Genomic DNA, 115,343 nt, shown 5'->3' with positions numbered 1-115,343 from the left:
CCTTGGCGGGGACGAGCTCCCATCCCTTGCAGCCCTGGGACTTGAAGATCTTGTCGTCCGCCTTGATCGTCACGTAGCTGGTGCCGGTGACGTTGTCGTTGGCGATGATCGAGTCGGCCTCGCCCTTGGAGTCCTTGGCCCGCTCCCAGTAGCAGTTGCCCGAAGACTTGTTGCCGACGCTCCGGTAGGTGCCGGGCTTGACGTCGGACCCGATCCGGAACGTCCCGCTGCCGGCGATGTCGGCCTTCTTCGCCGCTTTCCCCTCTTTACCGGAGCCCTTGCCCGCCGTGCCGCCGTCGCCGGCGGTCACGACCTTGTCGGAGGCGCTGTCGTCCCCGCCGCCCGAGAGCGCGGCACCCGCGCCCACGACGAGGACGAGGGCGCCGGCCGCGGTGAGCACCTTGTGCCGGGCGAACCAGTTCCGCTGCTTCTGCTGGGCGTGCTGATACATGGCGAACACCTTTCGGCGAGAGATCTGCGATCCGATGGGTCAATCACAGCAGATGCTGTTAACCGAGTCAACGACGTTCACGGGATCGAGTGACTTCACGCCTGTGAAGGGATCGGTTCGGGAGTCGGGGGTATGCTCGGCACCACATCGAACGAGCGGCAGGCAGCCAGGAGGAGGGGAGTCAGGTGTCGGAGAGTGCGGTGGAGGTGACCGCGGCCGGAATCGCCCGGCTGGCCGGAGTGGGACGCGCGGCGGTCAGCAACTGGCGCCGCCGGCACGCCGACTTTCCCCAGCCCATAGGGGGTACGGAGACCAGCCCGACCTTCTACCTCACCGACATCGAGCGGTGGCTGAGGCACCAGGGCAAGATCGAGGAGGTGCCGCTGCGGGAGCGGGTCTGGCAGCAGCTCGTCGGGCATCCGGCCGGTGCCGTCACCGCCCTCCGCTATGCCGGCTCCGTCCTGCTCCTGGTCAAGAACCGGCCCATGGACTGGCTGGAGCTGGCGGAGCTCCCCGACACCGCGCTCGCCGAAGCCCTCCCCACCGCCCTGGAGACCGTGCTGGCCGCCCGGCTCGGCGAGCACCACACCGTCGCCGTCCCCGGCCCGGCCGAGCTCGCCGCCTCCTCCGGCCTGCTGCGCGGCATCGCCGACCTCGCCACGGTGCGCGGCGCCGGCCCCGCCTACGAGTTCCTCCTCGGCCGCCATCTCGACGCCAATCCCCGGCAGTACTCCCTCACCCCGCCGGGCGTCGCCGAGCTCATGGCCGCCCTGGGCCACGGGCCCAAGAGCGACCGGCGGGACCGCACGGTCCTCGACCCCGCCTGCGGCACCGGCGGCCTGCTCAGCGCGGCCGGTGCGGCCGGCTCGGCCGAGCGGCTCACCGTCCTCGGCCAGGAAGCCGACGCCGACCTGGCCGCGCTCACCGCCCTGCGCCTGGCCCTGCACTCCGACGCCCAGGTGCGGGTGCGCCCGGGCGACAGCCTGCGCGCGGACGCCTTCACGGACCTGTCCGTCGACGTGGTGCTGTGCCACCCGCCGTTCAACGAACGCAACTGGGGCCACGACGAGCTGGCCTACGACCCGCGCTGGGAGTACGGGTTCCCCGCCCGCACCGAGTCGGAGCTCGCCTGGGTCCAGCACGCCCTCGCCCGCCTCCGCGAGGGCGGCACCGCCGTCCTGTTGATGCCCCCGGCCGTCGCCTCCCGCCGGTCCGGCCGCCGCATCCGCGCCGACCTGCTCCGCCGCGGCGCGCTCCGGGCCGTGATCTCGCTGCCGGCCGGCGCCGCCCCGCCGTACGGCATTCCGCTGCACCTGTGGGTGCTGCGTCGCCCTGGCGCACAGCAGTCGCCCACCCCGCAGGTGCTGCTCGTCGACACCGCCGACCTCGCCCCGGCCGGCCGCGACAAGCTCCCCTGGCAGGCCGTCGGCACCGCCGTGCTGGAAGCCTGGGAGGACTTCGACCGGTGCGGCACGGTGGAGGAGAAACCGGGCCAGCACCGCTCGCTGCCCGTGATCGACCTGCTCGACGACGACGTGGACCTGGCCCCGGCCCGCCACCTCCCGCCCCCCGCGTCGGCCGGTGGCGTCGCCGACCTCACGGACGTCCAGGACCGGCTCACCGTCGCCCTGGGCCGGGCCGCCGAACTCGCCCCCGGCGTACCGGAAGAGGGATCGGGCGCCCGCTGGCCGACCACCACCGTCGGAGAGCTCGCACGGGCCGGCGCCCTCGTCCTCCGGGCCGGTGGTCCCGGCACCGCCGCCGGGCCGGACGCGGCTCCCGTGCTCACGGACTACGACGTCAAGGCGGGCGGCCCGCCCTCCGGCACGCTGCCCGAGGGCCCGGCCGAGGAGCCGGTGCCGGTGGAGCCGGACGACGTGGTGGTGCCGGTCCTCGGTGACGTCACCGTGGCCCGTGTCGTCGACGAGGCCACCGCCGGAGCGGCGCTCGGCCGGGGGCTGTTCCTGCTCCGGCCCGACCCGGCCGCGCTCGACCCCTGGTTCCTCGCCGGGTTCCTGCGCGGCACCGCCAACCAGCGCCAGGCGAGCAGCTACGCGTCCACGGCGACCCGGCTCGACGTACGCAGACTCCAGGTGCCCCGGCTGCCGCTGGCGGAACAGCGCCGCTACGGCGCCCGGTTCCGCGCCCTGGCCGCCTTCGAGGAGGCGCTGCGGCTGACCGAACGGCTGGGAGAGCAGCTGGTCCAGGGGCTGTACGACGGGCTGACCGACGGGGCGGTACGGCCGGACTGAGCCGGGCGGGACGGGGACCGGGCGGGGCGTACGGGGCGGGCCGGTTGGGGCATCTGAGCCGAACGGGCCGGGACGGGCCGGAGGGTGTGCGCCGGGCCGGGAGGGGCCGGGCGGTGCCGCTGAGACGAACGGGTGGGGCGGCCGAACGGGCCGGGGCGGCGCGGCGGGTGGGGCGGCGCGGTGTGGCCTCACGGACCGGGGGGCCGTGTGATCGTGGCCGGACGCGGGCGGCCCCCGGCCGTCGGATCGGGGCAACCCTCGCGATCCTTCGGGGGTCGATGGATAGGCTCTGTCACATCCCGTACACCAGGAGCAGTGATGAATGGCCCCGGCCCGGCACAGCGGCAGCCCCACCGTCCCGGTGGAGCGATGGTCGTCACCATCCGTGTGGTCATCGTCGCCATCACCGTCTGCACGGCGTTCCTGATGAGCTGGATACCCGTGCTGCGCGTAGCCATCGTCCGGCGGAGGGCCCTGGACTGGGCGCTGTTCTGGGCGGTGTTGGTGGCCTCCGTGGCCTGGCTGTTCATGATGCGGGAAGAGCTCGCCAAGACGGTCTGGTACACCCTGGGCATCACCGGCGCGATCGGGACCGGGGTGGCCACGACCGCCTACTACCTCTGGTCCGACATCCGCCACCACCGGGCGGCCAGGATGCGATGGGCCGCGTCGCATGCCGGTGGCGGCGTGCCGGCCGCCTTCCAGGCGGCCGCCCCCGGCCCCTACGCTCCGTTCCGTCCCGGCGGGCAGCCCTTGGGCGGTCACCTGCCGCCGCCGTCCCATAACCAGTACGGTCCGATCCCGCCCGTGGTCGGGCAGCCTCCCTATGGCCACCTGACGGGGGACCACTCGGGCGCTGGCCCCGCCCCGATGCCGCCTTCGGCCGTTCCTCCGGGCGGCGCCATGATGCCCGGGCACCCCATGGGTGCTGTGCTCGGACCGGCCGGACCGGCTGGGCCTGTCGGACCTGCCGGATCTCCCGGCGGCGGCGGTCCTGCCGGCCTCGACGGTCCGGTGAACCCCGCCGACCCAACGGCGCCCGGCGCCTCGGGGCCCGGGGCCGGCGCGGAGCGCCCGTACCGGCCGCGCCACGCGCGCCCGGCCGCCGCGCAGGAGTCCGCGCCCCATCCACCCGGCGGCGCGCCGTTTATGACGCCCCATCAGTCGCCGTCGTCGCTCGCCGGGCAGGCGCCGGCCTACGGCTACCCGCAGCCGGATCCGCACGCGCAGACCACCGTGCCGTCGCACCCGCGCCACCCCGGCGACCAAGGCCACCGGCCCACCCCGCACCCAGCGCCCGCGCACCCGCAAGCGCCGACCCAGCCGTCCCGGCAGCCGTCGGCTCCGGCGGACGGGGCGCGCCGGCCGCAGCGGATCGACCAGGTGCGGGCCGAGCTGGACGAACTGAGTGACCTCCTCCGCAGGGGTCCGGGCCACCAAGGGGAGCGGGAACAGTGAACGGGCGTGTCATCGCCGACCGTTACGAGCTGGCGACGGTCATCGGCCAGGGCGGCATGGGCCAGGTATGGACCGGCTACGACCGGCGGCTCGACCGCCGCGTGGCCGTGAAGCTGCTGCGCCCCGACCGGATGGCCGGCACCGACGGCGGGGACGAGCTCCGCCGCCGCTTCGTCCGCGAGTGCCGGGTCACCGCCCAGGTGGACCACCACGGCCTGGTCACCGTGCACGACGCGGGCAGCGACGGCGAGGACCTTTACCTCGTGATGCAGTTCGTCGAGGGCGCCGACCTCGCCGACCACCTGGCCGAGCACGAGCCCTACCCCTGGCCGTGGGCCGTCTCGGTGGCCGCGCAGCTGTGCTCGGTGCTCGCGGCGGTGCACGCCGTCCCGATCATCCACCGCGACCTCAAGCCGCGGAACGTGATGATCCGCCCGGACGGATCGGTGCTCGTCCTCGACCTCGGCGTCGCCTCCGTCATGGACGCCGACACCACGCGCCTCACCCGTACCGGTTCGCCCATCGGCAGCCCCGCGTACATGGCGCCCGAGCAGGCGATGGGTGGTGCCGTCGGCCCGTACACCGACCTCTACGCGCTCGGCGTGCTGCTGCACGAACTGCTCAGCGGGGAGGTTCCGTTCGCCGGTTCGACGGCGCTCGGGGTGCTGCACCGGCACCTCTACGAACCGCCCGTCCCCGTCCGCCGGCTCCGGCCCGAGGCGCCCCCGGCGCTGGAGGAGCTGGTCCTGCGGCTGCTGGCCAAGGACCCGCAGGACCGCCCCGCCGACGCCCAGGAGGTCTACCGGGCCCTGGTCCCCCTCCTGCCCGCCCCCGGACGGACCGCGGGCGGCCCCTACGCCGGAGCCGCGGGCCACCCGGGCGGGACGGTCGGCGGAGCCATGGCCCCGATGACGGGTCCGGTCATGGGCCCGATGAACCCCACGCGCCCCTTCCTGCTTCCGCACGCCCCCTGGCCCGACCGGTCCACGACCGTCCCCGCCCCCGCCGGGGCGGCGGCCCTCGCCGGGACCCCCGCCCCCGGGGCGGCGCCCGCGGCCACCGGAGCGCCGGGGGCCTTCCCCGCCGCCGGCTTTCCCGCAGGTCACACACCCAGCGGCGGGGCCGACGTCGCCGGGGCCGTCGAGGAGGTCAAGCGGCTGCTCGACCAGGGCGGCATCACCCAGGCCGTCGACATCCTCGGGGCGATCCTCCCGGCCGCCGCGGCCGAGCACGGCGAGCACTCCGGCGTCGTCCGGAGCCTGCGCAAGCAGTACGCGGCGACGCTCATGGACGACGGCCAGTACCGCCGCGCCCTCCCCGAACTGCACCGGCTGATGGACGACTACGCCGCGGAGACCGGCCCCCGGGCCGCCCGCCAGGTGCTGCGCTTCCGGTACGACGCCGCCCAGTGCCTGGAGCAGCTGGGCGACGCGGCCGGTGCGCTCGACGAGTACCGCGCGCTGCTGCCGCACTTCCAGCACGATCCGGACGATCCGGCGACCGCGTTCGAGATACGCCGGCGCACGGGCCATCTCCTGCTGTCCCTCGGCGACCGCCACGCCGCGCACGAGACGCTGATGGCCCTGCTCTTCGACGCCGAGCGGGTGCACGGTCCGCACCACCCGCTTCCCGCGGAGATCCGCCACACCCTCCGCTGGCTGGGCGAGGTCCGGGCGTGAACAGGGCGGTGGCCGGGCAGAGGTGAGGTCTCATCAGCCCCTCCTGTCCCATCAGTCCCGCGCATCCCGGACGCCGGCGAATCGTTGGTCGAATCAGTGGCCTCCGCCACACGGACTCCCTACCATCGATCAACGCCAGGTCGATCGCCGTACCGCCGCACGAGCACTGCCGGGAGGCTCCATGATCCGCCGAAGGACCGCGCTCTCCGCCGCCGCCGGGCTGTTGGCCGCGACACCCCTGCTCACCGCCTGCGGGTCCACCCCGCACCCCGGCGCCGCGGCCGTCGTGGGCGACGACCGGATCACCGTGGCGCAGCTCCAGAGCCAGGTGAAGGACGTCCGCGACGCGCAGGAGTCGTCCCCGCAGGGCGAGCAGCTGACGGCGAACAGCGCACGGCTCAGCCAGGACACCCTCATCCGGCTCGTCCAGTACCGGATCATCGAGAAGGCCGGGCAGGACAACGGGGTGGACGTCACCCGCCGCGAGCTCCAGGACGAGCGGTCGCAGGTCGAGCGCGCCAACGGCGGCGCCGAGGCGGTGCGCGCCCGCTTCCTGGCCCTGGGCATCGCCCCCTCGCAGATCGACCAGGCCCTCGCCATGGACCTCGTCCGCACCAAGCTGGACGGCAAGCTCGGCGCCGCGCGCACCAACGACGTGCTGATGAAGACGTCCCAGGCGCTGCGCGTGGACATCAACCCGCGGTACGGCGCCTGGGACGCCAAGCGCGGCACCGCTCGTCCGCTGCAGGAGCCCTGGCTGCGGCCGGTCGCCCCGCCCGCCGCCGAGAGCCCGGTGTAGAGAATTCGGTCCAGGGACCGGGGTGCGGGCGGCGGGCCCCTCGGGGCCCGGCCCGGCCGCCGTCCCCTACGCTCGACAGGGTGAACGACTCTGCGTCCCCGGCGGCCGGCCGGATCGTCCTGCTCACCACCAGCCACCGCGTCGCGCCCGGACTGCTGTCCTGGCCGGCGTGGCAGACGCTGCGCGCCGCCGACCGGGTGCTGTGCGCCGACCCGGCCCATCCGCTGCTGCCCTACCTCGGGGAGGCCGGGATCACCGCCGAGACCCCGGCGGGCTCCTTCGACGCCCGGGCGCTCGTCGACGACTGCCTGGCCGGCGGCCGGACCGTCGTCGTGATCACCTCGGCGGCGGGGGAGTCGGCCCTGACCGACGGTCTGGCCCGGCTCGCCGGTTCCGGCCGGCAGCGGATGCCGGCGCTGGAGCTGCTGCCCGGTTCGTACGACCTGCCGGGCGCCCGCCTCCTCGACCTGGTGCAGGTCATGGACCGGATCCGGGTCGCCTGCCCGTGGACCGGTATCCGCACCCACGAGGACCTGGGCAAGTACGGCCTGGAGGAGATGTACGAGCTCGTCGAGGCCATCGAGACGGGCGACCGCGAAGCGCTCCGCGAGGAGCTCGGCGACGTGCTGCTCCAGGTGGTCTTCCACGCGCGCATCGCCCAGGACGACCCCGACGAGCCGTTCGCGATCGACGACGTGGCGGGGACCATCGTCGAGAAGCTCGTCCACCGGCACCCCCATGTCTTCGGCGACGCGGAGGCGGAGACTCCGGAGGACGTCAGGGCGCACTGGACGCGGACCAAGGCCGCCGAGAAGCGCCGCGCGTCCCTGACCGAGGGCGTCCCGCTGGGGCAGCCGGCCCTCGCGCTGGCCGCCAAGCTGGCCTCCCGCGTCCGCGCCGAGGGCCTGGACGTGCCCCTCCCGGCCGGTGAGGGCGTCGGATACGCGCTGCTGGCCATGGCGGTCCGGGCCGAGGCGGAGGGTGTCGAGCCGGAGACCGCGCTGCGGGCCGCCGCCCGTACGTACCGGGACGCGATCCGGCAGGCCGAGGCGGAGGCGGACGGTGGCGGGGAAGACGGTGGCGGGGAAGGGGCCGCGTAGCCCCGCGCGGTCCCGCGTGCCCGGCGGCGGTTGCACACCCGTTCGGCTCAGTGACGGTCTTGACCGGGCGCCCTCCGGGTAACCGGACTGCATGCGTACCGATGAGATGGTTCTCGCCCTGCCCGCCTGGGTCGGCGGCGCCGCCCCCTTCGCCGTCGGGCTCTGTGTCGGCGCCCTGCTGCTCCTCGCCTTCGTGTACGGACGGCGGTGGCGTGACAAGGAACCGCCGCCCCCGAGCCAGCCGCAGCGGCGGCAGGGCGCCTGGCAGACGCGCGAGGAGCACGACCGGGGGCCGTCCTCGCCGGACCACGGGCCGGGGCACGAGGACAACGACGACGCCGTCGGCTACGTGACCGAGCACCGGGAGGCGGACCCGCTGCGCACCGAGGGCCCGGGGGAGCGCGTTCTTCCGCACGAGCTCCGGAACCCCGGGAGCCACGAGGAGGAGCTCACCGAGGAGCGCCGGAAGTGGAACCCCGGGAGCAGCGGCGCCTTCGGCAGCGGCGGGGGCGGCCACCACTAGGTCCCCATTGGACGGCCGCCCCTGGACGACCGTCGCCGGGCGGTCACCACGGAAGCGGGCGGGCGGGGCCGCGCCCCGCCCCGCGCCCCCTAGTAGCGTCGGACCGTGCACGACAAAACCGACGACCACACCGCTGCCGCCCCGCCCGCCCTCCCCGAGGGCCCCACGCCTCCCCTCTTCACCTGGGAGTTCGCGAGCGACCCCTACCCGGCGTACGCCTGGCTCCGTGAGCACGCCCCCGTGCACCGGACTGCCCTGCCGAGCGGGGTGGAGGCGTGGCTGGTGACCCGGTACGCCGACGCGCGGCAGGCGCTGGCCGACCAGCGGCTGTCGAAGAACCCCGTGCACCACTCCGAGGCTGCGCACGGCAAGGGCAAGGTGGGCATTCCGGGCGAGCGGAGCGCCAACCTCATGACGCACCTGCTCAACATCGACCCCCCGGACCACACCCGCCTCCGCCGTCTGGTCTCCAAGGCGTTCACGCCCCGGCGCGTCGCCGAGTTCGCGCCCCGCGTGCAGGAGCTCACCGACCGGCTCATCGACGGGTTCGCGGAGCGCGGGGAGGCGGACCTCATCCACGAGTTCGCGTTCCCGCTCCCCATCTACGCCATCTGCGACATGCTCGGCGTCCCGCCGGAGGACCAGGACGACTTCCGGGACTGGGCCGGGATGATGATCCGGCACGGCGGCGGGCCGCGCGGCGGAGTGGCCCGTTCCGTGAAGCGGATGCGGACGTACCTCGCGGAGCTGATCCACCGCAAGCGCGAGGACCTGGGCGACGACCTGATCTCCGGGTTGATCAGGGCGAGCGACCACGGCGAGCACCTCACCGAGAACGAGGCCGCCGCCATGGCCTTCATCCTGCTCTTCGCCGGCTTCGAGACCACCGTCAACCTCATCGGCAACGGCACGTACGCGCTCCTGCGCAACCCCGGGGAGCGCGAGCGCCTGCAGCGCGCGCTGGCCGCCGGGGACGAGAGCCTGCTGGAGACCGGGGTGGAGGAGCTGCTCCGGTACGACGGTCCGGTGGAACTGGCCACCTGGCGGTTCGCCACCCGGGACCTGACGATCGGCGGACAGCGCATCGCGGAGGGCGACCCCGTGCTCGTCGTCCTCGCGGCGGCCGACCGGGATCCGGAACGGTTCGCCGAGCCCGACACCCTCGACCTCGCCCGCAGTGACAATCAGCACCTCGGGTACGGGCACGGAATCCATTACTGCCTCGGGGCGCCGCTGGCGCGGCTGGAGGGCCGGACGGCGCTCGCGACGTTGCTGCGACGCCTCCCCGACCTGCGGCTTTCCGCTGATCCGGCCGATCTCAGATGGCGCGGCGGGCTCATCATGCGGGGCCTGCGGACCCTGCCCGTGGCCTTCTCTCCGGAGCCCGGGCAGACGGGCACATGACTATACGTCAACTCGGCTTGACCATTGCACGGCGCTGATCGCGGTGGGTTGTGGCGCCTGAGGGCCGTGGCTATCTTCTGCCGTCATATTCAGCAGCCACACGATCGGCGGCGGTCAGCAGCCGGTCGGCAGCAATATGAGAGGTGATCGCATGCTCTCCGGGAAAGGCCGACATCGCCGTCCCCGTCAACTGCCCGCCGTGGTCGTCGCCGCGGGCGTGACGGGCGCCGGGATCGCCATGCCCCTGCTCGGTGCCACCACCGCCGACGCCGCGGACGCCCCCACCTGGGACCGCGTCGCCCAGTGCGAGAGCGGCGGCCTGTGGAGCGCGGACACGGGCAACGGGTTCTACGGCGGACTGCAGCTCACCCCCGACATGTGGAAGCAGTACGGCGGAACGGAGTTCGCGCCGCGCCCCGACCAGGCCAGCCGCGCCCAGCAGATCGCCGTCGCCCAGCGGATCCTCGAAGCCCGCGGCCCGTACGCCTGGCCCGCCTGCGCGGTGAAGTCCGACCTGGCCAAGGACGGCCGTGCGCCGGAGGTCAACCCGGGCATGCCGCACGACGCGGTCGAGGGGTCGTCGCACGCGCCGGCTTCCGGGACGTCCGGGAAGACCGACTCCGACCGGTCGCGGGACACGTCGTCCGACAAGGCCGACGGCAAGACCGAGGGCACGACCGACAAGAAGGCCGACGGGAAGTCGTCCGACAAGGCCTCCGGGAAGACGTCGGACACCTCCGCCGGGAAGGACGCCTCCTCCGAGCGGCCGACGACCGGCGACAAGGGCGGGAAGGCCGGCGAGCACGGCACCACCGGCAACTCCGGTACCACCGATGCCTCCGGTAAGCCGGGCCGGCCGGAGAAGCCGTCCGGTGACGACCGCGACACGTCCACCGGCTCGTCCGCCGGCGGCAAGCACCGCAAGCCGGCCGGTGACGCCACGGACACCGCGGCCGACGGGCAGAAGACCGGCCGGGACGGCGGCGCTGACTCCGGAACGTCCGCCTCCGGCACGACGGATGAGCGCACGAGCGCCGGCGCGGACGACGCCGGCACCGGCAAGCACCGCGCGGAGCCGTCCGGTTCCGGCGGGGAACGCGCCTCGCGCGGCGCCGAGCGCGGGCGCGCGGACGCGTCCGCCGTGCACGACTACACCGTGCGCCCCGGTGACAACCTGTCAGAGATCGCGGAGCAGCACCGGGTCGAGGGCGGCTGGCACCGCGTGTACCAGGACAACAAAAAGGTCGTCGGGGGCGATCCGGACCTTATTCACCCCGGTCAGCAGCTCGAACTGAAGAAGTAGCGGGGAAGTTCGCGTCGAATGTCCGTTCCGGATGAAAGTGAGACATGGGTCTCGTTGACATCCGCGCGGAGACGGCTCGTCAGAAACCCGTGAAACCACCTTCACCTGCGGAAACAGTGGGTTCCCCGGGGTGGGTGGAGCAGACGGTGGCTGAAAAGGAGGGTTTGAACCCGTCGGCCGTCTGTGCTTACCGTCGTCATCGCTCGCCATCGCGAGCACCACGGTCGTCACGCCGAATCCTGCCGGCGGCCGGGGGAGTCGTCGCGCAAGCGCCGTAGGCAGGAGCGGGGGAACCACGGTAGGTCGCCGGAACGGTTCATCGGTCAACGACCGACGTACCGGAACGGCTTGGGGTGAAGCCTGGTGAGCGCAAGCCACCGGGCCGGGCAACTCACGCCCGAACCCGACAGCTCACCTCGTAGGCGCCGGTGAGGAAACCGAGTCATGTCCAAGGGCAAGCACCGTCGTCCGAACAAGGCCGTCCGCATCGCCACGCTCGCGGGTGTCACCGGCGCCGCAGTCGCCGCCCCGCTGATGATGGCCACGTCCGCCCACGCCGCCTCCGTGCAGACCTGGGACCGCGTGGCCCAGTGCGAGTCCGGCGGCAACTGGTCGATCAACACCGGCAACGGCTACTACGGCGGCCTGCAGTTCTCGCAGTCCTCGTGGGCGGCCATGGGCGGTACCCAGTACGCTCCGCGCGCCGACCTCGCCAGCAAGGGCCAGCAGATCCTGGTCGCCGAGAAGCTGCTCGCCGCCCAGGGCCCCGGCGCCTGGGGCTGCGCCGGCGAGGGCGGCCTGACCCGCGGTGGCGGTTCCCCGGACGTCGACACCTCCGGCTCCGGCAAGGTCGTCTCCAAGTCGGCCTCCGGCCAGCGTGCGACGGGCCAGAGCCACGCCGACCGCAGCGAGCGCAAGGCGGCGCCGAAGCACGCCGCTCCGCAGCGGGAGGCCGACGAGGCCCCGGCCGCGCCGGCCGCCAAGCCGGCCGCGCCGAAGCACGCCGCGCCGAAGACCGTCAAGATGGGCGACGGGGAGTACCAGGTCAAGGAAGGCGACACCCTCGCCAAGATCGCCGAGGCCAAGAAGGTCAAGGGCGGCTGGGAGAAGCTCTACGACCGCAACAAGGACGTCGTGGAGAGCGCCGACCTCATCTTCCCCGGCCAGAAGCTGCACCTCAGCTGAGGCTGAGGGGTCTTCCGGGGGCGTGTGCCGTACGCGGCCGGGCCCCCGGCCGAGGCCCTGACCGGGGCCCCGCGGCCGGGCGGCGCGTACCGCCGCCCGTACCGCCGGCGTTCCCGGTGCGGCACCCGACCACCGGCCCGGGCCCCCTTCCCGGGCCGCAGCGGAACCGCCCCGCTCTGATGCGATCGATCCCCCCCCGAGCCGCATCGGAGCGGGGCTTCGCCGTGCCCGGGCGCGCGTCGGGTCCGGTGCGCGTCAGGCCGGGGCGCGGACCGCGTTCCGGGGCGCGAAGGCGTGCTCGGGCGCGGGCCGTTCCGGGGCGCGACTGTTCCCGGAGGCATACCGTTCCGAGGCGCGAAACGCCCCGGGCGCGTACCGTTCCGAGGCGCGGGGGCACTGTCGGACGCGCACCCTCCCGGGCCGTGAACCGCTCCCGAGCGCGCGCCGTTTCCGCGCGCCCGGCGGCCGCCCCGCGCGCCGGCCGCCCCACCCGGCCCCACCCGGCCACGTACGGATGCGCCTCCCCCGCCCCGCCCGGTCCCGCCCGCCGTCCGGTTCCCGAATCGGTTCCGCACCGGGTTCCCGCACCGGTTCCCCCTTGAGCGAACAGCTCGCCCATTCGCCCTTGATCTCGGCGTTTGTGCCATTTTTCCGGCGGGGTGGCGCTCCGGGGGCGGGTGGACCCTCCGGCGCCCGTTAGGCTCGTGCTGCAGAACGCTGGAGTACCCAGACACACACGAAGGAGACCCTCGTGCCGTCCATCGACGTCGTCGTAGCTCGCGAGATCCTCGACTCGCGAGGCAACCCCACGGTCGAGGTCGAGGTCGGCCTCGACGACGGCTCCACCGGCCGCGCCGCCGTGCCGTCCGGTGCCTCGACCGGTGCCTTCGAGGCCATCGAGCTCCGCGACGGGGACAAGAACCGCTACCTGGGCAAGGGCGTCGAGAAGGCCGTGCTGGCCGTCATCGAGCAGATCGGCCCGGAGCTCGTCGGCTACGACGCCACCGAGCAGCGCCTGATCGACCAGGCCATGTTCGACCTGGACGCCACCGACAACAAGGGCTCCCTGGGCGCCAACGCCATCCTGGGCGTCTCCCTGGCCGTCGCGCACGCCGCCTCCGAGGCGTCGGACCTCCCCCTCTTCCGCTACCTCGGCGGCCCGAACGCGCACCTGCTGCCCGTTCCGATGATGAACATCCTGAACGGCGGCTCGCACGCCGACTCCAACGTGGACATCCAGGAGTTCATGATCGCGCCGATCGGCGCCGAGTCCTTCTCCGAGGCGCTGCGCTGGGGCACCGAGGTCTACCACACCCTCAAGGCCGTGCTGAAGGCCAAGGGCCTGTCCACCGGCCTGGGCGACGAGGGCGGCTTCGCCCCGAACCTCGGCTCCAACCGCGAGGCCCTCGACCTCATCCTCGAGGCCATCAAGCAGGCCGGCTACACCCCCGGCCAGGACATCGCGCTCGCGCTCGACGTCGCCGCGTCCGAGTTCTACAAGGACGGCGTCTACACCTTCGAGGGCAAGAGCCGTACCGCCGCCGAGATGACCGACTACTACGCCGAGCTGGTCGAGGCGTACCCGCTGGTCTCCATCGAGGACCCGCTGTTCGAGGACGACTGGGACGGCTGGCAGACCATCACCGAGCGCCTCGGTGACGCGGTCCAGCTCGTCGGTGACGACCTGTTCGTCACCAACCCCGAGCGCCTCGCCCGCGGCATCGAGGAGGGCGCCGCCAACGCCCTGCTGGTCAAGGTCAACCAGATCGGTTCGCTGACCGAGACCCTGGACGCCGTCGAGCTGGCCCAGCGCAGCGGCTTCAAGTGCATGATGTCCCACCGCTCCGGCGAGACCGAGGACGTCACCATCGCCGACCTGGCCGTCGCCACCAACTGCGGCCAGATCAAGACCGGTGCCCCGGCCCGCTCCGAGCGCGTCGCCAAGTACAACCAGCTGCTGCGCATCGAGGAGATCCTCGACGACGCCGCGGTGTACGCCGGCCGCAGCGCGTTCCCGCGCTTCCGCCAGGGCTGAGCCGCACCTGGCAGTGCGCGTGCGAGGCTGACAAAGCCTCACGCCTCACCCCGTCCCCGGCCACGGTCCCGTACCGTGGCCGGGGACGGTTTTGGCATGCGTTCCGGCTTCGGTGAAGCCGGCAGCGGGGAGGCGATGTGGCGGCGGAACGGTTCTCCACCGCGACCAGGCTCAAGGCGATCGGCTCGGTCCTGGTCCAGGGGCCGGACGCCCGGGGCCGGCGCACCCGTCCGCCGCGGCGCAGCCGGCTCACCGGCCGCGCGGCGCTGCTGGCGCTCGTCGTCTGCTCGCTGATCGTCGCCCTGGCCTACCCCATGCGCCAGTGGGTCACCCAGCGTTCGGACATCGACGACCAGCGGAACCGCTCCGAGCAGGCGAAGGAGCAGGTGAAGCGGTTGCGCGAGGAGAAGGCGCGGCTGGAGGACCCGGCGTACGTGGAGCGGCTGGCGCGCGAGCACCTGCACTACGTCCGGCCCGGCGAGACCGGCTACACGGTGGTGGACGGCAGCGGCAACGCCCGGCACCGCCGCGACCAGGGCGCCGCCGACCGGCCGTGGTACGTCAACCTCTGGGACGGCGTGGACACGTCGGACGCCCACCGCTGACGCGCTCTCCCCCCGCCTTTCCGACCCCCGACCCTCCGACACGAGCGAGCACATGGACACCCCTCCTCCCCAGACCGAGCCCACCCAGCCCACCGACGCGGACATCGCCGCGTTCAAGGAGCAGCTCGGCCGCCCCCCGCGCGGCCTGCGGGCGATCGCCCACCGCTGCCCCTGCGGCAACCCGGACGTCGTCGAGACCGCGCCGCGGCTGGAGGACGGCACGCCGTTCCCGACGCTGTACTACCTGACGTGCCCCCGCGCGGCCTCCGCCATCGGCACGCTGGAGGCCGAGGGCGTGATGAAGGAGATGAGCGCCCGGCTGCAGAGCGACCCGGAGCTGGCCGCCGCGTACCGCGCCGCGCACGAGGACTACATCCGCCGGCGGGACGCGATCGAGGTGCTGGAGGGCTTCCCCAGCGCGGGCGGCATGCCGGACCGGGTGAAGTGCCTGCACGTGCTGGTGGGGCACTCGCTGGCGGCCGGTCCCGGCGTCAACCCGCTGGGTGACGAGACGATCGCGATGCTGCCGGAGTGGTGGCGCAAGGGGCCGTGCGTGACGCCGTGCGGCGCGCAGTCGTCCGACACCTCCGACACGGCGGAATGAGAGGAGCACCTATGACCCGCGTTGCCGCGATCGACTGCGGTACGAACTCGATCCGACTGCTCGTCGCCGACCTCGACCCCGCCACGGGCGGGTTCAAGGAGCTCGACCGGCGGATGACGATCGTCCGGCTCGGCCAGGGCGTGGACCGCACGGGCCGGTTCGCGCCGGAGGCGCTGGAGCGGACGTTCGCCGCGTGCCGGGAGTACGCCGAGGTGATCCGGGCGCACGGCGCGGAGCGCGTGCGGTTCGTCGCCACCTCCGCGTCCCGGGACGTGAAGAACCGAGCGGAGTTCGTGGCCGGCGTCGTGGACATCCTGGGCGTCGAGCCCGAGGTGATCACGGGTGACCTGGAGGCGGAGTTCTCCTTCACCGGTGCCACCAAGGAGCTCACGGGCCGCACCGACCTCGACCGTCCCTTCCTCGTCGTGGACATCGGCGGCGGTTCGACGGAGTTCGTCGTCGGCGACGACCGGGTACGGGCGGCGCGCAGCGTGGACGTCGGGTGCGTACGGATGACGGAACGACATCTCGTCGCGGATGGGGTGGTCGTGGACCCGCCGTCGCCCGAGCGGATCGCCGCCATACGGGCCGACGTCGAGGCCGCCCTCGACCTCGCCGAGCAGACGGTCCCGCTGCGCGAGGCCCGCACGCTCGTCGGCCTGGCCGGCTCGGTCACCACGGTGGCGGCCATCGCCCTCGGCCTCCCCGAGTACGACTCGACGGCCATCCACCACGCGCGGATCCCGCTGGCCCGAGTCCGCGAGGTCACCTCCCGCCTCCTCACCTCCACCCACGAGGAGCGCGCCGCGATTCCGGTGCTGCACCCGGGGCGGGTGGACGTGATCGCGGCGGGGGCCCTGGTGCTTCAGTGTCTAATGGAGCGGATCGGGGCTGAGGATGTTGTGGTGAGCGAGCATGACATTCTGGACGGAATCGCCTGGAAGACGGCCGAGATGGCCGACGAGGCCGGTCGGCGGGACTGACCGGGCAGGACGGAGCCCGTAGGGCGAGGTCCCGGCACCATGCGGTTCCGGGACCCTTCCGCCGAGTGGCTCGACCGGCCGTCCGCGAGTAGGCGCAGTCCAGCCGTCTCCCTGATCACGCGTACTCGTCCGGCTCCCCTCCATGCTGTTCCTGCGGCCAGGCCACCCGGCAGTCCAGGCAGGTGAACCGCCACTGGTCCTGTAAGAGCTGCGGGTGCAGGGCTTTGTTCAGAATCACGTGGATGCCCCGGCACTTGACGCACTGGACCGGCGGCCTTTGCGGTACGTACGGGCGGTACGCGTCGGCGCTCACGGCCGGTAGTCAACCACCGGCGGGGGCCCGCCTTCCCGGGTTTCCGGAACATGCCCCGCTCGGTCGTCGGGCAACTTGGCGCGGCCCGGGCGCGGCCTCCGGCAGGTGCATGCCGGAGCGATGTAGTGCGCGCGTACCGCGGCGGGCAGGCCCGGGCCTGGGACATGGGGGACGGAGAAGAACGGGGAGACGGCTTGCGCCCAGGTCACGGGCGGAGGCATTGCGGCCGGGGGATGTTCGCCCTTACCGAGCCACGCCAGGAGTCGTCGCCACGCGCGCCTGAGGGGCGCGTCCGTCCGGCCGCTCACGCGTGCATCACCCGGGCGTGCCGGGTCAGAGCCACGACGAAGGCGCGGGCCGCGACCCATCGGCCTTCTGCGGCCGCCTTGTTGTACTCGACGCCCAACTGGGCGCAGATCGCGCACTTCATCGCGGTGGGTTCCACCCTGTTGGGTGCGGCTTCCCATTCGCGCCCGCCTGCAAGGGGGCGGAGCTGGTAGTTGGGGCCGACCTTGTCCATCACCATGCCGGTGCGGTCTTTCGCGCGGTCGTGCACCACCTTGCCGATCAATGCTTCGGACCGGCGGCGGGTGGCGGCGTTTCCGCTGTTGTCGGCGGCGGGTTGCGTCAACGAGGGCTCCTCTACTGCGAGGTGGTTCCTGTCGCATAGGCAACCTCGGCGGGCCGTACGGCGGTACCGTCGGAAGGGGTGTCGAAGGCTGTCGTTTCACGGCCGTGGACGCGGAAGGCGGGCGGGGATGGGGTTGCCGAACGTCAGGTTGGGCGAGTGGCTGGAGCGTTCGGGGATGAGCCGCGGGGAACTCGCCCGGCGGGTCAGGGCGAAAGCGGTCGAACGGAAGCAACCGCACATCGCTCCGGACGCGACGGGGGTGCGCCGGTGGATCGGGGGAGAGCGGCCTCGGCGCCCCGTCCCCGAGATCCTGGCAGGAGTGTTCTCGGATCATTTCGGGTACCGGGTCACGACCTATGACATCGGGCTCGGCGACAGTACGACCGCTGACGACGCTCTCGTGTACAACGCCTCGTACACGGATACGGTTGAGACCGTCGCCGACTTGGGGAGGGCCGACGTGGATCGACGCAGTTTCCTCGCCGCCGCACCGTTCGCGGCCGTAGCAGGGCTCGGGCCGTCCCGGGAGTGGTTGCTGAACACGCTGGACCGGGCGCCGAAGGCGGGCCCCAAGGTGCGGTTGGAGGACGTCGGCGCCGTCAAGAACATGTTCACCACGTTCCAGCGGATGGACATTTTCCAGGGCGGCGGATCCGGTCGGCTGATGCTGGCCGAGTACATGAACCAGCACGTCTACCCGCTGCTCCGCCGCGCGCACGCCGAGGGCGTGCGGCAGGCCCTGTGCGAGGCGGCGGCCGAGCAGACGTACCTGCTCGGCTGGATGGCGTACGACAACGGCGAGCACGGCACCGCTCAGCGCTACCTCATCCAGTCGCTCAGGCTCGCCGACGAGTCGAAGAACGTCGCGCTCGGTGCGCATGTCCTCGCCGGCATGGCAGACCAGGCGACGCTGCTCGGCAATCCCGCCGAGGGCCGTCGGCTGGCGCAGGCCGGGCGGCACGGGCTCGCCAAGGCGGCCTCGCCCGCCTGCCTCGCCGACCTGTGGTGCCTTGAGGGGCGGGCCTTGGCGCTGCTCGGTGACCGGGCGGGGGCCGTACGCGCCGTCGCGGAGTCGGAGCGCGCCTACGAGCGGGTGCGGCTCGTGGACGAACCGGCCTGGGCCGCCTTCATCGATCCCGCCTATCTGCACGGCGAGCACGCCAACACCCTGCGCGACCTGGGCGATTCCGGTGGCGCTGCGGAGCACGCCCGTCATTCGATCGACTTCGCCAAGAAGCAGAAGCGAGCCCGGCGCGGAGCGATGTCCCACGCCGCGCTCGCCGCCTCGCACCTCCAACGCCGGGACCTCGACTCGGCCTACGCGGCCGGGCTCCGGACGCTCGCGTTGACGAAACAGGTCAAGTCGTCTCGCGCCGTCGAAGCCGTGACGGACCTGCAGGCGCGCATGCGGCCGTTCGGCAGGAGCCGTCTGGTGGCGGACTTCGACGAGCGTGCGCGCGAGCTGGTCGCCGCGGCGTAAGGCTGCGGCGTCAGTACGGCCGCCGGGGCCGGCCGGTCGCGCTTGATCCACGAGGGCGTGCCTCGCCCACGCCTGCGCCGGTGAGGGCGAAGCCGGAGCGGCGCTTGGCGTCGTCCGGGACGCTGCGGAGATCGGGCGTCCGCATGCGTGGGGGGAGTTGCACGCGGTGGCGGGGCTGTTGCTACGGCGCGGGGCTCCCGAGGGGCGGGTGCTGGTGGATGTCCTGACGGGGCTGGACTGAGGGGTGGCGGCCGGCCTGGGGGGCTGTTACGGGTGTGGCTGGGCGTGCTGGAGTGAGCTGTTAGGGCGGGTCGTCGCTCGGCCGGGGAAAAAGTTCGTGAAATCCTTCACATGAAAATGAGGGACTGGAACGCTGGTCCAGTGCCGTTCGGCCCCCATCCGGGGCCGAACGGGCCCGGATGAGCGGGAACGGGCCTTCTCTGTCAGGTGAGAAGGAACGTTCAGGCAGGGCGGCGGAACCGAGTGGTCCAGTTGCGTTCCGGGTCGCAAGGCCAGCTCAGCGGGGGTGATCAACGCGTTTCGGGGGTCGGTGGTTCCCTGTGAGGGGTATGGCGTCGGTCACGTGGGCGGCGCAGTGTAGCAGACAGTGCCCCGCGTCTTGTGAAGGGGCGCACGAGCACCCCTTCGGGGTGTGCTGGATACTCGAATCATGAGCACCACGGAGCGTCCACGGATCCTCGTAGTAGGCGGTGGGTACGTCGGCCTGTATGCGGCGCGTCGCATCCTGAAGAAGATGCGATACGGCGAGGCGACCGTCACGGTCGTCGACCCGCGCTCGTACATGACGTACCAGCCCTTCCTCCCCGAAGCAGCGGCCGGCAGCATCTCGCCGCGTCACGTCGTGGTGCCGCTGCGACGTGTGCTCCCCAAGGCGGAGGTCCTCACCGGCCGCGTCACCACCATCGACCAGGACCGCAAGGTCGCCACGATCGCCCCGCTGGTGGGCGAGGCGTACGAGCTGCCCTTCGACTACCTGGTCATCGCGATGGGCGCGGTCTCCCGTACCTTCCCGATCCCCGGCCTCGCCGAGAACGGCATCGGCATGAAGGGCATCGAGGAGTCCATCGGCCTGCGCAACCACGTCCTGGAGCAGCTGGACAAGGCCGACTCGACCACCGACGAGGAGATCCGCCGCAAGGCGCTCACCTTCGTCTTCGTCGGCGGCGGCTTCGCCGGCGCCGAGACGATCGGTGAGGTCGAGGACATGGCCCGCGACGCGGCCAAGCACTACCGGAACGTGAAGCGCGAGGACATGCGCTTCATCCTGGTCGACGCCGCCGACAAGATCCTCCCCGAGGTCGGCCCCAAGCTCGGCCAGTACGGCAAGGAGCACCTGGAGAGCCGTGGGGTGGAGATCCACCTCTCGACGTCCATGGACTCCTGCGTCGACGGCCACGTCGTGCTCAAGAACGGCCTCGAGGTCGACGCCAACACCATCGTGTGGACGGCGGGCGTCAAGCCCAACCCGGCGCTGGCCCGCTTCGGCCTGCCGCTCGGCCCGCGCGGTCACGTGGACACCCAGGCGACCCTCCAGGTGCAGGGCACCGACTACATCTGGGCCGCGGGCGACAACGCCCAGGTGCCGGACATGGTCGGCCGCCGCGCCGGCAACGAGAACGCCTGGTGCCCGCCCAACGCCCAGCACGCGCTGCGCCAGGCCAAGGTCCTCGGCGACAACGTGATCTCCGGTATGCGGGGCTTCCCGCAGAAGGAGTACAGCCACGCCAACAAGGGTGCGGTCGCCGGTCTCGGCCTGCACAAGGGCGTCGCGATGATCGTCATGGGCAAGATGAAGATCAAGCTCAAGGGCCGTCTCGCCTGGTACATGCACCGCGGCTACCACGGTCTGGCCATGCCGACCTGGAACCGGAAGATCCGCATCTTCGCCGACTGGACGCTGGGCATGTTCCTCAAGCGCGAGGTCGTGTCGCTCGGTGCCATGGAGAACCCCCGCGAGGAGTTCTACGAGGCCGCCAAGCCCGCTCCGCAGCCGGCCGACGCGGTCCCGACCCAGAAGGCCAAGGCCGGCTGAGTCCCCCGCCGCGCGGCGCGCGGCGACCGCGGCTTCCGCGGCACACGCTCGAGGGCGTCCACCAAATCCGTGGGGTGGGCGCCCTTCGGCGTGCCCGCGCGCGCCCGGCCGCCCGCGCACGCCCGGTCATCCTCGCGAGCCGTCCCGCCCCCCGGGAGCCGTCCCGCGCGCGCCGCACGCACACCGCGCCCCCGCGAGCGCCCGGTGCTCGGCCGTCGTGGCGATTTTCCCTCCCCGGCGCGAACGTGACGCACTCCCGCAGGGAAGGACTACAGCACGGCTCGCCGGTGTTTAGGTGTCAGATGAATCCATTTCGTCGAACCTGACTCCTGACACCGCATCATGGAGGTGTGCGACATGGCCCAGGCCGCCCTAAGGCTCGCCGACCTCGCGGAACGGGTACTGGGGGCACCGCTCCCCATCCGCCTCCGCGCCTGGGACCGCAGCGAGGCGGGTCCGCCCGGTGGCCCGGTGCTCGTCGTCCGCAACCGCCGCGCCCTGCGCCGCCTGCTCTGGAAGCCGGGCGAGCTCGGCCTGGCCCGGGCCTGGGTGGCCGGGGACCTCGACGTCGAGGGCGACCTCTACGCGGCCCTCGACCTGCTCGCCGGGTCCCTCTGGGAGCGCGGTGAGGAACCCGCCCGCCGCTCCGGCCTCCGGGCGGCCCTGGACGCCCTCCGGGACCCGGATACCCGCGCGGCCGGCCGTGAGCTGCTGAAGCTCGCCGGGCCCTGGGCGCCGCCCGCGCCGCCCCCGGAGGAGGCCCGCAGGACGTCCGGCCGGCTGCACAGCCTCCGCCGCGACAAGCAGGCCATCAGCCACCACTACGACGTCGGCAACGCCTTCTACGAGCTCGTCCTCGGCCCATCGATGGTCTACTCCTGCGCCTACTGGGAGCCCGAGGGCACCCTGGAGGACGCCCAGCGCGCCAAGCTCGACCTCGTCTGCCGCAAGCTCGGCCTGGCCCCCGGCATGCGCCTGCTCGACGTCGGCTGCGGCTGGGGCTCGATGGCGCTGCACGCCGCCCGCGAGTACGGGGTGAGCGCGGTCGGCATCACCCTCTCCGAGGAGCAGGCCGGCTACGCCCGCAAGCGGATCGCCGAGGCGGGGCTGACGGACCGGGTGGAGATCCGCGTCCAGGACTACCGCGAGATCTCCGACGGGCCCTTCGACGCGATCTCCTCCATCGGCATGGCCGAGCACGTCGGCCGCGAGCGCTACGCCGAGTACGCGGCCGACCTGTACGCCCTGCTGCGGCCCGGCGGCCGGCTGCTCAACCACCAGATCGCCCGGCGGCCCCTGCTCGACGAAGAGGCGTACCAGGTCGACGAGTTCATCGGCCGCTACGTCTTCCCGGACGGCGAACTCGCGCCCGTCGGACGGACGGTCGCGCAGCTGGAGGAGGCCGGGTTCGAGGTCCGGGACGTGGAGGCGCTGCGCGAGCACTACGCGCTGACGCTCCGGCGCTGGGTGGCCAACCTGGAGGCGCACTGGACCGACGCCGTGCGGCTGACCTCGCCGGGGCGCGCCCGGGTGTGGCGGCTCTACATGGCCGCCTCGGCGCTGTCGTTCGAGCGCAACCGCATCGGCGTCAACCAGGTGCTCGCCGTACGGACTCCCGGATCCGGTGACCCGGGACTGCCGCTGCGCACCCGGGAGTGGCGGGCCTGACGACGCCGGAGGGCCCGGTTCCGTAGCGGAACCGGGCCCTCCGGGCGATCGGGGCCGTCAGTCGGCCCGGACGGCGGACAGCGCCGTCAGTCGGCCTTGATGGCGGACAGCATGTTCAGCCGCGCCGCCCGGCGGGCCGGCCAGAGCGCCGCCAGCACGCCGACCACGGCGGCCAGCAGCAGGAACAGGAGGATCCGGCCCCAGGGCAGGGCCATTTCGTAGGTGGCCATGCTGGTGGCGATCTGCTCGCCCGCGGCCCAGCCGAAGAAGACGCCGAGGACGATGCCCAGCACCCCGCCGAAGAGCGAGATGACCACCGACTCCAGGCGGACCATCCGCTTGATGCCGCTGCGGTCCAGGCCGATGGCCCGCAGCATGCCGATCTCCTGCCGGCGTTCGAAGACGGACATCGCGAGGGTGTTGACGACGCCCAGCACCGCGACGATCACCGCCATGGCGAGCAGGCCGTAGAGGATGTTCAGCATCATGCTGATCATCGACGCGACCTCGCGCGAGATGTCGTCCTTGTCCTGGACCTGGATGGCCGGGTTGTCGCCGAGGGCCTTCCGCAGTGACTTCTTGGCCGAGGCGCTCGCTCCCTTGTCGGTCTTGACCAGGACCTGGCGGTCGACGAGCTCGGGCATGTGCGGGGTCAGGGTCGGGTTGTCGACCATGATCCCCTTGAGCATGTCGTTGCCCTTGAAGATCCCGCCGACCGTCAACCGGCCCTTCTCGCCGTCCTCGTAGGTGACCTCGAAGGACGAACCGGCCTTCCAGTGGTGGCTCTTGGCCGTCGCGTCGTCCACGACCACCCGCTGCCGCTGGGACAGCGCCGCGTACGAGCCGGTCGAGAAGTCGACCCGGGTGAGCTTGCCGATGCTCGCGGCGTCCACGCCGGTCAGGTACTCGCTGTCGCCGTCGACGCGGGCGGGCGACTGCCGCAGGGAGCTGACGGCGGTGACGCCGGGCTGCGTCGCCAGTTTCCTGGCGATGTCGGGGGAGAGGTCGTGCATGTTGGCCATGACGACGACGTAGTCGGCCTTCAGCGAGTCGGCCGCCATCTTGTCGATGGCCTTCTGGACGCTGTTGCCGATGACCGTGAGGCCGGTGATCAGGGTGAGGCCGATCATCAGCGCGGAGGCGGTCGCGGCCGTGCGGCGCGGGTTGCGGACCGCGTTCTGGCCGGCGAGCTTGCCGGGCATCCCGAAGCGGCGGAGCACCGGTCCCAGGGCGGTGATCAGCGGGCGGGAGAGCAGCGGCGTCAGCACGAACACGCCGATGACCAGCAGGCCCGCGCCGATCCCCAGGCCGGACTTGTCGTTCGCCCCGGCGGAGACCGCGACGCCCGCGGCCGTGAGGAGCGCGCCGATGGTGTTGCGGACCACCAGGGACTTGGTGGTGGCCACCGCGTGGACGCTGTTCATGGCGGCCACCGGCGGGATCTTCGCGGCGCGCCGGCCCGGCAGCCAGGCGGCGAGCATGGTCACCAGGATGCCGACGGCGAGCGAGGAGACGATCGCCGACAGGGGGACGACGAGCGGACCGGCCGGCATGGCGTCGGAGGGCATCAGGGCCTTCATCCCGGCGCCGATCCCGATGCCGGCGAGCAGACCGGCGACGGCCGCGACCGCGCCCACGACGAACGCCTCGACGAGCACCGAGCGGGTCACCTGGCGGCGGCTGGCGCCGACCGCGCGGAGCAGGGCGAGCTCCTTGGTGCGCTGGGCGATCAGCATGGTGAAGGTGTTGGCGATGATGAAGATGCCGACGAACAGCGCTATTCCGGCGAAGGCCAGCAGGCCGGTCTTCACCCCGTCCATGCCCTGGGCGATCATCTCGGCCTCGTCGTCGGCCAGCTTCTTGCCGGTGGTGGCCTCGGCGTCGCGCGGCAGGATCTTGTCGACCTCCGCCTTGAGCCTGTCCTGGGACGTGCCGGGGGCGGCCTTGACGTCGATCTCGTTGAACCGGCCGGGCTTGGCGAAGAGCTTCTGGGCGGTGGCGGTGTCGAAGAGGGTGAGCGTGCCGCCGGCCGACACCTGGCCCTTGTCGGTGGTGAAGACACCGGTGATCTTCTGGCTGAGGACCGGGCCCCGGACGGACATCCGGACGGTGTCGCCGACCTTGAAGCCCGCGCGCTCGGCGGTCTTGGCGTCGACGGCGATCTCGCCGGCGCGCTGCGGCGCCCGGCCGGACGTCAGCGGGTAGCGGGCGTCCTTGCCGTCCTTGCCGGGGAAGTAGTTGGAGCCGGCGCGGGCGAAGCCCGAGCCCACCAGCTCGCCGTCCTTGCCCGCGAGGTAGGCCTGGCCGTCGACGCTGCCGGTGGCCGAGGCGGCGCCGGGCACCTTCGCGGCCTTGTCCAGCAGGCGCTGGGTGAGCATCGGGGGCTCGCCGGGCTTGCCCTTGTCGTCGTCGTCCTTGTGCGGCTGGACGGCGACGTCGACGCCGGCGAAGCCCTTCTGGCTGCTGTTCTGGAGGGCGGAGGAGAAGGTCTCGGTGAAGACGAGGGTGCCGGAGACGAAGGCCACGCCGAGCATCACGGCGAGGACGGTCATCAGCAGTCGGGCTTTGTGCGCGAGGACGTTGCGCAATGCGGTACGGAACATAGGTGGTCCTGGGCTCGGGTTGTCTGGTCGGCTGATGTCCGTTTCCGGCTGCCGGGTGTGGCTGCCGGAAGAGCTCAGCTGGTCCGGCCCTTGGCGTCGAACGCCTTCATGCGGTCCAGGACGGCGTCGGCGGTCGGCTCGTACATCTCGTCGACGATGCGGCCGTCGGCGAGGAAGACGACGCGGTTGGCGTAGGAGGCGGCGACCGGGTCGTGGGTGACCATGACGACGGTCTGGCCCAGTTCACGCACCGAGTTGCGGAGGAAGCCCAGGACCTCGGCGCCGGAGCGGGAGTCGAGGTTGCCGGTGGGCTCGTCGGCGAACATGATCTCGGGGCGCCCGGCGAGGGCGCGGGCGACGGCGACGCGCTGCTGCTGGCCGCCGGAGAGCTGGTTCGGCCGGTGCTTGAGCCGGCCGGAGAGACCGACGGTGTCCACGACGGTGTCCAGCCACTTCTGGTCGGGCTTGCGGCCGGCGATGTCCATCGGCAGCGTGATGTTCTCCAGGGCGTTGAGCGTGGGGAGCAGGTTGAACGCCTGGAAGATGAAGCCGATCTTGTCCCGGCGGAGCTGGGTCAGCTTCTTGTCGTTGAGCGCGGTGAGCTCGGTGTCCCCGATGCGGGCGGAGCCGCCGGAGACCGTGTCCAGCCCGGCCATGCAGTGCATCAGCGTCGACTTGCCCGAGCCCGAGGGCCCCATGATCGCGGTGAACTCGGCCCTGCGGAAGTCCACGGACACGGCGTCCAGGGCGACCACCTGGGTCTCGCCCTGGCCGTAGACCTTGGTGAGATCCGTGGCACGGGCCGCCACCTCGGCGGTGCGGACGGCGGTCGGGGCGCCGTAGGGGCTGGTGGTCACGGGGGACACTCCTGTCGGGACGCGGAACGGGACGTGATTCCATGGTCCTGTCCGCCTGCCCGGCCCGGATCAGACCAGGCTCCCGTTCGCGGGACCGTCTCCAGAGGTACGGGCGGGGGGCCGGGTCATCCTCCGGTATGAGGGCGCCGCCGAGGCCGCCCGCGCCGGAGCGGCCGGGCGGTGAGGGAACGGCTACGGAGCGGTGCGGGGGGAGTCGAGATTGCGACAATTCCGGGAGAGTGCCCGGGTGGGGTGGTGAACGGGATGGATCGGCCGCTGGCATGTGCCTATGGCGTCATTGCTGCACTGACAGCTCCTCAGTTGCCCATAAAATAAGACAACCTCTGGTCAGTGTTCCGCTGTTTGGGGGGCGCCACCCGGATAGGCTCATCCTGTTCTCCTCGAGGGAACCCGCGCGCGCGTCCGTGCACGCGTGGCCCGAGGGCCCGCCCGGATGGTGGAATGCAGACACGGCGAGCTTAAACCTCGCTGGCCCTTCGGGCCGTGCCGGTTCGAGTCCGGCTCCGGGCACATCCGCACGTTCACCGTTCGCCTGTGGGCGGGCGTGTGTGCCCGGCGACGGGCGGACCCCGGTCGTACGGCCGGGGTCCGCCCGTACGACCGGGGCCGTCGGTCGTCGGCCGTTGTGCTCCGGCGTCCCGCGTGCCTCAGCCGTCGGCGGCCGGTGCCGTCCCGCCCGCCAGCTCGAAGAGGGTCCTGAGGGCGGCGAACGCCTCCGCCCGGTCCACCAGGCCGTCGAGGCCGTGCAGCGTGTTCACACCCACACCGCTGCCGAAGACCAGCGAGGCCAGGCTCTTGGCGTCCGGCAGCCCCGGGGTGCCGGCGGTGATCCGCTCCAGGTAGCCGATCCAGACGCGGCGGGTCCCCTCGTACCCCCGCACATAAGCGTCGCGCAGCGGGCCCGGCCCGCCCATGACCTCCGGCAGGACCGTCGCGAACACCCGGCCGCAGGGCGCGTCCACCACCGTGAGGTGGGCGTCGAGCAGGGCGTCGAAGGTGAGCGGTCCGGTCTCCGGGAGCACCCGGCGGTACTCCTCCTCGGCGGCGTGGAACGCCTGCCCGATCACCTCGACGATCAGGCCCTCCTTGGAGCCGAAGTGCCAGGCGACCGAGCCGCGGCTGATGCCCGCGCGGTCGGCGACGGCCTGCACGGAGGCGGCCCGCGGGCCGCCCTCGGCGACCAGTTCCGTCGCCGCCTCCAGCAGCCGCCGGCGGCTCTCCCGGGCGGACTCCTCACGACGACCAGTCATGCGGTGATTGTTCCACGGGGGTTCGGGCGGTCGAAGGGGTAGGGATCCCTCCGTTTCCCGGCCGTTAGCCGACCGTTCTCCGTGGGGTGTCCGGAAAACCGATCCCCGCACACCACTTGACGGTCTGTGCCGGGCGTTCAACGATTGGACCACCGTCCAGTTTTCGCGGGTGAGCGGAGCCGGGGACCTTGAATGCCCTGGCGTACGGCGGCTCGCACCGCAGAAGTGGCGGGACACGTTCCGAGCCGCACGTCGCCGCACGTTCCCCGTACCGCTCTTCGCCGGCCGCGCGCCGGTCGATTCACGCCACCCCGGGCCTCCCCGTGTGCCCGTCCGTCCGCCCGGGACCCACCGACCGCACGATCGGAGCCGTCATGCGCCTGATCACGTTCGTAGGCAAGCACTCCGCCGGACCGCCTCCGCCGGGCCGGCCCCACGCCGGCGTCCTGCTGGGCGGCGACGCCCCGGACGGCGCCGTCCTCGACCTCACCGCCGCCGCGCCCGACGATCCGCGCCTCGCCTCCCTCCAGGCCCTGATCGAGTCCGGCGAGGCCGGCCTCGACCGGGTGCGGGAGCTGTGCGAACGGCCGCCCGGCGAGGCCGTACGGGACCGGGGCGACGTCCGGCCGCTGGCGCCGCTGCCCCGGCCGGTGCGGCTGCGCGACTGCGGGCTGTTCATCGCCCACCTGGAGAGCGGGCTGCGCGAACTGGCCCGGCGGCAGGCCGCGGCGGCGGACGACCCGGCCGCGGAGTTCGAGCGGCTGATGGCCAGCGGGAAGTTCGACCTGAGCCCGCTGTTCCGGGAGCGGGTCATGTACTACACGGCGGACCACCTGGCGGTGAGCGGGCCGGACGACGAGATCACCGCGCCCACCGGATCGCGCGAGCTCGACTTCGAACTGGAGTTCGCGGCGGTGGTGGGCCGGACCGGCCGGGACGTCAAGCCCGCCGACGCCCCCGCCCACATCTTCGGCTACACCGTCTTCAACGACTGGAGCGCCCGCGACCTCCAGGCCGTCCTCATGCGGGCCGGCGTCGGGCCGTGCGAGGGCAAGGACTTCGCCGGCTCCAACACCCTCGGCCCGTGCGTCGTGACCCGCGACGAGCTCACCGACCCGTACTCCCTGACCATGACCGCCCGGGTCAACGGCGAGGAGTGGTCGCGCGGCACGACCGACGGGATGGAGCACACCTTCGAGGACGCCGTGGTGCACCTCAGCCGGGACCGCGCGGTGCACGCCGGGGAGGTCATCGGCTCCGGAACCGTCCCGTCCGGCACCGGGTTCGACCTCGGGCGGCACCTGAGGGACGGGGACGTGGTCGAGTTGGAGGTCGAGGGCATCGGCGTGCTCCGCAACACCGTCCGGGTGCCCGCGCGGGACACGGGTGGGTCATGAGCGACGCGTACGTGCTCGGCGTCGGCCGCACGGCGTACGGCCGGTTCCCCGGCCTGACCGTCGGCGCGCTCGCGGGCGAGGCGCTCGCCCTGTGCCTGGCCGACGCCGGGGTGGAACCCGCCGCCGTGGACGCGGTGTTCTTCGCCAACGCCACCCAGGGCGCCCTGGAGGGGCAGCACTTGGTGCGCGGCCAGGTGGCGCTGCGCGACACGGGGGTGGCGGGCGTCCCGGTGTTCAACGTCGAGAACGCCTGCGCCTCCGGGACCGCCGCCGTCCACCTGGCGGCCACCGCCGTCCGGGCGGGGGAGGCGGACCTCGCCCTCGCCGTCGGCGCCGAGAAGATGTACGGCGCCGACGAGGAGCGGCTGGCCGCCGCCTTCCACGGCGGGCTCGACGTCGCCCGCTGGGAGGAGGGGCTCAAGGCGCTGCGGGAGGCGGCGGGGGCGGAGGCGGCCCCGCCGGGCCGGCGCTCGGTGTTCATGGACGTCTACGCCGCGCTCGCCGCCGACTACCGCCGCCGCCACCCCGGCCTCACCCCCCGGCGGCTCGCCGCCGTCACCGCCAAGAACCGGCGGCACGGCGCGCTCAACCCGCGGGCCGCCCGCCGCGAGGCCCTGACGGTGGACGAGGTGCTGGCCGCGCGGCCGATCGTCCCGCCGCTGACCCAGCCCATGTGCGCGCCCATCGGGGACGGCGCCGCGGCGGCCCTCGTCTGCTCGCCCGCCGCGGCCCGCCGGCTCGGCGCCGGCCGGGCGGTACGGATCCGGGCGAGCGTCGTCGCCTCCGGCACCGGCCGGACCCTCGACGAGGAGGCCCGCCGGATCACCCGCCTCGCCTCCGCCGCCGCGTACGAACGGGCCCATCTCGGACCGTCCGACGTCTCGCTCGCGGAGGTCCACGACGCCACCGCCATCGGCGAGGTGCTCCAGGTGGAGGCGCTGGGCCTGGTCCCGGACGGGGAGGGCGCGCACGCCGCCGAACGCGGCGAGACCGCCCTCGGCGGCCGGCTGCCGGTCAACACCTCCGGCGGTCTGGAGAGCAACGGCCATCCCGTCGGCGCCACCGGCGTCGGCCAGATCCACGAACTCGTCACCCAGCTCCGCGGCGAGGCGGGCGACCGCCAGGTCCCCGGCGCCCGCGTCGGCCTCGCCGAGAACGGCGGCGGCTTCCTGGACTTCGAGGAGGCCGCGGCGGCGGTGGTCGTCCTGGAGGCACCGGGGAGGCGGCTGTGAGGGGGGGAACGGCAGGGGAGGGAAGGGCGGCGCCGGGCGGCGGCGGGCCGGCGGGCGCCGGAACGGCCGGGGAGCGCGGGATGCCGGCGGGCGTCGCGGAGCCGACGGCGGGTGTCCGGACGGACGGCGACGTGCCGCGTGCCGGAGCACGCGAGCGGATCACCGGGTGCGTCAACGTCGCGCATCTGCTGTACCGGGCCGCCGCCGGGCAGCCGGACGCGCCCGCCGTGTGCGAAGGGGCGGACGTACTCAGGGACTACCGGGGGCTCGCCGGGCGGGCCGCCGCGATCGGCGAGGCGCTGCTCCGGGAGTACGGGCTGCGGGCCGGTGACCGGGTGGCGCTGGCCATGCGGAACACCCCGCGCTACCCGGAGGTGCTGTTCGGCGTCTGGTGGGCCGGGCTGGTGGCGGTGCCGATGAACGCCCGGCTGCACCCCCGGGAGTTCGCGCAGCTGGTGGAGGACTGCGGCGCGAGGGTCTGCGTCGCCACCGGGGAACTGCTCGATCCGCTGGGTGAACAGGGGCTCGGGCCGGCCGCCTTGGTGGCCGTCGACGAGCTCTCCTCGACCGCCGGGCGGCCGGGGCCGCCCGCCGATGTGGCGGACGACGCGCCGGCGTGGCTGTTCTACACCAGCGGCACCACCGGCCGGCCCAAGGGCGCCACCCTCACCCACGGCAACCTGCGGGCCGCCACCGACAGCGCGCTCGCCGACATCGGGGCCGGCGTCGAGGCGTCGATGCTGCACATCGCCCCGATGTCGCACGCCGGCGGCCTCTTCGGCCTCGCCCACGTGGCCCGCGCCCGGGCCCAGGTCTTCCCGCGCGGCGGCGCGGTCACCGCGGACACCCTGTCAGAGGCGCTGCGCGCGTTCGGCCCGGTGACGTTCTTCGCGGTGCCGACGATCCTGCGCCGCCTGCTCGACCCCGCCCTGCTGCCCGACGATCTCGTCCCGCGCGTGCACCGCATCCTCTACGGCGGCGCGCCGATGTACCGGGAGGACCTGGAGCGGGTCGTCGCCCGCTTCGGCGCCGGCCGGCTCTGGCAGGGCTACGGGCAGGGGGAGTCGCCCGGCACCATCACCCACCTGCGCCCGGAGGACCACGCCGGGGACGCCCCCGAGGCGCTGGGCCGCCGGCTGGCGAGCGTCGGCCGGGCGCGGACCGGCGTCGAGGTGCGGGTGGCGGACCCCGACGGGCGGGAGGTGCCGGCCGGGACGACCGGCGAGGTGCTGGTCCGCGGGGCCACCGTGATGTCCGGCTACTGGAACGCGCCGGAGGCCACCGCCCGTACCCTGCGCGGCGGCTGGCTGCACACCGGCGACCTGGGCCGGCTGGACGCCGACGGCTTCCTCACCCTCGTCGACCGGGCCAAGGACCTGGTCATCTCCGGGGGTTCCAACATCTACCCCCGCGAAGTGGAGGAGGTCCTGCTGCGCCACCCCGCCGTCGCCGAGGCCGCGGTGGTCGGCGCGCCGGACCCCGAGTGGGGGGAACTGCCCGTCGCCTTCGTGGTGCGGGCCGACGGCGGCGCGACCGCCGGACTCGACGCCGCCCTGGAGGCGCACTGCCTCGGCCGCATGGCCCGCTACAAGCGGCCCCGCCGCTTCCTGTTCGTGGCCGCGCTGCCCAAGAACAGCTACGGAAAGGTGCTCAAGACCGAACTGCGGGGGCTGATCGGCCGGCCCCCGGAAGCCGACAACCCGAGAGCTGGTACCGCGACATGAGCCGCATCGTCGACCTCACCTCCCCCATCGACCCCCGCGACCTCGACCTCGTCCCGGAGAGCATGCCGGACCTGGCGCTGGTCGTCGCCCCGCGCATGGACTACCACACGCACGACGAGTGGGGGCGGGACTTCATGGTCGCCTCCTTCGGCTGCGACCCGGACGACCTCCCCGGGCGCGAGGGCCCGGCCGGGGAGGTCATGCACGAGATCAGCACCCACTGCGGGACGCACGTGGACGCCCCGCTGCACAGCGGACGCATGTGCGAGGGCCGGCCGTCCCGGACGCTGAGCGACATCTCCCTGGAGGAGTTGTACCGGCCGGGCATGGTCCTCGACGTACGGGCCTGGGCGAAGCCGGGGGAGGCCATTCCGGTCGAGGCCCTGAAGCAGGCCATCGCGGCGACCGGGCGGGACGTCGAGCCGGGTGACGCGGTGCTCATCAGGACCGGGCAGGAGCGGTACCGGCTGGGCGAGCCGGAGTACTTCGCCTATCCGGGCATGTCGGGGGCGGGGACGCGGTACCTCACCGGGCTGGGGGCCACCGTCCTGGGGACGGACGCCATCGGGTGGGACCGGCCCATTCCGGCGATGCGGCGGGCTTTTCAGGAGACGCGCGACCCCGGGCACATCTGGGACGGGCATTACGCGATCCAGGACAAGGAGGCGTTCATCGTCCAGCAGTTGGTGAACCTCGGGGCGCTGCCGTTGAGTGGGTTCATGGTCGGGTTCTTCCCGCTGAAGCTCACGGGGACGAGTGCGGCTCCCGCGCGGGTGGTGGCGTTCGTGGAGGGGTGAGCCCCGGTCCCGCCCCTTCGCCGCTCGTCCTCAAACGCCGGACGGGCTACATAGCCCGTCCGGCGTCTGAGGACAGCGCCCGTAGGGCGCTTCGGGGGTGTGTGGGGGGGCGGAGCCCCCGCAGAAACCGTGAAAGGGCGGGCCCGGGGCTCAGGAAGCCTTCACCCGCACCGCCGTGGCCCGCCGCGACCCCACCGCGAAGAGCGCGAGCCCGCCGACCAGCCAGCAGGACAGCACGACCAGGGCCCGCCCGCACCCCGCGCCGTCGAAGAAGGCCGTCGAGCGCAGCAGGGTGCCGCCCGCGCCGGGCGGCAGGAACTGGCCGAACGTTCCCCAGCCGGAGGGCAGCCACTCCGGCCCGGAGGCCAAGCCGGACAGCGGGTTGCCAAGGAAGATCATCATGGCCGCGCCGAGGCCGAGGCCGGGCCCGCCGAGCAGCGAGTGGAGGCCCATGATGGTGACGGAGGTGGCCGCGGTGCTGAAGGTGACGGCGAGGGCGATCAGCACGTAGTCGCCGTCCGTGACCCCGAACCCGTACTGGATCACGGCGCTGAGGGCGAAGCCGGCGAGGACCGAGAAGCCGAGGGAAGTCGCGGCCCGCTGGGCCGGGCGGCGGAGCAGCATCACGATGGCGACGGTCGCCAGGTAGCCGCCCAGCACCAACGGCAGGGCGCCGGCGGCGAGTCCGGCCGCGTTGGGGTCGTCCTTCGTCGGCGGGTGCAGGTCGTGCACGGCCACGGAGGGCCGGGGCGCGGACGGGTCGAGGGACGGCGCGAGGGCGCGCAGGGTGGCGGCGACGGACGGGCCGGCCGTGGTGGCGACCAGCACCTCGGGCTTGTCGCCGGGCGCCGTGCCGAGGACCACCGCGCCGTACGCCTTCCGGTCGTCGATCCGCTGCCGGGCGGCGGCCGCGTCCGGCACCTTCGTGACGCGGAACGCGCCGGGCCGGGCCTCCGCCAGGCGGTCCGCGACCCGGTCGGCCACCGGGCCCGGGCCCGCGACCGCGATCGGCACCTCGTGTGGGCCGGAGTTGACCGCCGGCAGGGCGAAGGCCGTCAGCATGGCGGCGAGCAGGGCGGTGAGTCCGACGATCAGGACCGGGACCTTCCGCCAGCCCGCCGCCGCTTCGGCGGCGGGATCGGCCGGATCGGGGGCGGCGCCCTGAGGCTCGTCGGTGCGGGCGGCGGTGGCGCCGGTCGTATCAATGGGTGTACGGGACATGGGAGTTCCCCTCGGGGCGGGTGACGTGCTCCTGGTGCCGTGCTGGGTGCTGCGCATGCTGTGGTGCCGAGTGCTGCGTGTGCTTGTGGTGCCGGGTGCTGCGTGTGCTTGTGGTGCCGGGTGCTGCGCCTGCTGTGGTGCTGAGGTGTTACGCCTGTTGTGGTGCCGAGGTGTCGCGCGTGCTGAGGTGCTCGCGTGCTGTGCTGCCGACGTGCCGCGGACGTTCGCCGCGGTGTCGCCGCCGGTCCGCTGGGGCACCGCGGGCGTACCGCCGGTGTTCCGGTGTCGGCTCGCGGACGTACCGCCCGTGTACGGGCGCCGGCCCGCACGCGCGCTGCCGGAGGTGCCGGCGACGGGGCTCCGGGCCGCGCTGCCGGTCGCGCCCCCCCCGCGTCCGGTGGCCCGGCGGGCGCGGCGTCGGCGCCCCACCGGCCGTCCGGGCTCCGGCGAGCGCCGCCCGCCTGCCTCGCGCGGCCGACGGCCCGGCCGGGCCACTCCTCCCTCCGCGCGCCCCCGCGCCCCTCGCCGAGGCCGCGCGCCGGGTGGTGCCGAGGCATGGCGGGGGCGTACGGGCGGGGCGGCCGGTCAGGGTTCGACGCGTACGCGCTCCAGTTCCCGGCGCACCGCCTCGGCGACGGGCGTACGGGATCCGGTGCGCACCCAGTGCTCGAAGGTGAGCCGGGTCGTGGTGAGCGCGACCGTGGCGGCGAGCAGCGGGTAGAGGTCGTGCTCGGGGTCGGTGCCGGTGCGGCGGGCGATCTCGGTGGCCAGGGTGGCGGCCATGTCGGCCTCGAAGCGGACCTGTTCCGCCGCCAGTTGCGCGTGGGCCAGGGCCAGCCGCGCGCGCAGGAGGGTGCCGGGGTCGACGGCGGAGAGCTCCTCCAGCACGGTGGCGAAGGCGTGCGTGAGGGCGTCCCACAGCGGTTCCTCCGGCGGGCGGGCGGCGAGCGCCGCGCGGATCCGTTCGGCCCGTTCGGTGCCGGAGGCCATGACGGCCTCCTCCTTGCTGGAGAAGTAGTTGTTGAACGTCCGGGCCGAGACGCCGGCCTCGGCCGCGATGTCCTCCACCCGGACGGCCGCCCAGCCGCGCTCGGCGGCGAGCCGCAGCGCCGCGAGGCCGAGCGCCGTCCGTGTGGCCTGCTTCTTCCGCTCCCGGAGCCCGGGATTCCGGGGCTCTGGGGGATGTTCCGCGGGCGTCGGCCCGGAGGGCTCCCGCCGTGCCGCCGTTCTCGCGGCCCTGGTGTTCATGTCCCTCACCGTCGCAGAAACCTGCGGAGCCCGCAAGTTTGCGCAGCGCGCAAGAATTCGGCCGCGACGGATGCGGTGTCGGCCGCCTGGCCGAATGGCAACTGTCGGCCCACTGCGGCGCGTTGACGCTCGAACGCTACGGTATGTAGCGTTACTGATCGGTAGCGTTGTGATCGCTGGGGAAGGAGGGGTGGGTGGGGCGGGCGGCCCGGACGTCCGGCGGGGCGGTGGCCCGTGCATTCCCCGTTCCCCACCGGCCTTTTCCGGCCCCTTCCGGCCGCCTTCCGTTCCATACCGGCGGTTACAGCGGAGGCCCGCCATCCGGACGGGTCGCAAAGAAACTCACTGGGGCGTGCATGCGTATTCCCAATTCCCTTTACATGGTCCCGGATCACGTGCTCACGGACCCGTGCGAGCGGGACACCGCCGGCAGTTCGCCGACCGGGGGCGACACACCACCCGGAGACGTCGACCAAGTCCTTTTACAAATGCGCCCGCTCATCGAATCCGTGATGCAGAACACACAGATCCGGGCGCTGGAGGAATCGAGCCTCGCGGTCATCGGCGACCGCGCCGTCGCCGTCGACGCGCTCATCGACCTGGTGCGCCGGGCGGAGACGTCGGTGACCCTCCTGGTCCCGCCCGCGGGCGACGCCCTGCGGCTGGTGACCGACGCGCTGGAGGCGCTGGCCGGCCGGCACCCGGACGACACCCGGGTGCGGGTCCTCGCCCCGCCCGAACTGGCCTCCGACGCCCGGCTGGCCGGGCTGGAGACACTGCTGGACGGCGTGGAGATCCGGCTGGCCGCGGGCGTGCGGCACGCGGCGGCCGTCATCGACCAGCGAGTCGCGCTGGTCAGGGCAGGTGAGGCCACCGTGTTCGGCGCCGAGGCGTCGCTCGTCCGGGCCCCCAGCGTGGTCCGCGCGCTGTACGACATCCTCATGACGGCCTGGTACCGGGCCGCCCCCCTGACCCGCTACCAGCGCCTCCAGGAGTGCCTGCGCCGCGACTCCGGCGCCCGCATCCTGCGCATGCTCGGCGAGGGCTACACGGACGAGGTGGCCGCCCGCGAACTCGACATCTCCGTCCGCACCTACCGCCGCCGCGTCGCCGACATCATGCGGCTGCTCGGCGCCCGCTCCCGATTCCAGGCGGGCCTCTACGCGGCCGGCGCCGGTTTGTTGCGCGCATAAGTCCCCGGACGTGACATCCAGGTGAATCGGAGGCAGGAAGCTGCCACCACCGGCCGCAGCACGGCAGGGAATTCACGCCATTCCGCGGACCGCCCGGCAGGTTCCGGACCGGCCCGTTGAACCACCCCGTTCCACCCCCGAAAGTCGTGACGTATCCGAGAGTCGGAGACCGAACCCGCGCCGGCACCGGCCGCGCGGGCCCCGGAATCGAGCCGAAATCGAGGAAGTCACGTACACCATGGGCGAATACGACGGGGCGCGGCCCGCTCCCATAGCCGTTGTGGGCATCGGCTGCCGGGTGCCCGGCGCCGACGGCCCCGACGCGTTCTGGCGCTTGCTGACGGACGAGACCTGCACGGTGCGTGACGTGCCGTCGTCCCGCTTCGGGCGGCCGTACGAGATTCCGGGCGCCCGCGTCCGCTCCGGACTGCTGGACGACGTGGACCGCTTCGACGCCGCGTTCTTCGGGATCTCCCCGCGCGAGGCGGCGGGCATGGACCCGCAGCAGCGGCTGTTCATGGAGGCCGTCTGGGAGGCGCTGGAGGACGCCGGACAGGACACCTCCGCCCTGGCCGGCACCCGCACCGGCGTCTGGGTGGGCACCACCAACGTCCACTACTGGGAGCTCCAGCAGTCCGTCGGCCACCCGGACATCCACGCCTCGCTCGGCGCCGGCTCCCGGTCCACCACCACCGGCCGCGTCTCCTTCGCCCTGGACGTCACCGGCCCCGGCCTCTCCGTGGACACCGCCTGCTCGTCCTCGCTGACCGCCCTCGCCCTCGCCTGCCAGAGCCTCGCCACCGGAGAGTCCACGGTGGCCATCGCCGGCGGCTCCCAGCTGCTGCTCACCAACACCGAGAACCACGGCTTCGTCGACGCGAACGTCTTCTCGGACAACTGCCGCTTCGGCGACGCCTCCGCCGACGGCTTCGTGTTCAGCGAGGGCGTCGGCGCTGTGATCCTCAAGCCGCTGGACCGCGCGCTCGCCGACGGCGACCCCGTACGGGCCGTCATCCGCGGCTGGAGCGTCAACAACGACGGCGCCGGCAGCGACACCATGATCAACCCGGCGCTGAGCGGCCAGCGGCAGATGCTGGAGCTCGCTTACGAGCACGCCGGGATCCCGATCACGGACGTCGACTACATCGAGGCCCACGGTACCGGCACGCGCGCCGGCGACCCCGTCGAACTCGGCGCCATCGCCGCCGTCCTGGGCGACACCCGCGCAGACCGCGTCGCGCCGCTGCTCGTCGGCTCGGTCAAGAGCAACATCGGGCACACCGGCGCCGCCGCCGGCGTCCTCGGCCTGATCAAGACCGTCCTCGCCCTCCAGCACCGCACCGTCCCCCGCACCCTGCACGTCACCGAACGCACCCCCGCCGTCGACTGGGACACCGCCGGCCTGGACCTCCCGCACGCCGGCGCGGTGCCGCTCGCCGCCGAGGGCCGGCCGCTGACCGCCGGCGTGAGCGGGTTCGGCGTCTCCGGCACCAACGTGCACGTCGTCCTCACCGAGGCCGGGCCGGGCGTGGAGCCCGCCGGGCGGCCGGCCGGCGCCGAGCGCGGCGCCGCGCACCTGCTGCCCGTCTCCGCCGCCTCCCCCGAGGCCTTGCGGCAGCGCCTGCTGGACCTGGCCGGCCACCTCGAAACCGCAGGCCGCGCCGCTCCCCTCACCGACCTCTGCCACACCGCCGCCGTCCGCCGCGCCCACCACGACTGCCGGGCGGCCGTCGTCGGGGACACGTCCGAGGCGCTGGCCGCGCGGCTGCGCGAGGCCGCCGAGGACGCGTCAGACGCCGGCTACGCGGGCCGCCCGCGCGTCGCCTTCGTCTTCTCCGGCCACGGCTCCCAGTGGATCGGCATGGCCCGCGAACTCATGGACGCCTCCCCGGCGTTCAGCGCGTCCCTGATCCGCTGCGACGAGGCCGTCCGCGCCGAGACCGGCTGGTCCGTCATCGACCGCCTCACCGACGGCACCGACCTGGTGCACGAGACCGTCGCCGTCGTCCACCCCGTCCTGTGGGCGGTACAGGTGTCGCTCGCCGAGACCTGGCGCGCCTGGGGCGTCGAACCCGACGTCGTCCTCGGCCACAGCATGGGCGAGTCCGCCGCCGCCTGCGTCGCCGGGGCGCTGAGCCACGCCGACGCCGCCGCGGTCGTCTGCCGCCGCGCCCGGCTCATCCGCGACCGCGTCGCCGGCCAGGGGACGATGTCGGTGGCCGCCCTCACCGCCGACGAGGCCGACCGGCTCATCGTCGAACTCGCCGTCGACGTCGCGGTCGCGGCCAGCAACGGCCCCCGCACCACCGTCCTCGCCGGCGAGGTCGAGGGCATCGAGAAGATCAAGGCCGAGCTGGACGCCCGCGACGTCTTCTGCCGCGTCATGAAGGCCGAGGCCGCCTCCCACTGCTCCCGCATGGACCCGCTGCTCGACGAGCTCGCCCACGAGCTCCGGGAGCTCGCGCCCCGCGCCGGGACGGTCCCGATGCGCTCCACCGTCACCGGCGAACTCGTCGACGGCTCCGGCCTCGACGCCGCGTACTGGACCCGCAACATCCGCGGCCGCGTCCACTTCCACGAGGCCGTGCTCGCCACCGCCGAGGCCGGCGAGACCGTCTTCGTCGAGATCAGCCCGCACCCCGTCCTCTCCAAGGCCGTCCAGGAGACCCTGGCCGACGCCGGCCTCCCCGGCACCGCCGTCGGCTCCCTGCTGCGCGACCAGCCCGAGCGCGAGACGCTCCTCGGCCACCTCGGCCGGGTGTACGAGGCGGGGGCGCCCGTCGACTGGACCGCCCTGTACGGCGGCGGCCGGTGCGTCCCGCTGCCCGCCTACCCCTGGCAGCGGGAGAGCCACTGGGTGGAGGACCTGGACGCGCTGCCCCGGACGTACGAGTTCCGGCTGGACGAGCCGGGGACGCCGTTCCTGCCGCCGCCCGCACCCGACGGCGGAGCGGCCGTCGTCCACGGCCCCGAGTGCGTCGAGGCCGCGCGGACCGCTGTGGCCCGGGCCGCCGGCGCGGAGGACGTCCGGCTCACCGCCGCCGACATCGGGGAGGCCCTCCTCGTCCCGCCCGGGACGGCCGCCGTGCTGCGGGCCGTCGTCACGCCGGGCGCGGCGGACGGGGAGTGGACGTTCACCGTCGAGAGCCGGGCCGACGGCGCGGCGGAGTGGACCGGGCGCGCCCGGGGCACCGCCTCCGTCGGCCTCGGGAGCGCCGGGCACGAGCCGCCCGCCGCCGTCCTCGCCCGCTGCCCGGAGCGCCTCGACGGCGACGCCTTCCGGCGGCGCGTCCCGGCGGCCGGCGCCCTCCGGCCCGTCCTGGAGGAGGTCTGGCTCGGACGCGGCGAGGCCGTCGCCCGGCTGCGCCGGCCCGCCGGGACGGAACCCCGGCCCGGCCACCCCGTCCACCCCGAGCTCGTCCGGTCCGCCTACCAGCCCGCCCTGGCCCTGCTGCCCGACCCGTCGCTGCTCTCCCCGCACCTCACCGGGTTCGCGGTGACGGGCGAGGCGACCGAGGAGCTGTGGACGGTCTGCCGGATCACCGAGGGCGCCGGCGGGGCGCTCGCCCTGGACACCGTCCTCTTCGACGCGGCCGGCCGGGCCGTGGCGGAGGCGAAGGGCATGCCCGTCGGCAACCCCCCGACGGACGACACCGAGAAACCGGAGCACGTGAGCGAAGTGAGCGAGGACGGGACCGTGGTGACCGAGCACGCGCGGGCGGACGAGACGGGCGGGCGGCGGGCCGCGGCGAACGCGGCGGACCAGGGCGTCGAACTGACCGGTGAACTGCGGCTGACGGACCCGGCGAGCGGGTTCGTGATCGAGCTGCGCGGCAGCCTGCGCATCACGGCGGGGGCGGTACGCGGGGAGGCGACGCCGGCTCCGGCGCGCGTGCGGGCCGCCGAGCCCGTGGCGGCGGAGGTGCACGTGGCTCCCGCCGCGCCCGTCGCCGCCGCCGCGTCCGTCGCTCCCGCCGCGTCCGCCGCTCCCGAGGCGACGGCCGCCGCACCCGCCGAGGCCCCCGCCGCCGACCGGCCGGTCGCCGAGCGGGTGGCCGGGCACGTCGCGGAGGTCCTGGGCATGCGCGTGGGCCGCCTCGACGTGAACAAGCCGTTCAGCCGGCTCGGCATGGACTCGCTCATGGCCACGGAGCTGCGCAAACGGCTCGAACGGGAGCTGGGCGTCGCCCTCCCCGTCGCCCGCCTGGCCCGCGGCACCACCACCGCGTCCCTGGCCCGGGAGCTGGCGGCGGAGATCCCTGCCTGAAGCACCGGCACCCCTTGTACCGCATGACGCATGTGACGCCAGTCACCCGACGTGGAGGAAGAGTTGACCAAGGACCTGTACGACATCGGCGAGATGCCGCCCCTGGGCGAGGTTCCGGCGCGGATGCACGCGTCGGTCATCCGCCCGGAGCGCTACGGGCCGCCGTCCCAGGGCTTCGCCATGGAGGTCGTGGACGTGCCGGCGGTCGGCCGCGGGCAGGTGCTCGTCTACGTCATGGCCGCGGGCATCAACTACAACAACGTGTGGGCGTCCCTCGGCTACCCGTACGACGTGGTGGCCGGCCGGCGGAAGAAGGGGGAGCCCGAGGACTTCCACATCGGCGGCTCCGAGGGCTCCGGCATCGTCTGGGCCGTGGGGGAGGGCGTCACCTCCGTCAAGGTCGGTGACGAGGTCACCCTCTCCGGCTGCACCTGGGACGAGACCGCCGAGGACATCCGGCTGGGCGCCGACCCGATGACGTCGGTCACCCAGAAGGCGTGGGGCTACGAGACCAACTACGGCACCTTCGCCCAGTACGCGCTGGTCAAGGACTTCCAGTGCCACCCCAAGCCGAAGAACCTCTCCTGGGAGGAGGCGGCCTGCTTCCTGCTGACCGGCGCCACCGCCTACCGCCAGCTCTGCGGCTGGGCCCCGCACACCGTGGAGCCCGGCGACCCGGTGCTGATCTGGGGCGGCGCCGGCGGCCTCGGCTCGATGGCCATCCAGATCACCCGGATCCGCGGCGGCATCCCCGTGGCCGTGGTCTCGGACGACGAGCGCGGCAAGCACTGCCTGGAGCTCGGCGCGGAGGGCTTCATCAACCGCAACGACTTCGACCACTGGGGCCGGCTCCCCGACACCTCGGACGACGCCGCCATGGCGAAATGGATGAAGGGCGCCCGCGCCTTCGGCAACCGGTTCTGGGAGATCCTGGGCGAACGCCGGGCGCCCCGGATCGTTCTGGAACACAGCGGGCAGAACACCATTCCCACGTCGATGTATTTGTGCGACACCGCCGGAATGGTGGTCATCTGCGGGGGCACCAGCGGTTACAACGGCGACCTCGACCTGCGATTCCTCTGGATGCGGCAGAAGCGGCTGCAGGGCTCCCACTTCGCGAACATCCGGCAGTGCCGCCAGGTCATCGAACTCGCCGCGAGCGGAAAACTCGACCCGTGCCTGTCCTGGACCGGTGATTTCGCCGACACCGGCCGGGCGCACCAGCTGATGTACGAGAACCGGCACCCGTCCGGGAACATGGCGGTCCGGGTGAACGCCGTCGCCGGCTGACCGGACGTACGGCGGGTGGGAACGGGCCGGGCGGGCCGTCTTCGGACGGGCCGCCCGGCTTTCGGCCGTCCGCGTGGAACCCGTCGTTTGCGTATCGCGTTCTCTGGTAGGAGAGGGGTACGGCAAAAGATCGTCCCACAGCACGAGGGTCATTCTTTTGCCTACCCATTACCCTTGACGGCAAGGCCGCGCAGGGTGGCCATGGAGGAGTGAAATGAGGAGCAGGAACCCGGTCTTCTCGCGACGGGGGTTCACTCCCGGAGGCGGCTACGCGAACTTCAACGCGGCACCGCCGTCCGGGTCCGCGACGCAGGGAAACCCCTACGCGAACAACCCGTACGCGCAGCCGGCCGACCCGTACGCGGGCAACCCGTACGGCCAGCCCACCAACCCGTACGCGCAGGGCGCCCCCGATCTCCAGCAGGGGATGCCGCAGGCCCCGGCCCGCCCGGGCGCCATGACGATGGACGACGTCGTCAGCCGCACCGCCATCACGCTGGGCCTGGTCATCGTCGCGGCCGGCGCGGCGTGGGCGCTCAAGCTGCCGGTCGGCCTCGGCTTCGGTGCCGCGGTGATCGCGATGGTGCTGGGCCTCGTCCAGTCGTTCAAGGCCAAGCCGTCCCCGGCGCTGATCCTGGCCTACGCGGCGTTCGAGGGCCTGTTCCTCGGTGTGATCAGCCAGGCGTACAACGAGGTCGCCAAGGGCGCCCCGATGCAGGCGGTGCTGGGCACGGTGGCAGTGTTCGCCGGTGTCCTCTTCGCCTACCGGGCCCGGATCATCAACGTGAACCGCAGGTTCGTCCGCTTCGTGGCCGGTGCCGCGATCGGCTTCCTGCTGCTGGGCGTCGTCAACATGCTGTTCGCCGTATTCGGCGGCGGCAACGGCCTCGGCTTCCGCACCGGCCCGGTGGGCATCCTCGTCGGCGTCGTCGGCGTGCTGATCGGTGCCGCGTTCCTGGCGCTCGACTTCAAGCAGGTCGAGGACGGCGTCCAGTACGGCGCCCCGCGCGAGGAGTCGTGGCTGGCCGCGTTCGGTCTGACGCTGTCGCTGGTGTGGATCTACACCGAGCTGCTGCGGGTCATCGCCCTGGTGATGAGCGACGACTAGTCCCCGGGGGGACGCGAGACGAAGCGGGGCCCGGGAAGGCGATGCCTTCCCGGGCCCCGCCCGTCTGTGCGGGATCGTCCGTGCGGGATTCTCTCCGCGTTGCGGGATGCGGACCGGCCGCTCACGGCCACAGGGCTACAGGAGCCTGCGCGCGGCCCGTCGGAGGTCGTACTCGTGCACGATCGCCTTGGCGTGGCCGTAGGCGAGACCGTGCTCTCCGCGCAGCCAGCTCACCTTCTCCTCGAACCGGGACAGGGATGGGCCTTCGTCGACCGTGCGCAGCCAGTCGGCGACTTCTCGGCCGGTGCAGTGGGGGATTCGGGAGAGCAGGTTCCGGTGGGTTTCGTCGGAGATGACGTAGGACATCGGCGCCTCCGGACGCGTCGGATGATGGTCCTTCATGTCACCGTGCCCGAGTGTTCAGCCATTGGCAACAGTCGGTGGCCGCCGCATAGTCTCGGGGCGTGGATGATGTGACGCCTCTGCTGACCGCCGTGGACACCTTCGCCGACCGCCTGCGCGCCCTGCCCCAGTCCCGGCTGAGCCGGGGGGCCGCCGCCGAGGCGCTGGCCCTCGCCCGCGAGCTGGCGGCCCGGGCCCAGCGGATGGAGGAGCCCGGGGAGACCGCGCCGCGCGAGATGCCGGACGCCGGGATGTTCGCCGTCGCGGACCAAGTCGCCGTCGCCGGCCATGACTTGGCCGAGGCGCTGGCCGCCGGCGGCGCGCCGGAGGGTGCGGTCGCGGAGGCGGTGGAGCTGGTGGCGGGGGCGGCGCGGCGATGCGGCCTGCAGTGAGACGGGGGCCGGCCGGACGGGCTCAGAGGGACGCGATGACGCGGTCCGCGAGGACGTAGACGTTGCCCGTCGCGCAGCCGAAGGTGAGCGCGTACGCGCCCGCCACGCCGGAGCCGCCGAGCAGCACCGGCGCCTCGCCGGTGCGCAGCGCTTGCGCCAGGCTCTCCGCGGTCTCCCGGTGGCCGGGCGTCATGCAGACGGTGGTGCCGTCGGCGAAGACGTAGACGTCGAGGGTGCCGAGCGGGCCGGGCCGGACGTCCGCCAGCGGCACACCGGCCTCGGCCAGTTCGGACAGCCGCTCGACCGTGCGCTCGTGGTCGCCGACCGGGGCGCCCGCGGGCGAGAAGTCGGGGTGCGACGGGTGCCGGCGGCGGGCCGCGGCCAGTTCCGGGGACTCCGCCTCGTCCGCCGCGGCGGCGTCGGTCTGCCGGGGCAGGTACGGGAACGGGCCCTGCGGGACGTCGCCGTACAGGAGCTCGGGGGCGGCCGTCTCGTCCACGGCGCCCGGCAGGTTCGACAGCAGGGACGGCGCGTCGGCCGCGCCGCCCAGGTCGAGGGCCTCCTGCGCGGCCCAGAACGCCCGGGCCTCGGCGAGCTCCCGCTCGCGCTCCTCCGCGAGCGCGTCGGCGACGGCGGCCCGTATGTCGGAGAGGACGACGCCGGGCTCCTCGGCGGGGGCCGTCCGGGCGGCCGGGACCGCCGCGGTCATCGTGTCCGCCGGGCCCGTCGGGTTCGCCGTGGTCGCCGTGTGCCGGGCGCCGGCCTCGGCCAGGTCGGCGCGGAGTGCGTGGATCTGCCGGCGCAGCCCGCGGGTCGTCCACAGGGCGGCGGTGCCCGCGGCGGTGGCAGTGGCGGCGGCCAGCAGCAGGGCAAGGGACATGGCGCTCACTGACGTACTCCCGGTTGCTGTCGGTCCCCGAATTCCTACCTCAGCTTCGCGCGCGGCTTCCCCGGTCCCCAGTGCAAAACGTCATGAAACCGGCGGGACTTAGGGCCCGGGGGTGGTGACTTCAACATAGCTGACCAGCGGAAACGAATCTCCCCCGGGACGTTGGTCACATCCTGGGGGAGATTGGGTCACGAACGGGAGGCGGGGGGAAGCGATCAGCTCAGCCGCCCACCTTTTCTTCCGGTCGCGTCGAGCTGCGGCTCCGCTGCGGGCAGGTGCCGCCTTCGTGCCTCAGGCGACCCCTACCCTCCGCTGCGCCTCAGCTCAGCCGCCCACCTTCTTCTGGTCGCGTTGAGCTGCGGCTCCGCTGCGGGCAGGTGCCGCCTTCGTGCCTCAGGCGACCCCTACCCTCCGCTGCGCCTCAGCTCAGCCGCTCGATGACCATCGCCATGCCCTGCCCGCCGCCCACGCACATCGTCTCCAGCGCGAACTGCTTGTCGTGGAACTGGAGCGAGTTGATGAGCGTGCCGGTGATGCGCGCGCCCGTCATGCCGAACGGGTGGCCGACCGCGATGGCGCCGCCGTTGACGTTGAGCTTGTCGATGTCGATGCCCAGGTCGCGGTAGGACGGGATGACCTGCGCGGCGAACGCCTCGTTGATCTCGACGAGGTCGATGTCGTCGATGGTCATGCCGGCCCGCTTCAGCGCCTGGCGGCTCGCCTCGACCGGGCCGTAGCCCATGATCTCGGGGGAGAGGGCGGAGACGCCGGTGGAGACGATCCGGGCGAGCGGGGTGAGGCCCAGCTCGCGCGCCTTGGTGTCGGACATGATCACCAGGGCGGCGGCGCCGTCGTTCAGCGGACAGCAGTTGCCGGCCGTGACCAGGCCGTCCGGGCGGAAGGACGGCTTGAGGCCGCTGACGCCCTCCATGGTGACGCCCGCGCGCGGACCGTCGTCCTTCGTGACGACCGTCCCGTCCGGGGTGGTCACCGGGGTGATCTCGCGCTCCCAGAAGCCGTTGGCGAGGGCCTGCTCGGCGAGGTTCTGCGAGCGGACGCCGAACTCGTCCATCTCCTCGCGGGTGATGCCCTTGAGACGGGCGAGGTTCTCGGCCGTCTGCCCCATCGCGATGTAGGCGTCCGGGACGAGGCCGTCCTCGCGCGGGTCGTGCCAGCCCTCGCCGCCCTGCTCGGCGCGGGCCGCGGTGCGCGCCTCGGCGTCGGCGAACAGCGGGTTGTGGGTGCCGGGCATGCCGTCCGACGTGCCGTTGACGGACCGGGACACCATCTCGACGCCCGCCGAGAGGAAGACGTCGCCCTCGCCCGCCTTGATGGCGTGGAAGGCCATCCGCGAGGTCTGGAGGGACGAGGCGCAGTACCGGGTGATCGTGGTGGCGGGCAGGTGGTCCATGCCCATCTGCACGGCGACGATCCGGGCGAGGTTGTGGCCCTGCTCGCCCCCGGGCAGGCCGCAGCCGAGCATCAGGTCGTCGATCTCGCGCGGGTCCAGGCCGGGGACCTTGTCGAGGGCGGCCTGGATGATCGTGGCGGTCAGGTCGTCCGGCCGCAGCTCCTTCAGCGAGCCCTTGAAGGCCCGGCCGATGGGGGAACGAGCAGCTGAGACGATCACGGCTTCGGGCATCACGGCTCCAGTCGACGCGACGGCAGGACTCCGGTGAAGTTACCCGCACGTAAGGTCAAGGTCACGAGGCGGCGGCTGTGATGTGACTCATGGCCGTCGGGCCGGGTGACGGCGGCGGGTTCCCCCGGGCGGCCGGGTGCCTGTCCATTGTCGCTCCGCGACGGTCGCGGCTGCGCCGCTCGTCCTCAAGCGCCCCCTCTGGGGGAGCTTGAGGACAACCGCGCGGAGCGCGGTTTCGGGGGTGCGGGGGCGCAGCCCCTGCAGGAAACGGTGAAAGGGAGGGGCCGGGGCGTCCCCCCTACCGTCCCACCCGGTGCCACACGTGGTGCCGCTCCGGCCCGTCCCCCGGTCCCTCCGGCCCCTCCGGGGGCGGAAGCTGCCGGCGGCGGCGGTGTTTGAGGAGGGCCCAGCGGCCGCGGGCGGCCGTGACCTCGGTGCCGCCCTCGGCCGCCGCCTGGGCCGCGGCCCGGGCCACCGGCAGGATGCCCTCGCGGCGCGCGGCGTCCGGCCGCTCCTCGTCCTCCGGCCACAGCCCGAGCGCGGCGCAGAGCGTGGGCAGGACGGCCATGGCGGCGGTCGCGTAGCCCTCCGCCGAGGGGTGGTAGTTGTCGGGGCCGAACAGCTCGCGCGGGTTGGACTCGAACTCCGGGCCGAGCAGGTCGCCCAGCGAGACCGAGCGCCCGCCCGCCTCCAGCACCCCTATCGTCTGCGCCGCCGCGAGCTGGCGGCTCAGCCGCCGGGCCAGCCAGCGCAGCGGCTGGTAGACCGGTTCGATGGTGCCGAGGTCGGGGCAGGTGCCGACCACCACCTCGCAGCCCGCCTCGCGGAGCCTGCGGACGGCCTCCGACAGCAGCCGGACCGAGCGGGCGGCGGGCACCCGGTGGGTGACGTCGTTGGCGCCGATCATGATCACGCAGACGTCGGGTGCCCGGTCGTGGCCGGACAGCAGCAGGGTGACCTGCCGCTCCAGGTCGTAGGACTGGGCGCCGGAGAGCGCCACGTTCCGCAGCTCCACCGGCCGCTCGGCGACCGCCGCCAGTCCGGTGGCCAGCAGGGCGCCGGGCGTCTGCCGGGGCCGGTGGACGCCCTTGCCGGCGGCCGTGGAGTCGCCCAGCATGCCGAGGACCAGCGGTTCGTTCCCGGCCCGGTGGACGAACGCCGACCCGTAGCGGCCGTCCGCCTGCGGTGGGGTGTCGTGGTTGCCGCCGACGACCCGCCGGGCCAGCGCCACCTCGGTCAGCAGCAGCCCCAGGGCCGCCCCGCCCAGCAGCCCGATGCCGCCGCCTCCGTACGCCGCCGCCGCCGCGATCCGTCGCGCTGCCCTCGCCCTCGACATGGACATAAGGCGGGTCTCCTCCCGCTCCACGAGCGCTGTGCACCCTTGCTCGACCGTGTTGATGGCTACGTGCCCCGAGCACCGGTCAGTGCAACGCGTCACTGGTGCACTCGGCCCTCGAATCGTCCGAATAGGCTGGTTGTACGGGCACGCGACGAACCGCTAGTGCCCCCGACCGCGGAGACCACCGTGCAGTATCACGATTCGATGATCGAGCTCATCGGGAACACCCCCCTCGTGAAGCTCAACAGCGTGACCGAGGGCATCAAGGCGACCGTGCTGGCCAAGGTCGAGTACTTCAACCCCGGCGGTTCGGTGAAGGACCGCATTGCCGTGCGGATGATCGAGGCCGCGGAGAAGTCCGGTGACCTGAAGCCGGGCGGCACCATCGTCGAGCCGACGTCGGGCAACACGGGCGTGGGCCTCGCGATGGTGGCCCAGCAGAAGGGCTACAAGTGCGTCTTCGTCTGCCCGGACAAGGTGTCCCAGGACAAGATCAACGTGCTGCGGGCCTACGGTGCCGAGGTCGTCGTCTGCCCCACCGCCGTCGACCCGGAGCACCCGGACTCGTACTACAACGTGTCCGACCGGCTGGTCCGTGAGATCCCCAACGCCTGGAAGCCCGACCAGTACAGCAACCAGAACAACCCGCTGTCGCACTACCACTCCACCGGTCCCGAGGTGTGGGAGCAGACCGAAGGCAAGATCACGCACTTCGTCGCGGGCGTCGGCACCGGCGGCACGATCAGCGGCACCGGCCGGTACCTGAAGGAGGTCAGCGGCGGCAAGGTCAAGGTCGTCGGCTCGGACCCCGAGGGCTCCGTCTACAGCGGCGGCTCCGGCCGCCCGTACCTGATCGAGGGCGTCGGCGAGGACTTCTGGCCGACCGCCTACGACGGCACGGTCACCGACGAGATCATCGCGGTCTCCGACAAGGACGCCTTCCAGATGACCCGCCGCCTCGCCCGCGAGGAGGGGCTGCTGGTCGGCGGCTCCTGCGGCATGGCGGTCGTCAGCGCGCTGCGCCTGGCGGAGCGGCTGACCGAGGACGACGTGGTGGTCGTCCTGCTGCCGGACAGCGGCCGCGGTTACCTCAGCAAGATCTTCAACGACGAGTGGATGGCGGACTACGGCTTCCTGGAGGAGCCGGGCGACGCCGCCCGCGTCGGCCACGTGCTGCGGCGCAAGGACGGCGGCCTGCCCTCGCTGGTGCACATGCACCCCGAGGAGACCGTCGGCGAGGCGATCGAGGTGCTGCGCGAGTACGGCGTCTCGCAGATGCCGATCGTCAAGCCGGGCGCCGGCCACCCGGACGTGATGGCCGCCGAGGTCATCGGCTCGGTCGTGGAACGGGAGCTGCTGGACGCCCTGTTCACCCAGCGCGCGTCGCTCTCCGACCCGCTGGAGAAGCACATGAGCGCGCCGCTGCCGCAGGTCGGCTCCGGCGAGCCGGTCGGCGACCTGATGGCCGTGCTGGGCACGGCGGACGCGGCGATCGTGCTGGTCGACGGCAAGCCGACCGGTGTGGTGAGCCGTCAGGACCTGCTGGCGTTCCTGGCGGAGGGCAGCAAGTAGTCCGCGGCCCGGGTCGGGGCCGGCCGACGGCCGGTGGAGCCCGTCGGAACCGGTGGGAGCCGGGCCGGCGGGCTCCGTCGTGCTCCGGCCGTTCGGGGTCGCGCTCCGGGCCGTCAGGGGGCGTGCACCGGGCCGTCAAGGGTCGCGCTCCGGCCGTTCGGGAGCCGTCAACGCCCGCGCCCGTCCCGTAAAAGGAACGTATGTGTCACGCGACGGCAGCACGGACTTAACACGGCCCCGCCACACTGGAGGCGTGCCGCAGGGGCGGAAGCGCCCCGGGCGGCACATCGGTGCGACGGCGGGACTTCCGGAGCGGCTCCCGGACTCCACGGCCGTCCGGACGCGGTGACCGGCGCCCTACGGCCCGGGCCGCGTCCCCGCGGGGGACCGCCGCCGTCCCGGCCCCGGGCTCGGCCCGGGGTGCGGCGGCCCCCGCGCAGTCCTTCCCCCGGGTCACCCGTGGCCCGTCAGTCCTTCCCCTGGGTCACCCGCGGCCCGTCAGTCCCACTCCGAGCCGTCGCGGCCCTGGTTCCGCTGCCACGGGAACGCCCGCAGCATGTGCACCGCGTTGACCCCCACGATCCCGGCCCAGGTCACCAGCAGCCCGGCCAGCCCGGCGCTGCCCACGCCGATCGCGGACAGCGGGATCGCCAGCACCAGCGTCACCGTCGCGAAGCCGAACCGCTCGCCGAAGGTGCCGAACTCGCCGCCCGCGCCGGGCTTCCCGCCGCGTGCGGCCGTCATCTGCTGCTCGGCGGCCTGGCGGCGCAGCCGGCGCGCCACCGCGCCGTCGAGCTTGTCCTCCACCTTCTCCAGGAAGGAGTCGACGAGCTCCGCCTCGTAGTCGGCGCCCAGCTCCTTGCGGGCCTGGAGGGACGCGTCGAGGTCCTTCTTGAGGTCGGGCTTCAGGTCAGGGTCGTGGCCGGTCATGGCGACAACGGTACGGTCGGCCCGTGGCCCCCGTCGGTGGGGGCAGCACCAGTATCCGCAGTGGGGCCGCCCCCGGGGCGGCTCCGTGGAAGGAGCAGCCCGTGACAGCCGCCCTCCTGTCGTCCCTCACCGACGGCGACACCGCCGACCGGCCGGACGCCCTCTCCTTCGCCGGACGGACCCTCTCCCGCGAGGACCTGCTCGGCGCCGCGGGGGCCGTGGCGCACCGGATCGCCGGCGCGGCCTGCGTCGCCGTCCGCGCGACGGCGACGGCCGAGACGGCCGTCGCGGTCGTCGGCGGACTGCTCGCCGGCGTGCCCGTGGTGCCGCTGCCGCCGGACGCCGGACCCGTCGAACGACGGCACATCCTGCGCGACTCCGGCGCCGAACTCGTCCTCGGCGGGGAGGCGGAGGACGGCGACGGCGACGTCGCGTCCGTCCCCGTCGACATCCGGGAACGGGCCGACCACCCGGAGCGGACGGCGGACCCGGACCGTCCGGCGCTGATCCTCTACACCTCCGGCACCACCGGCGCCCCCAAGGGCGTGCTGATACCGCACGACGCGATCACGGCCTGCCTCGACGGGCTCGCCGACGTCTGGCAGTGGACGGCGGAGGACACCCTGGTCCACGGGCTGCCGCTGTTCCACGTGCACGGGCTCGTGCTCGGCGTGCTGGGCGCGCTGCGCACCGGCTGCCGGCTGGTCCACACCGGGCGGCCGACCCCCGAGGCGTACGCGGCGGCGGACGGCAGCCTGTACTTCGGCGTGCCGACGGTGTGGTCCCGCGTCGTCGGCGCGCCCGACGCGGCCCGGCGGCTGGCCGGGGCGCGGCTGCTGGTCTCCGGCAGCGCCGCGCTGCCCGCACCGGTCTTCCGCGAGCTGGAGGCGCTGACCGGACAGCGGCCCGTCGAGCGGTACGGCATGACGGAGACGCTGATCACCGTCGCCGCGCGGGCGGACGGGGAGCGGGTGCCCGGACGCGTCGGCGTGCCGCTGCCGGGGACGCGCACCCGGATCGCGGCCGTCGAGGACGGCGGCGGCATCGGCGAACTGGAGGTGTCCGGTCCCACCCTCTTCTCCGGCTACCTCGGCCGCCCCGAGGACACGGCCCGCGCCCACACCGCGGACGGCTGGTTCCGCACCGGCGACATCGCCGCGCTGGACCCCGACGGCACCCACCGCATCGTCGGCCGCGCCTCCACGGATCTCATCAAGTCGGGCGGGTACCGCATCGGCGCCGGCGAGGTGGAGAACGCGCTGCTCGACCACCCGGCGGTGGCCGAGGCGGCCGTCGTCGGGCTGCCGCACGACGACCTCGGCCAGGAGATCGTCGCGTATGTGGTGGCGGAGGGCGTGACGGAGCAGGCGCTGATCGACTTCGTGGCCGGTGAGTTGTCGGTGCACAAGCGGCCGCGCCGGGTCCGGTTCCTGGAGGCGTTGCCGCGCAACGCGATGGGCAAGCCGCAGAAGAAGCTGCTGGAGGGTCTGTAGGGGCGCCGGCCCCGGCCGGTGGCTGCATAATTCCATGCAGAGCCCGGGTCCGGTGAATGGCCCGGGGTGAACGGGAGAGGAAGAGCGGATGACGGAGACCGGCGCGGCACCGGAGGCCACCGCACGGCTGCAGAAGCTCTTCGAAGGGCACCGGCTGACGCCCACCCAGCGCCGCATCGCCCACTGCATGGTGCGCCGGGCCGCCGACGCGCCCTTCCTCTCCAGCGTGGAACTGGCCGAACTCGCCGGGGTGAGCCAGCCGTCCGTGACCCGCTTCGCCGTGGCCCTCGGCTTCGACGGGTACCCGGCGCTCCGCCGCCACCTCCGGGAGGCGGTCCCGGCGGCGCCGGAGACGGCACCGGCCATGGAGAACGCGTACCAGCAGGCGGTCCACGCCGAGATCGACAACCTGCGGCACCTCGCCTCGCTGCTCGCCGACCCCGAGCCCGTCGCCCGCGCCGGGCGGCTGCTGGCCGCGTCCCGCCCGCTGCCGGTGCTGGGCCTGCGCGCCGCCGGCGCCCAGGCCGCCGGCTTCACCTACTTCGCCCGCAAGGTGCACCCCGACGTCCGGCTGCTCGACGAGGGCGGCAGCCTCCTCGTCGACTGCCTCGACGCGGCGGTACGGGCCGGGGCGAGCGTCCTGCTGTGCTTCGCGCTGCCCCGCCACCCGCGCGAGGTCGTCGAGGCGCTGGAGTACGCGCGGGGCGCGGGCCTCACCGTCGTCACCGTCGCCGACTCCACCTTCGCCCCCGTGGCCCGCCACAGCGACCTCCTGCTGCCCGCCGCCGTGGGCACCGGCCTGGTCTTCGACACCGCCTGCGCGCCGATGCTGCTGGGACGGGTGCTCCTGGAGGCGATGTGCGACGCGCTGCCCGACGCGCAGGCGCGGCTGGAGGAGTTCGACGCCAAGGCGGCGGTGCGGGGGCTTTTCGTGGAGTGACGCGGGGTCAGCGTGCCTGTGTGCTCGCGGCCTTCTGATGCGCGTGCGCGCTCGCCTCCGTCGCCGACCCCAGCAGGCTCATCAGCCCTGTCAGCACCAGCGCCACCGCCGCGACCGCTGCGCGTCGCCTCAATCCCCGCTTGTCGACCGGCATTCCGGGTTCCTCCGCTCGTTGTCCGTCCGTCCACCCCCGTGCGCTGCTCTGACGGTAGCGGGGGTGGGGGCGTGTGCACGTCATACTCGGGCGCTCGGTGCGGGGTGATACCGGGGTATGACGTCGCTGTCATCGTTCGGTCATGTGGGGTGCCCCGGTCCCGCCCTTTCGCCGTTTCCGCGGGAGGGCCCGCGCCCCGGCATCGCGGCTTCGCCGCGAGGTCCTCAAACGCCGGACGGGCTGGGCGGTCGCGCCCGGGCGCACTATTCAGCCCGTCCGGCGTTTTAGGACGAGCGGCGCAGCCGCGACAAGCGGGGTCTGGGGCGCAGCCCCCAGGAATCGGCGAAGGGGCGGGACCGGGGCACCAGCCCGCCGCAGGCGCCCCCGCCCACCATCCTCAGCTTCTCCTCAGATTCGCCCGCTACCCTGCCCGCGGAATTCAGCCGATGTGAGGAGGTTTCCGATGGGACGTGGACACTGCGCGCTGGCCCGCGTAGCGGTGATCGTGCGAGCACCAGCCGCTCCCCTGTGGTGGCTCGGCCTGCTGGCGGCCGGCATCGGCGCCGCCCTCCCCGGCCTCACCGGCCGCCGCATCGGCCTGCTCGCCGGAGCGGCCCTCTTCCTGGCGACCGCCACCGTCGCGTTCACGGCCCGCCGCAAGCGCTACGCGCACCTCGCGGGCGCCGCCTCGCGGGCGGGCAAGGCGGTGTACCTGCAAGACCGCGCCGTGACCGTACGCGGCTGGCGCCGCGGCCGCCGCTGGTGGCTCGCACTCGCCTTCCCGGCCGCCGTCGCCTCCTCCCTCGCGGCCCCCGGCGCCGCCGGCCTGGCGATGGCCGGACTGGGCGCGGGCCTGTGGGCGAAGGCCCAGTGGCTGGGCGGGCTGGAGCGCCGGACGGAGGCGCTGCTGTGGGTGCGTACGGAGTGGGCGAAGGGCAGCCCGGCCGGCAAGCAGGTCCGCGGCTATCTGACCACCGGCCTCGCGGCGGGCGACGCCGCCCCGGGCGGCGCCCGCCGTCCCCGGCACCCCGCCGGCCGGACGGCGGCGGTCAGCGCAGCCCGCTGAGCGCCCCCGCGTGCGCGCCCCCGCTCTCGGCGACGAGCTCGTCGAGGGTCTGCGCCGCACGGACGGGCGCGAACCGCACCCCGTCCGCCGTACCCGCCCAGCCGTACACCCCCGGCCGGGGCAGCGCGTTGTAGCCGAAGGGCGTGGAGAAGTAGTACGCGCCGGTGTCGAGCAGGGCGACGTGGTCGCCGGTCTCCAGCGGCGGCAGCGCCCGGTCCACGGCCACCAGGTCGCCCGCGAAGCAGCAGGGCCCGGCGACGTCCTGGGCCACCGGCGCGCCCGTCTTCGGCAGCCCCCGGGCGTCGTACGCGGCCACCCGCAGCGGCCAGGCGTCCGGCGCGAACACCGTCCGGGTCGCCACCTGGGCGCCCGCGTGCGTCACGGCGATCCGGCGGCCCCCGGCGGACTTGGCGTACTCCACCCGGGCCAGCACCAGGCCGTGCTTGGCCGTCAGCGACCGGCCGAACTCGGTGACCAGCCCGTACCGCCCGTCGAACAGCCCCGGCACGGTCGCGGCGAGCAGCCGGGCGTAGTCGTGGTGGCTCGGAGTCTCCTCGTCGGAGGCGAAGTTGACGGGGAGGCCGCCGCCGATGTCCAGGGTGTCGACCTGCTGCCGCCCGGCGAGCCCGTTGATCTCCTCGGCCAGCTCGTAGACGATGCGCGCGCCCTCCGCGAGCAGCTCCGGCGGGCAGCCCTGCGAGCCGACGTGGCCGTGCAGCCGGGTCAGCCAGGGGCGGTCCGCGTACGCCCGCAGCAGCCAGGCGCGGGCGCCCGGGTCGCGCAGCGCCACGCCGAACTTCGAGCTCTCCGTGGCGGTGCTCATCGCGCCGATGCTGCCCCCGCCGACCTGCGGGTTGACCCGGACGCCCAGCGGGGCGGCGGGCGGCCCGTCGGCCGCCACCAGGGCGTCGAGACGGGCGAGTTCGGCCCGGCTGTCGACGTTGACGGCGACGCCGAGCGCCAGTGCCTCGCGCAGCTCGGCGGGCGTCTTGGCGGGGGAGTCGAGGACGATGCGGCCGGGCGGCACGCCGGCGGCGCGGGCCAGGGCCAGCTCGCCGGGGCTGGCCGCCTCGCAGCCCAGCCCCTCGTCGGCGAGCAGCCGCAGCACCGGCACCAGGGAGGCGGCCTTGACCGCGAAGGCGTGCAGTACGCCCTGCCCGCCGCCGGTGCGGACCTCGTCGAACGCCGCGCGCAGGGCCGCCGCCGACCTTCGTATCCCGGCCACGTCCAGCAGCCCGGCCACCGGGTGCCCCTCGTCCACCAGTCCCCGCGCCACCGCCGCCCGGACGGCGGCGTCCCGCCGCTCCGCCGGGCCGGGCTCCGGCCGACCGTTCCCCTTCAGGCCCACGCTCCTACTTCACCACCGGACCCGGTGGAGCGCCACGGCGCGAAGGGGCCCGCCGACCTGTTGACTAGAGGTATTCACCGGCCCAGTATGTGCAGAAGTTCTATTCAAAAAAGGCCGGCGTCCGTCGAGGCCGGGAGTCAGGGAGGCAGGGCCCATGTCAGGACCGCGACCCGTGCGAGCGCCGCGAGGCACCGAGCTCAGCGCCCTGGGCTGGCAGCAGGAGGCCGCCCTGCGCATGCTCCAGAACAACCTCGACCCCGAGGTCGCCGAGCACCCCGACAAGCTCGTCGTCTACGGCGGCACCGGAAAGGCCGCCCGCGACTGGCGCTCCTTCGACGCCATGGTCCGCACGCTGCGGACGCTCAAGCAGGACGAGACCATGCTCGTCCAGTCGGGCCGTCCGGTCGGCGTGATGCAGACGCACGAGTGGGCGCCGCGCGTCCTGATCGCCAACTCCAACCTGGTCGGCGACTGGGCGAACTGGGAGGAGTTCCGCCGCTTGGAGGCCCTCGGCCTCACCATGTACGGGCAGATGACCGCCGGTTCGTGGATCTACATCGGCACCCAGGGCATCCTCCAGGGCACCTACGAGACCTTCGCGGCGGTGGCGGCGAAGAAGTTCGGCGGCACCCTCGCCGGGACGATCACCCTCACCGCCGGCCTCGGCGGCATGGGCGGCGCCCAGCCGCTCGCCGTCACCATGAACGACGGCGTCGCGATCTGCATCGACTGCGACCCGCGTGCCATCGACCGCCGCATCGAGCACCGCTACCTCGACGTGAAGGCCGACTCCGTCGACCACGCGCTCCGGCTGGCCGTCGAGGCCCGCGACGCCCGCCGACCGCTGTCCATCGGCGTCCTCGGCAACGCGGCCGAGCTCGTCCCGCAGCTCCTCGCGATGGGCGCGCCCATCGACATCGTCACCGACCAGACCTCCGCCCACGACCCGCTCGCCTACCTGCCGACCGGCATCGCCTTCGAGGACATGGCCGACGCCGCCGCCAAGGACCCGGCCGGCTTCACCACGCGCGCCCGCGAGTCCATGGCGAAGCACGTCGAGGCCATGGTCGGCTTCCAGGACGCCGGCGCCGAGGTCTTCGACTACGGCAACTCCATCCGCGGCGAGGCCCAGCTCGCCGGCTACGACCGGGCGTTCGCCTTCCCCGGCTTCGTCCCCGCCTACATCCGGCCGCTGTTCTGCGAGGGCAAGGGCCCCTTCCGCTGGGCGGCCCTCTCCGGCGACCCCGCCGACATCGCCCGCACCGACAAGGCGATCCTCGACCTCTTCCCCGAGAACGAGTCCCTGGCCCGCTGGATCAAGATGGCCGGGGAACGCGTCCACTACCAGGGGCTGCCCGCCCGCATCTGCTGGCTCGGCTACGGCGAGCGCGACCGGGCCGGCGAGCGCTTCAACGACATGGTGGCGAGCGGCGAACTGTCCGCCCCCGTCGTCATCGGCCGCGACCACCTCGACTGCGGCTCCGTCGCCTCGCCCTACCGCGAGACGGAGGCCATGCTCGACGGCTCCGACGCGATCGCCGACTGGCCGCTGCTCAACGCCATGGTCAACGTCGCCTCCGGCGCCTCCTGGGTCTCCCTCCACCACGGCGGCGGCGTCGGCATGGGCCGCTCCATCCACGCGGGCCAGGTGACGGTCGCCGACGGCACGCCGCTCGCGGGCGAGAAGATCCGCCGGGTGCTGACGAACGACCCGGGGATGGGCGTCATCCGGCATGTGGACGCTGGGTACGACATCGCCGAGTCGGTGGCCGAGGACCGCGGGGTCCGCGTGCCGATGCGCGAGGGTGACGCGTGACCCATTCAGCCCGTCTGGGGGCACCCCCTCTGGGGGAGTTTGAGGACAATCGCGCGGAGCGCGGTTTCGGGGGTGCGGGGACGGAGCCCCCGCAAGAAACGGGACGTGGGGGTGCCCCCTCCGGGGGAGGGGCGGGGAACCAGCCCGCCGCGGGCGCGAGCTTCCACGAGATGTGGCGCGACCTCGCCCCCATCGGCCGGAACCCCGAGAGCGGCGGCTACCGCCGCCACGCCTGGACCGGCGCCGACACCGACTGCCGCGCGTGGTTCACGGCGCAGGCGGAGAGCCGCGGCCTGACCTACGAGGTCGACCGCAACGGCAACCAGTGGGCCTGGCTCGGCGACCCCACCGCGGGCGACGCCGTCGTCACCGGCTCCCACCTCGACTCCGTCCCCGACGGCGGCGCCTTCGACGGCCCCCTCGGCGTCGTGTCGTCCTTCGCCGCGCTCGACGGGCTCCGCGCGCGCGGCGCCGCGCCCACCCGCCCCCTCGCCGTCGTCAACTTCGGCGACGAGGAGGGCGCCCGGTTCGGCGTCGCCTGCGTCGGCTCCCGGCTCGCCGCCGGCACGCTGACCCCCGAGGCCGCGCACGCGCTGCGCGGCGCCGACGGCGTCGGCCTGCCGCAGGCGATGGAACGGGCCGGGTACGACCCGGAGGCCATCGGCCCCGACCCCGAACGCCTCGCCCGCATCGGCGCGTTCGTCGAGCTGCACGTCGAGCAGGGCCGCGCGCTCGCCGAGACGCCGCACCCCGTCGGCGTCGCCTCCGCGATCTGGCCGCACGGCCGCTGGCGGTTCGACTTCCACGGCGAGGCCAACCACGCGGGCACCACGCGCATCGAGGACCGCAGGGACCCGATGCTCACCTACGCCAACACCGTGCTGGCCGCCCGCAAGAAGGCGCGCCTCGCCGGCGCCCTCGCCACCTTCGGCAAGGTCGCCGTCGAGCCCAACGGCGTCAACGCCATCGCGTCCCTCGTCCGCGGCTGGCTCGACTCGCGGGCCGCCGACGAGGCCACCCTGGCCGAGGTCGTCGCCGCCATCGAGCAGGCCGCCGTCGAACGCGGCCTCCGCGACGGCGTGGACGTCCGCGTCACCCGCGAGTCGTTCACCCCCGTCGTCGAGTTCGCCCACGGCCTCCGCGACGAGCTCTCCGGACTGCTCGGCGGCGTGCCCGTGCTCCCCACGGGCGCGGGACACGACGCCGGGATCCTCTCCGCCGCCGTCCCCACCGCCATGCTGTTCGTACGCAACCCCACCGGCGTCTCGCACTCGCCGGCCGAGACGGCCACTGAGGACGACTGCCTGGCCGGGGTGACCGCACTCACCGACGTACTGGAGGGCCTCGCGTGCCGGTGACCACCACCTACTGGGCGGAACACGCCTGGCTCGGCACCCGTGTCGAACCCGGCGTGGCCATCGACGCCGACCCGGCCGACGGCCGGATCACGGCCGTGCGCACCGAGGTGACGGCACCCCCGCCCGGGGCGGTGACCCTGCGCGGGCTCACCCTCCCGGGCCTGGCCAACGCCCACAGCCACGCCTTCCACCGGGCCCTGCGGGGCGCCGTCCAGATCGGCTCCGGCACCTTCTGGACCTGGCGCGACACCATGTACGGCGTCTCCGACAAGCTCACCCCCGATCGCTACTTCGCGCTCGCCCGCGCCACCTACGCCGAGATGGCCCTCGCCGGCGTCACCTGCGTCGGCGAGTTCCACTACCTCCACCACGCGCCCGGCGGCTCCCGCTACGACGACCCCAACGCCATGGGCGAGGCGCTGCTCGCCGCCGCCGCCGAAGCCGGCATCCGCATCACCCTCCTCGACACCGCCTACCTCTCCGCCGGCTTCGGCGAACCGCCCAACCGGCACCAGCTCCGCTTCTCCGACGGCACGGCCGACGCCTGGGCCGAACGCGCCGACGCCCTCAAGGGGTGCGGGCACGCCCGGATCGGCGCGGCCGTGCACTCCGTGCGCGCCGTGCCCGCCGACCAGCTGGCCACCGTCGCCGCCTGGGCCGCCGACCGCGCGGCCCCGCTGCACGTCCACCTCTCCGAGCAGACCGCCGAGAACGACGCCTGCCGCGCCGCGCACGGCGTGACGCCCACCCGGCTCCTCAGCGAGCACGGCGTCCTCGGCCCGCGCACCACGGCCGTGCACGCCACGCACCTCACCGGCGAGGACATCGCCCTGCTCGGCGGCTCCTCCACCGGCACCTGCATGTGCCCCACCACCGAACGCGACCTCGCCGACGGCATCGGCCCCGCCGCCGCCCTCCAGCGGGCCGGCTCCCCGCTCTCCCTGGGCAGCGACAGCCACGCCGTCATCGACCTCCTCGAAGAGGCGCGCGCGATGGAGCTCGACGAGCGCCTGCGCACCCGCACCCGGGGCCACTGGACGGCCGCCGCCCTGCTGCGCGCCGCCACCGCCGACGGGCACGCCGCCCTCGGCTGGTCCGACGCCGGCCGCATCGTGCCCGGCGCCCTCGCCGACCTCACGACCGTCGCGCTGGACTCCGTCCGCACGGCAGGCCCGCACCCGCGGCTGGGCGCCGAGACGGCCGTATTCGCGGCGACCAACGCGGACGTACGGCACACCGTCGTCGGCGGACGGCACGTCGTACGGGACGGTGTGCACCTGCTCGTGGGGGATGTGGCGGACGCCCTGGCCGGCTCCATCGCGGCCCTGCGCTCCTGAACCGGTCGGGCCCGGTGGGCCCGCCCGGTCCGCCGGGGCCGGTAGGTTCGGCGGAGCGGCTGGTCCCGGCCCGCGAGCGTCCGTCCCCGGGTCGCCGGGAAGGGGAATCGAGCGAGAAGCCGGACGCGGCCGCCGCCGGGCCCCGGGTCGGCAAGCCCGTCCGAATGCCCGCCGGGATCCCCGACCGGAAGCCCGACCACATCCCCTGCCGCACCCCCGACACGCACCCCGCCCGAACCCCCGACAAGAAGCGGCCGAGCCCGAAGCGCCCGAACCCGAAGGACGTCCTGACCCCCATGGCCCCCATCACCACGGCGATCACCAACATCGGCAGCCTCGTCACCAACGATCCCTCCCTCCCCGGTACAGGCCCCCTCGGTGTGATCCAGGACGCGGCGGTCGTCATCGACGGCGACCGCATCGCCTGGGTCGGTCCGACAAGCAAAGCACCCGCCACTGACAACGCCGTCGACGCCGAGGGCCGGGCGGCCCTCCCGGGCTTCGTGGACTCCCACTCCCACCTCGTCTTCGCCGGCGACCGGACCGAGGAGTTCAACGCCCGGATGTCCGGCCGGAGCTACAGCGCCGGCGGCATCCGCACCACCGTCGCCGCCACCCGCGCCGCGACCGACGCCGAGCTGGAGGCCAACCTCCGGCGCCACCTCGACGAAGCCCTCCGCCAGGGCACCACCACCCTGGAGACCAAGTCCGGCTACGGCCTCAGCGTCCACGACGAGGCCCGCGCCCTGCGGATCGCCGCCGCCCACACCGACGAGGTCACCTACCTCGGCGCCCACGTCGTCGCTCCCGAGTTCGCCGACGACCCGGACGGCTACGTCGCACTCGTCACCGGCGAGATGCTCGACGCCTGCGCCCCGCACGCCCGTTGGGTCGACGTCTTCTGCGAGCGCGGCGCGTTCGACGGCGACCAGGCCCGGACGGTCCTGGAGGCGGGGCTCGCCAAGGGGCTGCGCGCCCGCGTGCACGCCAACCAGCTGGGCCACGGGCCCGGCGTCCGGCTCGCCGTCGAGCTCGGCGCCGCCTCCGCCGACCACTGCACCCATCTCACCGACGCGGACGTCGACGCCCTGGCCTCCGGCGACACGGTCGCCACCCTGCTGCCCGGCGCGGAGTTCTCGACGCGCGCCCCTTGGCCGGACGCGCGCCGGCTCCTCGACGCGGGCGTCACCGTCGCACTGTCCACGGACTGCAACCCCGGCTCGTCCTTCACCAGTTCGGTGCCGTTCTGCGTCGCCCTGGCCGTGCGCGACATGGGGATGACCCCCGACGAGGCCGTCTGGGCCGCCACCGCGGGCGGCGCCGCGGCCCTGCGCCGCACCGACATCGGCCGCGTCACCCCCGGCGCCCGCGCCGACCTCGTCCTCCTGGACGCGCCGAGCCACGTCCACCTCGCCTACCGGCCGGGCGTCCCCCTGGTCTCCGCGGTCTGGCGCCGGGGCGTACGCGAGGTCTGAGCCGGCCGGCCGGCGTCTCAGGCCGGCGGCTCGCCCCCGCACCCTGCCGGGGCGGGCCGCCGGCCCAAGACTCAGCCCTCGGCCTCCCGCCGCCAGGCGATCCGGACCTCCGGCAGGTCCGTCCCCGGCGCGTCCAGCTCCGGCGCGGGCCGGCCGCGCAGGTGCAGCCCGAAGAAGGCCGCCACGTAACGGCTCGTCGCCGCCTGCGCGCGGCGCCCGTCCAGACTGCCGAAGAACCGCTGGAACCGCTCCGGCGGCCAGGCCGCCGCCAGTTCCAGGCCGACGCCCAGCGGCGCGAGGTCGGTGAAGCCGTAGTGCCGGGTGCCCAGCAGCTTCACCTTGCGGCCCCACGCACGGTGGGCCGCCGTGAACGCGTCCCAGCCCGGGTCCGTCGAGTCCTCCGTGAACAGCATGAACGGCTGTGTCAGCCCGGTGCGGACGGCATCCGTCCACAGCCGGCCGTCGAGCACGGCGCCGGCCGAGAACCGGGCGTCCGTGCGCAGCGCCTCCGCGGCGGCCGAACCGCCCAGCGAGTGCCCGAACGCGCCGACCCGGTCGAAGTCCACGGCGGTGCTGACCGCGGGCGCCGGGCTCGGGCCCCGCTCGCCGCTCAGCACGTCCAGGACGAAGCGCAGGTCCGCCGCCCGGACGTCGGCGTACCGGCGCAGCCGCTCGGGGTCGCTCGTCGGCGGGTTGCCGGGGACGACGCGGCCGTCGGGGAACTCGGCGGGCCCGTCGTAGGTGTGGTTGACGCCCACCACCACACAGCCCTGGGAGGCGAGTTCCTGGGCGAACGCGGTGCCCGTCGCGGCGGGGTCCTGGCGGCCGGGGCTGTAGAGGATCAGGGGCGCGTCCCGGAGCGCACGGCTCACGGGCGCGCCGGCGCGCGACTGCGTGCGCACTCGGGAGAGCGAGCCCGCCGGCAGAGAGAAGCGCTGCTCCACCAAGGGCAGGAGGCCGCCGGTGAGGTAGGGGGCGGTCGTCCGCACGGAGTCGGCGCCCGCGGCGTACCAGACCTGCACCATGAGCTCACGCGGCGCCCGCGCGGGCGCGTAGGGGTCCGTACGGCGGGTGTCCACGAGGTGCAGCCGTGTGGTGCCCACCGGGCAGGGGCCGGAGGGGGCCGGGAGCGGTACGCGGTCCATGGACGGTGTGCGGGGCGCGCACGTCGCGGCGTGCGCCGCCGGGCCCGGGGCGCCCGCGGCTCCACCGGTCAGGGCGGCCCCCACCGCGCCCGCCGAGGCCCGGAGGAGTGAGCGGCGCCCTAAGGAGGTGTGGGGCGCGTCGGACGCCCCGGAGGAGCCGGAACGGGTCATGCGTCTCTTCTCCCAAGCGAAGCGGCCGAGATCGAGAGATCGAGTGTGGATCATCGTCGTCATCACATCACCCTCACGTTTCCCGCGGAACCCCCGTTGCGGCCACCGTCACATCACAACTCGGTTGCCTCTGGGAGTGGCCGGGGCGAAAGTGACGCGATGAAGACGATCGGGTTGCTGGGTGGCATGAGCTGGGAGTCCACCGCCGAGTACTACCGGCTGCTGAACGAGCGCACGCGCGAGCGCCTCGGCGGGCTCCACTCCGCCAAGTGCGTGCTGTACTCACTGGACTTCGCGGACGTCGAGCGGCTCCAGGCCGAGGGCCACTGGGAGGAGGCCGGCGACATCCTGACCGCCGCCGCGAAGTCCCTGTCGGCGGCGGGTGCGGAGCTGCTGCTCATCTGCACCAACACCATGCACAAGGTCGCGGACCGGGTCGCGGCCGCCGTGGACGTCCCGCTGCTGCACATCGCGGACGCCACCGCCGAGGCCGTCCGCGCGGCAGGCCCGCGCCGCGTCGGCCTGCTCGGCACCGCCTTCACCATGGAGCAGGACTTCTACCGCGACCGGCTCACGGCGGGCGGCCTGGAGGTCCTGGTGCCGGGCGAGGAGGGCCGCGCGACCGTGCACCGGGTGATCTACGAGGAGCTGTGCGCCGGGATCGTCCGCGAGGAGTCCCGCGAGGCGTACCGGGCGATCATCCGCGACCTCGTCGCGGCGGGGGCGGAGGGCGTCATCCTCGGCTGCACGGAGATCGAACTCCTCGTCGGCGCCGAGGACAGCCCGGTGCCGGTCTTCCCGACCGCCCGGATGCACGCGGAGGCGGCGGTCGCCCGGGCACTGGCCGACGTGCCGGAGGCGGCGCCGGCGCCCTGAGGCGGGAAGGCGCCGGCGAACGACGGTGCGCCGCGCGGGAGACCCGCGCGGCGCACCGTGCACCCGGAGGCGGCGGACCGGCCGGCCGGTCCGTCCGTCGTGCTACTCGTCGACCAGCAGCCCGCGCCGCAGCCGCACGAGCGTCCGGGAGAGCAGCCGGGAGACGTGCATCTGCGAGATGCCGAGCTCCTCGCCGATTTCCGACTGGGTCATGTTCCCGACGAACCGCAGCGAAAGGATCTTGCGGTCGCGCGGCGGCAGCTCGGCGATCAGGGGCTTCAACGACTCGACGTACTCGACGCCTTCGAGGTCGTGGTCCTCGTAGCCGATCCGCGCCGAGAGGGTGCCCTCGTGGTCGTCGTCCTCGGAGGGCGCGTCCAGCGAGCTCGCGGTGTACGCGTTGCTGGCGCCCATGCCCTCGACGACCTCGTCCTCCGAGATGCCCAGGTGCCGGGCGAGTTCGGCGACCGTGGGGGAGCGGTCGAGGCGCTGGGCGAGTTCGTCGCCGGCCTTGGCGAGGGTGAGCCGGAGCTCCTGGAGCCGGCGCGGGACGCGCACGGACCAGCTGGTGTCGCGGAAGAAGCGCTTGATCTCGCCGATGATCGTCGGCATCGCGAAGGTCGGGAACTCGACGCCGCGGCTGAGCTCGAAGCGGTCGATGGCCTTGATGAGGCCGATGGTGCCGACCTGGACGATGTCCTCCATCGGTTCGCTGCGGGTGCGGAACCGGGAGGCGGCGAACCTGACGAGGGCCAGGTTGAGTTCGACCAGGGTGTTGCGCACGTAGGCGTACTCGTGCGTGCCTTCCTCGAGGGATTCGAGGCGGGCGAAAAGGGTTTTGGACAGGGCCCGCGCGTCCACCGGTTCCACCTCGTCGTACGGGGGGATCTCCGGAAGGGGCGGGAATGTCGACGAGGCGGTCTCCGCCGTCCCGTAGGGGACGGTGTCCTCGTCCTCGGGGCGCGGAAGGATTGCCTCCGGGGAGAGGGGGGAACGCGGTTCGTCGAGCCGGGGTGACATGGTCTCCTCCATCGTTCTCGGCATATGGCCGCCGGTGCCATGAGCTCGTGCTGCGGTTTGCGGCGCCTCCGGGCCGTCCGTGGTGGGTGATGTCTTCCTCTAGCCGTACCGGTCTTTACCTATGCTTGGCAAGTCTCGATTGTCCGTATTTGGTGGTAAATGACGGTTGTTCGACTTTCCGCAGGCGTAGGGAACGCGTAGGGTTTCCGCTGTCCTGAGCGGGCAGGCAGGGCACGGGCACACCATGAAGGGATGCGCGATGGCATGCGGAGATACCAGGGAAAAGGTGTCGGAGTCGTGAGCGGGGCCCGGCTACGGGTGGAGGTCCGGCGGCACGGCGCGAGCGCGGTCGTGAAGCCGGAGGGTGAGCTCGATCACCATACGGCCGACCTCCTGCGCGAACCGCTGGAGAGCTGCGCCGAGGAGGTCGGCGCGCGCATCGTCGTCGACTGCTCGGGGCTGGAGTTCTGCGACTCCACCGGGCTCAACGTGCTCCTGGGCGCCCGGTTGAAGGCCGAGGCCGCGGGCGGCTCCGTCCATCTCGCGGCGATGCGGCCGGTGGTGGCCCGGGTGTTCGAGATCACGGGCGCCGGCGCGGTCTTCGCGGTGCACAGCAGCCTCGACGCGGCTCTCGCCGAGTGACGGGCGGGCGACGGTGCGTTGTGCGGACCACCGGAACGGTGTCGTAGGTGTTCACCGCGTGCGTCCGGGCAGGAGCAGGCTGACCGCTTTGTACGCGAAGACTGTGCACGCCACGACAGAGTCTCTTTCTCAATCGGTGAATCGGTGAGGTGAAGCGCTGATGAGCACCACCCGGCCGTACCCGCCGGCGCCGGGCGACCCCGGCCCGGAGGCGCACGGCTCAGCCGCGGCCGCGCCCGCCGAAGCGGGGCCTCCGGGCGGCCCGGCCCGCCGGCTCCCCCTCGTCGGGGTCAGCGGCGCCGTTCCCCTGTCCCGTGACTTCACCCGCCAGGCGCTCCGGGAGTGGGGCTGGCTGCCCGCGGCCAACGCCGATCACCGGGCCGCCGCCGAGGACGTCCTGCTGGTCGTCTCGGAGCTCGTCACCAACGCCTGCCTGCACGCGGGCGGCCCCGCCGAGCTGCTCGTCAGCCGCGGGACGAAGGTGCTGCGGCTGGAGGTCTCGGACCTCGGCAACGGCGAGCCGGTGCCCCGGACCCCGCACCGCGCGGGCCGCCCCGGCGGACACGGCATGTTCATCGTCCAGCGGCTGTGCCTGGACTGGGGTGTCGTCCGGAACGCGGACGGCGCCGGCAAGACGGTCTGGGCGGAATTGGCCGCCCCCTCGTAGACGGACGCTCGTACGGCGTGCTGTCACCCCGCACGCCCCGACCTCTTCCCGTACGGCCACGGCTCTCCGCCGGTGGCCGCTTTGGTGCGCCCGGAGGCGGAGGGGGCCCGGAGACCCGCAGGGGGCCCAGGAGGCCGATGGAGGTCCGGAGCCCCGCAGGGGGCCCGGAGGGCCCGCGGGAGCCGCCGGGGCCCGCTGACGGGCGCCTGGACGGCGTAGGGGCCGTAGGGGCCCCATCCGCGCCGGCGCCTCCGCTCATCCTCCTCCGCAGCCCCACCACTCCCACACGGAAGCCCCCACCCGCGCCCGCCCGTCCCCGCACGCCCTCCCCGCGCATACGAATGCCCCCGGCGCATCATCGCGCCGGGGGCACTGTGGGGGAGGCGGGCGACGGCTCGCCTCACGTGCGGGTCAGTGCACGTCGCCCATGAGGGCCTCGATCTTCTTGCGGAACGTCCAGACCGCCACGCCCGCCAGGGCCGCGACCGCCGCCTCGCCGAGGATGACGCCAAAGCTGTTGAGGTTCACGTGCGCCGTGGCCATCAGGGTCATGACGCAGTCACCCGCGGTGACCGCGAGGAACCAGACACCCATCATCTGGCTGGCGTACTTCTTGGGCGCCATCTTCGTGGTCAGCGACAGACCCACGGGCGACAGGCAGAGTTCACCGAAGGTCTGCAGCATGTAGATCATGATCAGCCACATCGGGCTGACGGTCTTGCCGTTCGTCGCCATCGCCATGGGGATGGCGAACAACACGAAGGAGGCACCGGCCAGCAGCATCGCCGCGGAGAACTTCACCGTGGAGCTCGGCTCGCGGTTGGAGCGGGCCAGCTTGACCCACAGCGCCGCGAAGATCGGGGCGATGATCAGGACCCACGCGGAGTTGACCGACTGGAACCAGGTGGACGGGAAGTGGATGCCGAAGACGTTGTCCGTGGTCTTCTTCTCGGCGAAGGTCGACATCGTCGAGCCGGCCTGGTCGAAGATGCCCCAGAACACGGCGGCGGCGACGAAGAACCAGATGTAGCCGCTGACCTTGGTCTGCTCCTCCGACGTCAGCTCCTTGTCCCGCTTGATGCGGGCCAGGACGAAGATCGGAACGACCAGGCCGATCAGGGCGAGCGGCACGGTGGCCCACTCGATCGTGAAGGTGCCGGTGCCGACCACGACGCCGTAGAAGATCGCGGCGATGACCAGCCAGATCAGGCCCTTGAGCAGCCAGGAGTTCCGCTCGGCCGCCGTCAGCGGCATCGGGACCTCGGCGCTCTTGGGGTCCAGCCAGCGGGTGCCGATGAGGAACGCCACCAGGCCGAGGCCCATGCCGATCGCGGCGAGGGTGAAGCCCAGGTGCCAGCTGACCTGCTGGCCGACGGTGCCGATGACCAGCGGCGCGCCGAGGCCACCGAGGTTGATGCCGATGTAGAAGAGCGTGAATCCGCCGTTGCGACGCGGGTCCTGCGGGCCGTTGTACAGGTGGCCGACCATCGTCGAGATGTTGGACTTCAGCAGACCCGAACCGATCGCCACCAGGGCCAGACCGGCGAAGAAGGTGGGCTTGCCGGGCAGCGCGAGCAGCAGGTGACCGCACATGATCACGCTGGCCGCGATGGTCACCGTCTTGCGGGGGCCCCAGACGCGGTCGCCGAACCAGCCGCCGGGCATGGCCAGCAGGTACACCATGGCCACATACACCGAGTAGATGGCCAGCGACGTCGACTCCGGCATGGCCAGACCGCCGCCCTGGCTGCCGGACTTGGCGTCCGGGCCACCGGAGATCAGGTAGAGCACGAGAAGGGCGCGCATTCCGTAGTAGGAAAAGCGCTCCCACATCTCCGTCAGGAAGAGGGGGGCCAGGCCGAGGGGGTGGCCGAAGAGGGTCTTGCCGCCGGCGACGGGGGTGTTGTCCCGCGCGGTTGACTCCTTCGTCAGGCTGGACGCCATGGTCGATCCTTGGGTTCCGAGGACACGCGTGGAGCTGCTGCGCGCCCGTGTGGGGGTTGGCCGGCACCGGATCACGGCATCGCTCGCCCCCACGCCCTTGGGGTTCGCCTCCCCCTCGGGGGAGCCGGCAGAGCGGCCTTGATTCCGGGATCCACGCCCCCGCGCACCTTCGCACGGCGGACCCGGCCGACAGGTCGTTCACGTTTCACATAAGAGTGACGGATAAGTCCCGCGTACGGAAGAGACCTCCGGCTAGCCACTGCCGAGCCGAAGGTCCTCCACGCTGGTACAGACTTCCGGTAACCATACGTCACACCCCGCCCGCATATGGAAGGAGTTGAGACATGGATCACAATGGGTGGTGGAACCATTCATCGGGGTTCCGATGTGTCATCCCCTTCGGCGTTCCGCGGGTCCCGGGTGCCGGGAGTGCGCTCTGACGTGCGCCCGAGCGGACTACCATCACGTGCATGACCCGAGTACTGCTCGCCGAGGATGACGCGTCCATCTCGGAGCCGCTCGCACGCGCGCTGCGCCGCGAGGGGTATGAGGTGGAGGTACGAGAAGACGGTCCCACAGCGCTCGCCGCGGGGATCAAGGGAGACGTCGACCTGCTCGTCCTCGATCTCGGGCTGCCCGGAATGGACGGTCTGGAGGTCTGCCGGCGGCTGCGCACCGAGGGCCACGGCTTCCCGGTGCTGGTCCTCACCGCCCGGGCCGACGAGGTCGACACCGTCGTCGGGCTGGACGCCGGAGCCGACGACTACGTCACCAAGCCCTTCCGCCTCGCCGAGCTGCTCGCCCGCGTCCGGGCCCTGCTCCGGCGCGGCGCCGCCGACTCCCCCCAGCAGGGGACGGCGACGCACGGCGTCCGGATCGACGTCGAGTCGCACCGCGCCTGGATGGGCGACGAGGAACTCCAGCTCACGGCCAAGGAGTTCGACCTGCTCCGGGTCCTGGTCCGGGACGCGGGCCGGGTCGTCACCCGCGACCAGCTGATGCGCGAGGTCTGGGACACCACCTGGTGGTCGTCCACCAAGACCCTCGACATGCACATCTCGTGGCTGCGCAAGAAGCTCGGGGACGACGCGGCCAACCCGCGCTACATCGCCACCGTGCGCGGCGTCGGCTTCCGGTTCGAGAAGAACTAGCCCCCGGACCGGAGGGGTAACGCCCCGCCGCAGGGCAACGCCCCGGACCGCAAGGGCAACGCCCCGGACCCGGGGCAACCGGGGGGCAACCGAACAACGGAACAACGAGCCGGAGAACCGCCCGTGCGCCGCCGATTGATCAACTCCACGCTCGCCGTCGTCCTCGTCGTGATCGCGGTCTTCGGCATCTCGCTCGTCATCGTCGAGACCCGCACCATCGAGAACAGCGCGCAGGAGAGCGTGCAGTCCGAGGCGGTGCGGCTGGTCAGCAGCGTCGAGGGGCGGCTGGCCGGCGGCGAACGGGTCGAGGCGGGCGTGCTCCAGCAGCAGATCGCCCAGGACCGGTACGCGCGGGTGGAGATCCCCGGCCGCAAGCCCATCGAGGTCGGCACCCGCCCCGAGGGCGGCCTGATCGTCTCGGAGCAGACCGGGGAGCACGGCGAGCGGGTCCGGGTGGAGGAGTCCCGGTCGGCCGTCAGCAAGGAGGTCGGCCGGACGCTGCTGGTGATCCTCGCGGTGGCCCTGCTGGCCGTCGTCGCCGCCGTCTTCCTCGCCGTCCGGCAGGCCAACCGGCTCACCGCGCCCCTCACCGACCTGGCCGAGACCGCCGAGCGGCTCGGCTCCGGTGACCCCCGCCCCCGCCACCGCCGCTACGGCGTCCCCGAGCTCGACCGGGTCGCCGACGTCCTCGACGGCAGCGCGGAACGCATCGCCCGGATGCTCACGGCGGAACGGCGGCTCGCGGCCGACGCCTCCCACCAGCTCCGCACCCCGCTGACCGCGCTGTCCATGCGGCTGGAGGAGATCACGCTCACCGACGACCCGGACACGGTCAAGGAGGAGGCGACGATCGCCCTCACCCAGGTCGAGCGGCTCACCGACGTCGTCCAGCGGCTGCTGACCAACTCGCGCGACCCCAAGACCGGCTCGGCCGTCACCTTCGACCTCGACGAGGTGATCAAGCAGCAGCTGGAGGAGTGGCGGCCCGCCATCCGCGCCGGCGGCCGGGCCCTGGTCCGCTCCGGCAAGCAGGGGCTCCGGGCGGTGGGCACGCCCGGCGCGGTCTCCCAGGTCATCGCGACGCTGATCGAGAACTCCCTGACCCATGGCGACGGAGCCGTCGCCCTGCGCACCCGGGTCACCGGCAACCAGGCGGTGGTCGAGGTCTCCGACGAGGGCCCGGGCGTCCCGACGGACCTGGGCGCGCGGGTCTTCGAACGGACGGTCAGCGGCCGGAATTCGACGGGCCTGGGCCTGGCCGTCGCCCGGGACCTCGCGGAGGCGGACGGCGGACGGCTGGAACTGCTCCAGCAGCGCCCGCCGGTGTTCGCGCTGTTCCTGAGCATGGAGGCGGGGCCGGGGAGCCGGGGGCCGGAGAGGGAGGAGCCGGAGGAGCGGGAGGACTGAGCTTCGGCGGGCCGCGGGCGCGGATGCCGGCCGGGCGTCGGTGCGGACGTGGGACGGGCGCCGGCGTCAGGAGCGCGTGGACGAAGCCCGGTGCCGCTGCCGCGGGATCTCCGGGGCCGCCGGAGCCTGCGCCAGAAACGATTCAGCCGCCTCGACGGCCGCCTGCGTCACCGGCAGCCGCTTGAACACCCACGTCCGGTACGACCAGAACCGGAACACCGTGCCGATGCCCAGCCCCACCACGTTCTTGGCGATGTTGTCCGCCACCGTGGAGGTGAAGCCGAAGCCGTAGTGCGACAACGCCAGGATCCCGTTCTCGATCACCAGGCCGACCCCGCTGAACAGCAGGAACAGCGTCAGCTCCCGGCTGCGGCGGCTCTTGTCGCAGTCGCGGTACGTCCAGTACCGGTTGCCGACGTAGTTGGCCGCGATGGCGAAGCAGGTGGCGATCACGCCCGAGCGGACCACGGCCAGCCCCGAGTGCCGGCACATGTTGAAGATGACGGTGTTGACCACGAAGCCGACGGCGCCGATGGCGCCGAACTTGGCGATTTCGCGGACCAGCCGCTCCAGCCGGGAACGCACTGCGCGCCGATGACTCATGGTTTCGTCAGGCTCCGTGGGGAAGGCGGTCAGGGCGTGGGGCGACTCACCATGCTAGCGAGCGCTTCCGGGGTGTGGCCGGGGGCCGGGTGAATACCGGACGAACGCCCGCCGCCCCGCCCGCCACCGCCCGATGGCCGGTGGGCTTGGATGATCGTCCAAGCCGGGGGTTGGGCCGGTCGTGCGTACGGATACCCTGTTGAGGTGACGTTCCCGGTAGTCGGCATGGTCGGCGGCGGTCAGCTCGCCCGTATGACCCACGAGGCGGGCATCCCCCTCGGCATCAGATTCAAGCTGCTCAGTGACACTCCGCAGGACTCGGCGGCGCAGGTCGCGAACGAGGTGGTGGTGGGGGACTACCGCGACCTCGACACCCTTCGTGCGTTCGCACAAGGCTGCGATGTGATCACCTTCGATCACGAGCACGTTCCGACCGAGCACCTACGGGCCCTGGAGGCGGACGGCATCCCCGTCCGCCCGGGGCCCGACGCGTTGCTGCACGCCCAGGACAAGGGCGTGATGCGGGCGAAGCTCACGGAGATCGGTGTTCCCTGCCCGCGCCACCGCATCGTGGCCGATCCGGCCGATGTCGAGCGGTTCGCGGCGGAGGGCGACGGCTTCCCCGTCGTCCTCAAGACGGTGCGCGGCGGCTACGACGGCAAGGGCGTGTGGGTGGTCCGCGACTCCGCCGGGGCGGAGGACGCCTTCCGCGCCGGGGTGCCCGTCCTCGCCGAGGAGAAGGTCGACTTCGTCCGCGAGCTGGCCGCCAATGTCGTCCGCTCCCCGCACGGTCAGGCCGTCGCCTACCCGGTCGTCGAGTCGGTCCAGGTCGACGGCGTCTGCGACACGGTCATCGCCCCCGCGCCCGACCTGGCTCCCGAACTGTCCGCCGAGGCCCAGCGGCTCGCGCTGCGGATCGCCCAGGAGCTCGGCGTCGTCGGCCACCTCGCCGTCGAGCTGTTCGAGACCCGGGACGGCCGGATCCTCGTCAACGAGCTGGCGATGCGCCCGCACAACTCCGGCCACTGGACCCAGGACGGCGCGGTCACCTCGCAGTTCGCCAACCACGTCCGGGCCGTCCTCGACCTGCCGCTCGGCGACCCGCGACCGCGCGCCCGGTGGACCGTCATGGCCAATGTTCTGGGCGGCGACTATCCGGACATGTATTCCGCGTACCTCCATTGCATGGCACGCGACCCCGGGCTGAAGATCCATATGTACGGCAAGGACGTCAAGCCCGGCCGCAAGGTCGGACACGTCAACACCTACGGCGACGACCTGGACGACGTGCGCGAGCGCGCCGCCCACGCCGCCGGATACCTGCGAGGGACGATCACCGAATGAGCAGCTCCCCCGGCGCACCGGTCGTCGGCATCGTCATGGGCTCCGACTCCGACTGGCCCGTCATGGAGGCCGCCGCCGAGGCGCTCGCCGAGTTCGACGTCCCCTACGAGGTCGACGTCGTCTCCGCGCACCGCATGCCCCGCGAGATGGTCGCGTACGGGGAGCGGGCGGCCGGCCGGGGGCTGAAGGCGATCATCGCGGGCGCCGGCGGCGCGGCCCACCTGCCCGGCATGCTGGCCTCCGTGACGACCCTGCCGGTGATCGGCGTCCCGGTCCCGCTCAAGTACCTGGACGGCATGGACTCGCTCCTCTCCATCGTCCAGATGCCGGCCGGCGTCCCCGTCGCCACCGTCTCCGTCGGCGGCGCCCGCAACGCGGGCCTGCTCGCGGTGCGCATGCTCGCCGCGCACGACCCCGGCCTGAGCACCCGGATGAGCCGCTTCCAGGAGGAGCTCAACGAGCAGGCGACGGAGAAGGGCCGCCGCCTGCGCGCCAAGGCGCAGGGCGACACCGGCTTCGGCTTCGGAAAGTAAGGGGACGGACGTGACGGAAGCGCTCGACCGCGCCCGCGAACTGCTGGCCGCCCACCCGATCGTCGACGGGCACAACGACCTGCCCTGGGCGCTGCGCGAACAGGTCTCCTACGACCTCGACCGCCGCGACATCGCCACCGACCAGAGCGCCGCGGGCCTCCACACCGACATCCCCCGGCTGCGCGCCGGCGGCGTCGGCGCCCAGTTCTGGTCCGTGTACGTACGCAGTGACATGGCCGGCGACGACGCGGTCAGCGCCACCCTCGAACAGATCGACGTCGTCCGGCGGCTGGCCGACCGCCACCCGGCGGACCTACGGCTCGCCTACACCGCCGACGACATGGAGGCCGCCCGCGCCGAGGGCCGCATCGCCTCCCTGATGGGCGCCGAGGGCGGCCACAGCATCAACTGCTCCCTCGCCACCCTGCGCGCCCTGTACGCGCTGGGCGTCCGCTACATGACTCTCACCCACAACGACAACATTCCGTGGGCGGACTCCGCGACCGACGAGCCGCGCGCCGGCGGCCTCACCCGCTTCGGCGAGGAGGTCGTCCGCGAGATGAACCGCCTCGGCATGCTCGTCGACCTCTCGCACGTCTCCGCCGACACCATGCGGGACGCTCTGCGCGTCACCGAGGCGCCGGTCGTCTTCTCGCACTCCTCCGCCCGCGCGGTCTGCGACCACCCGCGCAACGTGCCCGACGACGTCCTGGCCTCGCTGGCGGCCAACGGCGGTATGGCGATGGTGACGTTCGTCCCCAAGTTCGTCCTCCCCGAGGCCGTCGCCTGGACCCGCGCGGCCGACGAGAACATGCGCGCGCACGGCTTCCACCACCTCGACACCACCCCCGAGGCCATGGCCGTCCACCAGGCCTTCGAGGCCGGGCATCCGCGCCCGGTCGCGACGGCGGCGACGGTCGCGGACCATCTGGACCACATGCGGGAGGTCGCCGGGGTCGACCACATCGGTATCGGCGGCGACTTCGACGGCACGGCCTTCACACCGTCGGACCTGTCGGATGTGGCCGGGTACCCGAACCTGATCGCGGAGTTGCTGCGGCGGGGCTGGTCGGAGGCGGACATCGCCAAGCTGACGTGGAAGAACGCGGTGCGGGTGGTGCGGGGCGCGGAGGCGGTCGCGCGGTCCGCCGCCGCGCGGCGCGGGCCTTCGATCGCGACGATCGATCAGTTGGACGGGTGAGTGGCCCCGGTCCCGCCCTTTCACCGTTTCTTGCGGGGGCAAGCCCCCGCACCCCCTGAAACCGCGCTCCGCGCGGTTGTCCTCAAACGCCGGACGGGCTGGATCTCAGCCCGTCCGGCGTTTGAGGACGAGCGGCGAAGCCGCGAAAAGGGGGGTCTGGGGGCGCAGCCTCCAGGAAACGGTGAAAGGGCGGGACCGGGGCACCCCGCCCGAAGGGCTAAGCCCGCGGCCGCCCCATCGCCCGGAACGTCCACCCGGCCGCCCGCCACGCGCCGGCGTGCAACGCGTTGCGGCCGTCCAGAATCTGCGGCGAAGCCACCACCTGCCGCAGCGCCGCGGGATCCAGCTCCCGGAACTCAGCCCACTCCGTCAGGTGCAACACCACATGCGCCCCCCGACAAGCCTCCGACGCGCTCTCCGCGTACCCAAGCGTCGGGAACACCCGCCGGGCGTTCTCCATCCCCTTCGGGTCGTACACGGTCACCTGACCGCCCTGCAGATGGATCTGCCCGGCGACGTTGAGCGCGGGCGAGTCCCGTACGTCGTCCGAATCGGGCTTGAACGTGGCACCGAGCACCGCCACCCGTCGCCCGAGGAACCCGCCCCCCACCGCTTCACGAGCGAGCTCGACCATGTGCCCGCGCCGCCGCATGTTGATGGAGTCGACCTCGCGCAGAAAAGTAAGCGCCTGGTCGGCGCCCAGCTCCCCGGCACGCGCCATGAAGGCGCGGATGTCCTTGGGCAGGCAGCCGCCGCCGAAGCCGATGCCGGCGCGCAGGAACTTCTTCCCGATCCGCTCGTCGTGCCCTATGGCCTCCGCCAGCTTGGCGACGTCGCCGTCGGCCGCCTCGCACACCTCGGCCATCGCGTTGATGAACGAGATCTTCGTGGCGAGGAAGGAGTTGGCGGCGGTCTTGACCAGTTCGGCGGTCGGGTAGTCGGTGACGACGAACGGCGATCCCTCGCCGATCGGCGTCGCGTACACCTCGCGCAGCACCTTCTCCGCGCGCTCGCCCTCGACGCCGATGACGATGCGGTCGGGGTGCAGGGTGTCCTGGACGGCGAAGCCCTCGCGCAGGAACTCGGGGTTCCAGGCGAGCTCCACCTCCTCGCCGGCGGGGGCGAGTTCGGCGAGCTTGCGGGCGAGGCGGGCGGCGCTGCCGACGGGGACGGTGGACTTGCCGACGACGAGCGCGGGGCGGGTCAGCCGCGGGGCGAGCGAGGCGATCGCGGCGTCCACGTACGACATGTCGCACGCGTACTCGCCGTGCTTCTGCGGGGTGTTGACGCAGATGAAGTGGACGTCGCCGAACTCGCCGACCTCCTCCCAGGAGGTGGTGAACCGCAGCCGCCCGCTGGATCCCTCCAGTCCCGCGACGTGCTTGCGCAGCAGCTCTTCCAGTCCCGGCTCGTACATGGGCACCTCGGCCCGTCCGAGCATCTCGACCTTCTCCGGGACCACGTCGAGGCCCAGCACTTCGAAGCCGAGCTCGGCCATGGCCGCCGCGTGGGTGGCGCCGAGGTAGCCGGTGCCGATCACAGTGATCTTGGGGGCCATGCGTGCTCCAGGTACGTACGGGCGTGCTGACTGCGTGGCCCGAGCATAGTCCGGGGCGGTCGGGGGAAGATTCCCCATGATCCGCCGCTGTCGGCAAGCTCACGTATCCCCGGCCGGGCCGACGCCCCTAGAATCACGGTTACTAAACGGTAGTTAACGCTCTGGGGAGTTCGCCTTGGCGGGAAACAAGGACTTCGACCTGTACCGGCCGTCCGAGGAGCACGACGAGCTCCGCAAGGTCGTTCGCTCGCTCGCCGAGGCGAAGATCGCGCCGTTCGCCGCTGAGGTGGACGAGGAGGGCCGCTTTCCGCAGGAAGCGCTCGACGCGCTGACGGCGGCCGATCTGCACGCGGTGCACGTGCCCGAGGAGTTCGGCGGCGCGGGCGCCGACGCCCTCGCGACGGTGATCGTCATCGAGGAGGTGGCCCGCGTCTGCGCCTCCTCCTCCCTCATCCCTGCGGTCAACAAGCTCGGTTCGCTGCCGGTCGTGCTGTCCGGCTCGGAGGAGCTGAAGAAGAAGTACCTGGGCCCGCTGGCCAAGGGCGACGGGATGTTCTCGTACTGCCTCAGCGAGCCCGACGCCGGCTCGGACGCGGCCGGCATGAAGACGCGCGCCGTGCGCGACGGCGACTTCTGGGTCCTCAACGGCGTCAAGCGCTGGATCACCAACGCGGGCGTCAGCGAGTACTACACGGTCATGGCCGTGACCGACCCGGAGAAGCGCTCCAAGGGCATCTCCGCGTTCGTCGTCGAGAAGTCCGACGCCGGCGTCTCCTTCGGCGCACCGGAGAAGAAGCTCGGCATCAAGGGCTCGCCGACCCGCGAGGTCTACCTCGACAACGTCCGCATCCCCGCCGACCGCATGATCGGCGAGGAGGGCACGGGCTTCGCCACGGCGATGAAGACCCTGGACCACACCCGCATCACCATCGCGGCGCAGGCCCTCGGCATCGCCCAGGGCGCCCTCGACTACGCCAAGGGCTACGTCAGGGAGCGCAAGCAGTTCGGCAAGCCGATCGGCGACTTCCAGGGCGTCCAGTTCATGCTCGCCGACATGGCCATGAAGCTGGAGGCGGCCCGCCAGCTCACCTACGCGGCGGCGGCCAAGTCCGAGCGCCTCGACGACGACCTCACCTTCCACGGCGCGGCGGCGAAGTGCTTCGCCTCCGACGCGGCCATGGACATCACCACGGACGCCGTCCAGCTCCTCGGCGGCTACGGCTACACGCGCGACTACCCGCTGGAGCGGATGATGCGCGACGCGAAGATCACGCAGATCTACGAGGGCACTAACCAGGTCCAGCGCATCGTCATGGCGCGCAACCTGCCGTAACGGCGGCAACGCCCCCTCGTACGCCCCCGCCGGAACCGGCGGGGGCGTACGTGCGCCGCCACCCTCCGGTGGCGCTCCCGCCGCGCGCCCCCCACCCTGGACACGACCCCTGGGGGGACCGCCGTGCGCCAGGAGGCGACGTCATGCCCGAGGTACGTGAGACGTACGCGCCCGGTACGCCCTGCTGGGTGGATCTGATGGCGCCGGACCAGCGGGCGGCGCTGGACTTCTACCGGGATCTCTTCGGGTGGCAGGGGGAGCCCGGGCCGCCGGAGACGGGCGGGTACGCGGTGTGCACCCTGGACGGGCGGGCCGTGGCGGGCATCGGCCCGGCGATGGCGCAGGAGGGACAGTCCCCGCCGCCGACCGCGTGGACGACGTACCTGGCGGTGGCGGACGCCGACGCCGCGGTGGGCGCGGTCGCGGAGCACGGCGGACGGGTGCTGATGCCCGGGATGGACGTGCTGACGTTCGGCCGGATGGCCGTCGTCGCGGACTCCACGGACGCCGTGTTCGGGCTCTGGCAGACCAGGGACTTCTTCGGCTGCGAGGTGGTCAACGAACCGGGCGCGGTGATCTGGAACGAGCTCAACACCTCCGATCCGGAGGCGGCGGGGACGTTCTACCGGGCCGCGTTCGGGATCGAGGCGGTGCCGATGGAGCAGGCGCCCGGCTACTTCGCGCTGCGGGCGGACGGGCGGCCGATCGGCGGGATGCAGGGGCTGGAGCGGTTCCCCGAGGGGACGCCGTCGCACTGGCTGACGTACTTCGCCGTGGACGGCACGGACACCACGGTCGACGCGCTCGTCCGGGCGGGCGGCTCGGTACTGGTACCGCCGTTCGACATGGTGGCGGGCCGGATGTCCGTGGTCTCCGACCCGCAGGGCGGGATCTTCGCCGTCATCCAGGGGGCGGAGCCGGCCTGAGCGCGGCCCCGCCCCCGGCGGCGCCTACTCCACCGTGACCTTCTCGTCCTTCTTCAGCTGCTCGAAGAGCTGCTTCGACTTGACCGGGTCCCACTTCACGGCGACGCCGTCGCCGCGCGTGGCCAGGTTGGCGTTGCCTATCGGCACCGTCATCTGCTTGCCGTCGCCGCCCGTGACGCCCTTCATCGCCCAGAACATCGACGTCAGGTCCCACAGCTCCATGTCGTCGTCGACGACCAGGGTGTCGAGGCCGGAGCCGATCACCGGGTAGAGGGTGAACGGGTTGAGCACGGTGGACGGCGAGGCCGCCTGCTTGGCGAGGGTGTTCAGGAACTTCTGCTGGTTGCGCATCCGGCCGAGGTCCTGGTCGGCCTCCTGGTGGCGCTGGCGGACGAAGGCGAGCGACTGCTTGCCGTCCAGCGTCTGGCAGCCGGCCTTGAGGTCGGCGCCCGAGTCGCGGTCCTTGACCGGCTTGTCGAGGCACATGTCGACGCCGCCGAGCGAGTCGACCAGGCTGCGGAACCCGCCGAAGCCGATCTCCGCGTAGTGGTCGATGTGCAACCCGGTGTTGAACTCGATGGTCCGGACGAGCAGCTCGGGGCCGCCGTCCGCGTAGGCGGCGTTCAGCTTGTGGGCGGAGGCCGGGAACCGCTTGCCGGTCTTCTGGCCGGTGAACGCCGGGATGGTGACGTACGAGTCGCGGGGGAGGCTGAGCATGGTGGTGCCGTTGTCACCGGTGTGCAGGATCATCATCGAGTCGGTGCGCTTGCCGTCGGCCGACCCGGTGTGCAGCTCCTTCTTATCCTGCTCGGTCAGCCCCTCCCGGCTGTCCGAGCCGACGATCAGGTAGTTCGTGCCCTCGCCGCCCGGCGGCCGGTCCTCCACCTTCCCGAGGTCGACCTCGCGGCGCAGCTTGGAGTCGGCCCAGAAGTAGGTGCTCACGGAGACCACCAGCACCACGGCGAGGAAGGCGAGCAGACCTATGGTGATCCGCTTGCGCCAGTTCGGCCGCTTCGTCCGGCCCGGCCCGCCGCCGCGCGGGGCGGCCGGGCCGCCGCCGTGTCCGTAGACCTGGCCGGTGTTGTAACCGTCGTCACGGTGGCCCCCCGGTGCGCCGGGCTGTCCGGGCTGCCCGTACTGCGGCGGCCCGCCCTGGGGCACGCGCGGGCGCGCGCCGTCGCCTCGGTACGGGTACCGGCGGTCGTTGTTCCGCACTTCGGGCCACTCACTCATGAGAAGAAGTGTGCCCGCCCGCGCGACTGCTCCGGCCGGGTGGTACCGGACCGGGTCATGGCTGTTGCAGAGCTGACACACGGGCGGCCGGGTACATGCACCCCGCATACAGTGGGGTGCATGACCACTCAGGACCGGGCCCCCGAGTCCGGCACGGCCGGGATACCCGGCAAGCCGACCTCGGCCTCCCGTACGACGCTGTCCCACATCATGACCGCGAGCGACACGAACCTTCTGGGCACCGTGCACGGCGGGGTGATCATGAAACTGGTGGACGACGTCGCCGGCGCGGTCGCCGGCCGGCACTCCGGCGGCCCCGCCGTGACGGCGTCCATGGACGAGATGGCGTTCCTGGAGCCGGTCCGCGTCGGCGACCTCGTCCACGTCCAGGCCCAGTGCAACTGGACCGGGCGCTCCTCCATGGAGGTCGGCGTCCGCGTCATGGCCGAGCGCTGGAACGAGTCCACACCGGCCGTGCAGGTCGGCAGCGCCTACCTCGTCTTCGCCGCCGTCGACGAGGAGGGCAAGCCGCGGCCCGTGCCGCAGGTGCTCCCCGAGACGGAGAGGGACCGGCGGCGCTACCAGGAGGCGCAGATCCGGCGCACGCACCGGCTCGCGCGGCGGCGCGCGATCAAGGAGCTGCGGATGAACCGGGCGGCGGAGGGCCTGGAGGACTGAACCCCAATCGCCGGACGAGCTGATTTCAGCCCGTGGGGGGTGCCCCCTTTGGGGGAGGTCGGGGACAACCGCGCGGAGCGCGGTTTCGGGGGCGCGGGGGCGGAGCCCCTGCGGGAAACGGTGAAAGGGCGGGGCCGGGGCACCCCCGACACTCAGCCGCCGCACACCACCCGATCCCCCGTGACCACCTCCTGCTTCACGGACGCCGCCCCCTGCCCGGGCAGCGGCTCCGGCCCCCGAACCGCCCGCACCCCCGCGAAATCCGCCCCCAGTGTCACCTGCATCAACGCCCCCTGCCCCGGCACGGCCCGCAGCTCTGCCCCCGGCAGGGCCGCCGCGAGGGAGCGCGCGGAGCGGTCCCAGCGCGGGTCGAAGGCGATCACCGTGCGCAGGGCGGTCGGCGGCGGGGCGTCGAGCGGCAGGCCGGTGGTGAGGAAGCCGGCGGCCCGCAGCGCCGCGTCGGTGTCCTGCCCGAGCTCGGGGCGGCCGGAGCCGTTGAGCAGCTGGACCCGGATCTGCCCGGGGGCCACCTCGACGGGCGCGGGGCCGGCAGGCGTCGCCGTCGCCTCCGCGGGCGGGGCGGACGGGACCGGAGCGGCCGGGGCGACCGGCACGCCCGGCGCGGCGGGCACCCCGCCGGGCACCGGCGCCGCCGACGGCCCGGGGGTGCCCCCGGGCGGAGGCGGGGAGCCGTCCACCGCCGACGACACGGGCCCGCCCACCCGCCCCGGACCCTTCCCGTCCGCGTCCGCTTCCCCCTCCGCTTCCGTCTCCGCCGTCTCCGGCGCCGGCCCCGCACTCCCGCCCGCACCACCCCCCGCCCTCAACGGCCGATCCGCCCGCAACGCACGGAACAGCGGCGCCGCCGCCCCCTCGTCCCACCGCACGGTCGACCCGACCCCCGGCACCGGGAAGTCGACGGCCGCGATCGGCACCGACGTGAACTCGGTCGCGGCCGGCCGGAGCCCCCGCAGCGTACGGCCCAGCTCGACGAGCTCGGCCGCGTCGAAGCCGCGGTCCGCGCGGACCGCGCCCAGCAGGGCGGTGGCGACCCGGCGGAACACGGGCGGGTCGAGGAGCACCCCGCCGCTCGTCGCCCGCTGGAGCAGGGCGGCGACGAAGCGCTGCTGGCGGCGCATCCGGCCGAGATCCGCGCTGGCGTCGAGGTGCCGGGAGCGGACGTACTGCAGCGCCTGGCCGCCGTTCAGCGTGCTGGTCCCGGCCGGCAGGTCGAGCCCGCTGTGGTCGTCCCGGAGCGGCTCCTCGGTGCAGACGCGCACCCCGCCGACCAGGTCGACGGTGCGCATGAAGCCGGCGAAGTCGACCTCCAGGTAGTGGTCGACGTGCACTCCGGTCAGCTGCTCGACGGTGCTGACGGTCAGCGCGGGCCCGCCCTCCGCGTACGCGGCGTTGAGCTTCTGCGGATGGGCCGGGCGGAGGGCGCCGGAGGCGTCGGTGCGGGCGGGGAGGACGGTGTAGGTGTCGCGGGGGAGGCTGACGACGGACGCCCGGTCGCGGCCCTCGGAGAGGTGGACCAGCAGCATGGTGTCCGTGCAGTGGCAGGGTTCGCCGCCCAGGTGGTAGCGGGTGCGCTCGTCCTCGGTGATGGTGTCGCGGCCGTCGGTGCCGACCACCAGGATGGTGGTGCCGTGGCCCGTGCGGGGGCGGTGGGAGAGGCCGGTGAAGGGGTCGACGCGGCGGATGCCCCGGTCGATGCCGTGCACCACCGCGTGCCCGGCGCCGCCGGCGACGAGGATGACGAGGGCGAGCGCGGTGGCGACGCGCAGTCCCCAGCGGGGCCGGCGCGGGGCGCCGTGCCGGCCGCGGTCCGGGCGTCGGGCGTCGGCCGGTACAGGGTCCGGTACTGGCACTTCGTGACCTCCGCGACGAGCTGGGGGCACCCCCGGCGCAGCAGGGGGACGGAACCGGGTCACCGTAGGTCAATACGATCAACGGGCCGCGGTTCCACGCCGTCCGGACCCCGTCCGCCACCCGGGCGGCGCGGCTCCGCGTCCCCCGTTCGCGGTAACGTGGCGGCGTTTCCGTCCACCGCGGGGTGAACCCCTGACCCCCGTACCTCCGAGGAACCATGCCAGAGCAGCAGCCGCCCGCAGTTTCCGTGATCATGCCGGTGCTCAACGAGGAGCGTCATCTGCGCACCTCCGTGCGGCACATCCTGGAGCAGGACTACGCCGGCGAGCTGGAGGTGGTGATCGCCCTCGGTCCGTCCGCCGACCGTACGGACGAGATCGCCGCCGAGCTCGTCCGTGAGGACCCCAGGGTGCACACGGTGCCCAACCCCACCGGCCGCACCCCCGCCGCCCTGAACGCGGCGATCAAGGCGTCGCGTCACCCGATCGTGGTGCGGGTGGACGGGCACGGCATGCTCTCGCCCGACTACATCAAGACGGCCGTGCGGCTGCTGGACGAGACGGGCGCGCAGAACGTCGGCGGCATCATGCACGCCGAGGGGGAGAACGACTGGGAGCGGGCCGTCGCCGCCGCCATGACCTCGAAGATCGGGGTCGGCAACGCGGCGTTCCACACCGGTGGCGAGGCCGGCCCGGCCGAGACGGTCTACCTGGGCGTCTTCCGGCGGGAGGCGCTGGAGCGGCAGGGCGGGTACAACGAGGAGTTCATCCGTGCCCAGGACTGGGAGCTGAACTTCCGCATCCGCGAGGCCGGCGGGCTGATCTGGTTCTCGCCGGAGCTCAAGGTCTCGTACCGTCCCCGGCCGAGCGTGCGCGCGCTCGCCAAGCAGTACAAGGACTACGGCCGCTGGCGGCACGTCGTCGCCCGCTTCCACAAGGGGTCGATCAACCTCCGCTACCTGGCCCCGCCGACCGCCGTCGTCGCCATCGCGGCCGGCGTCGTGGTGGGCGCGGCGGTCACGCCGTGGGCGCTGGCCGTGCCGGGCGGCTACCTGGCGGCGATCGTCGCCGGCTCGGTGCCCGCGGGCAAGGGCCTGCCGCTGAAGGCGCGGGCGCAGATCCCGGTGGCGCTGGCCACCATGCACATGTCGTGGGGCTTCGGCTTCCTGACCAGCCCGCGCTCGCTCGCGAAGCGCGTCATCGCCAGCCGCCGCCCGGCGGTGCGGGCGTAGCGGACGCCGTGGGAAGGGCCGCCTCCGATGAGTGGGGGCGGCCCTTCGCCGTCTTCCGGACCGGTGGCGTCTTTCGGACCGGTGTCGTCCTGCGGGCCGGTGTCGGCTCCCCGGCCGGTGTCGTCTGCCGGACCGATGCCGTCTCCCGGCCGGTCAGAACCGGTTGATCGGGTTGACCTCCATGCAGGCGGACTTGTCGTCGCCGTTGAGCGGGTCGGCGCTCTCCGGGGCCTTGTTGTCGTTCTCCGGCTTGCCCTTGCCGTTCTTCGGGTCCTCGTCGTCCCCGCCGCTGGGCTTGCTCCCGCCGGACTTCTTCCCGTCCGCCTTCTTGGCGTCGCCCTTTCCGTCGCCCTTCGCGTCCGTCGGCTTCGGGTATGTGTCGCCCTCGCGCCAGTCGCCGCCGATCACCAGCGTCACCTGCTCCGCCGACGGGGACAGCCGTACGGCGTCGTCCGGCAGGCCGAGGGCCTTGGCCACGGCCAGGGCGTCGGCGCGCTGCGTCTGCTTCGGATAGGTGATCGTGGTGTCGGCCTGGGCGCGCGGGGTGGAGTCCGACGTCGTCTTGGTGAAGCCCTGCTTGACGAGGTACGCCGCGACGTCCGAACCGCGCCCGGCGGCGGGCGGGAGGACGGGGGTGCCGGTGCCGTTGAAGACGGTGACGGCGATCTTGTCCTTGGCCACCTTGGCGGCGTGCTGCGCCGGGCCCTTGGCGTCCGCGGGCTCGGGCTTCTTCTTGTCCTTGCCGTCCAGCGCGATGTCGTTGCGGACGAGCGAGAACAGCTTGTCGGCGTCGCCCTTCTTGGGGATGACGTGGGCGTCCGGGTCCTGCGGGTCCTGCACCCAGGGCATGGTGGTCATGGTGATCCGGCTCGACGGCACCCGCTTGATGTCGTTGCCGAGGTCGTAGAGCTTCTTGACCGAGCCCAGGTCCTTGTCGACGGTCAGCGCCTTGGTGGCCGACTCGGCGAGGTCGGTGAGCTGTCCGGGGTCGCTGAGACGGCTGCCGGACTTCAGCTGACGCACCATCGAGTTCATGTAGAGGTGCTGGGCGTGCGTCCGGCCGATGTCGCTGCCGTCCTCGAAGCCGTGCCGGGTGCGCAGCCACTGGAGGGCCTGCTCGCCCTTGATGGTGTGGGTGCCCTTCTCCAGCCGCAGCCCCGACTTGTCGTCGCGGATGTTGCTCTTCACGCAGACCGGTACGCCGCCCACCGCGTCGGCCATGCTCACCACACCCGCGAAGTCGATCATCATGAAGTGGTCGACGGGGATGCCGGTGAGCTCCTCCCAGGTGGCCACCGTGCAGCCGGGACCGCCGTTCTGGAGGCTGGTGTTGATGATCTGGCTGCTGGTCTCCTGGTAGACCTTGCCGTCGGCGGGGTCCGTGCACTTGGGGATGGTCACGCGGGTGTCGCGCGGGACGCTGACGACCGACATGTTGCTGCGGTCGGCGGAGACGTGGACCAGCATCTGGACGTCCGCGAGGCCCGGCCGGTCGGCCTCCTCGCGGGCGCCGCCGAGGTCCTGGTTCTCCTTGCTGCTCCGGCTGTCCGAGCCCAGGAGGAGGATGTTCAGGGGGCGCTGGCCCGCCGCGTTGGGGACGCTCCGGTCGAGCTGCTTGTCGCCGAGGTTGAGCTTGCCCTTGCGTATGTTGCCGTTGAGGTGGCGGTAGTAGAGGTAGCCGGCCGCGGACGCCCCGAGCACGAGGAGTGCGAGGCAGAGTGCGGTCCAGCGCATTATTCGGACGGCGCGGCGGCGCGGCGGCCTGCCGCCGCCCGACGGGCGGTCAGTTCCCTTGGCGCCGCCGCCGTTTCCGGCGGGAGAAGAGGCGTCCTTGCCGGCCGCCCCCTTCGTCCCGGACTCCTCTTTGCCCCCGTTGTCGGCCTTTTCTTCCCCCCGCAGACCGTTGAGCCGCATTGGGCCTCCCCCTGACTGGTGCGCACGGCCCGCAGGGCAGGTGCGTTGTACCTGGTGACTCTGTTACCGGGTAGTGAGATGCACAAGTGCGTTCACAGGATTCACTTCGCGCAGATTTGGTTGTCCGCCTCGACCCGCTGGATGTCCTTGGGGGCCTGCTTCGGGGCCTTCGGCGGAGTGACGGGCACACCGGCCCCCTTGAAGTCGGCCCCGAGGGTGAGGGTCATCTCGGCCAAGGGGGCCGCGTCCTTGTCGGTCTGGTGGAGGGCGTCGGCGGGCAGGCCCATGGCCTCCGCCAGGGCGCGCGCCTGATCGGCCTGGTTGGGGGCGAACTCCAGAGTCGTCTTGGAGACCTTCTGGCCGCCGGAACCCGCGTTGCCGCCGTTGCCGGCGTGCGGCATGGCCTTGGTGTTCTGCATCCAGGTCACGGTCTCCTGGGCGGCGCCCACCTTGCCGCTGCCGTTGAGCACCTTGACCCGGACCTTGGCCGGCTCGGCCTTGGGGCCCTTGAGCAGGGCCGCCTGCTTGGCGTCCTTCTCCTTCTCGGCCGCGTCGGCCTTGTCCTTGGCGGCCTTCTCCTTGCGCTTCACCTCGGTGAGGGAGACGTCCTCGCGGACCATGGCGAGCAGCGGCTCGGCCTTGGCCTCGTCCATGATGACCGTTTTGCGGATCTTGCCGTCGGCGGGGTTGTCCATGACCGGCAGCGTGGTGAACGTGATGTTCTTCAGGCTCACCTTGCTCAGCTCCTTGGCCAGGCTGGTGAGCTTGGTGATGGACCCTATGCCCGTGTCGACGGTCAGCGACTTGGTGGCCGCGTTGCTGAGGTCGTAGAGCTTCTTGGGGTCGGTGAGGGTGTCGTTCGACTTGATCTTGCGGATCATCGAACTCAGGAACTGCTGCTGGAGCTTGATGCGGTCCAGGTCGCTCTCGAAGCCGAAGCTGTGCCGGGTGCGGACGAACGCCAGGGCCTGCTCGCCCTCGATCTCGTGCTTGCCCCGCGAGAGCTTGAGGTGGGACTTCGGGTCGTTGACGTCCTTGGCCACGCACACCTCGACACCGCCCACCGCCGAGGACAGCGACTTGACGGCGTTGAAGTCCGCCATCATGAAGTGACTGACCTTCAGCCCGGTGATCTTCTCGACGGTCCGCCAGGTGCAGCCGGGGTCGCGGTCCTCCTGGCCCAGGCTCTCGTTGAAGCGCACCTTCTTGGAGCCGGGGATGTTCCGGGTGGTGCCGTCCTTCTTGGTGGGGCACTCGGGGATGTCGGTGATCATGTCGCGCGGGATGGAGACCACCGTCGCGTTGGAGCGGTCCTCGGCCACGTGGAAGAGCAGCGTGGTGTCGGCGTGGCCGACGCTGCCGTCGTCGCCGTAGCCGGTGTTGCCCTTGCCCGAGCGCTTGTCCGTGCCGATCACCAGGATGTTGACCGGGCCGTCGGGGACGGCCTCGTTGTCCACACCGACGTCGACCTTCTCGATGTTGCCGTTGAGGTGCTGGTAGAGGAGGTACGCGCCCAGCGAGCCGCCCACCAGCAGGAACGCCAGGGTGCCGCCGGTCCACAGCAGCACCTTCTTCTTGGTGCTCTTCTTCGGCTTCGGCTTGCGGCGTCCCGTGGCGGCGTTCGCCGCGGCAGCGTTCTTGTCGCCCTTGCCGGCCGGTGCCTTGCCGCCCCGCCGGCCGCCGCGCTGCTCGGGGAGGGGGCGCCCGCCGCTCCGCGCGCCCGGCACCGGCTTCTTCTGCGGGCCGGGGGCGCCGCCGGACGGATTGCCGCCGACGAGATTGGACCGCGCGTCGGCGGGGGAAACATGGTCAGAGGAGGGACCCGACGTGTCGGAGGGGTCGAGGCGCAGCTCATAGCTGCCGGTCTTGGGGTCGAACACCCACTGGTCGGCGGGGTCGATGCCGTCCGCCCGCCCACGGCCTTGCGCGTCCACGGTCGCTTGAGTCCTCCGTCGGTGCCACGCGGCGCCTACCCCCGAGGCGCTCGGTCATGTCGTCTTGCGGTGCGCGGTCACCGGCCGTGCGCACCGGACCGCTCACACTATCCGCCCAGTTCAGCGGCTAGTGACGTCAGTGACAAATCACGCACCCCTACAACTGGGCAATCCGCCCCATCTCTTCGTCGGAGTGCCGCCCCCGACGCTTTCGCCGGGGCGAAAAGTCCGATCGTACCCCCGGTCCCGTCAACCGCAGATGCCGCGGGCGGCCGTGGTGCCCTCGTAGGTGGGGGGAGCGGTGGGCGACGGGCTCGCGGAATCCGGGGAAGGGGCCTCCGCGGGAGCCTCGGAGGGACCCGGCTCGCGGGGCCGGGCGGGGCGTTTGCCGTCGCTGTCCCCGTCATCGGCTTCCCCGCCATGGGCGGTCCGGCCATCGGCGTTCTTGCCGTCGGCCGGGCGGACGTGGGCGGTGACGGGCACCGGCCGGTCGTACCGCAGCAGCTCGAAGAGCCGGTCCGCGTCCGGCTGCACCAACTCGTCGCGGTTCGCGTTGTACTGGTACGGCCGGCGCGGGACGGTCAGGAACTGGACGTGGTCCGTGGGGATGTTGCGTACCGTGCGCACCAGGTCGTACATCTTGCGGAGCGAGTCCAGCCCGGCGTCCGTGGTGAGGGACTTCGTCGCCGCGTCGAGCACGGGGTAGAGGCGGGTGGGGTTGAGGAGCACCCCGTCGCTGCGCATCTCCTGGAACAGGGCCCCCAGGAATTCCTGCTGACGCCCCATGCGTTCGGTGTCGCTGCCGTCGCCGAGGCCGTAGCGGGCGCGGACGTAGCCGAGGGCCGCCTCGCCGTGCAGCACCTGCCGGCCGGCGGGCAGCTTCAGCCGGGCGTCGGGGTCGTCCATCGGCTTCTTCAGGCAGACCTCGACCCCGTCGACCGCGTCCACCAGCCGTTTGAAGCTGGCGAAGTCCACGATGATGTGGTGGTCGACGCGGACGCGGGTGATGTTCTCCAGGGTGCGGATGGTGCAGGCGGCCCCGGCGTCCTCGAAGGCCCAGTTGAACTGGGCAAAATGCTCGTTGGTGTAACTTCCGTCCGGTTTACGGCAGCTCGGGATCTTCGCCATCAGGTCGCGCGGCATGCTGACGGCCGTCGCGCTCTTCCTGTTGGCGGCGAGGTGCAGCAGGATCGTGGTGTCCGAGCGCTGGGTGCCGCTGTCCGTGCCGTACTTGCCGTTCTCGGCGCCGCCGCGGGTGTCGGAGCCGATGATCAGGATGTTCTGGGCGCCCGCGACCAGGGCGGTGGGGCGCTCCCGCTCGTACTGCGCCAGTTCGTTCGCCGTGCGGGTGTCCGTGGTGATGTTGCCGTCGAGGCGCGCGTAGAGCACCCAGGTCAGCGTCGTCACCGCCACCAGCAGCACCGCGAGGCCCAGCAGCAGCCGGCGTACCCAGCGGCGGCGCCACCGCGGCACGCGGGGACCGCCGTCCGGGGCCGGGCCGGGCTGTCCGGACGGCCGGAGCGGGGCGCCTGAGCTGTGGGCCACGGGTGCGCGACTCCCTCCGGAGCGGGTCTCGGGGTGCCTACCCGCCGATCATCACCCCGGAGCCGCGACCCGGCAGCGCCAGAGGGCCGTCAGAGGGCCGTCACGGTGACGCGTTCGCTCGCCCGGCGCTGTGTCAGGGCCTCCTCGGAGAGTTCGGCGAGGTGGCGGCAGAGCACCACCGAGGCGCCCGCGGCCAGCGGGGCGTAGAGGCCGGCGGCGAGGCCGTCCCACGTGTCGTACGGCAGCCCGGAGAGCAGCCGCGCGCCGGGCTCCAGCCCGCGCCCCGCCGCGTCCGCGCGCGCCCGCTCGACCACCTGCGTACCCGTCAGCTCCAGCCCGCCCACGGCGAGTGCCGGGGCGTGCGGGTCCACCGGGGCGTACGGGGCGAAGCGGTCGCCCTGGCCGGGCACCTCGACGGCGTAGTCGTGGAAGCCCTCCGGCGGCTGCGGGAAGCGCCCGCCGAGCGGGCGCAGGGCGAGCGCCACGCGCTCCCCGGAGCAGGCGCGCGCCTCCTCCAGCCGGTCCGGGCCGCTCACCACGAGGTCGGCCGCGGCCGGGTCGCCGCCCACGTCGGCCACCACCCCGACGGAGGAGCAGGCGACCAGCCAGACGGCGGTCTGCCAGTGGGCGGGGAGGAGGAGCGCGAGGCGGTCGCCGGGCTCGGCGGCGAGCTCGTCCTGGAGCAGATTGGCGGTCTTGGCCACCCAATTGGCGAAGGTGGCCACGGACAGTTCCACGCGTTCGCCGGTGGCGTCGTCGTAGAAGGTCACGAGCGGGCGCGTCGGGTCCGCGGCGAGAGCGGAACGCAGCAGGTCGGCGGGGGTGCGGTCGGTGGCGTTCATCCCTGGAAGGGTACGCCGGGCGGACCGTGACGGTCAGTCGGACGGGCGCGGTGCGCGGACCGTCGCGGGCCGACAGGCCGTCACCGGTGACTGGATAGGAATGGACATGTATGACCGGATATGCGCAGGATCTGTGTCATGCGTGGATTCCTCGTCACCTCGGCGGTCACCGCCTGTGCCGCCACCTTGACCCTGCCCGTCCTCGGCGCGCCCGGTGCGGCCTCCGCGCCCGCCCGCCCGGCCGCCGCCCCGCCGAAGGCTCCCGGCGCGGCGCCGGTACGGGCCCCCGGTGCCGTCCCGGCGGCCCACGCCGTCCCGGCGGAGATCCCCGGCGCGACGTACTCGCTGCCCCTCGTCCCGCTGCCGACGGCGGACGGCACCGGGGCCGCCCTGCCCGGCAGGACCCAGGCGCAGTCGGCCGGGACCGGCATCCGGGGGCTGCGGCCCCAGCGGGTGAAGCCGTTCTCCATGGTCGGCATCGTCTGGGACGACGCGGGGGCCGAACTCCGCGGCCGGGCCCAGGTCCGTACCCGGGCCGTGGGCGGCCGGACCTGGTCCGGGTGGCAGGACGTCCAGGTCCAGGACCACGACCGGCCCGACGGCTCCGAGGCCCGCTCCGGTCTGCGCGGGGCCACGGCGCCGCTGTGGGTCGGCGCCTCGGACGCCATCGAGGTGCGGGTCCGGCCGGGCGCCGCGGCCGGCCGGCCGGCGGGCTCCGCCCCGCTGCCGCGCGGGCTGCGCGCCGAGCTCGTCGACCCCGGCTCGGCGCCCGCCGCCCGGACCCGCTCCCGCGCGGCGGCGCCCGCCCCCGACGACGAGGAACACGCCACCTCCGCGGTCAACGCCCCGCTCGCCCCGCTGGGCGCCCACGAGATCCCCGCCGCCACCCACCGGCCCACCGCCGAGGAGGTCGCGACGCTCACCGCGGTCGCACCGGGTGCGAGCGTGAGCTCCACCGGCACCAGGGACGGCAGAGACGGCAGGGACGGACGAGAGGGACACGACGGCCGGGACGGCACGGGCGGTACGGGCGACCGGTCCGGGACGGAAGAGGACGCCTCGGCGGCGGAGGGCGCGGCGGCCGAGGGCACGGACCCCGGTGACGCGTCGGACGCGAACGCGGGCACGAGCACGGACACGAGCGGCGAGACCGGCGATTCCGGTGAGGCTGGTGTTAACGGGGGTGAGGCCGGTGTGAACGGCGAGCACGGCCCCACCGACTCGGCCGCCGACGACGACACCGACACCGGCACCGCCTACGCCGGACACGCGGGCCCGCGCCCCCGCATCGTCACCCGCGCCGGCTGGGGCGCCGACGAATCGATGCGCGAACGGGGCTTCGTCTATACCAAGAAGGTGAAGGCGGCCTTCGTGCACCACACCGCCTCCGGCAACGGCTACACCTGCGCCCAGTCCCCCTCCGTCATCCGAGGTATCTACCGCTATCACGTCGTCAGCAGCGGCTGGCGGGACATCGGCTACAACTTCCTCATCGACAAGTGCGGCACCGTCTACGAGGGCCGGGCAGGCGGGGTGGCAAAGCCCGTCAAGGGCGCCCATACTCTCGGTTTCAACACGAACAGCATGGGAATCGCGGTCCTCGGCACCTACGGGACCACCAGCCCGGCCAAGGCCGCGGTGAACGCCGTGGCCGCCCTCACCGCCTGGAAGCTCGGCCTCTACAACGCCAACCCCCGTGGCACCACGACTCTGGTGTCGGCCGGCGGAAACCTCTTCAAGAAGGGGACGAAGGTCAAACTCAAGGTCATCTCCGGACACCGCGACGGCTACTCCACCGAATGCCCCGGCGACCGCCTCTACGCCAAGCTCGGCACCGCCCGCAGCACCGCGGCCCGGCTCCAGGGCCGCTGACCGGCCCTAACAGGAGGCGCACCGTCCGCCTGGCCGGTGCGGTCTGCATACACTGGCCGCCGTTCACGGCCCGGCCCCACCAGGAAGCAGAGACGAACACGTTGACTGAACCGCATCAGCCGCCTCCGCGAGAAGCGATCCTCCTGGTCGGCGGCAAGGGGACCCGGCTGCGTCCGCTCACCGTGCACACGCCCAAACCCATGGTCCCGGCGGCGGGGGTGCCCTTCCTCACCCACCAGCTGGCCCGGGCCCGGGCGGCGGGCATCGAGCACATCGTGCTCGCCACCTCCTACCTGGCCGAGGTCTTCGAGCCGTACTTCGGCGACGGCTCGGCGCTCGGCCTGCACCTGGAGTACGTCACCGAGGTCGAACCCCTGGGCACCGGCGGCGCCATCCGCAACGTCGCCCACCGGCTGCACTCCGGCCCCGACGACCCCGTGCTCATCTTCAACGGCGACATCCTCACCGGCCTCGACATCGAGGCCCTGATCTCCACCCACCGCACGGCAGGCGCGGACGTCTCCCTCCACCTCACCCGGGTGACGGACCCCCGGGCGTACGGCCTCGTGCCCACCGACGAGAACGGCCGCGTCACGGCCTTCCTGGAGAAGCCCCAGACGCCCGAGGAGATCGTCACCGACCAGATCAACGCCGGCGCCTACGTCTTCGACCGGTCCGTGATCGACACCATCCCGGCCGGCCGCCCGGTCTCCGTCGAGCGCGAGACCTTCCCCGGCCTGCTGGCCGACGGTGCCCACCTGCACGGCATGGTCGACTCCACCTACTGGCTGGACCTGGGCACCCCCCAGGCGTTCGTCCGCGGCTCCGCCGACCTCGTCCTCGGCCGCGCCCCCTCCCCGGCGGTCCCCGGCCGCTGCGGCGAGCGCCTGGTGCTGCCCACCGCCGAGGTGGCCCCCGACGCCAAGCTCATGGGCGGCACGGTGATCGGCGCCGGCGCGCGGGTCGAACCCGGCGCCCGGGTCGACGGCAGCACGGTCCTCGACGGCGCGGTCATCGAGGCGGGCGCCTCCGTCCGCGACTCCCTCGTCGGCGCGGGAGCGCGCGTCGGGGCGCGTACGGTCCTGGACGGCGCGGTCGTCGGCGACCACGCGGAGATCGGCCCCGACAACGAGTTCCGGGCGGGCGCCCGGGTGTGGTGCGACGCGCGGATCCCGCACGGCGCGGTGCGCTTCTCGTCGGACCAGTAGGCCGCACCCGTACGGCGTTACCCTGGCCGGATGGCCACCCGCACCTGGGCCCCGCCGGGCCCCCTCGACCTGGGACGCACCCTCGGCGTCCTGGCGCGCGGCCCCGGCGACCCCGCGTACCGCGTGGCCCCGGACGGCGCCGTCTGGCGCGCCAGCCGCACCCCCGAGGGTCCCGGAACGATCCGGATCGCCGCACGCGCCGGTGAGGTGCGCGCCGAGGCGTGGGGCCCCGGCGCGGACTGGCTCCTCGACGCCCTCCCCGCGCTCCTCGGCGCGGACGACGACCCCGCCGCGTTCACCCCCCGCCACCGCCTCCTGCACGAGGCGCACCGCCGCCACCCCGGCCTGCGGCTGGCCCGCACCGGGCTGGTGCTGGAGTCGCTGATCCCCTCCATCCTGGAGCAGAAGGTCACCAGCGACGAGGCGTACCGCGCCTGGCGGCTGCTCCTCCAGCGGCACGGCGAGCCCGCGCCGGGCCCCGCCGACGGGCCCGCCGGCCGCATGCGCGTCATGCCCGACGCCCGCGCCTGGGCCCTCCTCCCCTCCTGGGAGTGGCACCGGGCCGGCGTCGACGGCAAACGCTCGGCGACCGTCGTCCAGGCGGCCCGCGTGGCCGCCCGCCTGGAAGAGGCCGCGGCGATGGACGACGAACGGGCCGCCGCCCGGCTCCGGCTCGTCCCCGGCATCGGCCCCTGGACGGCGGCGGAAACCCTCCAGCGCAGCAACGGCGCTCCGGACGCGTTGACCGTCGGCGACCTGCACCTCCCGAAGACGATCGGCTACGCGCTCACCGGTGCCCGGGGGACCGATGACGCCGGCATGCTCGAACTCCTCGCCCCCTACACCGGCCAGCGCCACCGCGCCTGCCGCCTCATCCTCCTCACCGGCCTCCGCCCGGAACGGCGGGCACCGCGCTTCTCGGTGAACGACATCAGGCACCTGTAACGCCCGGTGCGCACACCAGCCCGTCCGGCGTTTGAGGACGCGCGCCGCAGGCGCGCTCGGGGTGCGGGGGCGAAGCCCCTGCGAGAAACGGTGAAAGGGCGGGACCGGGGCATCGCCCCCCACCCACCGGCCCGCTGCCCCGGACGCCGTCAGGGGCCGGACGCCGCGTGGGCCAGGGGGAGTGGCCCCAGCCCCGCCCTTTCACCGTTTCTCGCAGGGGAAGCCCCCGCACCCCCCCCGCAGCACGCTGCGCGCGCTGTCCTCAAACGCCGGTCGGGCTGGTGGTGCGCGCCGACCTCAGGCGCTGAACGGGCGGGGGAGCGGCGGGCGGCGGGTGAGCGCCGAGGCATGCCGACGGGCGCGCGCCCGCCCCCGCGCGCCCGCCCGGCCCGCACCAGCCGCGCGCAGCGCTACCGCACCACGACGAACGCGTCAGCCCCCCGCTCCGGCCGCTCCCGCGGTGCCGCCGCGGGGCGTCCCACGGCCACGGCCCCCATCGGATCCCAGTCCGCCGGGAGCCCCAGGACGTCACGGACGACGTCCCGGCAGAACATGGTGGAGGACACCCACGCGGAGCCCAACTGCTCGGCGGCCAGCGCGACCAGGAAGTTCTGCACGCCGGCACCCATGGCGACGACGAACATCTCGCGCTCGGCCGCGGCCCGTCGCGCGTCCGGGTACGTATGGGAGCCGTCCATGACCAGGCACGGCACCACCAAGTACGGCGCCTTGCGCAGCAGATCGCCGCGCCGGACGCGCTTGGCGACGCTCTCCTCGGAGCGGCCGTCGGCCCGCAGGTCGGCGATCCAGGCGTCGCGCATGGCGTCGAGCAGCCGCAGCCGGGACTCCTCGGACTCCAGGAGGACGAAGCGCCACGGGGTGGTGTGGTGCGGTGCCGGTGCGGTGAGAGCGGCGGAGACGGCGCGGCGGACGGTGCCCGGGTCCACCGGTTCGTCGGTGAACTCCCGTACGGTGCGCCGCAGTCGGACCGCCTCCCGGAGGGCCTCGGAGGTGCCCAGCCGGAACATGTCGTCCGCGGCCGAGCGGATCAGCGCCCGCGCGCCCGTCGCGTCCCCGGAGTCGGACACGACGTGCGGCAGACCGCGGACCACCGCCACCGGGAGCCCGTCCGCCTTGCCCTTCACCAGGTCGCCGGCGGCGGCGAGTTCGTCGGCGGTGGCGACGATGGTGGCCGTCAGCGGGTTGCCGTGCGCGTCGGTGCCGCCGCGCAGGTCGTCCAGGACGCGCACCCCGGCCGCGCCGATCGCCATGTCCGTCAGGCCGCCGCGCCAGGGCCGCCCGGCTGTGTCGGTGAGCACGACGCCGACGTCCACGCCGAGCATGTCCCGGAGCCCGGCGCGCAGCGCGCGGGCGGAGGCGTCGGGGTCCTCGGGCAGCAGCAGTATCGTGCCCCCGGGGGTGTTGGAGGCGTCGACGCCCGCGGCGGCCATGACGAGGCCGAGCCGGTTCTCGACGATGCGCAGCGGGCCCCGGCGGGCCACCACCCGTACGGTCTCGGCGTCGATCGCCGCCTCGCGGTCGGGCGCCCCGGCGACGCGCCCCTCCGCCTTGCTGACGATCTTCGAGGTGACGAGCAGGACGTCGCCGTCGGCCAGGCCGGGCAGGCCCTCGGCGGTGGCGGCCCCCGCGATGAGCTTGACCAGGTCGTCGCCGGGCCGGACCTCCGGCAGTCCGGGCAGGGCCCAGACCCGATAGGACGGAGCCTCGGTCACGCGCGCACCTCCTCGGCCAGGGCCAGGGCCTCGGCGGCCATCCGCGCGGTGGCCGGGACGTCCGTCATCATCAGCGGGACGGCCCGGCAGCGGATGCCGGCGGCCTCCACCTCGGCGGTCCGCGCCGCGTCGACCGTGTCGACCAGCCAGCCGTCGATCAGGCCGGAGCCGTAGTGCCTGGCGACCGCCGAGGCCGTGGACTCGACCCCGACGGCCTCCAGCACCTTGTCCGCCATGCCGCGCACCGGCGCGTCGCCGACGATCGGCGACAGCCCGACGACCGGTGCGTCGGCTGCGGCGACGGCCTCCCGGACGCCGGGCACGGCGAGGATGGTGCCGACGCTGACGACCGGGTTGGACGGCGGGAAGAGGATGACGTCGGCCGTGCCGATCGCCTCCAGCACACCGGGCGCCGGCTTCGCCTGCTCCGCGCCGACGGGGATGATCGCGTGCGCGGGCACCTGGGCCCGGAGCCGCACCCAGTACTCCTGGAAGTGCACGGCCTTGCGAGCGCCCTCGGCGCCGTCCGGGTCGTCGATCATCACGTGCGTCTCGACGCGGTCGTCGCTCATCGGCAGCAGCCGCACGCCGGGCTTCCACCGCTCGCAGAGCGCCTCGGTGACGGCGCTGAGCGGGTAGCCGGCGGCGAGCATCTGCGTACGGACGATATGCGTGGCGAAGTCGCGGTCGCCCAGCCCGAACCACTCGGGGCCGACGCCGTAGGCGGCCAGTTCCTCCTTCACGGCGAAGGTCTCGTCGGCGCGGCCCCACCCCTGCTCCTCGTGGATGCCGCCGCCGAGCGTGTACATCACCGTGTCGAGGTCGGGACAGACCTTGAGGCCGAAGAGGTGGATGTCGTCACCGGTGTTGCCGATGACGGTGATGTCCGCGTCCGGGGCTGCTGATGTCAGGCCACGGAGGAAGCGGGCGCCCCCGATCCCGCCGGCCAGAACCACAATGCGCTGCATGCGGGCCAGTCTGTCAGCCCCGGCCGGCGCCTCCGAGGGGTGGTACGACGGGGTGTCACCGGACGGGCGCGGCGGACGGGCGGCCCTCCGTGACGCGGAGCGGGCGGTGCTGGGGCATCTCGGTGAGGCCGGGGGAGTAGACGTGGAGGCTGACGGCCGGTTCGAGGGACTCGTTGACGACCTCGTGGGCGTAGCCGGGGGCGAAGACCCGCTGGTCGCCGGCGCGGAGCCGGCGCCGGACGGTGGTCCCGGACGTCTCGTGCAGTTCGGTCAGCGTGCCGTGGAGAACGGTGAGGACGCCGGAGGAGCGCCCGTGGTCGTGCAGTCCGCTGCCCTGGCCGGGCACCCAGCTCAGCAGCCACACCTCGTAGCCGGGGCCGGTGCGCAGCCGGTGGTACCAGCGGCTGCCGGCGTCGAAGCGGACCAGCCGGGACCACGCCGCCCGGTCGGCGGCGATGCTCCGGGCCAGCCCGGCGAACTCGGCGACGGTGGCGGGGTGGGCGGCGGGCGGCGGCATGAGGTGGGGGAGGGCGAGCGGGTCGCCGGCGATCTGGACGTCGCTGTTCATGAGAAGGGTTCCTCGACGGGTGGCGGGAGGCGCGGGGCCGGAGGGCGGTGGGGTACGGGCGGTACGGGCGGTACGGGCGGTCACGCGTACGACGCGGCGGCCGACGCGCGGGGCCGGCCGGGGCGTACGGGAACGCGTCCGGTGGTTGACGACACGGGTGCCGCGACGGAGCGCGGGCGGAACCGTGGCGACGGGACCGGAAAGGAAGAGGAGAGCGTCAGCCGGAGCTCTGCGGCATCAACAGCTGGAACAGCGACAGCGCGCCTGAACGGCACAGCGCGACCCGTAGGAACGGGTCAGGCCGGGGGTCCCCGGGACGGACGTCCGGGCGGACGTCGGGGAGGGTGCGGTCGCGAGCATGCTGACAAGGAGACCGGCATCCGCGGCGCCGTGTCAACCGGATGTCCGGTTTGATGCCAATCTTTCACCTCATCCGGTAGTGGAGATCGGAAAAAGGTTTGTCTCGTGGGGTCCCGGGACAGTCGCCCGGCATCCTGATGTTCAAACATCGCCTGATTTCGGGCGGTGCAACTGGACGGCCGCCCCTCGCGTCCCTCTTGAAGACAAGGGAGCCGCGGGACGGCTGTGGCGAGCGAGAGATGTGTCCACTCTTGTGGCGGTTTGGCAACTTTCCGCTCGACCTTGGTTCCGCAGAGTGAATAAGGGGCTCAATAGCAGATCTCGGCTTGACTGGCCCGGATCGGCGCACTTGTAATTTCACTCGTGTCGTTCTGCCGTACCTGATCACGGCAGCATCACGGGGACGCAATGACAGACGAGGGGCGCACATGACCGAGCTGTTTCAGCAACTGCTGGTCGAGGAGGCGGACGAGGAGCTCGGCTGGCAGGAGCGCGCACTGTGCGCCCAGACCGATCCCGAGTCCTTCTTCCCCGAGAAAGGCGGATCGACCCGCGAGGCCAAGAAGGTCTGCCTCGCCTGCGAAGTCCGGTCCGAATGCCTCGAATACGCACTCGCCAACGACGAACGCTTCGGCATCTGGGGCGGCTTGTCCGAGCGGGAGCGCCGCCGCCTCAAGAAGGCCGCCGTCTGAGGGGCAGAGCCCCCGTCACCTCCGGCGCACCGCTTGCGTTCCGCCTTCCGGGCGCCACCGGCCGAGCGCCGTGCGCGGCGGCTCCGCAGCACCGGACGCCGTGCCGCACCCGGCATCTGACGCCGGGTCACCGCCCGGGCCGTACCGACGAGGCCCGACCGAGCCCGCCCAGGTCCGCCGGGGCCCCTGACCCGCACCGGCCGCGCGCCGGCCTCCACGCATGATCGCCGGCCTTCCACCACGGTCGCCGCCCTTCGACGGTCGCCGCCCTTCGACGGTCGCCGACCCTTCACGACCGCCGGCCGCGAGACCCGCCTGCCCCGGAGGCCGCCGGTCCGCGCGCCCCGCCGGTTCCCCTCGACCCGCCGACCGGGAGCCCGCACGAGCCCTCCACCGGAACCCACCGCACCGGAGCCCGTCGCACCTCCGGCGCGAGCCCGCACGAAACCCTCCGGCGGCTTCCCGGCGGAGCCGGCCGCACCGGGCCGAACACCTGCTCGTACCGCACGGCGCCGCCGTCCGCGCCCCGCGCCGAAGGAGGCGGAGCGGCCCGTTCTCAGCCACTAGGGTGGGGTGCCGTCCGAGACGACCGACGCCCCTCGGGCGTCCACCGCAGTCCAGCACCGCGGCCGTACCCGGGAGCGCCGACCGCTCCCGCTCCGGCCGCCCCCGGCCGGAGGGCCCGTACCCGATGTCCGCGCACAGCGATCCGCCGGCCCACCGGCCGGCACCCCCCGCGTTCGACCTCACCCACCCCCCGGCGTTCCCCCGCCACGTCGTCACCGCCGTGCTCGTGGCCCACGACGGCGCCCGCTGGCTGCCCGACGCGCTCGCCGGGCTGCTCGGCCAGGAGCGGCCCGTCCAGCGGGCCGTCGCCGCCGACACCGGGAGCGACGACGACTCGGCCCGGCTGCTCGCCGACGCGCTCGGCGCCGACCGCGTCCTGCATCTCGCCCGCCGCGCCGGCTTCGGCACCGCCGTCGACGAGGCGGTCCGCGCGGCCCCCGCGCCCACCGCCGACGACCTCCCCTACCTCGCCGGCTCCAGCGGCTGGGACCCCGTCAGCCGCACCTGGCGCGACGACCCCCACGACCCCTACGCGTCCCCCGACGCGCACGACCGCGACGCCGAGCCCGTCCAGTGGCTCTGGCTGCTGCACGACGACTGCGCCCCCGAGCCCGGCGCCCTCCGCGAACTGCTGCGCGTCGCCGACCAGGAGATCGCCGCCGGCCGGCCCGCCGCCGTCCTCGGCCCCAAGCTCCGCAGCTGGTACGACCGCAGGCAGCTCCTCGAAGTGGGCGTCACCGTCGCCCGCGGCGGCCGCCGCTGGACCGGCCTCGACCGCCGCGAACAGGACCAGGGCCAGCACGACCAGGTGCGGTCCGTCCTCTCCGTCTCCACCGCGGGCATGCTCGTCCGGCGGGACGTCTGGGAGGCGCTCGGCGGCTTCGACCCCCGGCTGCCCCTGATGCGCGACGACGTCGACTTCTGCTGGCGCGCCCACGCCGCCGGCCACCGCGTCCTCGTCGCCCCCGACGCCGTCCTCCGGCACGCCGAGGCCGCCTCCCGCGAGCGCCGCCCGGTCGACTGCGTCGGCCGCAAGCCGGCCTCCCCGCACCGCGTCGACAAGGCGGGCGCCGTCTACGCGCTGCTCGCCAACACCCGGGCCGCGGCGCTCCCCTACGTGCTGCTGCGGATCGTCGTCGGCACCCTGCTGAGCGCCCTCGGCCACCTCGTCGGCAAGGTCCCCGGCCAGGCTCTCGACGAACTCACCGGCCTGGGCGCGGTACTGCTGCGCCCCGGCCGGATCCGCGCCGCCCGGAGACGCCGCGCCGGCGCCGTCGACGCCAAGGAGCTGCGGCCCCTCTTCCCGCCGCCGGGCGCCACCCTCAGGGTCGTGTTCGAGCAACTGGCGGCCTTCTTCGGAGGGCGGTCCGACCCGGAGGGGCGGTCGGCGGGGAGGCACGGCGCCGTCGAGTCCGGGCCCGGCGGCGACGAGGCGGACTTCCTGGAGATCGAGCAGTTCGCCCGGCTGCGGCGGATCGCCCGCAAGCCCGCGCCCGTCCTCTTCACGGCCCTGCTGCTGGTCTCCGTCGTCGCCTGCCGCGGGCTGTACGGCGGCGGCGCGCTCTCCGGCGGCGCCCTGCTGCCCGTGCCGGAGGGCGCGTCCGACCTGTGGTCGCTGTACGCGGACGGCTGGCACGCCGTCGGCACCGGCGGCACCGCGGGCGCCCCGCCCTACCTCGCGATGCTCGCGGCCCTCTCCACGCTGCTCCTCGGCTCGCCGGACCTCGCCGTCACCCTGCTGCTCGTCTGCTCGGTCCCGCTGGCCGGGCTGACGGCCTACTTCGCCTCCCGCCCGCTCGTCGGCTCCCGGCCGCTGCGGGCCTGGGGCAGCGTCGCCTACGCGTTCCTGCCCACCGTCACCGGCGCCCTCGCGACCGGCCGGCTGGGCACGGCCGTCCTCGCGGTCCTGCTGCCCCTCCTCGCCCGGGCCGCCGTCGCCGCCGGCGGGTTCCGCTCACCCGGCGCCCGGCCGGTGTGGCGCGCCGTCTGGACGTACGCCCTGCTCCTGACCGTCGCCACCGCGTTCACCCCGCTGGTGTGGCCGCTCGCCGTCGTGCTCGGCCTCGGCGTCCTCGCGCTGCGCGCCCGGGGCGGCGGGCTCGTGCCGCACGCGCTCGCCCTGCTCGCCGTCGCCGCCACCCCGCTGCTCGTCCTCGCGCCCTGGTCGCTCGGGCTGCTCACGGACCCCGGCCGTCTCCTCACCGAGGCGGGGACGGAGTACGGCGGCGGCACCGGCACACCGCTGCGCCTGCTCACCGCCGACCCGGGCGGGCCCCGGACGTTCGGCGGGCTGCTGTTCGCCGGCGTCCTGCTCGCCGCGCTCGGCGCGCTGCTCCGCGCCGACCGGCGGGCCGCGGTGGGCACCGCCTGGACGGCGGCGCTCGCCGCGCTGCTCTGCGCGGCGCTCGTCAACCACACGGCCTGGGCCGGGCCCGCCCTGCTGGTGTACGGCCTGGCGCTGACCGCCGCCGCCGTGGTCGGCGCCGAGGGGGCCCGTGAGCGGGTCGCCGCCAAGAGCTTCGGCTGGCGGCAGCCCGTCGCCGGGCTCGTCGCCCTCGCCGCCGCCGCGGGTCCGCTCGCCGCCGTCGTCGCCTGGGCGGCCGGCGGGGCCGGGGGACCGCTGGAGCGGCGCGACCCGGTGCAGGTCCCCGCGTTCGTCGCCGAGGCGGCGACCACCCGCGACCGGGCCAGGACCCTGGTCCTCGCCCAGGAACCGGGCCACACCGCGCACCTCTCCTACGCGCTCGTCCGCGGCTCCGGCATCCGGATGGGCGACGACGCGGTGGCGCCCGGCCGGGACGCGCGGCTGGACTCCGTCGTCGCCGACCTCGTCGCCGGCTCCGGCGCCGACCAGGCCGCCCGGCTCGCCGAGTACGCCGTCGGCTTCGTCCTGGTCCGCGACGGCGGCGCCAGGGACCTGGGCGCCGCCCTGGACGCCGCCCCCGGCCTCACCCGGCTCAGCCAGGAGGGGCGCACCGCGCTGTGGCGGGTCGACCGGCCCGTCTCCCGGGTGAGCGTCGTCGCCGAGGGCGCCGGCCCGGTGGCCGTCCCCTCCGGGCCCGTAGGGGCCCGGGCGACGATCCCCGCGGGGAAGGACGGCCGGGTGCTGCGCCTCGCCGACCGGGCCGCGCCCGGCTGGCGGGCCACCCTCGACGGGCACCCGCTGCCGCGCGTCACCCTCGACGGCTGGGCGCAGGGCTTCCGGCTCCCGGCCGCCGGCGGCAGGCTGGCGCTCTCCTACGAGACGCCGTCCGGCCGGACCGCGTGGGTGTGGACGCAGGGGCTGCTCGCCGCCGTCCTGGTCGTCCTGGCCCTGCCGGGCCGCCGCCGGCACGTCGACGACGATCTGCCCGACGCGGTGGTGCCCGCCGCGGAGCCCGTGTCCCTGCCCGAGCAGGCGCCGGCCGGGGAGGGCCGCCGGGCCCGCAGGCTGCGCGCCGCGGCCGAAGGACGGCAGCCGGCGGCGGAGGACGGGACCGTCGCGCCGGAGCCGGTGCCGGTGCCCGTGCCGGTCTCGGCCGACCCTTACGAGGAGCCCTCGGCGGACGCGTACGCCGCGGCGGACCCGTACGCGGCGGATCCGTACGCCGCGTCGCCCGCCCCGCAGTACGCCCAGGGGACGCCGGACGCCGGGTGGGTGACCGACCCTTACTCCCCCTACGGCACCTACGGGTCGTACGGGTCCGCCGGGTACCCCCAGGAGGCTCCGCGGCCCTACCCGGACGCGTACCAGGGACAGGGCCACCACCCCGGCGCCTACCCGGACACCACCGGGTACGACGCCCCGCCCGCCCCCGGCCCCTACGGCGTCCACGACCCGTACGGGTACGGGAACGGCGGTCAGGGCGGCCGGAACGGCCACGACACGACGTACGACGCCGGCCACGGCCTCCGCCGCGACGGGAGCGACCAGCAGTGAAGCGCCAGCGATCAGCAGTGAAGCGGGAGCGGCCGGCAGGGAGGCGTGAGCGGACACGCGTGGGGCGTACGGCCCTCTCCCTGTTCGCGACGGCGGCGGCGCTGGCCGCCGTCGCGGGTGTCGCGGTGGTCGCCGCGCCCTCGGGCGACGCCGGGAGCGGTTCCGGCTCCGGCACCGCCCGGGCGGCGGGATCCGCCGCCCGGATGCCCGTCCAGCGCTCGGCCGTGGTCTGCCCGGCGCCGACCTCCTCCGAGGTGGCGGAGACGACGTACACGGCGTTCTCCCCCGGCGCCCCCGCGTCCGCCAAGGCGGTCGCCGGCGGCCGGGACGCGCGGCGGCCCGCCGATCTGCTGCCGGTGACGACGACGAAGAGCCAGGCGCCGGCGAAGAAGAGCGAGAAGGGCGACAAGAAGGCGGAGGACGGCGGCAAGGCGACCGGGGCCGGCGCCGTCCTGACCCTCAAGGCCCCCGGCGCCCCCGTGACCGCCACCACCGACCGCTCCGACGCCCCCGCCCTCCTCGGCTCCGCCGACGGACCGCTCGCCCCCGGCTACACCGTGCAGCAGACCACGGCCGTCACGGCCGGCAGCGGGCGCGGCCTGCACGGGCTGACGTGCGCGCCGGCCGACACGTCGTTCTGGTTCCCGGGCGTCTCCACGGCCAAGGGCCGCCAGGACTACGTCCACCTCACCAACCCCGACCCCGCCGCGGCGGCCGTCGTCGACCTGGAACTGCACGGCAAGGACGGCCGCGTCGCGGCGCCCGCCGGCGAGGGCGTCACCGTCCCGCCGCGCTCGTCGGTGCCCGTCCTGCTGAGCACCCTGACCGACACCCCCGCCGACAACCTCACGCTGCACGTCACCGCCCGCTCCGGACGGGTCGGCGCGGCTGTGCAGGCGTCCGACGAGAAGCAGGGCGGCGACTGGCTGCCCGCCTCCGAGCCGGCCGCGGTCGCCGTCCTCCCTGGCATTCCCGCCGACGCCACCTCCGTACGGCTCGTCGCCTTCGCCCCCGGAGCCGACGACGCCGACCTCACGCTCCGCTTCGCGGGCCCCACCGGCTCGATCACCCCGGCGGGCCACGAGACGCTGCACGTCAGGAGCGGCACCACGGAAACGGCCGCACTGGACGGCGTGGCCCGGGGCGAGGCCGGCTCGCTGCTGCTCACCGCCGAGGGCGGCGGGAAGGTCGTCGCCGGGCTGCGGGTGACCCGCGGCAAGGGGGACAAGCAGGAGACGGCGTTCCTCCCCGCGGTCGAGCCGGTCGGCGCCCGCGGCACGGTGGCGGACGGCCGGGCCAAGGGCACCTCGCTGTCCCTGGCCGCGCCCGGCGCGGAGGCGCGGGTCAAGGTCACGGCGTGGGCGGCCGGCGGCGGGACCCCGGCCACTCGGACGTACACCGTCCGGTCCGGCACCACGCTCACGGTGGAGCCGCCGGTTCCGGGCAGCGGCGGCAAGGGCGGGTACGCGCTCACGGTGGAGACGGTCTCCGGCGGGCCGGTGCACGCCGCCCGGACGCTGACCCTCCCGCAGGACGGCGTCCCGGCGTTCACCGTGCAGCCGGTCCCGGACGACCGCTCCACGGTGGAGGTGCCCGCGGTGCGCTCCGACCTGACGACGGTCACGCGCTAGCGGGGGCGGGGCGGCGAATCCCCGCCCCGCTCCGCCCCCGTCAGTCCTGTCCGTAGCGCGGGTCCACCGACTCCGGCGCCAGGCCCAGGAGTTCGGCGACCTGCTCGACGACGACCTCGTGCACCAGCAGCGCGCGGTCGTCGCGGTTCTTGGTGCGGATCTCCACCGGGCGGCGGTAGATGACGATCCGGTCGGGCTCGTCGCCGCGCGCCGCGACGTACCGGCCGAGCGGGACCGAGCCGCCGTCGAGGAACAGCGCCTCGCCCGGCTCACCGTCCTCGCCCGGCACGGGCACCTCGCGCACCGCGAAGTCCACCGACGCCAGTTGCGGCCAGCGGCGCTCCAGCCGCTCCGCCGAATCCTGGACGAGGTCGACGAACGCCTCGGCGCGGCTCACCGACAGCGGGACCTGCGGCGGGGCGATCGGACCGCGCATGCCGCGGCCGTGCCGGTCGCGGTGGCGCGGGCGCCGGCCGGGCGGGCCGGGCGGACCGGCCGGTGGAGGTACGGGGCTGTCGGGGCTGTCCATCACCTCGAAGGGTATCCGCCGGTCGGCCGTGTACGCGCGGTAGCCGCGCATCTCATCGGATGTCGCCCGATGAGCGTTCCGCGGTTGCTTGCGATCGGATAAAGCCGACGGGGAGACCGTCGATCGCATGCCGAATGACACTATGGTGGCTGAGTGATGACAGAGTTCGAGGGCCGCGCATCCTGTTCCACGCCCTCCCCGCGCAGGTCGACCCGGCGGTTCGGGGGCGGTGTCCACCGGGCGCTCCGGCACGACACGGAGGGGTGAGCCAGGAGTGAGTCGTCGCGGCCCGCTCAAGAGTGCGGTACCGTCCCACCTCGTGAGCCCTGTACGTCGCTGTTCGCGCACCGCGTGTGGCCGCCCGGCCGTCGCGACGCTGACGTACGTCTACGCCGATTCGACCGCCGTCCTCGGCCCGCTCGCCACCTACGCCGAGCCCCACTGCTACGACCTGTGCGCCGAGCACTCCGAGCGGCTGACGGCCCCCCGAGGGTGGGACGTCGTCCGGCTCGCCGTGGACACCGGCCCCGCCCGTCCCAGCAGTGACGACCTCGAGGCGCTGGCCAACGCCGTTCGGGAGGCGGCCCGTCCGCAGGAGCGCGCCGTGGGCGGCGGGCCCGGGACCGGATCCGTCGGCAGCCAGATGAAGGGGCCCGTCGGACCCAGCACGCGCGAGGTCAACCCGATGGAGGTCGCCCGCCGGGGCCACCTCAGGGTGCTGCGCTCGCCCGACTCCTGACGCGCCGGGCCCCGAAGCCCCGTGCTCCGAAGGCGAATTCCGGCCGACGTGCCTGGCGTTTTCCGTCACATTCCGCCGTTTCGCGGCGCTTCGCGGGTGCTGCCGGAGCACGTCCGTCCGACGTCGGCGTCCTCCTCGCCTTTCTGCGCGCGTGAGGCGCTCAACCCCTGACCCGACCCCGATTCGTCCCTGATTCGCCCCGGGTTCGTCCCCGGTTCTCGCCTCCGACGGCCGTCCGGCGCCGGAACGGGCGGTGGGTCCGGGTAGGTTTGGGTACCTGTACCGGACCTGTACCGGACTCCAGGAGGGTGAGACGTGGCTGATCTGTCGCAGCTCGTGAAGGCGTACGACGTGCGTGGTGTGGTCCCCGACCAGTGGGACGAGGCGCTCGCCGAGCTCTTCGGCGCTGCCTTCGCCAAGGTGACGGAGGCGGACGCGATCGTCGTCGGGCACGACATGCGGCCCTCGTCCCCGGGGCTGGCCCGGGCCTTCGCGCGCGGCGCCGCCGCCCGGGGCGCCGACGTCACGGAGATCGGGCTCTGCTCGACCGACCAGCTGTACTTCGCCAGCGGCCATCTCGGCCTGCCCGGCGCCATGTTCACGGCCAGCCACAACCCGGCGCAGTACAACGGCATCAAGATGTGCCGCGCCGGTGCCGCCCCCGTCGGCCAGGACACCGGCCTCGCCGACATCCGCGCCCTGGTGGAGGACTGGTCGGAGAACGGCGCCCCCGAGCCCGTCGCCACCCCCGGCACCCTGTCGGAGCGGGACACCCTCGCCGACTACGCCGCCCACCTGCGCTCCCTGGTCGACCTCGGCCGGATCCGGCGGCTGAAGACCGTCGTGGACGCCGGCAATGGCATGGGCGGCCACACCGTCCCCACCGTCCTGGAGGGCCTGCCGATCGACCTGATCGCCCTCTACTTCGAGCTCGACGGGACGTTCCCCAACCACGAGGCCAACCCCCTCGACCCCAAGAATCTGGTCGACCTCCAGGCCAAGGTCCGGGAGACCGGCGCCGACATCGGCCTCGCCTTCGACGGCGACGCCGACCGCTGCTTCGTCGTCGACGAGAACGGCGACCCCGTCTCCCCGTCCGCGATCACCGCCCTGGTCGCCGCCCGCGAGCTCGGGAAGCACCCCGGCGGAACGGTCATCCACAACCTGATCACCTCCTGGTCGGTGCCCGAGGTCGTCAAGGAGCACGGCGGCAAGCCCGTCCGCACCCGCGTCGGACACTCGTTCATCAAGCAGGAGATGGCCCGCACGGGCGCCATCTTCGGCGGCGAGCACTCCGCGCACTACTACTTCCGCGACTTCTGGAACGCCGACACCGGCATGCTCGCCGCGCTGCACGTCCTCGCCGCCCTCGGCGGCCAGGACAAGCCGCTCTCCGAGCTCGTCCGCGAGTACGACCGCTACGCCGCCTCCGGCGAGATCAACAGCACCGTCGCCGACCAGCCGGGCCGGGCCGCGGCCGTCCGCGCCGCCTACGCGGACCGCGACGGCGTCGAGCTCGACGAGCTGGACGGCCTCACCGTCACCGCCGCGGACTGGTGGTTCAACCTCCGCGCCTCCAACACCGAACCGCTGCTGCGGCTCAACGTCGAGGCCCGCGACGCGGAGACGGTCGCCCGGGTCCGCGACGAGGTCCTCGCCATCGTCCGCGCCTGAGCGGCGCCGGCCCGGACGGGCTTCCCGCCGGACGTCACCACCGGTGACGTCCGGCGGTACCCTGACCGCACAGAGACGCACACCTCCCGAAGGGAACCCCCATGCCGCTCGAAGCCGGCCTCCTGGAGATCCTCGCCTGCCCGGCGTGCCACGCGCCCCTGCGGCAGGAGGCGGACGCCTCCGGCGAGGCCACCGAGCTGGTGTGCGAGAGCGAGAGCTGCGCCCTGGCGTACCCCGTCCGCGACGGCATCCCCGTCCTCCTGGTGGACGAGGCCCGACGCCCCCACTGAGCCGCGCCGCCCCGGCCGGCACCCCGCACACCACGGCGATCGGAGCTGATCAACGGTGTTCGACGAGTCTCTCCTCGATGACCCCGACGCCCTCTCCCGCGCCGACGTCCACGGCCTGCTGCGCGGCGCCGCCGAGTCCGGCGCCCGGGTCCGGACGGCCGCCCGCAACGCCGACGAGGCGGGCATCGGGGCCCTGCGCCCCGACGGGCGCCCGCGCGCCGTCCTCGTCGCGGGGCCCGGTCCGGCCGCCGCCTCCACGGCCGAGCTGCTGGGCGCGCTCGCCGGCGGCGGCTGCCCCGTCGCCCACCTCCGCCCCACCGGCGTCGCGGCCGCGCCCGGCGCCCTGCGCTGGACGCTCCCCGGCTGGACCGGCCCCCTCGACCTGCTCCTCGTCGTCAGCCCCGACGGCACCGAGCCCGGCCTCGCCCTGCTGCTGGAACAGGCGTACCGCCGCGGCTGCTCCGTCGTCTGCGTCACCCCGGCCGGCACCCCGCTCGCCGACGGCACCGCCCAGGTCCGCGGCCTGGCCATCCCGCTGACCAGCACCCCGTACGAGGCGACGATGGCCGGCGACGACGCCCCCGCCCGCCCCGAGAACGGCGAGAACGTCCTGCCGACCGGCCCCGGCACGCTCTGGTCCCTGCTCACCCCGCTGCTCGTGCTCGCCGACCGCGTCGGCCTGTTCGAGGCACCGCGGTCCGCCCTCGACGCGCTCGCCGACCGGCTAGACCGGCTCGCCGAACGCTGCGGCCCGGCTACCGCCACCTACGGCAACCCGGCCAAGACGCTCGCCGCCGAACTGGCCGACAGCCTTCCGCTCATCTGGACCGAGGGCGACCTCGCGGGTGCCGCGGGACGCCGCTTCGCGACCGTCCTCGCCGCCCTGGCCGGCCGCCCGGCGCTCGCCGCCGAACTGCCCGAGGCGCTCACCGCGCACAGCACCCTGCTCTCCGGCTCCTTCGCCGCCGGGGCCGACCCCGACGACTTCTTCCGCGACCGCGTCGAGGACCCCGAGGCGCTGCACGCCCGGGTCGTCCTGCTGCGCGAACGCGCCCCCGACATCACCTCGGCCGTCCCCGGTGCCCGCGATCTCGCCCTGCACCGGGACACCCCGGTCAGCGAGCTGGAGGCCGCAGAAGGCGCGAGCCCCCTGGAGACCGCCGCCGAACTGCTGGCCGTCACCGACTTCGCCGCCGTCTACCTGGCCCTCGCCGGTACCCCCTAAGCCGCCCCGCGAGCCGGAGCGTGCCCGCGCGCCGGGCACCCCGGCCCTCACGCACCGCGCCGGACCCGTCCGCACAAGTCAGGAACCGCCCCCTATGGACCGCCTCGCCAACACCGTGCGCCCCTACGCCTGGGGCTCCACCACCGCGATCCCCGGCCTGCTCGGCACCCCGGTCACCGGAGAGCCCCAGGCCGAGCTCTGGATGGGCGCCCACCCCGGCGCCCCCTCCCGCGTCGACCGGGGCGACGGGCCGCGGCCGCTCACCGACGTCATCGCCGCCGACCCCGAGCGCGAGCTCGGCGCGCCGGCCGTCCGAGCCTTCGGCCCCCGGCTCCCGTTCCTGCTCAAGCTGCTCGCCGCCGCCGCCCCGCTCTCCCTCCAGGTGCACCCCGACGCCGCCCGCGCGGAGACCGGATTCGCCGCCGAGGAGGCCCGGGGCATCCCCCTCGACGCACCCCACCGCACCTACAAGGACCCGCACCACAAGCCCGAACTCCTCTGCGCCCTCACGCCCTTCGACGGCCTGTGCGGCTTCCGCGACCCGGTGCGGACGGCGGACCTGTTCGCGGCCCTGGGCGTCGACGCCCTCAAGCCGTACGTCGACCTGCTGCACGCCCACCCCGCGTCCGACGCGCTCCGCGAGGTCCTGACCGCCATCCTCACCGCCGACCGCGCGGCGATCGCCGAGACCGTCGCGCAGGCCGCCGCCGCGGCCGAACGGCTGGCCGGCGCGGACGGCCCGTACCGGGACGACTGTGCTTCCTACGCCTTCGTCGCCCGCCACTACCCCGGCGACCCGGGCGTCCTCGCCGCCATGCTCCTGAACCACGTCCGCCTCCAGCCCGGCGAGGCCCTGCACCTCGGCGCCGGCGTGCCGCACGCCTACCTGGACGGACTCGGCGTCGAGATCATGGCCGGCTCCGACAACGTGCTGCGCTGCGGGCTGACGCCCAAGCACGTCGACGTCCCCGAACTGCTGCGCGTCGTCCGCTTCGAACCCACCGTCCCGGCCGTGCTCCGGCCGGAGGCCGGGCCGGACGAGGAGGAGGTGTACGACGCGCCCGTCGACGAGTTCCGCCTCTCCCGGCGCGTACGGGCCGCCGGAGCGCCGCCCGTACGTCTGGACGCGCCCGCTCCGCAGATCCTCCTGTGCACCGCCGGCACCGCCCGCCTCAGCGGTGACGAGGGCGAACTGGAGCTGGGCCGGGGCGAGTCCGCGTTCGTCCCGGCGGGGGAGCACGTGGAACTGCGGGGGGAGTGCACGCTCTTCCGCGCCACGGTCGCGGTCTGAGGGCGACTCGGCCGTCCCTGCTGACACAATGGCCCGCCGAAGGCGGCAAAGAAACAGCAAAGACCCTCGCGGTGCGTCCGTGACGGCCCGTGGCGGAAGGGACACCCCGTACCTATGAGTGCTCAAGGCGGAACGAAGGCCATCGTCGCCGCGCTGGGGGCCAACCTGGCCATCGCCGTGGCGAAGTTCGTCGCCTTCGCGTTCAGCGGCTCGTCGTCGATGCTCGCGGAGGGCGTGCACTCGGTCGCCGACTCCGGCAACCAGGCGCTGCTGCTGGTCGGCGGGAAGAAGGCGAAGAAGGCGGCGAGCGAGGAACACCCCTTCGGCTACGGCCGCGAGCGGTACGTCTACGGCTTCCTCGTCGCCATCGTCCTGTTCACCATCGGCGGCGTCTTCGCCCTCTACGAGGGCTACGAGAAGATCAAGAACCCGCACGAGCTCGACAACTGGTACTGGCCGGTGGGTGTCCTCCTGTTCGCCGTCGTCGCCGAGGGCTTCTCCTTCCGCACAGCCGTCGCCGAGTCGAACGAGCTGCGCGGCCGGCAGTCCTGGAAGCAGTTCGTCCGCACGGCCAAGGCCCCCGAACTGCCCGTCGTCCTGCTGGAGGACTTCGGCGCCCTCGTCGGCCTCGTCCTCGCGCTCTGCGGCGTCGGCCTCACCGTCGCCACCGGCGACGGCGTCTGGGACGGCATCGGCACCCTCTGCATCGGCGCCCTCCTCGTCCTCATCGCCCTCGTCCTGGCCGCCGAGACCAAGTCCCTGCTGCTCGGTGAGGCCGCCGGACCCGAGCAGGTCGCCCGCATCCGCGAGGCCGCCGTCGACGGCGCCACCGTGACGGGCGTCATCCACATGCGCACCCTCCACCTCGGCCCCGAGGAACTCCTCGTCGCCGCCAAGATCGCCGTACGCCACGACGACACCGCCGCCGACGTGGCCCGCGCCATCGACGCCGCCGAAACCCGCATCCGCGCCGCCGTCCCCATCGCCCGCGTCATCTACCTCGAACCCGACGTCTACAGCGAGACGGCAGCAGCGGCAGGCCCGGACCCGGCGGCGACACCGGGGGGCCCGGGGCCCGCTTCCGGCCCGTCCGGCGTTTGAGGACGACGTGGTGGAGCCGGGGTGCCGGGAGGGGCCGGCTTTCAGCCCGTCCGGCGTTTGAGGACGACGCGGTGGAGCCGCGTTGCCGGGGTGCCGGGCGGGGCCCGCTTCCAGCCGGTCCGGCGTTTGAGGACCTCGCGGCGAAGCCGCGATGCCGGGGTCCGGGGCGCAGCCCTGGAAGAGACGGTGAGAGGGCGGGGCTGGGGCACCACCCCGTTCGGGCCTCAGCGCAGCTCACCGAGCACCGCCAGAATCCCCGGAACATCCGGCGCCGCCAGCAAACGGCCCCGGAACCCCGAATCCATCAGCTTCCGGGCCAGCCCCGCCAGAATCCGCAAATGCTCCTCATCCGCCCCCTCCGGCACGGCGACGGCGAAGAGCAACCGCGCCGGCACACCATCCGCCGCCCCCCACTCGACGCCCTCGGCCGACCGGGCGAAGGCGACGATCGGAGCCGCCACCGCGTCGGTCCGGGCGTGCGGGAAGGCGACGGCCTCCCCGGCCCCAGTGCCACCCTGCGCCTCCCGGGCGAGCAGAGCGGCCACCAGGGCGTCACCGTCCAGCACCGAACCACCCGCGGCGAGCAGTTCGGCCAGCTCCCGAACGGCCTCCTCCTTGCGCCGCGCGGCAAGCCAGGGCCGGACGGTCCGCCCGGTCAGCCGCCCACCGAGCACTGCTTCGCCGGCGGCCGGAGGCGGCGCGGGCGGCGCGGGCGCGGCGGCACGGCCCGGTGAGCCGGCCCCCGCCACCGGAGCCCCCAGCGCCATCAGACTCACGGTCGCCAGCGCCGTGACAACCGCCCCCATCGCCATGGCGACGAAGAACATCGGCACCCCGCCCACCGCCCCCACCACGGCCACGACCGGCCCACCGTGCGGCACCGCGTCGGTGACCGCCGCGAGCCCGGCGATGGCGCCGGCCACCGCTCCGCCCAGCATGTTGGCCGGGATCACCCGCGCGGGCCGCGCCGCGGCGAACGGGATCGCCCCCTCGGTGATCCCGAAGAAGCCCATGACCAGCGCCGCCGACCCCGCCTCCCGCTCCTGCGCGCGGAACAGTCCGCGCCGCAACAGCGTCGCCAGGCCCTGTCCCAGGGGCGGGACGGGGATGGCGGCGGCGCAGATGCCCATCACCTCGGGACTGTGGGAGACGAGCCCGGCCCCGAAGAGGAAGGCCGTCTTGTTGACCGGCCCGCCCATGTCGAACGTGATCATCAGCCCCAGGAGCACCCCGAGCACCGCCGCGCCCGCGCCGGTCAGCCCGGCGAGCCCGTCGGTGAGGCGGTCGAAGACCCAGGAGACCGGCCCGCCGAGCGCGTAGACGAAGAACAGGCCGAGGACGGACGTGGCCAGCACCGGGATGACGATGATGGGCATCACCGGCCGGACGAAACGCCGCACCGGCACCCGTCTGATCGCGAGCACCAGCCACCCGGCCAGGAACCCGGTGACGATGGCACCCAGGAACCCGGCGCCGGAACGCGAGCCGTAGAGCGCGCCGTCGTTCGCCAGCCACCCGCCGACCATGCCCGGCACCAGCGCCGGCCGGTCGGCGAGCGCGTAGGCGATGTAGCCGGAGAGCACGGGCAGCATCAGCGCGAAGCCGATCTCGCCGATTCGGTGGACGTGCTCCCAGAACGACCCGGCGGGGATCTCCAGCCCGTGCGGCCCGGCCCGGCCGCCGAGTGCGAGCGAGACGGCGATCAGCAGCCCGCCGGTCACCACGAACGGGATCATGTACGAGACACCGTTCATCAGCGCCCGGTACCCGACGACACCGGCCGCACCACCGGAGCCGGCCGCACCGCCGGGGAACGCGAGCCCCGGGAAACCGGCACCCGCACCCCGTCCGGCCTCCCGCGCCCCGCCGGCCGCGCGGTGCACGGGCGCGTCCCGCACCTCCCGGATCAGCCGCTCCGGCTCGCGGATGCCCTCGCCCACACCGGTGACGAGCACCCGCTTGCCGTCGAACCGGGCCAGGTCGACGTCCTTGTCGGCGGCGACGATCACCCCGTCCGCCGCCGCGATCTCCCGGGCGGACAGGACGTTCTCCGCGCCGATGGAGCCCTGCGTCTCCACGCTGATGCGGTGCCCGAGCGCCTCGGCGGCCTGGACCAGTTGCTCGGCGGCCATGTACGTATGGGCGATGCCCGTCGGGCAGGCGGTCACGGCGACCAGCCGGAGCGGCGGCCCGCCGCCACGGCATCCCGTCGTCCCCCCGGAGGAATCGGCCGGACCGGTCACGGGTCTCCTTCCCAGCGGCTTGCCGGCGGCTTCCCGGCGTCGCACCCTTCGCTCGCATCCTTCACAGGCGGGCGCCGGATTCCGGGGAGGCGAGGCCCGTTCGGCGCGGTCGGCACCGAAACCCCACCACCCCCCGCGGCCTCGCACGACCCCGTACGCCCCGGAACCTCCCGCGGGCCCCGACGATCCGTCACCAATCGACCGTCAGCGGGCCCGGATCCCCAGGAGGGGCTGGGGATCCGGGGGCCGTCCGGTGTAGATTCGGACGCGGTGCCAGACGTCGCTGCTGATGGCGGTCGGGCGGTTCGCACGACGGGCCGGCCGAGGGAGAGAGGACCTCCGACGGACTGCGCTGCGGCCAGGTGTGACGTGAGGGTGTCGAGGAGAACCGACACGCACGACGACCTGTCCGTCGCACGGCCGTACCCACACTCTCGCTCGCCCCTTCAGGAGGAGCAGCCCGTATGACCACCACCTCCACCGGCCAGGACTTCAAGGTCGCGGACCTTTCCCTGGCGGCATTCGGCCGTAAGGAGATCACCCTCGCCGAGCACGAGATGCCCGGTCTGATGGCGATCCGCAAGGAGTACGCGGAGGCGCAGCCGCTGGCAGGCGCCCGCATCACCGGCTCGCTGCACATGACCGTGCAGACGGCGGTGCTGATCGAGACCCTGGTGGCGCTGGGCGCGCGGGTGCGCTGGGCGTCCTGCAACATCTTCTCCACCCAGGACCACGCCGCCGCCGCCATCGCGGTGGGCCCGAACGGTACGCCGGACGACCCGCAGGGCGTCCCCGTCTTCGCCTGGAAGGGCGAGACGCTGGAGGAGTACTGGTGGTGCACGGAGCAGGCGCTGACCTGGCCGGACGCTCCCACCGGCGGCCCGAACATGATCCTGGACGACGGCGGTGACGCCACGCTGCTCGTGCACAAGGGCGTCGAGTTCGAGAAGGCCGGCGCGGCCCCGGACCCGTCCACGGCGGACAGCGAGGAGTACGCCCACATCCTCACCCTGCTGAACCGCACGCTGGGGGAGAACCCCCAGAAGTGGACGCAGCTGGCGTCGGAGATCCGCGGTGTCACCGAGGAGACCACCACCGGCGTCCACCGCCTCTACGAGATGCAGTCGGCGGGCACCCTGCTCTTCCCGGCGATCAACGTGAACGACGCCGTGACCAAGTCGAAGTTCGACAACAAGTACGGCTGCCGCCACTCCCTCGTCGACGGCATCAACCGCGCCACCGACGTCCTCATCGGCGGCAAGGTCGCGGTCGTCTGCGGCTACGGCGACGTCGGCAAGGGCTGCGCGGAGTCGCTCCGCGGCCAGGGCGCCCGCGTCATCGTCACCGAGATCGACCCGATCTGCGCCCTGCAGGCGGCGATGGACGGCTACCAGGTCGCCACCCTGGACGACGTCGTGGAGACCGCCGACATCTTCATCACCACGACCGGCAACAAGGACATCATCATGGCCGCCGACATGGCCAAGATGAAGCACCAGGCCATCGTCGGGAACATCGGCCACTTCGACAACGAGATCGACATGGCCGGTCTCGCGAAGATCCCCGGCATCGTCAAGGACGAGGTCAAGCCGCAGGTCCACACCTGGACCTTCCCCGACGGCAAGGTCCTCATCGTGCTGTCCGAGGGCCGCCTGCTGAACCTGGGCAACGCGACCGGCCACCCGTCCTTCGTGATGTCGAACTCCTTCGCCGACCAGACCCTGGCCCAGATCGAGCTCTTCACCAAGCCGGAGTCGTACCCGACCGACGTTTACGTGCTGCCGAAGCACCTGGACGAGAAGGTCGCCCGGCTCCACCTCGACGCGCTCGGCGTGAAGCTGACGACGCTCCGTCCGGAGCAGGCGGAGTACATCGGCGTCAAGGTCGAGGGCCCGTACAAGCCCGACCACTACCGTTACTGACGGCTCCCTCGGCGCCGGCGGCCCTCCCGGCCGCCTTCGCGGCAGACGCGGTATGCCTGACGTACATGGCATCCGCGGCGCCGAGAGCCACAGCAGCGTCAGCAGCCGGCACACCAGCCGGCCGGCCAGGCCCCTGCCCCCGCGGCGGGGGCCTGGCCCGTTCGTGTCAAGGAACCCTCCATGCCCCGCGGCCGCTACTCGCTCCACGATCCGCACGACCACACCCCCCTCGGTGAGGAACGCTTCCAGTGCGCCACCGGCCCGTCCGGCTGGCGCTATGTCTCCACGACCACTCACGCGTCCGGCGCACCGGCCGGCTCGGTCGACCTGGCGATCGACGCGCTGGGCCGGCCCATCCGCCTTCAGCTCCGGTCCGCCGACTGGCAGGTGCGGGCGGCGGCACTCGACGGCGTCACCTGGGTCCGGACGGACCCGTCCGGCGAACACGCCACGGAGGGGAACGTCCGGGCCCACGCCTTCACCGGGGCTTCCCCCGCCTTCCACGTGGCACTCGCCCGGCTGCTCCGCCTCACCCCCGGCGGCCCCCCGGCCCGCGTCCGCCTGGTCTCCTTCACCGCCCCCGTGCTCGCCCCCCTCACCGTCGACCAGTCGTGGTCCCTGGTCAGCAGGACACCACACCCCACTGACAACGGGACCTTGGACGTGGACGAGTACCAGGTCAGCGCCCTCGACACGGGTGAGCGCCACACGGTCCACCTGGCCGGCGACGTGGTCCTGTCCGCGCCGGGCGTCGAGCTGGAGGAGCTGGAGAGCCCGCCGTCGGTGTTCGACTGAGCCCGAGGGCTGGTAGGGTTTCGTCCTGCCCCACAAACCTGTTGACACGGGTGGGTGGGGGAGGTAGATTCGAACGGTTGGGGCCGACTGGACCTAGTCGCCGCCAACGGTTAGCATCTACATCGCTTCGAGTCGTGAGCACCGCTCACATTGATCGCGAAGCTCCTCGACTCCCTCAGAAGGAAGCGAATCGGCCGTGAAATCGGCCCGCTGAAAATCTGATAAAGTCGGAATCGCCGGAAAGCGAAAGCGAGAAGGCGAAACCCCGCTCCAACAGGGGGCCGGAAACGGAATCCGAACCGGAAACGGAACGGAAAACGGATCTGGTAAGGTTGGAAACACCGAAGGGAAGCGCCCGGAGGAAAGCCTGAGAGAGTCTCTCGGGTGAGTACAAAGGAAGCGTCCGTTCCTTGA

At 73.6% G+C, this 115,343-nt stretch carries 90 protein-coding genes, 1 tRNA gene and 1 riboswitch (1 of these 92 running past the window's edge); of the genes, 60 read left to right on the top strand and 31 right to left on the bottom strand.

The genetic code is table 11. The features are described from left to right. Positions 1-451, bottom strand: the 5' portion of a protein-coding gene (locus ACH4PU_RS17385) for a hypothetical protein (RefSeq protein ID WP_398272371.1). 260 nt of this gene lie to the left of the window's left edge; the window shows 451 of its 711 coding nt (coding positions 1-451); it begins with the start codon at positions 449-451; its stop codon lies beyond the left edge, outside the window. Positions 452-636: 185 nt separating this feature from the next. Between ACH4PU_RS17385 and ACH4PU_RS17380 the strand changes: the two genes are divergently transcribed. The 13 genes from ACH4PU_RS17380 (at position 637) to ACH4PU_RS17320 (ending at position 16,381) form a co-directional block, all read left to right on the top strand. Then, positions 637-2,703: an N-6 DNA methylase gene (locus tag ACH4PU_RS17380; RefSeq protein WP_398272368.1), complete on the top strand. Its 2,067-nt coding sequence runs from the start codon at positions 637-639 to the stop codon at positions 2,701-2,703. 318 nt (positions 2,704-3,021) lie between these two features. After that, on the top strand, positions 3,022-4,161 hold the full coding sequence (locus ACH4PU_RS17375; RefSeq protein ID WP_398272366.1) for a hypothetical protein: 1,140 nt from the start codon (positions 3,022-3,024) through the stop codon (positions 4,159-4,161). Next, positions 4,158-5,840 carry a protein kinase gene (locus ACH4PU_RS17370; protein ID WP_398272364.1) on the top strand — a complete coding sequence of 561 codons (1,683 nt, stop codon included), beginning with the start codon at positions 4,158-4,160 and terminating at the stop codon, positions 5,838-5,840. Before ACH4PU_RS17375 ends, ACH4PU_RS17370 begins: the two co-directional genes overlap by 4 nt. A 181-nt stretch (positions 5,841-6,021) precedes the next feature. Beyond that, positions 6,022-6,639: a SurA N-terminal domain-containing protein gene (locus ACH4PU_RS17365; protein ID WP_185942678.1), complete on the top strand. Its 618-nt coding sequence runs from the start codon at positions 6,022-6,024 to the stop codon at positions 6,637-6,639. 80 nt (positions 6,640-6,719) lie between these two features. Continuing rightward, positions 6,720-7,739 (top strand): nucleoside triphosphate pyrophosphohydrolase, encoded by a 1,020-nt coding sequence (locus ACH4PU_RS17360; RefSeq protein ID WP_398272361.1) that lies wholly within the window; start codon positions 6,720-6,722, stop codon positions 7,737-7,739. Positions 7,740-7,830: 91 nt separating this feature from the next. Next, positions 7,831-8,262 carry a DUF6479 family protein gene (locus tag ACH4PU_RS17355; protein WP_185942680.1) on the top strand — a complete coding sequence of 144 codons (432 nt, stop codon included), beginning with the start codon at positions 7,831-7,833 and terminating at the stop codon, positions 8,260-8,262. Positions 8,263-8,367: 105 nt separating this feature from the next. Then, positions 8,368-9,666: a cytochrome P450 gene (locus tag ACH4PU_RS17350; RefSeq protein WP_398272358.1), complete on the top strand. Its 1,299-nt coding sequence runs from the start codon at positions 8,368-8,370 to the stop codon at positions 9,664-9,666. 151 nt (positions 9,667-9,817) lie between these two features. Further along, positions 9,818-10,969 carry a transglycosylase family protein gene (locus ACH4PU_RS17345; protein WP_398272355.1) on the top strand — a complete coding sequence of 384 codons (1,152 nt, stop codon included), beginning with the start codon at positions 9,818-9,820 and terminating at the stop codon, positions 10,967-10,969. Positions 10,970-11,229: 260 nt separating this feature from the next. Beyond that, a riboswitch (cyclic di-AMP (ydaO/yuaA leader) is annotated at positions 11,230-11,409 on the top strand. 4 nt (positions 11,410-11,413) lie between these two features. Further along, complete coding sequence (locus ACH4PU_RS17340) at positions 11,414-12,154, top strand: transglycosylase family protein (RefSeq protein WP_398272353.1); 741 nt, start codon at positions 11,414-11,416, stop codon at positions 12,152-12,154. A gap of 751 nt (positions 12,155-12,905) precedes the next feature. Next, entirely contained in the window at positions 12,906-14,189 is a 1,284-nt protein-coding gene (eno, locus tag ACH4PU_RS17335) for a phosphopyruvate hydratase (protein ID WP_398272350.1), read from the top strand. A gap of 137 nt (positions 14,190-14,326) precedes the next feature. Further along, the gene (locus tag ACH4PU_RS17330) at positions 14,327-14,794 is read left to right on the top strand and encodes a septum formation initiator family protein (RefSeq protein WP_398272347.1); all 468 of its coding nucleotides are present in this window, start codon (positions 14,327-14,329) and stop codon (positions 14,792-14,794) included. 52 nt (positions 14,795-14,846) lie between these two features. Next, a complete protein-coding gene (locus ACH4PU_RS17325; protein WP_398272345.1) occupies positions 14,847-15,398 on the top strand; it encodes a DUF501 domain-containing protein in 552 nt (183 codons plus the stop codon). An 11-nt stretch (positions 15,399-15,409) separates the two neighbouring features. Beyond that, complete coding sequence (locus ACH4PU_RS17320) at positions 15,410-16,381, top strand: exopolyphosphatase (protein WP_398272343.1); 972 nt, start codon at positions 15,410-15,412, stop codon at positions 16,379-16,381. A gap of 115 nt (positions 16,382-16,496) precedes the next feature. Here ACH4PU_RS17320 and ACH4PU_RS17315 read toward each other — a convergent pair whose 3' ends face one another. Beyond that, on the bottom strand, positions 16,497-16,694 hold the full coding sequence (locus ACH4PU_RS17315) for a hypothetical protein (protein WP_398272341.1): 198 nt from the start codon (positions 16,692-16,694) through the stop codon (positions 16,497-16,499). A 304-nt stretch (positions 16,695-16,998) separates the two neighbouring features. Further along, the gene (locus ACH4PU_RS17310; RefSeq protein ID WP_398272338.1) at positions 16,999-17,325 is read right to left on the bottom strand and encodes a hypothetical protein; all 327 of its coding nucleotides are present in this window, start codon (positions 17,323-17,325) and stop codon (positions 16,999-17,001) included. A 127-nt stretch (positions 17,326-17,452) separates the two neighbouring features. On the opposite strand from ACH4PU_RS17310, the gene ACH4PU_RS17305 reads away from it, so the two are divergent. From ACH4PU_RS17305 to ACH4PU_RS17295, 3 genes are all read left to right on the top strand, one after another. Then, positions 17,453-18,805, top strand: a complete 1,353-nt coding sequence (locus ACH4PU_RS17305; protein WP_398272336.1) for a transcriptional regulator — start codon at positions 17,453-17,455, stop codon at positions 18,803-18,805. A gap of 670 nt (positions 18,806-19,475) precedes the next feature. Continuing rightward, entirely contained in the window at positions 19,476-20,858 is a 1,383-nt protein-coding gene (locus ACH4PU_RS17300; protein ID WP_398272334.1) for an NAD(P)/FAD-dependent oxidoreductase, read from the top strand. Positions 20,859-21,215: 357 nt separating this feature from the next. Then, positions 21,216-22,526 (top strand): class I SAM-dependent methyltransferase, encoded by a 1,311-nt coding sequence (locus ACH4PU_RS17295; RefSeq protein WP_398272331.1) that lies wholly within the window; start codon positions 21,216-21,218, stop codon positions 22,524-22,526. An 86-nt stretch (positions 22,527-22,612) separates the two neighbouring features. Here the strand turns inward: ACH4PU_RS17295 and ACH4PU_RS17290 are convergent, their stop codons facing one another. Both ACH4PU_RS17290 and ACH4PU_RS17285 read right to left on the bottom strand, forming a co-directional pair. After that, positions 22,613-25,129, bottom strand: a complete 2,517-nt coding sequence (locus ACH4PU_RS17290; protein ID WP_398272329.1) for an ABC transporter permease — start codon at positions 25,127-25,129, stop codon at positions 22,613-22,615. 74 nt (positions 25,130-25,203) lie between these two features. Beyond that, positions 25,204-25,986 (bottom strand): ABC transporter ATP-binding protein, encoded by a 783-nt coding sequence (locus ACH4PU_RS17285; RefSeq protein ID WP_185942694.1) that lies wholly within the window; start codon positions 25,984-25,986, stop codon positions 25,204-25,206. 448 nt (positions 25,987-26,434) lie between these two features. On the opposite strand from ACH4PU_RS17285, the gene ACH4PU_RS17280 reads away from it, so the two are divergent. Next, positions 26,435-26,517, top strand: a tRNA-Leu gene (locus ACH4PU_RS17280). Positions 26,518-26,654: 137 nt separating this feature from the next. Here the strand turns inward: ACH4PU_RS17280 and ACH4PU_RS17275 are convergent. Continuing rightward, on the bottom strand, positions 26,655-27,257 hold the full coding sequence (locus ACH4PU_RS17275) for a TetR/AcrR family transcriptional regulator (protein ID WP_185942695.1): 603 nt from the start codon (positions 27,255-27,257) through the stop codon (positions 26,655-26,657). A 374-nt stretch (positions 27,258-27,631) separates the two neighbouring features. On the opposite strand from ACH4PU_RS17275, the gene ACH4PU_RS17270 reads away from it, so the two are divergent. From ACH4PU_RS17270 to ACH4PU_RS17255, 4 genes are all read left to right on the top strand, one after another. Next, positions 27,632-28,654: a fumarylacetoacetate hydrolase family protein gene (locus ACH4PU_RS17270; RefSeq protein ID WP_398272325.1), complete on the top strand. Its 1,023-nt coding sequence runs from the start codon at positions 27,632-27,634 to the stop codon at positions 28,652-28,654. Next, positions 28,651-29,886 (top strand): thiolase family protein, encoded by a 1,236-nt coding sequence (locus tag ACH4PU_RS17265; protein WP_398272323.1) that lies wholly within the window; start codon positions 28,651-28,653, stop codon positions 29,884-29,886. The genes ACH4PU_RS17270 and ACH4PU_RS17265 overlap by 4 nt, the downstream gene beginning before the upstream one ends. A gap of 80 nt (positions 29,887-29,966) precedes the next feature. Continuing rightward, on the top strand, positions 29,967-31,610 hold the full coding sequence (locus tag ACH4PU_RS17260) for a class I adenylate-forming enzyme family protein (protein WP_398272320.1): 1,644 nt from the start codon (positions 29,967-29,969) through the stop codon (positions 31,608-31,610). Then, entirely contained in the window at positions 31,607-32,407 is an 801-nt protein-coding gene (locus ACH4PU_RS17255) for a cyclase family protein (RefSeq protein ID WP_398272318.1), read from the top strand. The genes ACH4PU_RS17260 and ACH4PU_RS17255 overlap by 4 nt, the downstream gene beginning before the upstream one ends. Positions 32,408-32,557: 150 nt before the next feature. On the opposite strand, the gene ACH4PU_RS17250 is transcribed toward ACH4PU_RS17255, so the two are convergent. Together ACH4PU_RS17250 and ACH4PU_RS17245 are read right to left on the bottom strand one after the other, a co-directional pair. Beyond that, positions 32,558-33,628 carry a hypothetical protein gene (locus tag ACH4PU_RS17250; RefSeq protein WP_398272316.1) on the bottom strand — a complete coding sequence of 357 codons (1,071 nt, stop codon included), beginning with the start codon at positions 33,626-33,628 and terminating at the stop codon, positions 32,558-32,560. A 585-nt stretch (positions 33,629-34,213) separates the two neighbouring features. After that, positions 34,214-34,876 carry a TetR/AcrR family transcriptional regulator gene (locus ACH4PU_RS17245; RefSeq protein WP_398272314.1) on the bottom strand — a complete coding sequence of 221 codons (663 nt, stop codon included), beginning with the start codon at positions 34,874-34,876 and terminating at the stop codon, positions 34,214-34,216. A 512-nt stretch (positions 34,877-35,388) separates the two neighbouring features. Here ACH4PU_RS17245 and ACH4PU_RS17240 point away from each other — a divergent pair. The 4 genes from ACH4PU_RS17240 (at position 35,389) to ACH4PU_RS17225 (ending at position 42,734) form a co-directional block, all read left to right on the top strand. Then, positions 35,389-36,069 carry a hypothetical protein gene (locus tag ACH4PU_RS17240; protein WP_398272311.1) on the top strand — a complete coding sequence of 227 codons (681 nt, stop codon included), beginning with the start codon at positions 35,389-35,391 and terminating at the stop codon, positions 36,067-36,069. A 238-nt stretch (positions 36,070-36,307) separates the two neighbouring features. Then, positions 36,308-40,336 carry a type I polyketide synthase gene (locus tag ACH4PU_RS17235; protein WP_398272309.1) on the top strand — a complete coding sequence of 1,343 codons (4,029 nt, stop codon included), beginning with the start codon at positions 36,308-36,310 and terminating at the stop codon, positions 40,334-40,336. A gap of 63 nt (positions 40,337-40,399) precedes the next feature. After that, a complete protein-coding gene (ccrA, locus tag ACH4PU_RS17230) occupies positions 40,400-41,626 on the top strand; it encodes a crotonyl-CoA carboxylase/reductase (protein ID WP_398272306.1) in 1,227 nt (408 codons plus the stop codon). Positions 41,627-41,840: 214 nt separating this feature from the next. Further along, positions 41,841-42,734, top strand: coding sequence for a Bax inhibitor-1/YccA family protein (locus ACH4PU_RS17225; protein WP_398272304.1), 894 nt, complete (start codon positions 41,841-41,843; stop codon positions 42,732-42,734). A 135-nt stretch (positions 42,735-42,869) separates the two neighbouring features. On the opposite strand, the gene ACH4PU_RS17220 is transcribed toward ACH4PU_RS17225, so the two are convergent. Beyond that, entirely contained in the window at positions 42,870-43,100 is a 231-nt protein-coding gene (locus ACH4PU_RS17220; RefSeq protein WP_004951205.1) for a DUF4287 domain-containing protein, read from the bottom strand. Between the two features lie 98 nt (positions 43,101-43,198). Here ACH4PU_RS17220 and ACH4PU_RS17215 point away from each other — a divergent pair, with 98 nt between their 5' ends. After that, positions 43,199-43,528, top strand: a complete 330-nt coding sequence (locus ACH4PU_RS17215; protein ID WP_398272301.1) for a hypothetical protein — start codon at positions 43,199-43,201, stop codon at positions 43,526-43,528. Positions 43,529-43,550: 22 nt separating this feature from the next. On the opposite strand, the gene ACH4PU_RS17210 is transcribed toward ACH4PU_RS17215, so the two are convergent. From ACH4PU_RS17210 to ACH4PU_RS17200, 3 genes are all read right to left on the bottom strand, one after another. Next, the gene (locus ACH4PU_RS17210) at positions 43,551-44,417 is read right to left on the bottom strand and encodes a hypothetical protein (RefSeq protein ID WP_398272299.1); all 867 of its coding nucleotides are present in this window, start codon (positions 44,415-44,417) and stop codon (positions 43,551-43,553) included. Positions 44,418-44,838: 421 nt separating this feature from the next. Further along, a complete protein-coding gene (locus tag ACH4PU_RS17205; RefSeq protein WP_398272297.1) occupies positions 44,839-46,059 on the bottom strand; it encodes an acetyl-CoA C-acetyltransferase in 1,221 nt (406 codons plus the stop codon). Between the two features lie 298 nt (positions 46,060-46,357). After that, positions 46,358-47,401, bottom strand: coding sequence for an SGNH/GDSL hydrolase family protein (locus tag ACH4PU_RS17200; RefSeq protein ID WP_398272294.1), 1,044 nt, complete (start codon positions 47,399-47,401; stop codon positions 46,358-46,360). A gap of 183 nt (positions 47,402-47,584) precedes the next feature. Between ACH4PU_RS17200 and ACH4PU_RS17195 the strand changes: the two genes are divergently transcribed. Then, on the top strand, positions 47,585-48,970 hold the full coding sequence (locus tag ACH4PU_RS17195) for a cystathionine beta-synthase (protein ID WP_398272291.1): 1,386 nt from the start codon (positions 47,585-47,587) through the stop codon (positions 48,968-48,970). A 498-nt stretch (positions 48,971-49,468) separates the two neighbouring features. Here the strand turns inward: ACH4PU_RS17195 and ACH4PU_RS17190 are convergent, their stop codons facing one another. After that, entirely contained in the window at positions 49,469-49,900 is a 432-nt protein-coding gene (locus tag ACH4PU_RS17190) for a hypothetical protein (RefSeq protein ID WP_398272289.1), read from the bottom strand. Positions 49,901-50,001: 101 nt separating this feature from the next. Here ACH4PU_RS17190 and ACH4PU_RS17185 point away from each other — a divergent pair, with 101 nt between their 5' ends. Next, on the top strand, positions 50,002-51,393 hold the full coding sequence (locus tag ACH4PU_RS17185; protein WP_398272287.1) for an acyl-CoA synthetase: 1,392 nt from the start codon (positions 50,002-50,004) through the stop codon (positions 51,391-51,393). A gap of 88 nt (positions 51,394-51,481) precedes the next feature. Then, positions 51,482-52,333 carry a MurR/RpiR family transcriptional regulator gene (locus ACH4PU_RS17180; protein WP_398272284.1) on the top strand — a complete coding sequence of 284 codons (852 nt, stop codon included), beginning with the start codon at positions 51,482-51,484 and terminating at the stop codon, positions 52,331-52,333. 7 nt (positions 52,334-52,340) lie between these two features. Here ACH4PU_RS17180 and ACH4PU_RS17175 read toward each other — a convergent pair whose 3' ends face one another. Continuing rightward, entirely contained in the window at positions 52,341-52,487 is a 147-nt protein-coding gene (locus tag ACH4PU_RS17175; protein WP_398272282.1) for a hypothetical protein, read from the bottom strand. Positions 52,488-52,950: 463 nt separating this feature from the next. On the opposite strand from ACH4PU_RS17175, the gene ACH4PU_RS17170 reads away from it, so the two are divergent. Then, positions 52,951-53,553 (top strand): hypothetical protein, encoded by a 603-nt coding sequence (locus tag ACH4PU_RS17170; RefSeq protein ID WP_398272279.1) that lies wholly within the window; start codon positions 52,951-52,953, stop codon positions 53,551-53,553. Here ACH4PU_RS17170 and ACH4PU_RS17165 read toward each other — a convergent pair. Then, positions 53,537-54,901 (bottom strand): diaminopimelate decarboxylase, encoded by a 1,365-nt coding sequence (locus tag ACH4PU_RS17165; protein WP_398272278.1) that lies wholly within the window; start codon positions 54,899-54,901, stop codon positions 53,537-53,539. The two genes, ACH4PU_RS17170 and ACH4PU_RS17165, sit on opposite strands and share 17 nt — an antisense overlap. 154 nt (positions 54,902-55,055) lie before the next feature. Between ACH4PU_RS17165 and hutU the strand changes: the two genes are divergently transcribed. The 4 genes from hutU to hutI all read left to right on the top strand — a co-directional run bounded on the left by hutU (position 55,056) and on the right by hutI (position 60,887). Continuing rightward, entirely contained in the window at positions 55,056-56,717 is a 1,662-nt protein-coding gene (hutU, locus tag ACH4PU_RS17160; protein ID WP_398272276.1) for a urocanate hydratase, read from the top strand. A 170-nt stretch (positions 56,718-56,887) separates the two neighbouring features. Beyond that, on the top strand, positions 56,888-58,075 hold the full coding sequence (locus ACH4PU_RS17155) for an allantoate amidohydrolase (RefSeq protein WP_398272273.1): 1,188 nt from the start codon (positions 56,888-56,890) through the stop codon (positions 58,073-58,075). Next, positions 58,066-59,412, top strand: coding sequence for a formimidoylglutamate deiminase (locus ACH4PU_RS17150; protein ID WP_398272271.1), 1,347 nt, complete (start codon positions 58,066-58,068; stop codon positions 59,410-59,412). Before ACH4PU_RS17155 ends, ACH4PU_RS17150 begins: the two co-directional genes overlap by 10 nt. A 296-nt stretch (positions 59,413-59,708) precedes the next feature. Beyond that, positions 59,709-60,887 carry an imidazolonepropionase gene (hutI, locus tag ACH4PU_RS17145; protein ID WP_398272613.1) on the top strand — a complete coding sequence of 393 codons (1,179 nt, stop codon included), beginning with the start codon at positions 59,709-59,711 and terminating at the stop codon, positions 60,885-60,887. Positions 60,888-60,958: 71 nt separating this feature from the next. On the opposite strand, the gene ACH4PU_RS17140 is transcribed toward hutI, so the two are convergent. Next, positions 60,959-62,203, bottom strand: a complete 1,245-nt coding sequence (locus ACH4PU_RS17140; RefSeq protein ID WP_398272269.1) for an alpha/beta hydrolase family protein — start codon at positions 62,201-62,203, stop codon at positions 60,959-60,961. A 159-nt stretch (positions 62,204-62,362) separates the two neighbouring features. Here ACH4PU_RS17140 and ACH4PU_RS17135 point away from each other — a divergent pair, with 159 nt between their 5' ends. After that, the gene (locus tag ACH4PU_RS17135) at positions 62,363-63,079 is read left to right on the top strand and encodes an aspartate/glutamate racemase family protein (RefSeq protein WP_398272267.1); all 717 of its coding nucleotides are present in this window, start codon (positions 62,363-62,365) and stop codon (positions 63,077-63,079) included. A gap of 102 nt (positions 63,080-63,181) precedes the next feature. Here ACH4PU_RS17135 and ACH4PU_RS17130 read toward each other — a convergent pair whose 3' ends face one another. Next, the gene (locus ACH4PU_RS17130; protein WP_398272611.1) at positions 63,182-64,099 is read right to left on the bottom strand and encodes an RNA polymerase sigma factor SigF; all 918 of its coding nucleotides are present in this window, start codon (positions 64,097-64,099) and stop codon (positions 63,182-63,184) included. A gap of 252 nt (positions 64,100-64,351) precedes the next feature. Here ACH4PU_RS17130 and ACH4PU_RS17125 point away from each other — a divergent pair, with 252 nt between their 5' ends. Then, positions 64,352-64,741 (top strand): STAS domain-containing protein, encoded by a 390-nt coding sequence (locus ACH4PU_RS17125; protein ID WP_398272265.1) that lies wholly within the window; start codon positions 64,352-64,354, stop codon positions 64,739-64,741. A gap of 160 nt (positions 64,742-64,901) precedes the next feature. Then, positions 64,902-65,408 carry an ATP-binding protein gene (locus ACH4PU_RS17120; RefSeq protein ID WP_185945611.1) on the top strand — a complete coding sequence of 169 codons (507 nt, stop codon included), beginning with the start codon at positions 64,902-64,904 and terminating at the stop codon, positions 65,406-65,408. A 411-nt stretch (positions 65,409-65,819) separates the two neighbouring features. On the opposite strand, the gene ACH4PU_RS17115 is transcribed toward ACH4PU_RS17120, so the two are convergent. Further along, positions 65,820-67,352 carry a peptide MFS transporter gene (locus tag ACH4PU_RS17115; protein ID WP_398272262.1) on the bottom strand — a complete coding sequence of 511 codons (1,533 nt, stop codon included), beginning with the start codon at positions 67,350-67,352 and terminating at the stop codon, positions 65,820-65,822. 470 nt (positions 67,353-67,822) lie between these two features. Here ACH4PU_RS17115 and ACH4PU_RS17110 point away from each other — a divergent pair, with 470 nt between their 5' ends. Both ACH4PU_RS17110 and ACH4PU_RS17105 read left to right on the top strand, forming a co-directional pair. Continuing rightward, a complete protein-coding gene (locus tag ACH4PU_RS17110; RefSeq protein ID WP_185945613.1) occupies positions 67,823-68,503 on the top strand; it encodes a response regulator transcription factor in 681 nt (226 codons plus the stop codon). Between the two features lie 123 nt (positions 68,504-68,626). Continuing rightward, entirely contained in the window at positions 68,627-69,910 is a 1,284-nt protein-coding gene (locus tag ACH4PU_RS17105) for an ATP-binding protein (RefSeq protein ID WP_398272259.1), read from the top strand. Between the two features lie 66 nt (positions 69,911-69,976). Here ACH4PU_RS17105 and ACH4PU_RS17100 read toward each other — a convergent pair whose 3' ends face one another. Next, positions 69,977-70,513 (bottom strand): GtrA family protein, encoded by a 537-nt coding sequence (locus ACH4PU_RS17100; protein WP_398272257.1) that lies wholly within the window; start codon positions 70,511-70,513, stop codon positions 69,977-69,979. Positions 70,514-70,717: 204 nt separating this feature from the next. Here ACH4PU_RS17100 and ACH4PU_RS17095 point away from each other — a divergent pair, with 204 nt between their 5' ends. The 3 genes from ACH4PU_RS17095 to ACH4PU_RS17085 are packed head-to-tail and all read left to right on the top strand — an operon-like array spanning position 70,718 to position 73,591. Further along, the gene (locus ACH4PU_RS17095) at positions 70,718-71,857 is read left to right on the top strand and encodes a 5-(carboxyamino)imidazole ribonucleotide synthase (protein ID WP_398272255.1); all 1,140 of its coding nucleotides are present in this window, start codon (positions 70,718-70,720) and stop codon (positions 71,855-71,857) included. Next, positions 71,854-72,390 carry a 5-(carboxyamino)imidazole ribonucleotide mutase gene (gene purE / locus ACH4PU_RS17090; RefSeq protein WP_398272252.1) on the top strand — a complete coding sequence of 179 codons (537 nt, stop codon included), beginning with the start codon at positions 71,854-71,856 and terminating at the stop codon, positions 72,388-72,390. The genes ACH4PU_RS17095 and purE overlap by 4 nt, the downstream gene beginning before the upstream one ends. A 10-nt stretch (positions 72,391-72,400) precedes the next feature. Further along, positions 72,401-73,591: a dipeptidase gene (locus tag ACH4PU_RS17085; protein WP_398272250.1), complete on the top strand. Its 1,191-nt coding sequence runs from the start codon at positions 72,401-72,403 to the stop codon at positions 73,589-73,591. Between the two features lie 217 nt (positions 73,592-73,808). On the opposite strand, the gene ACH4PU_RS17080 is transcribed toward ACH4PU_RS17085, so the two are convergent. Then, positions 73,809-75,149: a UDP-glucose dehydrogenase family protein gene (locus tag ACH4PU_RS17080; RefSeq protein ID WP_398272248.1), complete on the bottom strand. Its 1,341-nt coding sequence runs from the start codon at positions 75,147-75,149 to the stop codon at positions 73,809-73,811. Positions 75,150-75,324: 175 nt separating this feature from the next. On the opposite strand from ACH4PU_RS17080, the gene ACH4PU_RS17075 reads away from it, so the two are divergent. Both ACH4PU_RS17075 and ACH4PU_RS17070 read left to right on the top strand, forming a co-directional pair. Beyond that, on the top strand, positions 75,325-76,482 hold the full coding sequence (locus ACH4PU_RS17075) for an acyl-CoA dehydrogenase family protein (protein WP_398272246.1): 1,158 nt from the start codon (positions 75,325-75,327) through the stop codon (positions 76,480-76,482). A gap of 143 nt (positions 76,483-76,625) precedes the next feature. Beyond that, the gene (locus ACH4PU_RS17070) at positions 76,626-77,408 is read left to right on the top strand and encodes a VOC family protein (protein ID WP_398272244.1); all 783 of its coding nucleotides are present in this window, start codon (positions 76,626-76,628) and stop codon (positions 77,406-77,408) included. Between the two features lie 24 nt (positions 77,409-77,432). Here the strand turns inward: ACH4PU_RS17070 and ACH4PU_RS17065 are convergent, their stop codons facing one another. Beyond that, positions 77,433-78,641, bottom strand: coding sequence for an LCP family protein (locus ACH4PU_RS17065; protein ID WP_398272242.1), 1,209 nt, complete (start codon positions 78,639-78,641; stop codon positions 77,433-77,435). Between the two features lie 120 nt (positions 78,642-78,761). Between ACH4PU_RS17065 and ACH4PU_RS17060 the strand changes: the two genes are divergently transcribed. Next, a complete protein-coding gene (locus ACH4PU_RS17060; protein WP_398272240.1) occupies positions 78,762-79,319 on the top strand; it encodes an acyl-CoA thioesterase in 558 nt (185 codons plus the stop codon). A 152-nt stretch (positions 79,320-79,471) separates the two neighbouring features. On the opposite strand, the gene ACH4PU_RS17055 is transcribed toward ACH4PU_RS17060, so the two are convergent. Beyond that, positions 79,472-81,190 (bottom strand): LCP family protein, encoded by a 1,719-nt coding sequence (locus ACH4PU_RS17055; RefSeq protein ID WP_398272238.1) that lies wholly within the window; start codon positions 81,188-81,190, stop codon positions 79,472-79,474. A 218-nt stretch (positions 81,191-81,408) separates the two neighbouring features. Here ACH4PU_RS17055 and ACH4PU_RS17050 point away from each other — a divergent pair, with 218 nt between their 5' ends. Beyond that, positions 81,409-82,422, top strand: coding sequence for a glycosyltransferase family 2 protein (locus ACH4PU_RS17050; RefSeq protein ID WP_398272236.1), 1,014 nt, complete (start codon positions 81,409-81,411; stop codon positions 82,420-82,422). A 153-nt stretch (positions 82,423-82,575) separates the two neighbouring features. Here ACH4PU_RS17050 and ACH4PU_RS17045 read toward each other — a convergent pair whose 3' ends face one another. From ACH4PU_RS17045 to ACH4PU_RS17030, 4 genes are all read right to left on the bottom strand, one after another. Continuing rightward, complete coding sequence (locus ACH4PU_RS17045; protein ID WP_398272233.1) at positions 82,576-84,336, bottom strand: LCP family protein; 1,761 nt, start codon at positions 84,334-84,336, stop codon at positions 82,576-82,578. Positions 84,337-84,437: 101 nt separating this feature from the next. Further along, on the bottom strand, positions 84,438-86,270 hold the full coding sequence (locus ACH4PU_RS17040) for an LCP family protein (RefSeq protein ID WP_398272231.1): 1,833 nt from the start codon (positions 86,268-86,270) through the stop codon (positions 84,438-84,440). A 249-nt stretch (positions 86,271-86,519) separates the two neighbouring features. Continuing rightward, positions 86,520-87,815 carry an LCP family protein gene (locus tag ACH4PU_RS17035; protein ID WP_398272229.1) on the bottom strand — a complete coding sequence of 432 codons (1,296 nt, stop codon included), beginning with the start codon at positions 87,813-87,815 and terminating at the stop codon, positions 86,520-86,522. 89 nt (positions 87,816-87,904) lie between these two features. Further along, positions 87,905-88,657 carry a TIGR03089 family protein gene (locus ACH4PU_RS17030; protein WP_398272227.1) on the bottom strand — a complete coding sequence of 251 codons (753 nt, stop codon included), beginning with the start codon at positions 88,655-88,657 and terminating at the stop codon, positions 87,905-87,907. 138 nt (positions 88,658-88,795) lie between these two features. On the opposite strand from ACH4PU_RS17030, the gene ACH4PU_RS17025 reads away from it, so the two are divergent. From ACH4PU_RS17025 to ACH4PU_RS17015, 3 genes are all read left to right on the top strand, one after another. Then, on the top strand, positions 88,796-90,529 hold the full coding sequence (locus ACH4PU_RS17025; RefSeq protein ID WP_398272224.1) for a peptidoglycan recognition protein: 1,734 nt from the start codon (positions 88,796-88,798) through the stop codon (positions 90,527-90,529). A gap of 101 nt (positions 90,530-90,630) precedes the next feature. Next, the gene (locus ACH4PU_RS17020) at positions 90,631-91,737 is read left to right on the top strand and encodes a sugar phosphate nucleotidyltransferase (RefSeq protein WP_398272222.1); all 1,107 of its coding nucleotides are present in this window, start codon (positions 90,631-90,633) and stop codon (positions 91,735-91,737) included. 30 nt (positions 91,738-91,767) lie between these two features. Further along, positions 91,768-92,682: a DNA-3-methyladenine glycosylase family protein gene (locus ACH4PU_RS17015; RefSeq protein ID WP_398272220.1), complete on the top strand. Its 915-nt coding sequence runs from the start codon at positions 91,768-91,770 to the stop codon at positions 92,680-92,682. Positions 92,683-93,092: 410 nt separating this feature from the next. Here ACH4PU_RS17015 and ACH4PU_RS17010 read toward each other — a convergent pair whose 3' ends face one another. The 3 genes from ACH4PU_RS17010 to ACH4PU_RS17000 are packed head-to-tail and all read right to left on the bottom strand — an operon-like array spanning position 93,093 to position 95,951. Next, positions 93,093-94,415, bottom strand: coding sequence for a coenzyme F420-0:L-glutamate ligase (locus ACH4PU_RS17010; RefSeq protein ID WP_398272218.1), 1,323 nt, complete (start codon positions 94,413-94,415; stop codon positions 93,093-93,095). Beyond that, on the bottom strand, positions 94,412-95,383 hold the full coding sequence (gene cofD, locus ACH4PU_RS17005) for a 2-phospho-L-lactate transferase (RefSeq protein WP_398272215.1): 972 nt from the start codon (positions 95,381-95,383) through the stop codon (positions 94,412-94,414). The genes ACH4PU_RS17010 and cofD overlap by 4 nt, the downstream gene beginning before the upstream one ends. 55 nt (positions 95,384-95,438) lie before the next feature. Continuing rightward, on the bottom strand, positions 95,439-95,951 hold the full coding sequence (locus ACH4PU_RS17000; protein WP_398272213.1) for a cysteine dioxygenase: 513 nt from the start codon (positions 95,949-95,951) through the stop codon (positions 95,439-95,441). A gap of 788 nt (positions 95,952-96,739) precedes the next feature. On the opposite strand from ACH4PU_RS17000, the gene ACH4PU_RS16995 reads away from it, so the two are divergent. From ACH4PU_RS16995 to ACH4PU_RS16985, 3 genes are all read left to right on the top strand, one after another. Further along, the gene (locus tag ACH4PU_RS16995; protein ID WP_004952403.1) at positions 96,740-97,003 is read left to right on the top strand and encodes a WhiB family transcriptional regulator; all 264 of its coding nucleotides are present in this window, start codon (positions 96,740-96,742) and stop codon (positions 97,001-97,003) included. A gap of 691 nt (positions 97,004-97,694) precedes the next feature. Then, on the top strand, positions 97,695-101,489 hold the full coding sequence (locus tag ACH4PU_RS16990; RefSeq protein WP_398272211.1) for a glycosyltransferase family 2 protein: 3,795 nt from the start codon (positions 97,695-97,697) through the stop codon (positions 101,487-101,489). 59 nt (positions 101,490-101,548) lie between these two features. Beyond that, on the top strand, positions 101,549-103,120 hold the full coding sequence (locus ACH4PU_RS16985; protein ID WP_398272208.1) for a DUF5719 family protein: 1,572 nt from the start codon (positions 101,549-101,551) through the stop codon (positions 103,118-103,120). 40 nt (positions 103,121-103,160) lie between these two features. Here the strand turns inward: ACH4PU_RS16985 and ACH4PU_RS16980 are convergent, their stop codons facing one another. Beyond that, positions 103,161-103,649 carry a metallopeptidase family protein gene (locus tag ACH4PU_RS16980; protein WP_398272609.1) on the bottom strand — a complete coding sequence of 163 codons (489 nt, stop codon included), beginning with the start codon at positions 103,647-103,649 and terminating at the stop codon, positions 103,161-103,163. 274 nt (positions 103,650-103,923) lie between these two features. Here ACH4PU_RS16980 and ACH4PU_RS16975 point away from each other — a divergent pair, with 274 nt between their 5' ends. From ACH4PU_RS16975 to ACH4PU_RS16950, 6 genes are all read left to right on the top strand, one after another. Continuing rightward, entirely contained in the window at positions 103,924-104,388 is a 465-nt protein-coding gene (locus tag ACH4PU_RS16975) for a DUF3499 domain-containing protein (RefSeq protein WP_398272206.1), read from the top strand. A 315-nt stretch (positions 104,389-104,703) separates the two neighbouring features. Next, positions 104,704-106,062, top strand: a complete 1,359-nt coding sequence (locus tag ACH4PU_RS16970; protein WP_398272204.1) for a phosphomannomutase/phosphoglucomutase — start codon at positions 104,704-104,706, stop codon at positions 106,060-106,062. 101 nt (positions 106,063-106,163) lie between these two features. Beyond that, entirely contained in the window at positions 106,164-106,352 is a 189-nt protein-coding gene (locus ACH4PU_RS16965; RefSeq protein WP_398272202.1) for a Trm112 family protein, read from the top strand. A 55-nt stretch (positions 106,353-106,407) separates the two neighbouring features. Then, a complete protein-coding gene (locus tag ACH4PU_RS16960; protein ID WP_398272200.1) occupies positions 106,408-107,577 on the top strand; it encodes an SIS domain-containing protein in 1,170 nt (389 codons plus the stop codon). 94 nt (positions 107,578-107,671) lie between these two features. Next, entirely contained in the window at positions 107,672-108,868 is a 1,197-nt protein-coding gene (gene manA / locus ACH4PU_RS16955) for a mannose-6-phosphate isomerase, class I (RefSeq protein WP_398272198.1), read from the top strand. A gap of 114 nt (positions 108,869-108,982) precedes the next feature. Then, positions 108,983-109,969, top strand: a complete 987-nt coding sequence (locus tag ACH4PU_RS16950; RefSeq protein ID WP_398272196.1) for a cation diffusion facilitator family transporter — start codon at positions 108,983-108,985, stop codon at positions 109,967-109,969. A gap of 224 nt (positions 109,970-110,193) precedes the next feature. Here ACH4PU_RS16950 and ACH4PU_RS16945 read toward each other — a convergent pair whose 3' ends face one another. Beyond that, positions 110,194-112,212, bottom strand: coding sequence for a fructose-specific PTS transporter subunit EIIC (locus ACH4PU_RS16945; RefSeq protein ID WP_398272193.1), 2,019 nt, complete (start codon positions 112,210-112,212; stop codon positions 110,194-110,196). A gap of 464 nt (positions 112,213-112,676) precedes the next feature. On the opposite strand from ACH4PU_RS16945, the gene ahcY reads away from it, so the two are divergent. Then, positions 112,677-114,134 carry an adenosylhomocysteinase gene (ahcY, locus tag ACH4PU_RS16940; protein WP_398272191.1) on the top strand — a complete coding sequence of 486 codons (1,458 nt, stop codon included), beginning with the start codon at positions 112,677-112,679 and terminating at the stop codon, positions 114,132-114,134. 180 nt (positions 114,135-114,314) lie between these two features. Next, positions 114,315-114,929 carry a hypothetical protein gene (locus ACH4PU_RS16935; RefSeq protein ID WP_398272189.1) on the top strand — a complete coding sequence of 205 codons (615 nt, stop codon included), beginning with the start codon at positions 114,315-114,317 and terminating at the stop codon, positions 114,927-114,929. Positions 114,930-115,343: the final 414 nt, after the last annotated feature.

This window comes from Streptomyces sp. NPDC021100 (genome assembly GCF_044333095.1).
In the GTDB taxonomy this organism is placed as follows: domain Bacteria; phylum Actinomycetota; class Actinomycetes; order Streptomycetales; family Streptomycetaceae; genus Streptomyces.
The sequence above is the reverse complement of the archived record's forward strand: the minus strand, read 5'-3'. Positions and strand labels throughout refer to the sequence as shown.

Coding starts and splice junctions, on each gene's coding strand:
- ACH4PU_RS17375 (WP_398272366.1), top strand. CDS start 3,022: ATGAATGGCCCCGGCCCGGCACAGCGGCAGCCCCACCGTCCCGGTGGA.
- ACH4PU_RS17365 (WP_185942678.1), top strand. CDS start 6,022: ATGATCCGCCGAAGGACCGCGCTCTCCGCCGCCGCCGGGCTGTTGGCC.
- ACH4PU_RS17355 (WP_185942680.1), top strand. CDS start 7,831: ATGCGTACCGATGAGATGGTTCTCGCCCTGCCCGCCTGGGTCGGCGGC.
- ACH4PU_RS17345 (WP_398272355.1), top strand. CDS start 9,818: ATGCTCTCCGGGAAAGGCCGACATCGCCGTCCCCGTCAACTGCCCGCC.
- ACH4PU_RS17340 (WP_398272353.1), top strand. CDS start 11,414: ATGTCCAAGGGCAAGCACCGTCGTCCGAACAAGGCCGTCCGCATCGCC.
- ACH4PU_RS17325 (WP_398272345.1), top strand. CDS start 14,847: ATGGACACCCCTCCTCCCCAGACCGAGCCCACCCAGCCCACCGACGCG.
- ACH4PU_RS17320 (WP_398272343.1), top strand. CDS start 15,410: ATGACCCGCGTTGCCGCGATCGACTGCGGTACGAACTCGATCCGACTG.
- ACH4PU_RS17305 (WP_398272336.1), top strand. CDS start 17,453: ATGGGGTTGCCGAACGTCAGGTTGGGCGAGTGGCTGGAGCGTTCGGGG.
- ACH4PU_RS17300 (WP_398272334.1), top strand. CDS start 19,476: ATGAGCACCACGGAGCGTCCACGGATCCTCGTAGTAGGCGGTGGGTAC.
- ACH4PU_RS17295 (WP_398272331.1), top strand. CDS start 21,216: ATGGCCCAGGCCGCCCTAAGGCTCGCCGACCTCGCGGAACGGGTACTG.
- ACH4PU_RS17290 (WP_398272329.1), bottom strand. CDS start 25,129: ATGTTCCGTACCGCATTGCGCAACGTCCTCGCGCACAAAGCCCGACTG.
- ACH4PU_RS17275 (WP_185942695.1), bottom strand. CDS start 27,257: ATGACTGGTCGTCGTGAGGAGTCCGCCCGGGAGAGCCGCCGGCGGCTG.
- ACH4PU_RS17270 (WP_398272325.1), top strand. CDS start 27,632: ATGCGCCTGATCACGTTCGTAGGCAAGCACTCCGCCGGACCGCCTCCG.
- ACH4PU_RS17265 (WP_398272323.1), top strand. CDS start 28,651: ATGAGCGACGCGTACGTGCTCGGCGTCGGCCGCACGGCGTACGGCCGG.
- ACH4PU_RS17260 (WP_398272320.1), top strand. CDS start 29,967: ATGCCGGCGGGCGTCGCGGAGCCGACGGCGGGTGTCCGGACGGACGGC.
- ACH4PU_RS17255 (WP_398272318.1), top strand. CDS start 31,607: ATGAGCCGCATCGTCGACCTCACCTCCCCCATCGACCCCCGCGACCTC.
- ACH4PU_RS17250 (WP_398272316.1), bottom strand. CDS start 33,628: ATGTCCCGTACACCCATTGATACGACCGGCGCCACCGCCGCCCGCACC.
- ACH4PU_RS17245 (WP_398272314.1), bottom strand. CDS start 34,876: ATGAACACCAGGGCCGCGAGAACGGCGGCACGGCGGGAGCCCTCCGGG.
- ACH4PU_RS17240 (WP_398272311.1), top strand. CDS start 35,389: ATGCAGAACACACAGATCCGGGCGCTGGAGGAATCGAGCCTCGCGGTC.
- ACH4PU_RS17235 (WP_398272309.1), top strand. CDS start 36,308: ATGGGCGAATACGACGGGGCGCGGCCCGCTCCCATAGCCGTTGTGGGC.
- ACH4PU_RS17225 (WP_398272304.1), top strand. CDS start 41,841: ATGAGGAGCAGGAACCCGGTCTTCTCGCGACGGGGGTTCACTCCCGGA.
- ACH4PU_RS17220 (WP_004951205.1), bottom strand. CDS start 43,100: ATGTCCTACGTCATCTCCGACGAAACCCACCGGAACCTGCTCTCCCGA.
- ACH4PU_RS17205 (WP_398272297.1), bottom strand. CDS start 46,059: ATGCCCGAAGCCGTGATCGTCTCAGCTGCTCGTTCCCCCATCGGCCGG.
- ACH4PU_RS17200 (WP_398272294.1), bottom strand. CDS start 47,401: ATGTCCATGTCGAGGGCGAGGGCAGCGCGACGGATCGCGGCGGCGGCG.
- ACH4PU_RS17190 (WP_398272289.1), bottom strand. CDS start 49,900: ATGACCGGCCACGACCCTGACCTGAAGCCCGACCTCAAGAAGGACCTC.
- ACH4PU_RS17180 (WP_398272284.1), top strand. CDS start 51,482: ATGACGGAGACCGGCGCGGCACCGGAGGCCACCGCACGGCTGCAGAAG.
- ACH4PU_RS17175 (WP_398272282.1), bottom strand. CDS start 52,487: ATGCCGGTCGACAAGCGGGGATTGAGGCGACGCGCAGCGGTCGCGGCG.
- ACH4PU_RS17170 (WP_398272279.1), top strand. CDS start 52,951: ATGGGACGTGGACACTGCGCGCTGGCCCGCGTAGCGGTGATCGTGCGA.
- hutU (WP_398272276.1), top strand. CDS start 55,056: ATGTCAGGACCGCGACCCGTGCGAGCGCCGCGAGGCACCGAGCTCAGC.
- ACH4PU_RS17155 (WP_398272273.1), top strand. CDS start 56,888: ATGTGGCGCGACCTCGCCCCCATCGGCCGGAACCCCGAGAGCGGCGGC.
- hutI (WP_398272613.1), top strand. CDS start 59,709: ATGGCCCCCATCACCACGGCGATCACCAACATCGGCAGCCTCGTCACC.
- ACH4PU_RS17140 (WP_398272269.1), bottom strand. CDS start 62,203: ATGACCCGTTCCGGCTCCTCCGGGGCGTCCGACGCGCCCCACACCTCC.
- ACH4PU_RS17135 (WP_398272267.1), top strand. CDS start 62,363: ATGAAGACGATCGGGTTGCTGGGTGGCATGAGCTGGGAGTCCACCGCC.
- ACH4PU_RS17130 (WP_398272611.1), bottom strand. CDS start 64,099: ATGTCACCCCGGCTCGACGAACCGCGTTCCCCCCTCTCCCCGGAGGCA.
- ACH4PU_RS17125 (WP_398272265.1), top strand. CDS start 64,352: ATGCGCGATGGCATGCGGAGATACCAGGGAAAAGGTGTCGGAGTCGTG.
- ACH4PU_RS17120 (WP_185945611.1), top strand. CDS start 64,902: ATGAGCACCACCCGGCCGTACCCGCCGGCGCCGGGCGACCCCGGCCCG.
- ACH4PU_RS17115 (WP_398272262.1), bottom strand. CDS start 67,352: ATGGCGTCCAGCCTGACGAAGGAGTCAACCGCGCGGGACAACACCCCC.
- ACH4PU_RS17110 (WP_185945613.1), top strand. CDS start 67,823: ATGACCCGAGTACTGCTCGCCGAGGATGACGCGTCCATCTCGGAGCCG.
- ACH4PU_RS17100 (WP_398272257.1), bottom strand. CDS start 70,513: ATGAGTCATCGGCGCGCAGTGCGTTCCCGGCTGGAGCGGCTGGTCCGC.
- purE (WP_398272252.1), top strand. CDS start 71,854: ATGAGCAGCTCCCCCGGCGCACCGGTCGTCGGCATCGTCATGGGCTCC.
- ACH4PU_RS17080 (WP_398272248.1), bottom strand. CDS start 75,149: ATGGCCCCCAAGATCACTGTGATCGGCACCGGCTACCTCGGCGCCACC.
- ACH4PU_RS17070 (WP_398272244.1), top strand. CDS start 76,626: ATGCCCGAGGTACGTGAGACGTACGCGCCCGGTACGCCCTGCTGGGTG.
- ACH4PU_RS17065 (WP_398272242.1), bottom strand. CDS start 78,641: ATGAGTGAGTGGCCCGAAGTGCGGAACAACGACCGCCGGTACCCGTAC.
- ACH4PU_RS17060 (WP_398272240.1), top strand. CDS start 78,762: ATGACCACTCAGGACCGGGCCCCCGAGTCCGGCACGGCCGGGATACCC.
- ACH4PU_RS17050 (WP_398272236.1), top strand. CDS start 81,409: ATGCCAGAGCAGCAGCCGCCCGCAGTTTCCGTGATCATGCCGGTGCTC.
- ACH4PU_RS17045 (WP_398272233.1), bottom strand. CDS start 84,336: ATGCGGCTCAACGGTCTGCGGGGGGAAGAAAAGGCCGACAACGGGGGC.
- ACH4PU_RS17030 (WP_398272227.1), bottom strand. CDS start 88,657: ATGAACGCCACCGACCGCACCCCCGCCGACCTGCTGCGTTCCGCTCTC.
- ACH4PU_RS17025 (WP_398272224.1), top strand. CDS start 88,796: ATGCGTGGATTCCTCGTCACCTCGGCGGTCACCGCCTGTGCCGCCACC.
- ACH4PU_RS17015 (WP_398272220.1), top strand. CDS start 91,768: ATGGCCACCCGCACCTGGGCCCCGCCGGGCCCCCTCGACCTGGGACGC.
- cofD (WP_398272215.1), bottom strand. CDS start 95,383: ATGCAGCGCATTGTGGTTCTGGCCGGCGGGATCGGGGGCGCCCGCTTC.
- ACH4PU_RS17000 (WP_398272213.1), bottom strand. CDS start 95,951: ATGAACAGCGACGTCCAGATCGCCGGCGACCCGCTCGCCCTCCCCCAC.
- ACH4PU_RS16995 (WP_004952403.1), top strand. CDS start 96,740: ATGACCGAGCTGTTTCAGCAACTGCTGGTCGAGGAGGCGGACGAGGAG.
- ACH4PU_RS16990 (WP_398272211.1), top strand. CDS start 97,695: ATGTCCGCGCACAGCGATCCGCCGGCCCACCGGCCGGCACCCCCCGCG.
- ACH4PU_RS16980 (WP_398272609.1), bottom strand. CDS start 103,649: ATGGACAGCCCCGACAGCCCCGTACCTCCACCGGCCGGTCCGCCCGGC.
- ACH4PU_RS16965 (WP_398272202.1), top strand. CDS start 106,164: ATGCCGCTCGAAGCCGGCCTCCTGGAGATCCTCGCCTGCCCGGCGTGC.
- manA (WP_398272198.1), top strand. CDS start 107,672: ATGGACCGCCTCGCCAACACCGTGCGCCCCTACGCCTGGGGCTCCACC.
- ACH4PU_RS16950 (WP_398272196.1), top strand. CDS start 108,983: ATGAGTGCTCAAGGCGGAACGAAGGCCATCGTCGCCGCGCTGGGGGCC.
- ahcY (WP_398272191.1), top strand. CDS start 112,677: ATGACCACCACCTCCACCGGCCAGGACTTCAAGGTCGCGGACCTTTCC.
- ACH4PU_RS16935 (WP_398272189.1), top strand. CDS start 114,315: ATGCCCCGCGGCCGCTACTCGCTCCACGATCCGCACGACCACACCCCC.